Source organism: Methylopila jiangsuensis, from assembly GCF_027922305.1.
Taxonomy (GTDB): domain Bacteria; phylum Pseudomonadota; class Alphaproteobacteria; order Rhizobiales; family Methylopilaceae; genus Methylopila; species Methylopila jiangsuensis.
Genome location: NZ_BSFK01000005.1, coordinates 787,023 through 898,210, shown reverse-complemented (window position 1 = coordinate 898,210; position 111,188 = coordinate 787,023). Strand labels below are relative to the sequence as shown.

The window sequence follows — 111,188 nt, the reverse complement described above, 5'->3', positions numbered from 1 at the left end:
CGGGATGAGGCGTTCGTGGCGCCGGTCCTCCGGCAGGCCGAGCAGGTGGCGGTTGGCGAGCCAGGTGAGCTGGGCGGCGAGCTTCTCGCGCTTGCGCGGCGTCGCGCGCACCGTCATGGCGAAGCCGTTGGGAATAAGCCGGACCATGGAGCCTTCGACGCGGCCGATGTGGTCCAGATAGACGATGACCCGTTCGCCGGGCTGTGCCGCTACGGGGGCGATGAGCGAGAGGCCGCCGGGCGACATGTCCACCGACTGGCACGGATATTCGCGGCGCGTCGACAGCATGTAGCGGCCGAGCAGGGCCACTTTCACGCGTTGGTGCCGCCGTCGCTCGTCGGCGAGCTGCGTCTTCACAGCGAACATTCGGAAGGCACCCCGCCTACGCCCCAAGCGGAGGGCGAGCCGCCCACCGCATCCATCGCGAAATCTAAACAGTCGCGGTTAACGCGCCGTAACTCCCCCGTCAGCTTGGCGGCCTCAGCGGCCGCCGTCCAGCACGAGAAATCGGCCGATGCGTCGCGCCGCGCTCAAGGCGCCGCCGCCGAGCGTGTGGAGCGGCGGGGTCATCGGCGGCGCCCGGTCCGGCGTCGGCGCGAAGGCGCGGCGGCGTCCCGTCGGCCAGATCATCCGCAGCGACGTCATCTCGAACCGGGTGACGGGGCAGGCCCCGAGCCAGTGGGGGGTCTCCACCGGAGCGAGCGCGCCGAGCAGGCGGGCGTGGGTGCGCCCGCGATGGCGCAGCGGCAAAATGCAGAGCTCCAGATCCACGCGCCGGGCGAGGTCGGTCCAGCCAACGGCGCCGATCACCGCCGCCGCGGCGTCGTCGGCGACGTTCTGCGCGGTGTCGACGATGGTGCGCCGGTCGGGATCGGTCCAGAGGTCGGCGAAGGCTTCGTCCTTCAGCTCATGGCCCACGAGATCGCAGACGCGCGAGCCGGCGAGGCGGAACGGGAAGCCGCGGCGCGGGTCCATTTCGAGGATGAAGGTGTCGCTGAGAATGGAGCGGATGCCGCCCGGATCGATGTCCGACCGTTCGGGCGCCGCGCGGGCCCCACGCACGTCGTTCCAGTAGGCGAACAGCTCCCGCGTCGCGACCGCCTTCATGGTTCCTCCGTCCTGTTCTGGCGCCGATCCGTGCCAGAGCGGCACGAACGGCGGCGTCAAACCGTCGTTAACCTTCTCCTGAGCAGGGCGCGTGCCAGCGCGGCGGGGACGGCGCAGGGGCTGAGGCCGCCTCAAGACTTCGTCGGTCCGGCGAAGTCGCCCTGGCCTTACGGGCGCCGCTGTTCAAGGAAGGTCTTGGCGGGGCTTCATTTTGTCTTGCCGCCCGTCAGAGGTGTTGGCTTCGCCGGAAGGTGATGCGACGGACGGCGCATTGTCTTCTCCACGCCGCGCCCTTCATGATGCAGGGCAAGGGCCGCGGGACGGCCTTCATCTGAGCGTTTCGGACCGACGCCTCCCGCCGGCCCCTCGCGAACGAGGCCGGTCCGCCGCGTCCGGTCCGCAAAAACGCCAAGGGAGGCATTCATGACCGTCGCACGCATTCTCGCCCTCAAGGGCGCCGACGTCGTCACCGCGGCGCCCCATCGCCGGGTGGCGGACATCGTCCGGCTGCTGGCGGAGCGACGCATCGGCACCGTGGTCATCGCCGGCGCGGACGGCGCCATCTCCGGCATCATCTCGGAGCGGGACGTGGTGCGCGCGCTGAGCACCCACGGCGCCGCGGCGCTGGAGGAGCCCGTGTCCGCCTATATGACCCGCAAGGTCGTGACGGTGGGCGCCGAGGAGACGATCGAGGAGGTGATGGACCGCATGACCGAGGGCAAGTTCCGCCACGTGCCGGTGCTCGAAGGCCGCCGCATCGTGGGCATCGTGTCGATCGGCGACGTGGTGAAGCACCGCATCGCCGTCGTGGAGGCCGAGGCCTCCGCCATGCGCGACTACATCGCCACGGCCTGACGCGAGAGAGGCCACGGCCCGACGAAGTGGCGTCGCCGCCTCGCCCGACGCGGCGACCCATGGCGACGTGGAGGCGAGCGGCGCTCCGGCGGCCGCCTCCGCGCGACGACGCAGGAGCAGCATGTCCGGTTTGAAACGCATGGTTCTGGCCGCCGGCCTTCTGGCGGCGGGGCCGATCGGGTTCGCGTCGGCCGAGGAGTTGAAGATCGAGGGCGTCGGCATCAGCCGCGACCTGGTCTGCGCCGAAGGCGACGAGGTGGGCGTCTATGGCGCGGAGAACGAGGTCCGGATCACGGGCCCGTGCCGTTCGATCGTGGTTCACGGCTCGAAGCACAAGGTGACGTTCGAGACCGCAGGCTCGCTGGAGGTCTCCGGCTCGGAGAACTCCGCCAAGGGCGGCGAGGTGGAGAAACTCGCGGTCAGCGTCGATCAGCAGACGGTGGAGGCGACCCTGCGCGCGAGGAACGGCGCGGCGGAGGCGGTGATCGCCGGCGTCGAGCACAAGGTGACGCTCACCGTCGCGAGCGCCTCCCGTCTCACGGTGAACGGCGTGAACAACGCGGTGAGCTGGGCCGCGGCTAAGGGCGCGCCGGCCCCGGCCGTGTCCTCCGGCGGCGCCGGCAACCAGGTGACCCGGCGCGGGTGAAGGTTCCGCCGGTCCGCGCCCGAAGGCGCGGACCGGCTTTCCTGTCGCGTCAGAGGTCGAGCGCGGCCTCGGCCGTGTCCGGCAGGCGGCCGATCGCGGGCGCTGAGGCCGAAGCCGCCCGCTTCAGGTCCGGCGGCGTCGCCTCGTCCACCAGCGTGGCGAGGGCGGCGTCGAGCGACATGGGCGTCTGGTGCTGCGAGCCGAGGCGACGGATGGAGACCGCGCGGGTCTCCGCCTCCTTCTTGCCCACCACCACCAGAACCGGCGTCTTGGCGAGCGAATGCTCGCGCACCTTGTAGTTGATCTTCTCGTTCCGGATGTCGAGATCGACCCTGAGGCCCGCCTTGCGCAGCTCCGCCGCCACTTCCGCGGCGTAGGCGTCGGCCTCGGAGGTGATGGTGGTCACCACCGCCTGCACCGGCGCGAGCCAGAGCGGGAAATGGCCGGCGAAATGCTCGATCAGGATGCCGGTGAAGCGCTCCAGCGAGCCGAAGATGGCGCGGTGGATCATCACCGGGGCATGTTTCTCGCCGTCGGCGCCGATGTAGAACGCGCCGAACCGCTCCGGCAGGTTGAAGTCCACCTGGATGGTGCCGCACTGCCAGTCGCGGCCGATGGCGTCGCGCAGCACGTATTCGAACTTCGGCCCGTAGAACGCGCCTTCGCCGGGGTTGATCGCGGTGGTGACGCGGTTTCCGTAACGCGCCGAGATTTCGCTCAGCGCGTCGGTCATCACCTGCTCGGCCCGGTCCCACAGCGCGTCCGAGCCGACGCGCTTCTCGGGCCGGGTGGAGAGCTTCAGCACGATCTGGTCGAAGCCGAAATCGGCGTACATGCCGAGGATCAGCTCGTTCAGGGCCAGCGTCTCGGCCATGAACTGCTCGTCGGTGCAGAAGATGTGCGCGTCGTCCTGGGTGAAGGCGCGCACCCGCATCATGCCGTGCAGCGCGCCGGACGGCTCGTAGCGATGCACGATGCCGAACTCGCCCATGCGGATCGGCAGCTCGCGGTAGCTGCGCAGGCCGTGCTTGAAGATCTGCACATGGCCCGGACAGTTCATGGGCTTGATGGCGAACACGCGCTCGTCTTCCGTCTCGGTGACGAACATGTTCTCGCGATACCAGTCCCAATGGCCGGAGGTCTGCCACAGCGAATGGTCGAGGATCTGGGGCGTGTTCACCTCGACGAAGCCGGAGCCGGCGGTCTGGCGGCGCGAGTAGCTGATCAGCGTCTGGAACAGGGTCCAGCCCTTCGGGTGCCAGAACACCGCGCCGGGGCCTTCCTCCTGGAAGTGGAACAGGTCCATCTCCCGACCGAGCCGGCGATGGTCGCGCTTTTCGGCCTCCTCCAGCATGTGGAGATAGCCGTCGAGCCCGGCCCTGTCCGGGAACGCCGTGCCGTAGATGCGCTGGAGCATGGGGTTGTTCGAGTCGCCGCGCCAGTAGGCGCCGGCCACCTTCATCAGCTTGAAGGCGTCGCCCACCTTGCCGGTGGAGGTCATGTGCGGCCCGCGGCAGAGGTCCATCCACTCGCCCTGGGCGTACATCTTGATGGACTGGTCGGCCGGAATGGCGTCCACCAGCTCCACCTTGAAGTTTTCGCCCCTGGCGGCGAAGAAGTCCTTGGCCTGATCGCGGCTCCAGACCTCCTTCGTGAACGGCCGGTCGCGCGCGATGATCCTGCGCATCTCGGCCTCGATGGCGGAAAGATCGTCGGTGGAGAAGGGCTCCGCGCGGGCGAAGTCGTAATAGAAGCCGTTCTCGATCACCGGGCCGATGGTGACCTGCGTCTCCGGCCACAGCGTCTGCACCGCTTCGGCGAGCACATGGGCGCAGTCGTGGCGGATGAGTTCGAGCGAACGGGGATCGTTGCGGTCGAGGAATTCGATGCGGACGTCGCGCTCGATCGGGTCGGCGAGATCGACCACCACGCCGTCGAGCGCCATGGCGACGGTGCGCTTCAGCAGCGATTTGGAGATCTGGCCGGCGATGTCGGCGCCGGTCACGCCGGCGTCATAGGATTTCTGGGCGCCGTCGGGGAAGGTGACGATGGGCATGGGAGGCTCCGCTCAGTCGCTGCCTACGAGTGCAGGTAAGCGTTCAGGATCAAAGGCTTAAGGGCGCTCGCGCGCCGCTTGTCCGGTGGTGGGCGCGCAGCCGAAGGCCGACCGCCGCGCGTAGCGCCACGGCCTAGACCACGACGCGCCGGAAGGCAACGAATCCAGCACGGGGTCGAAACCGTCGCCGCCCCACGGGTGGCAGCGGCAGACGCGCCCCGCCGCCATCCAGCCGCCGGCCCAGGCCCCGTGCCGGGCGATGGCCTCGTCGGCGTATTCGGAGCAGCTCGGCATATAGCGGCAGTGGCGGCCGATCAGCAGCGACAGCGAGTAGCGATAGGCCAGGATCGGCAGCCTGAGCGCGGAGGCGACAGGCGCGCGGGGAGAGAGGGGCAGGGTCACGCCGCGCGCTGCTTCTCGATCTGGTCGAGGGCGTCCACCACCGCGTCGAAGGTGAGCAGGGTGGAGGCGTGGCGGGCCTTGTAGTCGCGCACCGGCTCCAGCACCTTCAGGTCGTCCCACTCGCCGTCCGGCGCCGGGCCGTTCTCCTTCAGCATGCGGCGCATCGTCTCGCGCACCTGCCTCAGTTCCCCGGCGGTGCGGCCCACCACATGCCGCGCCATGACGGAGGACGAGGCCTGACCCAGCGCGCAGGCGCGGACCTCGTGGGCGAAGTCCGTGACCTTCTCGCCGTCATAGGCGAGGTCGATGGTCACGGTGGAGCCGCACAGTTTGGAATGGGCGGTGGCGGTGGCGTCCGGCGCCGCGAGCCGGCCGAGCCGGGGGATGTCGGCCGCCAGTTCGAGAATGCGACGGTTGTAGATATCGTCGAGCATGGCTGCTTTTTTCGTGCTAAGGGCCTGCGTTCGAAGGCTCGATTGTTCCGACGGTTTCAGGAACTATATAGTTTGCGGCCGCAGCCGTCGCCAATGGCCCGTCGCGAGACGGCGTCCGGGCGGGGCTCGACACAGGCCGCGCAAGTGTTGGGGGGCGTGAAGCCCCGCCGAGAGGAAGCTCATGGACGCTGTCGTTCAGCACCCGTTTGCCCGCGTTCCGATCCCCGCTCCGAAGCCCCAGCCGGCGCCGCAGCGCAAGCCGTCGCGCGAGGAGGCCGAGGCCGCCGTGCGCACGCTGATCGCCTGGGCCGGCGACGATCCCACCCGCGAAGGGCTGCTGGACACGCCGAAACGGGTCGTAAAGGCCTATGAGGAGCTGTTCGCCGGCTACGGCATGAGCGCCTCCGAGGCGCTGGAGCGGGTGTTCGAGGATGTGCAGGGCTACGACGACATGGTCGTGCTTCGCGACATCCCGTATTTCTCCCATTGCGAGCACCACATGGTGCCGTTCTACGGCAAGGCCCATGTGGCCTACTACCCGTCGAACGGCGTTGTGGGCCTGTCCAAGATCGCCCGCGTGCTCGACGTGTTCGCCAAGCGCCTGCAGACGCAGGAGGCGCTGACCGCCCAGATCGTCGAGGCCATCGACGACAATCTGAAGCCGCGCGGCGTCGCGGTGATGATCGAGGGCGAGCACATGTGCATGTCCATGCGCGGCATCCACAAGCAGGGCGTCTCCACCGTAACCACCCAGTTCACCGGCGTGTTCCGGGACGATCCGGCCGAGCAGGTGCGCTTCATCACGCTGGCGCGCGGCGGCGTCGCCTCGCCGCGCTGATCCGGTTCGGGATGTCGCCGAACGTCTGATTCAAGCTCGCGTCACGCCCGGCGAAGCCGGGTATCCACGACTGGGACACGAAAGCCCAAGCGTCCCAGTGGTGGATGCCCGAGACAGGCTCGGGCATGACGAGGGGGTCAGGCGCGAGACAGGTTTTGATCGTTTCGCTGCTTCTTTCTGTTTCGGAACGGCGCGCCGCCCAGCGCGCCGTTTGTCTGTCGCACGGAGGTCCGCCGCCATGTCCGCAGCGCCGTCGCCGTTTTCCGCCCGCGGCTCCCATGCGGAGATCGAGGAGGGCGTGGCTTTCGCGCCGAAGTTCGACGAGCACGGCCTGATCGCCGCCATCGTCACCGACGCGCAAGCCGGCGGCGTGCTGATGTTCGCCTATATGAACGCCGACGCGCTGACGGCCACGATCGAGACTGGGGTGGCGCATTTCTGGTCACGCTCGCGCAAGGCGCTGTGGCGCAAGGGCGAGACCTCCGGCCACGAGATGAGCGTGGCGGAGCTCCGGGTCGACTGCGATCAGGACGCCATCTGGCTCGCCGTCCATGTGGCGGGGACCGGGGCGGCCTGCCACACCGGCCGCAAATCCTGCTTCTACCGGGCGCTGCCGACTGGCGCGCCCGCGGACGGCGCGAAACTTGCGTTCGTGCAGGACGAGCGGTTGTTCGATCCGGCGAAGACCTACGGGGCCTGACGTCTCCCGACGCTAAGCTGTCGCACAACGCGCTTAAAGCGCGGGCGAGGCGGGCCTTCGTCCCCCGGTTCGTCCGTCGCGCCGCCGCGAGGTCCTGCGTGTTTCCCAACCTCCACTTCCGCCGTCCGCCCACCGTCGCCGTCACCGAGGACGCCGACGCGCCCGAGCCGGCTGGGGCGCAGCGCCCGTCCTTCGCGCTGGCGCTCGGCGGCGGCGCCGCGCGGGGCTGGGCCCACATCGGCGTGCTGAGGACGCTGGAGGCGGCGGGCTACGCGCCCGACATCGTGGCGGGCACCTCCATCGGCGCGGTGGTGGGCGGCTGCTGGGCCGCGGGCCGGCTGGACGAGCTGGAGGCCTGGGCGCGCTCGCTCACGCCCCGGCGCATGTTCGGCATGCTGGACGTGCGGCTGGCCGGCGCCGGGCTGATCGCCGGCGGGCGCCTCCGGGCGCAGCTCGAAACCCATCTCGGCGATGTGGCCATGGAGCAGCTGCCCTGCCGCTTCGTGGCCATCGCCACCGAATTCGGCGCCGGTCACGAGGTGTGGCTGGGCCGGGGCCGCCTCTCCACCGCGCTCAGGGCGTCCTATGCGCTTCCGGGCATCTTCGAGCCGGTGCGCATCGGCGGGCGCTGGCTGATGGACGGCGCGCTGGTCAATCCGGTGCCGGTGTCCGCGGCGCGGGCGCTCGGCGGCCGCATGGTGCTGGCGGTGAATTTGCAGACGGAGGTGGCGGGCCGGGGCACCGTGATCCAGGCGCAGGAGGAGCCCCACGACGAGCCCGAGCCGGAACCGGCGCCGGACGCCGCGCCGCGGTTCCGCCGTCTGCGGCTGCGGCGGGGGCGGCGGTCTGCGGAGGAGCGGCCGCCGGTGGGCGTCCATGCGCCCCAGCCGGGCGCGCCGGGCCTGCCGGCGATGCTGGTGGACGCCTTCAACATCACCCAGGACCGCATCTCGCGCTCTCGGCTCGCGGGCGATCCGCCGGACGTGATGGTGAGCCCGCGGCTCGGGCGCATCGGCCTGTTCGAGTTCCACCGCGCCGACGAGGCCATCCGCCTGGGCGCAGAGGCGGCGGAGAAGGCGCTGCCCCAGATCGAGGAGGCGATGAGGGCGCTCGCCTGAGCGCCCTCATCTTCAGGACCGTTATTCCGCGTCGGTCTCGACGTAGATGGTCTCGACCGGACCCACGGTCACCGTGCCGCCGGACGAACCGCCGCCGGACGAGCCGCCGGTCACGCCGCTGAAGTCGAAGCCGCCGCCGGACACGCCGCCGGTGACGCCGCTGAAGTCGGCTCCGCCGCCGCCGAAGGTCACGCCCGGCAGTTCGATCGAGAACAGGACCGTCGACACCATGCCGGGGATCATGTCTTCGGCGTGCAGGGGGTCATAGGCGACGGATTCGCCGGTGGCGTTCACGCCTTCCTGGAACGTGTCCCAGTTGAAGCCGCCTTCGCGGGTGACCTCGCCGTAACCGGCCTCTGGGCCCATGAAGCCCCAATAGCCCTCGGCGGCGTAGATGGACTCGGACGCGCCATCGTCAAACAGCTGCATCGCTTTCGCTCCGTGCTCGTTATCGATGGCGGTAATTATTGTCCTTTGATCAACGATGTGCAGCCTACGAAAGTCTTATGCGTCACCAGTGCTCCGGCAGCTCGAACACGTCCGCCAGCGCGCCGTCGCCGTCGATCAGCACGCGGTCGGCGGCCGGGGTGTCGTAGGCCACCACCAGCGCCGGCGGATCGCCAGGCTTCAGCGGAATGAGGGTCGCGCCCTCCGCATGGTCGACGCCTTCGCCGAACGGCATGTCCAGCACGCGCTCCACCTGCGCCCGGGGCACGATGGAGGACTCCTGGCTCGCCAGCGCGCCGCGCCAGCGGTAGAGCCGCACCGGGCCGTCGAGGTCCATGGTGGGGCCGGCGAGCAGCACCGCGTCCTGACCGTCCAGCATCAGCGAGCGCACGCCGAGCCCGTCGAGGTCGAGGAAGTGCTTGGCGTAGAGCGCGCCGTCCTCGTCCACCGGCTGCAGCTTCAGCGCGCCGGAGCGCTTGGCTTCGAACCGCAGCTCCAGCACCACGGCCCAGCCGCGCAGCACCGGGCCGCGCAGGCCGAGGAACACCCGCTCGCCCCGCACGGCCACGCCCTCGATGTCGAGCCCGTTGTCCTTGGACGGCGTGCGCATGAAGGGGCCGAGATGCACGTCCTTCGCCAGCAGGCGCGACAGCGCGCTGTGCTTGCGTCCCATGGCCACGCAGCCCGCCTTGCGCTTGGGCGAGGAGCCGTCGAGGGCGGGGGCCTTGCGCGCCAGCTCCGGCACGCCCGGCCGGTCGCCGGCCACGAGCGGAATGCGCCCCAGCAGGAAGCGGTTCGCCTCCCGCACCACCTCCGTCAGCCGCGCCAGCGCCTCGTCCGGCTCCTGGCCGCGCTTGGGCTTGCGCCGCTTCAGGCTGTGCGAGCCCACCACCCAGAGGTAGCCGTCGGCGATGGAGAGGCCTTCCACGTCCGCCTCTTCGTCCTCTCCGTTGGGAAAGTCGAAGAAGTCGTTCAGGTGGAAGCGCTTGTGCCCGCCATAGCCGATGATGCGGCCGTCGTCGCCGCGCTCCGCGCTCAGCCGCTCCAGCGCCGCGCCCTCGTCGGCGCCGATCCACAGGCCCTCGCCGTCGCCGGTGGAGATCAGGGCGGACAGATCCTGATGGATCTCCTTCTCCGCGTCCTCCGGCGCGTCGTGGAAGCGCAGCGGCAGGGCGGCCGTCAGCCGCGCCTTTCGGGCCTCCGCCGCCTCACGGGCCAGAGCGTTGAACGTTTCGCGGTCCACGCCAAGCGCGGCTGCGGCGACGTTCGGGTCCTCGCCCGCATCCACGTCGCGCAGGGCCGCGGCCACCGCCTTGCGCCGGGCGAATTCGGCGGCGGCGGGCGAGGCGGGAGCGATGTCGTCCAGCGCCATGGGAGCTCCTTGAAAGCGTCACGGTCGAGGCCGACACAATAGGGCGGCGCGCCGCCCGGACCACGCGCGGCTTGTGCGGCCCGGCCCGCGGCGGTATCCCGGCGCCGGAGAGGCAGGGTTCGGAAGGATTGAGCGGCGATGCTGGTTGTGTTCGACGTGGACGGCACCCTGCTCGACAGCCAGCACGGCATCGTCGCCGCCATGACCGAGGCCTACGAGAGCCACGGCCTCGACGCCCCGGCGCGGGAGCATGTGGTCTCCATCGTCGGCCTGTCGGTGCCCGAGGCGGTGGCGCGCCTGAGCGCGGGCTTCGACGACCATCCGCTTGAGGCCATCGGCGCCGCCTTCCGCGCCTCGTTCATGCGCGCCCGCCAGGCCGAGCCCCACGCGGACCCGCTCTATCCCGGCGCGCGGGAGACGCTCGAAGCCCTCGCGGCCCGGCCCGGCGTGACGCTGGCGCTCGCCACCGGCAACTCCCGCCGCGGGGTGGAGCGCTTCCTCGACACATTTGAACTTCGCGGCCTGATCGCCGCCAGCCGCACCGCGGACGACGCGCCGTCGAAGCCCCATCCGGCCATGATCCGCCAGCTCTGCGACGAGCTGGGCTTCAGCCCCGAGGCCACTGTCATGATCGGCGACACCACCTTCGACATGCTGATGGCGCGGGACGCCGGCGCGCGCGCCATCGGCGTCGGCTGGGGCTACCACCCGGCGGACCGGCTGCACGCGGCCGGGGCGGAGGCCGTGCTGTCCCGCTTCGACGAACTGGTCGCTGCGCTCGGGCTTCCCGAGCCGGCGGAGGCGGCGTGATGGCTGGCGCGACGGAGCAGCCCGGTTTCGGCGATCGCCCGGCGGCGCCGAAACGGTTCTATAAAGCGGCCGAGGCTCTGGAGCGCGACGGCCTGTTCGTGATCGCGCTCGACGGCCGCGTCGCCCGCACGCCGGGCCGCGAGCCGCTGGCCTTCGCCCGGCGCGCGCTGGCCGAGGCGGTGGCGGCGGAATGGAGCGCGCAAGGGGAGTTCATCGAGGCGGCCACCATGCCGCTCACCCGGCTCGCCAACGCCGCCATCGACGGCGTGGCGCGGGAGGCCGCGGCGGTGGCCGAGGACGTGGTGAACTACGCCGGCAGCGATCTGGTCTGCTACCGGGCGGAGGAGCCGCCGCGGCTGGTGGCCCGGCAGGCGCTGCACTGGGACCCGGTGCTGGCTTTCGCCCGCGACGATCTCGGCGCCCGCTTCGTGCTGGCGGAAGGCGTGATGTTCGTCACCCAGAGCGACGACGCGCTGGAGGCGGTGCGCCGCGCCACGCCCCGGGACGACGCCTTCACGCTGGCGGCGCTGCACGCCATGACCACGCTCACCGGCTCGGCGCTGATCGCGCTCGCGGTGCTGCGCGGCGGCCTGACGCCCGACGCCGCCTGGGCCGCGGCCCATGTGGACGAGGACTGGAACGCGGAGCTCTGGGGCGCCGACCACGAGGCCGAACAGCGCCGCGCCCGGCGCTGGGCCGAAATGCGCGCCGCCGCCTTCATGATGGGCGTGGCCGGCGACTGACGTCTTGGCGCCGCCTCGTCCTCAGGCGGCGGCCTTCAGCTCCAGATAGCGAAGACGCTTGGTTTCGCGGCGGGCTTCGGCCACGCTCTCCACGATCACGCCGCAGACGGCGCTGAGCACCGCGAGCTGCATGATGGCGGCGCAGAGGATGGCGGTGGGGAAGCGCGGCACCAGGCCGGTGTCCAGGAACGTGCCGAGCAGCGGGACCGCCAGCCACAGGCTGACCGCGGCGAGCGCGAGCCCGATCGCCCCGAAGAACTGGAACGGCTTCAGCGCCCGGTGCATCATGGCGATGGTCCACAGGATGCGGAAGCCGTCGCGGAAGGTGGAGAGCTTGCTGACCGAATCCGCCGGCCGGCGGCCGTAGCGCACCGGGGCCTCCTCCACCGCGAGCCGGAGGTCGAGGGCGTGGATCGCGAGTTCGGTCTCGATCTCGAACCCGCCCGAGGCCGCCGGGAACGACTTGGCGAAGCGGCGGGAGATCACCCGGTAGCCGGACAGGATGTCGGTGAAGCCCGCGCCGAACAGCCGGTCCACCACCAGATTGAACATGCGGTTGCCGGCCTGATGGCCCCGTCGGGACTGCATGCCTTCGCCCTCGCGGGTGGCCACCACCATGTCGAGCTGGCGGGAGACGAGGCGGTCGATCAGCAGCGGCGCGGCCAGCGGGTCGTAGGTCAGGTCGCCGTCGGCCATGAGGTAGACGTCGGCCTCCACGTCGGCCAGCATGCGGCGCACCACGTTGCCTTTGCCCTGCCGGGTCTCGTGGCGGACGATGGCGCCGGCCTCCCGCGCCCGCTCCACGGTCCGGTCGCGGGAGTTGTTGTCGTAGACGTAGATGTCGGCGGCCGGCAGCACGGCGCGGAAGCCGCGCACCACGTCGGCGATCGCCGCCTCCTCGTTGTAGCAGGGCAGCAGCACCGCCACCTTCAGCGGCGCCTGCTCCGGCGCCATGTGGACGCCGAAGGAGGTGTCGCGCAGGCGTTCAATGTTGGACATGGGCGAACTCCCGGACGGGGGCGCGCGCGGGCTGTCGACCGGCGACGGCGAGCGCGAACAAGGCGAGGATGGCGAGGAAGCCGAAGGGGATCAGGGTCGCCATGGCGGCGGCCCGGCCGAACAGCGGCGTGAGATAGGCGAACAGCAGGATCGCCGCCGCGCCCGGCCGCCAGCCGGCCTTGACGCCGTCCGCGACCAGGAAGGCGATGGCGGGGCCGAGCAGCATCATGTCGTAGTCGAGCGCGTAAGGGGTGGCGAGCAGCGCGCCCGCCAGCAGCGCCGCCGCCTTGCGCTCGTAAGAGGCGTCGCTCCGCCACAGCCGCACGGTGAGCGCGATGACCGCGAGCGTGGTCGCGCCTTGCGCCCCGTAGGCTGCGGGCAGGCCGGCGCCGAGCGCGCGGGCGGCGGAGAAGGCGCTGACGATCTTCTCCCAGCCGGTGTTCCCCTGCTCCAGCACCACCTCGCGGGTGAAGACGGCGCTGGCGCGGAACGCGTCCCAGGTCTCCGGCCCGAAGGCGGCGAGCGAGAGCAGGCAGAGGCCGATCACGGTTCCGGCGGCCGCGAAGGCGGCGCGCCAGCGGCCGGTGAAGACCAGCACGAAGGGCAGCAGCACGCCGAACTGCGGCTTGTAGCAGAGCAGCCCCAGCAGAACGCCCGCGAGGACCGGGCGCCGGTCGAGGATCACGAGGCCGAGCCCGAACAGGCCGGCGGTGAGGAAGCCGTTGTGCCCGTGGGTGAGGTTCACGAACACCGCCGGGAAAGCGAGCGCCGCGAGCAGGGCCGTCCGGCCGGGCAGGATGGCGCGGATCGCGGCGAGGTAGAGCGGCAGCGTCGCCGCCTGCCACAGCGCCAGCGCCGCCAGATAGGGCAGGGCGCCGAGAAGGGCCGCGAGGCCGAGGAACATGGGCGGGTAGTGCCAGCCGTAGAACGGGGCGTCGGCCCCGAAGCGCGCCTGCTGCACGGCGTAGTGCCGCGTCAGGTCGTAGGCCGCCTCCGGCGCGCCGTCGAGCACGAGCCGGCCCGCGGCCCAGACGTTGGCGAAGTCGGTGCCGATCGGACGGCCGGCGGCGTCGACGCCGCCGTGAGACAGCGCCAGCATGGCGATGAGCGCCACGCCGTAGCCGCCGATCAGCATCAGCGACACGGGGGCCGCGCGGTCCGCGATGGCGCGGGGCAGGGTGCTGGGCGACGCCATGCGGTCGCGCTCTCCGACGATGAACGTCCCCGCATCCTGCCCCGCCGGCGTTTAAGGCGGGTTTAAGCCCGCAGCCGACATCTCCCGAAACCCGCCGTGATTTCCGTATCCGTTCAGCCGCCGCTAAGGAGCGCTGGGTTAAGTCTTACGGCGCGGGACGACAAACAGGAGCGACGCTCAGGACCATGTGCGGCATCGTCGGAATTCTCGGCAAGGGTCCCGTGGCGGCCCAGCTCGTGGACAGCCTGAAGCGGCTCGAATACCGCGGCTACGACAGCGCGGGCGTCGCAACGCTGGACGGCGGCCGCATCCTGCGCCGCCGCGCCGAAGGCAAGCTGCGCAATCTGGAGGCCTCTCTCGAGAAGACGCCGCTGGGCGGCGCCATCGGCATCGGCCACACCCGCTGGGCGACGCACGGCGCGCCGACCGAGGCCAACGCCCATCCGCACGCGACCGAGCGGGTCGCGGTGGTCCACAACGGCATCATCGAGAACTTCCGCGAGCTGCGCGCCGAACTGGAGGCCGCAGGCGCCGTGTTCCAGAGCCAGACCGACACCGAGGTGGTGGCCCATCTGGTGTCGAAGGCGCTTGAGGCGGGCGCGAGCCCCCGCGCGGCGGTGTCCCAGGCGCTCGGCCGGCTGAAGGGCGCCTTCGCGCTCGCCTTCATCTTCGCCGGCGAGGACGACCTCATCATCGGCGCCCGCCGGGGCAGCCCGCTCGCCATCGGCCATGGCGAGGGCGAGAACTTCCTCGGCTCTGACGCCATCGCGCTCGCCCCCTTCACCGACGCCGTCACCTATCTGGAGGACGGCGACTGGGTGGCGCTGACCCGCGAGGGCGTGGAGATCTTCGACGAGACCGGCGCGCCGGCGCCCCGCGCCGCGGTGCGGGCGGCGGCCGCGGCGATCGTCGTGGACAAGGGCAACCATCGCCACTTCATGGCCAAGGAGATCGCCGAGCAGCCGGAGGTGGTGGGCCACACGCTGGCGTGCTTCATCGACATGGCGGCGGGCCGCATCCGCCTGCCGGACGGCGCCGACGTGGATTTCTCCAAGCTCGACCGGCTCGCCATCTCCGCCTGCGGCACCGCCTATTACGCGGGCCTCGTGGCGCGCTACTGGTTCGAGAAGTTCGCCCGGCTGCCGGTGGACATCGACATCGCCTCCGAGTTCCGCTACCGCGAGCCGCCGCTCTCCTCCGGGGGGCTGGCGCTGGTCATCTCCCAGTCGGGCGAGACCGCGGACACGCTGGCGACCCTGCGCCACTGCCGGGCGCAGGGCATGCGCATCGGCGCGGTGGTGAACGTGCCGACCTCCACCATCGCCCGCGAGGCCGACGTGGTGTTCCCCACCGTCGCCGGCGTCGAGGTGGGCGTCGCCTCCACCAAGGCCTTCACCTGCCAGCTCAGCGTGCTGGCGGCGCTCGCCGTGAAGGCGGGGCGCGACCGCGGCGTGCTGTCCGAGGACGACGAGGCCAAGCTGGTCTCCGCGCTGGTGGAGCTGCCGCGCCTGATGGCCGAGGCGCTCAGGCTGGAGCCCGAGATCGAGCGGCTCGCCACCACCTTCGCCAAGGCGCAGGACGTGCTCTATCTCGGCCGCGGCACCAGCTTCCCGATCGCGCTGGAAGGCGCGCTGAAGCTGAAGGAAATCTCCTACATCCACGCCGAGGGCTACGCCGCCGGCGAGCTGAAGCACGGTCCCATCGCGCTGGTGGACGAGAACGTGCCGGTGGTGGTGCTGGCGCCCTACGACCCGCTGTTCGAGAAGACCGCCTCCAACATGCAGGAGGTGGCCGCCCGGGGCGGGAAGATCGTGCTGGTGACGGACGGCGAGGGGCCGGAGCACGCCGGCTCCGCCTTCGCGGTGCTGACGCTGCCCAAGGCCTACGCCTTCGTCAGCCCCATGCTCTACGCCATTCCGGTGCAGCTTCTCGCCTACCACACCGCCGTGTTCATGGGCACGGACGTGGACCAGCCGCGCAATCTGGCGAAATCCGTCACCGTGGAGTGACGGTCGCCGCCTGCGGCGCCCGGACGGGGCGCGGCGGTCCCCGCCGCCGGGCGCCGACGAGGCTGGAGGCCGCGGCGGCGAGGCCGAACAGCAGCACCCAGCCGGCGGGCCGCACGCCGTAGTCGCCCGGCGCAAGATTGGCGGCGAGCACCCGCCACGGGTTCACGCCCGAGGCGACCGCGTACCACAGCGTCTCCGACAGCGCGGCGGCGATCGCCGCGAACAGCGCCAGCGCCATCAGGGGCGCGATGCGGATGTCGCGCTCGCCCCCTCGGGCCTGCAGCCCGCGCCAGCCCATGGCCCAGACGAACAGGCCCCACATCAGCATCGGTTCGCCCACGTCCAGCTTCGACTGCATGGCGAAATGCAGCAGCGCGAGGCCGGCGAGCGGATAGGCCAGCCGGTGCAGCTTTTGCCACCTCTTCGCCCCCATGCGGCGCATGGCGCCGTCCGTGGAGGTGGCGCCGAGCGGGATCAGCCCGACCAGCGTGACGAAGCCCACCGTCAGGTAGATGCGCTGGGCGATTTCGCCCGCCACCCGGAACAGGTCGAACTGCTGGTCGATCACGTAGAGCGCGAGATGGAGCGCCCCATAGGCCAGCGCCGCCAGTCCGACGCGGCGGCGCACGAGATGCAGCTTCGGCCAGTGCCACAGCCGCCGGAACGGCGTGATCGCCAGCGACAGCAGCAGGAAGCGGACCGCCCAGTCGCCGGAGAGGTGAATGGCGTCGTAGATCGGCCGCGCCTTCTCGCCCTCGGGGCCGGCGCCGAGCGCCGCGCCGCCGCCGAAAGCGCCGGTCTCGCCGGGGCCGAAGGCCGGCGGCAGCCCCAGGTCGGGCGAGGGCGCGGCTCCCGAGAAGTCGCCCTGCGCGGCCCGGATGGCGAGCCACAGCGCCGGCAGCGTCAGCCCGAGCAGCGTGAGCGTCAGCAGCGGCGAGAACCGGCCGGCGCGATCGGTGAACAGGGGCATGAGGCGGACCCGCGCGAGGACGCATGACGTGCGCCTGAAGCATGCCGCAAAATGCGTCCGGGACGAGGCGGACACCGGCCCGCCTTGCCCCGGACGCTTTCGCCCGCTCCACTTCCGGGCATGATCCGCTCCAGCTTCAGGGAGACCAGCCCGATGCGCCACGCCGCCGCCGTCCTCGTCCTGCTCGCCGCCGCGCCGCTGGGCGGCTGCGTCGGCTTCGCCGAGGTCACGACGTTCGAGATGCGGTCTCCGCCGCCTGAGCGGGCGGCGCCGGCGGGGCCAGATGGGGAGGAAGCTCGAAACACCGGTCGCCCTTCCCGTCGTTCAGCCAATCCAGCGCCGACGTGATCGACGGAAACGTCTCCTGGAACAGTTTCAGCGCCGCAAGCTCCTGATCGATCAAGGCGACCGAAGGGGCCGCTTCGGGCGCCGGCTCCTCGGCCGCGCCGGGCTGATCGGGCTTTTCGGGCGGACGTGTCGCCGGCAGGTTGAGGAGAATGCGCTCTCTCAACTCGTCGTCGCCGAGATCGGGGGGCAGGGCCAGCCACCAGCCGAACACCCCGTGGCCGCAGGTGGGAAACGACACCACGCTCATTCCCGGCTCGCCGCGCAGGCGTTCCGCATGCGCCATGTCGCGCCGCTGCCGGGACGACGCCAGGACGAGACCGCGGAAGTCGCTCTGCGGATCGTCCGCGGCGCGGCGCAGCCAAGGTGAAACGTCGCCTTCCGCCTCCAGCCGACCCAGAATTTCGGACTGGGCGGAGGCGTTCTCGATCAAGTCGCGATAGGTCAGTTCCTTGCGGGCCCGCTCGGGGGGCCAGATCTTCGTGGGCGGGTTGAACGCGATGGCGCGCACGGGCCGGCAGGGACGATGCTCGGCCAGAGCGAGGCCGAGCATCAGCGCTGCGTAGCCTCCGCCGCTGTCGCCGATGACCACCACCTCCTTCGCTTCCGCCAGCTCGTCGAGGCCGCCGATCAGATCGGCGACGGTCTCGTGGGTGCTCATGCAAAGCTGCGACAGAGCGGTGGTGTCGCAGACCGCGACGGGGCATTTCAGCGCGTACAGCGCCTTCATGCGCTTGGTCGATCGCGGGCGCAGCAGAAGGCAGAAGCGCCCTGAGGGACTGGTTGGGCGCGGCCAAAGTTCGAGGTCGACGCGACCGGCCTTCAGCAGCCTGCTTTTCGGAGACGAGGCCTGCGGTGGCGACTCGCGCGCGTCGGGTTTCTCCGTGACGTCGAGGACCATGCGGCGTGTCTTCCGTCTTCGAGGATTGGAGATCGTGCGCGGCCGGCCGCCGCGTCAGGCCGGGACAAGAGCGGCGTCGGGCTCGCGGACGAACTGCGGCGCCGGATCAAGGGACTCTGTGCGCCGCTCGGCCGGACGCTCGACCAGGAACAGCCGGCGCCAGTGCTCCCAGATGTCGAGCCAGTCGGAAAAGTCGTCCGCCGACCCCGTGAATTCGCGCATGCGGTGCAGGGCCGAGGACAGGGACTGAGCGTAAAGCCGGCAGTTCCTGCAGTCGATGTTCGGCGTGCAGCACTTGGCGTCGCCGGCGTCCGACATGTCGGTGTGAAAATGGCGGTAATGGGCGGTGACGCGGGAGCCGCAGTTCGAGGGCATGCCCGTGTCCGGATCGACCTCGTAGACGCCTTCGGGGCGATGAATCCAGCGGTTGAAGGCGTGGCTGTAGACCACCGTCTCCGGATGTGCGTCGAGCGCCGCCGTGATCAGCTCCTGCGCCCGCGTCAGTCCGTCGCCGTCCAGCATCAGGTTGTCGCTCGTGCTGCTGAAGCGGAAATAGTCGTTGCGCGCCGCCTGCGTCTCGACGAGGCGGCGACCGTATTCGAGCGTCGGGCTGAAATGGCTGAAGCTGACCCGTACGCCGGCGTCGGCGCAGATGCGCACGAATTCCGGCGCGGATTCCAGATTCCCGGAGTTGAGCGTGAAGATGAAGGTCGCCCGAGGGTCGTCGCGATAGTTGCGCAGCGCTTTTGTGAACACGTCGGCGCCGCGCAGCTTGGCGCCCTGTTCGCCCAGACCCCACACGGAGATGTGGATGGCGTAAGGCAGCGCCGGATCGAGCCGGATGGTCCCGTTGCTGAACACGACGCCGCGCGGCAGATGCCGCGCCGCGGCGCGCAGCACGTCCTGCCGCAACGCGGGCTCCGCGCCGCCGAACTGGCCATAGGTCACGCCGCGCGCGGCCTCCTTCGCAAAGAACTGGTCGAACGCTTCGGCGTCTTTCTCGCCATGGGCTTCATAATCGGACCCGAGAAAGAAAAGACATCCTTCGCAGCTTAAATTGCAGGTGCGCGCGACGTCGTATTGCGACGGCCGGATGTGACCAATGCTTCTTCGGAGAGCGCGAAAGCGCTCGCCAAGTGAATGGCCGGGCGAAAGGAAGTCTTTGAAATTTGACATGAGGCCGGCGCGGAAAGACATGTTCGAAGGAAATTTACGACTGAAGAATGTGCGAATTCCCCAATCATAATTCTTCTTTAGTTCTATTTTTTGTCAATGCGCGTTTCACGCAAACGTCTTCGCGTTATCGATATCTTCAGGCGGCCGGGACATTTCGGTCGTACGGGTCAGTATTGATCTTCTGATCATTTTTGTCTCGGCCAAAAGGCGTCCGCGGCGAGCGCTTCGGTGCTTTCGCTCTCATGCAGGTGAACGGCGTCGCAACTTGGCGTATGCAGCTTATTCGTCCGCACGGTCCTCAGGAGCATGTCCCGCATGGCGTCCAAGAATTCCAGCTACTCCGACCTCGTGGGCTACATCGCCACGGGTGGAGGCATTCCTATCGCGTGGGAAACCAGAGCCCTGACCGTGAACTTGTCGGGCCTTAACGATTCCGCGCCGATGCGCCAGGCGGCGATTTACGCTCTGGACACGTGGGCGGCGGTTGCGGGGTTCGCATTTTCCGAAACCGCCTCAGGGGCGGACATCACCTTCGACAACGAGGTCGCGGGCGCGGCTTACGCCAGCACCAGCTACACATGGTTCGGAGAAATCGTTTCGTCCGACATCAATGTCGGCAAAAACTGGATGAACGACTTTCCGGTGGATGCGCGCTGGGGGCTCGGCTCCTACGGCGTGCAGACCTTCATTCATGAAATCGGCCATGCGCTCGGCCTGCAGCATCCCGGCCCTTACGACGGCTCCGGAACCTACGCCGCCGACGCGATCTTCACCTACGACACCCTCCAGTATTCGGTGATGTCCTATTTCGAGCAGGATCAGCTCGGCGGGGCGACCGCGCTCAACGTGATGACGCCGATGAAGGCCGACTTCGCGGCGTTGACCGAGCTGTATGGGCCGTTGTGGGCCAATAATGGCGACACGAACTACGGTCGATCGGGTCTCTATGATTTCGGCGAGCACCGGGACGTCGCCTTCACCATCTACGACAGTTCGGGTTCCAAGGATCTTCTCGACCTGCGCGATCTGACCTCAGGCGCCAAGATCGACATGCGGCCAGGAAAGTTCTCCGACATCAACGGCCATGTGAAGAACCTCGCCATCGCCGACGGGACGACGATCGAGTGGCTCTACGGCTCGGAGAGCGGCGACCGGGTCGTGGGCAATGCGGCCAACAACTACATCCGCGGCTTCGGCGGCGCCGATCGCATCAACGGCGGAACCGGAAACGACACCCTTGAGGGCGGACTCGGCGCCGACGTGCTGACCGGCGGCTCCGGCCGAGACGTCTTCGCGTTCCGCACGCGCCAGGAAACCGTCAGCGACATCATCATGGACTTCGTGTCCGGCGTGGACGACATCCGGCTGTCCGGCATCGACGCGGACACGGTCGCGGCGGGGCATCAGGCGTTCAGCTTCATCGGAACGTCGCGCTTCAGCGGCGGCGCAGGCCAGCTGCGCTACGGCTTCAAGGACGGCGACACGTTCATCACCGCCGACCTCGACGGCGACAAGGCCACCGACATGCTGTTCAAGCTCGACGGCCATGTGGCGTTGAGCGTGGGCGACTTCCTGCTCGTCTGACGCCCGCGGCCCGATCCGGCCGGCGGGGTTCCGGCGGCCGGGCAAAAAAAAGCCGCCCGAACGTGTCGAGCGGCTTGAAGTGAAGGGAGGAAACGCCCCAGGAGGGCGACAGCGAACGGCGGAGGGGCCGTGCGCTGGTGGCATCCCAATGCCGGTTTCACGCTCGTTTGTGAAGCCCGAATGCGCGCCATCAGGTGCGCTATTCTTTCGCAGCGAAAGCGTCTATGGCGCGATAGGCGCGAATGATCGTTAGATCGCGAAACTGGTGCCGCAGCCGCAAGACGCTGTGGCGTTGGGGTTTTTGATCTGGAACGAGGCGCCGATCAGCGCGTCCACGAAGTCGATCTCCGAGCCGGCCAGATAGGGCAGGGACACCGGATCGATCAGCACTTTCGCGCCGTCGCGGGCGATGACCACGTCGTCCTCGGCCACGCGGGTGTCGAATCCGTAGTCGTAGGAGAAGCCCGAGCAGCCGCCGCCCAGCACGCTGACGCGCAGCATGGAGCCGGGCGCCTCGGCGCTGAGGATTTCGGCGATGCGGGCGGCGGCGCGGGGCGTGATGCTGACATCGGGCGCGGGGGCGAGAACGTCGGTCGACATGGGATTCCGAACCTTCGCGAAAGTTTTGGCGCGCCAACCGCGCGGCGTGGCGCCGACGGTTGCGCGGGTCTCGGTCCAAGAGGTAAGCACGCCCCGGCGCAGGGTCAACGCGGGAAGGGGCGGCCTCATGGGGCTGCGGCGTGACGCATGGACGTGACGGCCTGGATCCTGCGCCCGCGCGCGCCTTACGCCGCCGATCCCACCCGCGGCCGGGGGCGGCTGATCCCCGAGCCCGCAAGCCCGACCCGCACCGATTTCCAGCGCGACCGGGACCGGGTGCTGCACTCCAGCGCCTTCCGGCGGCTGAAGCACAAGACCCAGGTGTTCGTCTATCACGAGGGCGACCACTACCGGACGCGGCTGACCCACACGCTGGAGGTGGCGCAGATCGCCCGCTCCATCGCCCGCGCGCTCGGCCTCGACGAGGATCTCGCCGAGACGGTGGCGCTGTCGCACGATCTCGGCCACACGCCGTTCGGCCATGCGGGCGAGCGCGCGCTCGACGCCTGCATGGCGGGCTTCGGCGGCTTCGACCACAACGCCCAGTCGCTCCGTGTGCTGACCAGGCTGGAGCGCCGCTATGCGGATTACGACGGGCTGAACCTCACCTTCGAGTCGCTGGAGGGGGTGGTGAAGCACAACGGGCCGCTGCTCGGGCTGGACGGCGAGGCCGCAGGCTCCTACGCCGGGAAGACGCTGCCGGTCGCGATCCTCGAATATGGCGCGCGGCACGATCTCGGGCTCCACACCCATGCGAGCGCCGAGGCGCAGGCCGCGGCCATCGCCGACGACATCGCCTACGACGCCCACGACGTGGACGACGGCTTGCGCGCCGGGCTGTTCGCGCTGGACGATCTCGCCGAGGCGCCGCTTCTCGCCGACATCCTGAGCGAGGTGCGCGCCCGCCATCCGGGCCTCGACGAGGCGCGGACCGTGCATGAGGTGGTGCGCCGGGTGATCACCCGGCTGGTGGAGGACGCCATCGCCGAGAGCGCCCGCCGGCTGGAGGCGCTCGCGCGCGTAAGCGTCGACGCCGTGCGGGACGCCGGCCACGCGGTCGTCGCCTTTTCGCCTGCGATGACGCAGGCGGAGAGGGAGGTGAAGCGCTTCCTCACCCGCCGCATGTACCGCCACCCGTGGGTGGACGGCGTGATGGCGGACGCCCGGCGGGTGCTGGACGATCTGTTCGGCGCCTACGCGGCCGATCTCGCCGCCCTGCCGGGGGAGTGGGCGCGGGAGGTCTCGAGCCTCGACGCGCCGCGCCGGATGCGCGCCATCGCCGATTTCATCGCCGGCATGACCGACCGCTACGCGCTCGACGAGCACCGCCGGCTGTTTGACGCCACACCGGATTTGCGTTAGCCGCCGAAGCCTTCCCAAGGGCCCGCCGCATATGAACATGTTCTCCGATTTCGCCGCGCGTCTCGGCGCCGCTCTCGAAGCTCTCGCCGCCGAGGGCGCCATCGCGCGCGCGCCGGACCTGACCCGCGTGGTGGTGGAGCCGCCCCGCGACCCGAGCCACGGCGATCTCGCCACCAACGCCGCCATGGTGCTGTCGAAGGATCTCGGCCTGAAGCCGCGCGATCTGGCGGAGAAGATCGCGAAGCGGCTGGAGCAGGACCCGGACGTGGCCGCCGTGACGGTCGCGGGCCCGGGCTTCGTCAACATCGCGCTGACGGAAGCCTATCTGACCCGCGTGCTCGCCGCCGTGCTGGAGCAGGGCGGCGCCTTCGGCCGTCCGCCTGAGCGGCCGGGCGTGAAGGTGAACGTGGAGTACGTCTCCGCCAACCCCACCGGTCCTATGCATGTGGGCCACTGCCGCGGCGCGGTGTTCGGGGATTCCCTCGCCAACCTGCTCGCCTTCTCCGGCGAGGACGTGACCCGCGAGTACTACATCAACGACGCCGGCGCCCAGGTGGACGTGCTGGCCCGCTCCGCCTTCCTGCGCTACCGCGAGGCGCTGGGCGAGGACGTCGGCGCCATCCCGGAGGGGCTTTATCCCGGCGACTACCTCAAGCCCGTGGGCGAGGCGCTCGCCGCGCAACACGGCCCGGCGCTGAAGGACAGGCCGGAGTCCGAATGGCTGCCGCTGGTCCGGGATGCGGCGATCGACGCCATGATGGCCATGATCCGCGACGACCTCGCGGCGCTCAACATCCGCCACGACGTGTTCTTCTCCGAGCGCACGCTGCACGGCGACGGCGGCGAGATCGAGAAGACGGTGGCGGAATTGCGCGAGCGCGGCCTCGTCTACCAGGGCAGCCTGCCGCCGCCCAAGGGCGAACTCCCCGAGGACTGGGAGGAGCGCGAGCAGACCCTGTTCCGCGCCACCGACTTCGGCGACGACATCGACCGTCCGCTGGCGAAGTCCGACGGCTCCTACACCTATTTCGCCGGCGACGTGGCCTATTTCCGCTCCAAGTTCGAGCGCGGCTTCCGGGAGATGGTGTTCGTGCTGGGCGCCGATCACGGCGGCTACGTGAAGCGCCTGCAGGCGGTGGGCCACGCGCTCTCCAACGGGACCGCGCGCGTCACCGTGGAGCTGTGCCAGCTGGTGCGCCTGTTCCGGGCGGGCGAGCCGGTGCGCATGTCGAAGCGGGCCGGCAGCTTCGTGACGCTGCGGGACGTGGTGGACGAGGTCGGCCGCGACGCCGTCCGCTTCATGATGCTGTTCCGCTCCAACGACGCGGTGCTGGATTTCGACTTCGCCAAGGTGACGGAGCAGTCGCGCGACAACCCGGTGTTCTACGTCCAGTACGCCCACGCCCGGGCGCAGTCGATCCTGCGCAAGGGCGCGGAGGCGTTCCCGGACGCGGCCGGCGCGCCGGACCTGTCGCTGCTGAAGGACGAGGGCGAACTGGCGCTGGTGAAGCGCCTCGCCCAGTGGCCGCGGGTGGTGGAGCAGGCGGCGCAGGCGCGCCAGCCCCATCGGGTGGCGTTCTATCTGCACGATCTCGCGAGCGACTTCCACACCCACTACAATCGCGGCGCGGCGCCTGATTTACGCTTCATTATGGAAAACAATCCATTGTTGTCCCAAGCCCGACTGGCGTTGGTCCGGGCGCTGGCGCTGGTGCTGGCGGCGGGACTTGGTATCTTGGGCGTGGCGGCTCCCGACGAGATGCGCTGACCCTCCGCGGCTTTGCGGCGGCGGGCGGCGGCCATCTTGGCGACCGCCCGCCAGGCTCTCGGAGGCCGAAACATGAAGACCCAGGCAGCGCGACGCGACCCGGCGTCCGCCGATCCCGAACTCTACGCGCAGTCCGACGACGGCCTGAACCTGCGCGGCGGCCACCACTACGAGCCGGACGCCGACTACTACTATCTCGATCCGCAGAAGCCCGAGGAGCAGCCGTACGATCCGCGCGCCTACGCGCCGAATCCGGACGAGGCTTACGGCTACGACGAGTACGGCCAGCCGGTCTATGACGAGCGCGCCGAACGCCGCCGCATCGGCGGCGGGCGCGGCGGGCTCACCATGGTCGCGGCGGTGCTGGGCGTGGCGCTCATCGGCGGCGCCGGCGCGCTCGCCTATCGCAGCATGGGCGGCGGCGGGAGCGGCGAGCCCCCGCTGATCAAGGCCGAGACCGAGCCGGTGAAGACCGTGCCGGAGAACCCCGGCGGCGCCGAGGTTCCGCACCAGAACAAGCAGATCTACGACCGGGTGAACCCCGAAGCGCCGCCGAAGTCGACCGTGGTGTCGCGCGAGGAGGAGCCGGTGGAGCTTCCGGCCGGCACGCCGCCGTCCGCCAATTCCGACAGCGCCCGCGTCATCCTGCCGGGCGGGCCGGCGGCGGTGGAGCCCACGCCCCCCAGCACCATGGGCAGCGAGCCCCGCCGGGTGAAGACGGTGGAGATCCGCCCCGACTCCTACTACGGCCAGAACCCGGACGCCCAGGCTCAGGCGCCGGCCGCGGCGCGTGAAGAGCCTCCGGCGAGCGAATTCGCCAACGGCATCATGGGCGACGGCGACGAGCGCACCGGCGCGGCGCCCGCCCGCGAACCGGCGGAGACGCCCCGCGCCCAGGCCAGCGCGCCCCAGCCGCGCCCCGCGCCGGCCGTGCGGCCGGCCCCGCAGCAGGCCCAGCCGACCCAGCCGCGCGAGCAGCAGGTGGCCCAGGCCGCGGCCCCGCGCCAGCCGGCGCCCGCCGCGCCCGCGACGACCACGCGCTCCGGCGGCTTCGTGGTGCAGGTCACCTCCCAGCGCTCCGAGGCGGACGCCCGCGCGGCCTACGCCGCGCTCCAGCGCAAGTACCCGCAGGTGCTCGGCTCCTACTCCGCCAGCATCCAGCCGGCCAATCTGGGCGACCGCGGCACCTATTACCGCGTGCGCGTCGGCCCCTTCGCCGACGGGACCCAGGCCTCCAGCGTCTGCGGCTCGCTCCGCGCCGCCGGCGGCGACTGCGTGGTCTCCCGCAACTGATCCCTCTTCCCGGCGGCCGCGCGCGTCTCCCCGCGCGGCCGCCGTCTGTCTTCGCGAGCCTCAGACCATGCCCGCCCGCGCCTTCGTGTCCGGCTGCTCCGGCCTCGCGCTCACTCCTGACGAGCGCGTCTTCTTCCGCGACGCGGAGCCGTGGGGGCTGATCCTGTTCGGCCGCAACATCTCCGCCCACGAGCAGATCAGGGCGCTGGTCGCCGACTTCCGCGAGGCGGTCGGCCGCGCCGACGCGCCCGTGCTGATCGACCAGGAGGGAGGCCGCGTGCGCCGCCTCCGGCCGCCGCTCGCCCTCGACCATCCGCCCGCCCGCGCCTATGGCGCGCTCCACGCGCTCGACCCGGACGCCGCCCTGGAGGCGGCCCGGACCGGCGCGCAGCTCATGGCGGCGGAACTGGCGGCGCTCGGGATCACGGTGGACTGCCTGCCGGTGCTCGACCTGCCGGCGGCGGGCATGACCGACGCCATCGGAGACCGGGCCTACGCCGAGCGCGCCGAGACCGTTTCGGCGCTCGGCCGGGCGGTGTGCGAGGGGGCGCTCGCCGCCGGCGTGCTGCCGGTGATCAAGCACATGCCCGGCCATGGCCGCGCCACCGTGGACAGCCACCACCACCTTCCGACCGTGGCCGCCGACCGCGCCACGCTGGAGGCGACCGACTTCGCGCCGTTCCGGGCCCTCGCCCACATGCCGCTCGGCATGACCGGCCACATCGTGTTCGAGGCGATCGACGCCGAACGCCCCGCCACGCTGTCGCCGGTGGTGCTGGGCGAGATCGTGCGCGGCCATATCGGCTTCGACGGGCTGCTGATGTCCGACGACCTGTCCATGAAGGCGCTGTCCGGCCCGGTGGGCGCCAGCGCCGGGGCGGCGCTCGCCGCCGGGTGCGACATCGCCTTGCATTGCAACGGCGACATGGGCGAAATGGTCGAGGTCGCGGCTGCGGCGCCGCGGCTGGAGGGGCGCGCCCTGGAGCGTGCGGAGCGCGCGCTCGGCCTGATCGCCAGCCCGGGCGCGTCGGACGTGGCCGAGCTTGCGGCCCGGCGCGACGCCCTGCTGGGACGGCTGCCCACCGCCTGACGCCGCCGGAGACCACCACGTCCATGGCCGCGTCCCCAGGCGATCCGGCGCTTAAGGCCCCGTTCGAGGCCGACGCCGGCGCGGAAGCCGAAGGCCCCGCGTTCGTGGTGGATCTGGACGGCTTCGAGGGGCCGCTCGACCTGCTGCTCGATCTCGCCCGGCGGCAGAAGGTGGACCTCGCCCGCATCTCCATTCTGGCGCTCGCCGAGCAGTATCTCGCCTTCGTGGAGGCGGCGCGGGCGGAGCGGTTCGACCTCGCGGCGGATTATCTGGTGATGGCCGCCTGGCTCGCCTATCTGAAATCCCGCCTGCTGGCGCCCGATCCGAAGGAGCCCGACGGCGACGAGCCGCCGCCTGAGATGGTGGCCGCCGCGCTCGCCTTCCGCCTGCGCCGGCTCGAGGCCATGCGCCGCGCCGGCGAGGCGCTGACCGCGCGCCCGCGTCTGGGGCAGGACCGCTTCGCCCGCGGCGCGGCCGATCCGCAGGGCGCGGCCGGCGCCCCGCTCTGGACCGCCTCGCTCTACGACCTGCTGACCTCTTACGTCCGGCTGCGGATGAAGACGCTGAAGACCGCCCACACCGTGGCGCGCCGACCCACCTGGACGCTGGCCGAGGCGCGGGAGGCGCTGCAGCGGCTGGTGGGCCGCAGCGCGGACTGGGCCCGGCTCGACGCCCTGATGCTGCGCTACATGACGCCGGAAATGCGCGCCACCGTTCTGGCCTCCAGCCTCGGCGCCTCGCTGGAGCTGGCGCGGGAGGGGCGGCTGGAGCTGCGGCAGGAGCGGGCCTTCGGGCCGCTGTACCTGCGCGGCGCTCTGCCGCTCGCGCCGGACCCGGACGTTCCGTCGAAGCGGTTTCGGCGGTGAGCGGGCGCGACGAACCGTTTTTCCCCGTCGAGGGGTTCGACGGCCGCGTGAGCGCGGAGGAGGCGGCGCGGGCGCCGGCTTACGCGCTGCGCGTTCTGGAGGCCTCGCTGTTCGCGGCGCCGGAGCCGCTCACGGAAAAGGCGCTCGCCGCGCGCCTGCCGCACGGGACCGACGTGGCGCTGGCGCTCCGGGTGCTCGTCCAGCATTACGCCGGGCGGGGCGTCAATCTGGTCCGGGTGGGCGAGGCCTGGGCGTTCCGCACCGCGCCCGACATGGCCGCGGCGCTGTCGGCGGAGGCGCGGGAGCCGCGCAAGCTGTCCCGCGCCGCCATCGAGACCCTCGCCATCATCGCCTATCACCAGCCCGCGACCCGGGCCGAGATCGAGGAGATCCGCGGCGTCGCCACCTCCCGCGGCACGCTGGAGACGCTGCTGGAGGCCGGCTTCATCCGCCTGCGCGGCCGCCGCAAGGCGCCGGGGCGTCCCGTCACCTTCGGCACCGCCACCGGCTTTCTCGATCATTTCGCGCTGGAGAGCGTCTCCGACCTTCCGGGGCTGGAGGAGCTGAAAGGCGCCGGGCTGCTGGACGGACGGCTTCCGCCGGGGCTCGACCTGCCGGCGCCGCGGGACGACGGCGCGCTGGCGCCCGACGAGGAGCCGCTCGGGGAGGGCGATCCGTTCGAGGCGCTGTCCCCCGACGACGATGGAGACGCCGCGCCATGACGCTGCGCCGGAACGACGCGCCCTCGGCGGAGCCTGCGCGCGCGCTGTCCCTCGCGTTCGACGGCGTCTGGCTGTCCCATGGCGAGGCGCTCGCGGTTCAGGACGTCTCGTTCGAGGTTCCGGCCGGCGGGGTGACGGCGCTGCTGGGCGAATCCGGCTCGGGCAAGACCACCATCTTGCGCGTCGCGGCGGGGGTGGAGCGGCCGTCCCGCGGCGAGGTCCGGCTCGGCGGGCGGACCGTCGCCGGACCGGGCGTCTTCGTGGCGCCGGAAAAGCGCGGCGTGGGGCTGATGTTCCAGGATTTCGCGCTGTTCCCGCACATGACCCTGCTGCGCAACGTCGCCTTCGGCCTCAAGGGCCTGCCGCGGAAGGAGGCGGAGGCGATCGCCCGCGCGGAGCTTAGGCGCGTCGGCCTCGGCGCCTATGCGGACCGGCTGCCGGGCGAACTCTCCGGCGGCGAGCAGCAGCGCGCCGCGCTCGCCCGCGCCGTCGCGCCCCGGCCCGGCGCGCTGCTGATGGACGAGCCGTTCTCCGGGCTGGACCGCCGCCTGCGCGACCGGGTGCGCGACGACGCTCTGGCCATCCTAAAGGACGTGGGCGCCACCGCCGTGATCGTGACCCACGACCCGGAGGAGGCCATGCTGGTCGCCGACGAGATCGTGCTGCTGCGGCGCGGGCGGGTCATCCAGCGCGCGGCGCCGGAAACGCTCTACCGCGCCCCGGACACCCTCTACGCCGCCCGCTTCTTTTCCGAGCTGAACGAACTGGAGGCGGAGGTGCGGGACGGGCAGGCGCTCTGCGCGCTGGGGCGCGTGCCGGCGCCGGCCCTCCCGGACGGGCCGGCGATCGTGGCGCTGCGTCCCGAGGGCGTGCGAATCGCGCCCACGGGCGAAGGCGCCGCCGGGCGGGCGCTGTCTCGCCGCTTCGTGGGCGGCGCCGAGCGCGTGGAGCTCTCCGTCGAAGGTCTAAGTCAGCCTTTGCGGGCGCGGCTGCGTCCCGGCGTGGCGCCGGCGCCCGATTCTGACGTCCGCGTGACGCTGGACCCGACCGAAAGTCTTGTGTTCGCCGCGCGCGAGACCTAGGTTCCGGACCAAGCGGCGAAGCCGTGGCGGTCGCGACGGGCGCCGCCTTCGCCCGTTCGATCGAGGATAAGCGTCCATGAGCCTCACGCACTGGTTGGTCGTCGCCGTGCTCGTCCTGCTGCTGTTCGGCCGCGGCAAGATCTCGGAGCTGATGGGCGACATGGCCAAGGGCATCAAGAGCTTCAAGAAGGGTCTGGCCGAGGACGACGACGTGGCCGAGGGCATGTCGCAGAACCGCGGCGGCCAGACCATCGAGCACCGCCAGGACGCGCAGGCGCGCACCGGCGTGGGCGCGAACGACGTTCACAAGTCCTAAGCGACCGGCGCCGTCCGCGGCGCTTCGGGCGCGGCGCGGCGAGCGCCCGCGCCTTTGCAGGGACGTGCGTCCATGTTCGATATCGCCTGGTCCGAATTCCTGATCGTCGCCGTGGTGGCGCTGGTCGTCGTCGGCCCGCGGGACCTGCCCGGCCTGCTGCGCAACGTGGGCCGCATGGTCGCCACCGTGCGGCGCATGGCCGGCGAGTTCCAGACCCAGTTCAACGACGCCATGCGCGAGGCGGAGCTCGACGAACTGCGCAAGGAGGTCTCGGGCCTCAAGGACGTGGCCTCCAAGGCCATGGGCGGCGATCCCATGGCCCTGGCGCGCGACGAGCTGCGCAAGGCCATCGACGGCAAACCCGCCGACAGCGCCCCTTCGGCGCTGGCGGGCGACGGCCCTGCGGCCGCGCCGGCGGAGGAGGGCGTTCCCTCCGCGCTCGCGCCTCCCGCGCCTGAAGCGGGACCGGAGAACGTCTCGGCGGACGCCGCGCCGGCCGTTCCCGCGCCGGCCGAAGCCGCGCCCGGCTCCGCGTCTCCCGCCGCCTCCACCGCTTCCGACAAGCCGGGCGCCGCATCGTGACTCAGCAAGACATCGACAGCACCAAGGCGCCGCTCATCGAGCACCTGATCGAGCTGCGCTCGCGGCTGATCAAGTCGATCCTCGCCTTCGCGGTCGCCTTCGCGCTGTGCTTCTCGGTGGCGGGGCACATCTTCAACATCCTGCTCGTGCCCTACGAGATCGCCGCCGGCTCGGCGGAGGCGATCCGGCTGCAGTACACGGCGCCGCAGGAGTATTTCATCACCCAGATCAAGCTCGCCATGTTCGGCGCGGGCTTCATCTCGTTCCCGATCGTGGCGAACCAGATCTACATGTTCGTGGCGCCGGGGCTCTACAGGAACGAGCGCTCGGCGTTCCTGCCCTACCTGATCGCCACGCCGATCCTGTTCCTGATGGGCGCGGCCTTCGTCTATTTCGCGGCCATGCCGCTCGCCATGCGCTTCTTCCTGTCGATGCAGCAGGCGGGCGGCGACGGCAAGGCCTCGATCGAGCTGATCGCCCGTACCAGCGAGTATCTCTCGCTCATCATGACGCTGATCTTCGCCTTCGGCATCTGCTTCCAGACGCCGGTGATCCTGACGCTGCTGGCGCGCGCGGGCTTCATCGACGCCAAGTGGCTGGCGGACAAGCGGCGCTACGCCATCGTGGTGGTGTTCGCGGTGGCGGCCGTGCTGACGCCGCCGGACGTCATCAGCCAGGTCGCTCTTGCCGTGCCCACGATCCTTTTGTACGAGGCGTCCATCGTGGTGGTGCGCATGATCGAGAAGAAGCGCGCCACGGCGGAGGCGGAGAAGGAAACTGAGACCTGATCTCGCGTCCGTGCATTTTCTGACGTTTCATCAAGAATTTCCGGACGGTTCCTCATGCACGACATTCGGCTGATCCGGGACAATCCCGACCTGTTCGACCGCGGCCTCGCCCGCCGCGGGCTGACGCCCCAGAGCGCGCGGCTGATCGCCATCGACGAGCGGCGCCGGGAGGTCATCGGCCGGCTGCAGGCGCTGCAGGAGCGCCGCAACGCCGCCTCCAAGGAGGTCGGCCAGGCCAAGGCCGCCAAGGACGAGGCCCGCGCGGCCGCGCTGATCGCCGAGGTGGCGCAGCTCAAGCAGGACGCGCCGGCGGCGGAGGCCGAGCAGACCGCCATCGAGCAGGAGCTGCAGGCGGCGCTGTCCGAGATCCCCAACATCCCGCTCGACGCCGTCCCGGACGGCCCCGACGAGACCGCCAACGTGGAGCTCCACGTGGTGGGGGAGCCGCGGGCGATCCACGACGCCAAGGCCCATTACGAGCTGGGCGAGGCGCTGGGCCTGATCGACTTCGAGGCCGCCGCCCGCATGTCCGGCGCGCGCTTCGCGGTGCTGAAGGGCCAGGTGGCGCGGCTGGAGCGGGCGCTCGCCAGCTTCATGCTGGACCTGCACACCACCGAGCACGGCTACACCGAAATCGCCCCGCCGCTGCTGGTGCGCGACGAGGCCATGTTCGGCACCGCGCAACTGCCGAAGTTTAAAGACGATCAGTTTCAAACTGGTCGGGGCTTTTCAAATGAAGAATTCTACGAAGCCGTCAAAATTGCAGGTGCCCAGTATCGGGCTGCGCACGGCTTAGACGACACGCAAGAAAATCGATACCTTTCAGAAAGGGCAGTTATTTCTTCGGTGGGAGGCGTGGACCGCCTTTGGCTCATCCCGACGGCGGAAGTCTCGCTGACCAATCTCGTGCGCGAGCAGATTCTGGGCGAGGACGAGCTGCCGCTGCGCGTCACCGCCGGCACGCCCTGCTTCCGCGCGGAGGCCGGCGCCGCGGGCCGCGACACCCGCGGTCTGATCCGCCAGCACCAGTTCACCAAGGTGGAGCTGGTCTCCGTCACCACGCCGGAGAAGAGCCTCGAGGAGCACGAGCGCATGCTCGGTTGCGCCGAAGAGGTTCTGAAGCGGCTGGAGCTGCCGTTCCGCACCATCACGCTCTGCACCGGCGACATGGGCTTCTCGTCCCAGAAGACCTACGACATCGAGGTCTGGCTGCCGGCGCAGAACGCCTATCGTGAGATTTCGAGCTGCTCGGTCTGCGGCGACTTCCAGGCCCGGCGCATGAACGCGCGCTACCGCCCGGCCGACGCCAAGGGGCCGCGCTTCGTGCACACGCTGAACGGCTCCGGCGTCGCGGTCGGGCGCGCGCTGGTCGCCGTGCTCGAAAACTACCAGCAGGACGACGGCTCCATCGCCGTTCCCGCCGCGCTGCAGCCCTATATGGGCGGGCTGACCGTCATCGGCCGGGCCTGACGGCGAGGAGCATCGCGCCATGAGAATCCTGCTCACCAACGACGACGGAATCCACGCCGAAGGGCTGGAGGCGCTGGAGCAGATCGCGCGGGAGCTCACCGACGACGTGTGGATCGTGGCGCCCGAGACCGACCAGTCGGGCGCCTCGCATTCCATCTCGCTCAGCGATCCGCTGCGGCTGCGCGAGATCGGCGACAAGCGCTTCGCGGTGCGGGGCACGCCGAGCGACTGCGTGATCATGGGCGTGCGCCACGTGCTGGCGGACAAGCGGCCGGACCTGATCCTGTCCGGGGTCAACCGCGGCCAGAACGTCGCCGAGGACGTGACCTATTCCGGCACCATCGCCGGCGCCATCGAAGGCACGCTGCTGGGCGTGCCGTCCATCGCGCTGTCGCAGAACTACGACCGCATCCGCGCCATCGCGGACCCTTACGCCACCTCCCGCGCTTACGGCGCGGACGTGGTGCGCCGCATCGTCTCGGCGGGCTTCTCCCCCGACCGGCTGGTGAACGTGAACTTCCCCGGCTGCGAGGTTGAGGAGGTGACCGGCGTCGAGGTCGCCCGGCAGGGCAAGCGCGACCAGAACCTGCTGGAGATCGAGGCCCGCTCCGACGGCCGCGGCAATCCCTATTTCTGGATCCTGTTCGGCCGCGCCCAGTCCAAGGTGGAGGACGGCACCGACCTCGCCGCCATCCGCGCGCGAAAAATCTCGGTGACGCCGCTCTCCATCGACCTCACCGACCACGCCATGTTCGACGGCCTGCGCGCCGCCTTCGCGGACCGCTGACGCCATGGGCGGCGCGCCCGACGAGCAGGAACGCACCCGCCGCGCCGAGCTGGTGCTGAAGCTGCGCTCGCGCGGCGTGCGCGACACCCGCACCCTGAAGGCGATCGAGACCATCCCGCGCACCCTGTTCGTGCGCTCGGAGCATCACGGCTCGGCCTATCTGGACCGGGCGCTGCCCATCGCCTGCGGCCAGACGCTGGAGGCGCCGTCCCACATCGCCGCGGTGATCGACGCGCTGGGCGCCGGCGAGGGCGACGTGGCGCTCGAGGTCGGGACCGGCTCGGGCTACCAGACCGCGATCCTGTCCCGCGTGGCGCGGAAGGTGGTGAGCCTGGAGCGCTGGCGCGGCCTCGCCGGCGCGGCCGCGCGGCGGCTGGAGGCGCTGGGCGGGGTCAAGAACGTGGAGATCGTCTGCGCCGACGGGGCGCTGGGCCTGTCCGCGCAGGCCCCGTTCGACCGCATCGTGGTCTCCGCCGCGGTGGAGGCGCCGCCTTCGGCGCTGCTGAACCAGCTCAAGCCCGGCGGCGTGATGATCGCGCCGGTGGGGCGGCCGGGTAAGACCCAGAGGATCACGCGTTTCGTGAAGGCCGCGGACGGCGCGCTGTCGGAGACCACCATCGGCGAGGCCCGCGTCTCTCCCCTGCTCGACGGAATTTCCCGCGCGCTGTAAGCGCGGCCGCGACAGGCGCCGCGGCCGCTGGTCGTGGCGAGACGCCGGCTCAGCGCGCCTGGGTCAGGGTCGCGTAAGCGGTCATCAGGTTGCGGTAGTCGGGGATGTGGTTCGAGAACAGCCCGCCGAGCCCCTCGATGTCATTGCGCCAGTCGCGATGCAGTTCCCCGGCGACGCCGAACCAGGTCATCAGCTGCGCGCCGGCCTGCGCCATGCGGCTCCAGGCGGCGTCGCGGGTGATGGGGTTGAAGGTGCCGGATGCGTCGGTGACGACGAAGACGTCGAAGCCGGCCTCGATGGCGGAGAGCGTCGGGAACGCCACGCAGACCTCCGTGACGACGCCGGCGATGATGAGCTGCTTCCGACCCGTCGCCTTCACGGCGGCGACGAAGTCCTCGTTGTCCCAGGCGTTGATCTGGCCGGGGCGGGCGATGTACGGCGCGTCGGGGAAGGTTTCCTTCAGCTCCGGGACCAGAGGCCCGTTGGGGCCGTCCTCGAAGCTGGTGGTCAGGATGGTCGGCAGGTTGAAATACTTGGCCAGCGCCGCGGTGGCGAGCACGTTGTTCTTGAACTTGTCGGGGTCGATGTCGCGCACCAGCGACAGCAGGCCGGTCTGATGATCGACCAGCAGCACCGCGGCCTGGCTCTTGTCGAGCCGCACGTAGGGTTTCGTCATCGGCGTTTTTCCCTTCTGTGGTTGTTGGTTCTGGGTTTCGCCGCCCCCCGCGCCTTGGGAGCGCGAGGGGCGGGAACGGGGCGCGTCAGGACGCGGAGGCGAGGCCGCCGAAACGGCCGGACTGGAAGTCCGACATCGCCTGCCGGATCTCCTCCACCGTGTTCATGACGAACGGGCCATGGGCCACCACCGGCTCGTCGATGGGCTCGCCGGACAGGACCAGCAGCTTGGCGTCCGTTTCGGCGGTGAGGCTCACCGCCCCGCCGTCGCGGGCGAACACCGCCGTCTCGCCGGCGCGCAACTCGTCGCGGCCGTCGATCTTCACGGAGCCCGCAAGCGCCACCACCGCCAGCGTGCGGCCGTCCGCGATGTGGAGCGGGACGGTTCCGCCCGCGTTCAGCCGCACGTCCAGGATGTCCATGGCCGTGAAGGTGCGCGCCGGCCCCTTGGCCGTTCCGTAAGCGCCGGCCACCACCCGGACGCGGCCGGCGCCGTCGGGAAGCTCGACGGACGGGATGTCACTGGCCGCCAGCGACTGGTAGCCGGGCGCCGCCGACTTGTTCCTGGCCGGCAGGTTGACCCAGAGCTGGGCCATCTCGAACGGCCCGCCCTTGGCGGCGTAGGCGGGCGAGTGGAACTCCGCATGCACGATGCCGTCGCCGGCGGTCATCCACTGCACGTCGCCCGGTCCGATCACGCCGCCCGCGCCGGTGGAGTCCCGATGCTCGACCTCGCCGTCATAGACGATGGTGACGGTCTCGAAGCCCTTGTGCGGATGCGCCCCGACGCCGCGGCGCTGGGTGGTGGGCTCGAAGGCGTTCGGGCCGGCGTGGTCCAGCATGATGAAGGGGCTGATGTGCTGGCCGTGGTCGTGATGGGAGAGCGCGGTGCGCACGAGGAAGCCGTCGCCGACCCAGTGGGGGCGGGGGGCGCGGTAGATGCCGAGAACCTGTCTCATGAGGACCTCCTGAAGCGGGGGCGGCGGGGCCGCCGTCGGTGATGGAGAAGTTAGGGGCGAGACAAAGAGCGAAACAGGCGCCTAGATGAACCGGACTGTCCCATCTGTAGGACAATGCCGATGCAGGACCTGAACGACCTGTTCTTCTTCGCGCAGGTGGTGGAGCACGGCGGCTTCGCCGCGGCGGCCCGTCATCTCGGCATGCCGCGCTCGCGCCTCAGCCGCCGTATCGGAGCGCTGGAGGAGCGGCTGGGCGTGCGGCTGATCCAGCGCTCCACGCGGCGGTTCCAGGTCACCGACATCGGGCAGGAGTACCATCGCCACTGCGTCGCCATGCTGGTGGAGGCGGAGGCCGCGCAGGAGGCCATCGACCGCAGCCGCTCGGAGCCGCGCGGGGTGGTGCGGGTGAGCTGCCCGACGACGCTGCTGGCGTTTCAGGTGGGCGAGATGATCGTGCGCTACATGGCGGCCTGCCCGGAGGTGGAGGTGCATGTGGAGAGCACCAACCGGCGGGTGGACGTGATCGCCGAAGGGTTCGACGTGGCGTTCCGGGTGCGGTTTCCGCCGCTGGAGGACAGCGGGCTGGTGATGCGGGAGCTTGGGCCGAGCCCCCAGCGGCTGGTGGCGGCGCCGGCGCTCGCGGCGCGTCTCGGAGCCCAGCCTTCGCCGTCGGACCTGCCCGGCCTGCCGAGCCTCGCCTGGAGCTGGGGGCAGGGCGACCACGACTGGCGTCTCGACGGCGTGGACGGGGCGTCGGCGGCGATCCGCCATGCGCCCCGTCTCGTCACCGAGGACATGATCACTCTAAGGCAGGCCGCGCTTGCGGGCCTTGGCGCGGTGCAGCTGCCCTCCATGGTGGTGGACGGCGACCTCGCGTCCGGCGCTCTGGTGGAGCTGCTGCCTCAGTGGACGCCGCGCGCCGGGATCATCCATCTGGTGTTCCCGACCCGCCGCGGGCTGATGCCGGCGACCCGCTCCTTCATCGACCATGTGGCGGCGGAGTATCAGGGCCGGCCGGCGCCGCGCGTCGTCACCCCTTGAGGCCGTAAGGGTAGGGCGGAAGGTTGCGGCGGGGTTTCCGCGCCGGGCCCGCGGCGGTCGCCTCCACCAGATCGCTCAGGGCGGCGATCGGGTCCGGCGCCTGCGCCTGCCGCTCCGCGATCCCGGCGGCGTTCCGCGCGATCGTCTCCGAGGCGAGCAGCCGCGCCAGCGCGCGGGGCAGCCGCTGCGCCTCGAACGGCCCCGGCCGGAACCAGAGCCCGCAGCCGAGCGCCGCGACCCGGCCCGCATGGTCGAACTGGTCGAAGGCGAGCGGCGCCACGATCTGGGGAACGCCGGCGGCGAAGGCCTGCGCCGTGGTGCCCACGCCGCCGTGGTGGATCAGCGCCCGCGCCCGCGGCAGCGCCCGCTCCAGCGGCGCGTAGGGCGCGACGAAGGTGGCGCCCGCCGCCTCGGCGGGGATGTGGAGCGGCGTCCGGGACAGCGCGAGGCAGCGCTGGCCGGCCCTGGCGCAGGCGATCATCGCGGCGCGGTAGAGCGTCTCCGTGCGCCGGCGGGTGGAGCCGAAGGTCACCACCACCGGGGCCTCGCCCGCATCGAGAAACGCCTCCAGCGCGTCGTCCGGCGCCGCCGTCTCGGCGCCCAGATGGCCGACGCGGGGAAAGCCGAGCTGGACCGTGCGCGCGGGCCAGTCCGCCTGCGGCGCCTGGAACCAGTCCGGGAACAGCGCGGCCACCGCCTGCGGCGAGTTCCACCAGTGCCGCAGACGGTTGACCCGGCCAAGACCGAGGCGATCGCGGATGGCGTTCAGCCGCGGCAGGGTCGCGGGGTTGATGAGATGGTCGTCCGCGCCGAGCTGCAGCCACCATTTCAGCGCCGGCGGCAGCATCCGCGGGATCGGGAAGCCGGGCAGGCGCGGCGCGTCGAACCGGCTCTGCAGCGCGCTCGGCGACAGATGCGCCGTGATCAGGTGGCCGCCCAGCGCCTCGAAGGCGAGCCGCCCGCCGATGGCGAGCGTGGAGGCCACGATCACCGGCCGCCGGCCGCCGGCCGCGTGGCGTTCCGCGACGCGGAACACCGGATCGAGGGTCTTCGGCAGCGCCCGGAACATGCGCCGCGCGCCGCGCACCGGCCGCCACGTGGCGGGATGGCCGAAGCTGCGCGCGTAAGCCCTGTCCGACAGCAGCGGTTCGAACGCGAGGCCGGCGCGCCGGACGGCGGCCTCGAACGGGGCGGGCGCGAGCAGCGTCGCTTCGTGGCCCCGCCGTTCGAGTTCAAGGCCCAGCGCGATGAAGGGCAGCACGTCGCCGAGCGTGCCGACCGCCGCGATCAGAACGCGCATGCCGTTCCGTCGCATCCGTCGGGGCGCAAAAGACCGACGGCGGCCAAGCCCGCGCCCGCCGCCGTCACACGCATGACATCATCGCTTCCGCCCCATGGCCGTCCCGCTTGCGCGAGACTAACAGGGTCTCCGGCTCAGAGCGGAATATTGTCGTGCTTTTTCCAGGGGTTCTCGAGCCGCTTGTTGCGCAGCATGGCCAGCGCCCGCGCCACCCGTCGGCGGGTCGAGCGGGGCTTGATCACCTCGTCGATGTAGCCGCGCTCCGCCGCCACGAAGGGAGTGAGGAAATGGTCCTCGTACTCCTTGGTCTTGGCGGCGATGCCCTCGGCGTCCGCGCCGCGGAAGATGATCTCCACCGCGCCCTTGGCGCCCATGACCGCGATCTGGGCGGTCGGCCAGGCGTAGTTCACGTCGCCGCGCAGATGTTTGGACGCCATCACGTCATAGGCGCCGCCGAAGGCCTTGCGGGTGATGACCGTCACCTTCGGCACGGTGGCCTCGGCGTAGGCGAACAGCAGCTTGGCGCCGTGCTTGATCAGGCCGCCGTACTCCTGGCTCGTGCCGGGCAGGAAGCCGGGCACGTCCACATAGGTGACGATCGGAATCTCGAAGCAGTCGCAGAAGCGCACGAAGCGGGCGGCCTTGCGGGAGGCGTCCGAGTCCAGCACGCCGGCGAGCACCATGGGCTGGTTCGCCACGAAGCCCACGGTGCGGCCGTCCATGCGGCCGAAGCCGGTGACGATGTTCCGGGCGAAGTCCGGCTGGATCTCGAAGAAGTCGCCCTCGTCGACCGTCTTCAGGATCAGCTCCTTGATGTCGTAGGGCTTGTTCGGGTTGTCCGGGATCAGCGTGTCGAGCGACTCGTCGTAGCGCTCCGGATCGTCGAAGGACGGCCACTCGGGCGCGCCCTCCTTGTTGTTGCCGGGCAGGAAGTCCAGCAGGCGGCGCATCTCGATCAGCGCGTCGACGTCGTTGTCATAGGCGCCGTCGGCGATGGACGACTTGGTGGTGTGCACCTTGGCGCCGCCCAGCTCCTCCGCGGTCACGGTCTCGTTGGTGACGGTCTTCACCACGTCCGGGCCGGTGACGAACATGTAGGAGCGGTCGCGCACCATGAAGATGAAGTCGGTCATGGCCGGGGAGTAGACGTCGCCGCCGGCGCAGGGGCCCATGATGACCGAGATCTGCGGGATGACGCCCGAGGCCAGCACGTTGCGCTGGAACACCTCGCCATAGCCGCCGAGCGCCGCGACGCCCTCCTGGATGCGCGCGCCGCCGGCGTCGAACAGCCCGATGATGGGCGCCCGGTTGCGGATCGCCATGTCCTGGATCTTGGTGATCTTCAGGGCGTGGGTCTCGCTGAGCGAGCCGCCGAACACCGTGAAGTCCTTGGCGAAGACGAAGACCTTGCGGCCGTTGACCGTGCCCCAGCCGGTGACGACGCCGTCGCCGGGGATCTTCTGCTTCTCCATGCCGAAGTCGTTCGAGCGGTGCTCGACGAACATGTCGTACTCTTCGAACGAGCCCGGATCGAGGAACACCTCGAGCCGCTCGCGCGCGGTCAGCTTGCCGCGGGCGTGCTGGGCGTCGATGCGCTTCTGCCCGCCGCCGGCGCGCGCGGTGGCCCGGCGCGTTTCGAGCTCGTCGAGAATGTGCTTCATGGTCGAGGCGGCTCCGTCCCTTCGCAAACGCAAGGCGAGGCGTAGCGCGCCCGCTGCGGCGCCGCAATGTCGACGAACGTCCGGGGGCGCAGCGCCTCGACGCCCCCGGAGCGCCCCGTCACTCCGCCAGCAGCGAGACCTTGGGCTCGGCGCGGCGGGGCGCCTTGGGCGCAGGCGTGGCGGGGGCGGGCTGCTCCGCGGGACGCGCCGCCGGAACCTCGATCGGGGCGAGGGGGCGCTGCTGGGCCTGCTTGAACTCCTCCGAGCCGTAGACGCGCTCCATCACGTTGCGCGACAGCCCGTCCGCGAGCCGCAGGTCCGCCGCCTGCCGGTCCTGCGCCACCGCGATCACCGCGCCGGCGATGCCGTTGATGGCGGCCTGGTCGATGGCGACGGTGTCGAACTCGCCCTGGCTGCGCCCGGTCGCCGCGTCCACCACGGTGACCTTGGCGCTGGCGCGGTTGGCGTCGCCGACCAGAAGCGCCATCGCGGGGTTCTTGTAGTGCAGGTCCGTCACAACGACATGCAGCCGCTTCGGCGCGCCGTCCGCCCGGCCGTAGCGGGTGGATTCCCGCAGCGTCCGAAGCCGCAGCGCGTCGGTGAAGTGGCCGGAGGCGTTCGCCGTCGCCGGAGCCGTCACCTCCAGATGCTGAACCCGGGCGGTGTTCTCCACGATCGGGGGATGGGAGACGCAGGCGGACAGACCCATGCCGAGCAGCGCGATGGGGGCGAGGGCGGCGAATCGCATGACGGTTTCCGGCTAAGAGAACGAGCCGGAGCCGGTTACCGTCCGCGACGGTCGTCCGCATGCGGGAAACTACTTAGCCGGCGCCGCCGCGCGCGCGATCGTGGCGGCCTGTCTCCGCGAAGCCACAACCTTGGCGCGTCTGGTGGGCGAGCTTGCGCGCCCTCCCGATCAGAGTGTCTCAGGCCGTGACGGCCGGCCATGTCGGCCCTTAGACTGCGCTGCGTGAGGTCAGGAGGGGGGACGACGTGAGCGCTGAGGAGCGGCGGGAGCTTTATCGGGGCAAGGACGTCGTGGTGGTGGAGCGGCTGGCGCCGGGGAGCGCCGACGTCGCCGTCACCTTCACGCCGTTCTCCGACCGCAGCCGCCGGGTGGGCGGCTACGCCGAGACCTTCCTCGCCGGTCGCGGCGTCTCCGCGGTTCATGTGATCTCGCAGCGCAATCACTGGTGGCAGACGCCGGAGATGGAGCCGGCGCTGGAGGCGATCCGGGCCTTGAAGCTGCGCGCCCGCCATCGGCACGTCACCACCTACGGCTCCAGCATGGGCGGACACGGGGCGCTGCTGTTCGCGCGCGCGGTCGGCGCGGATCAGGCGCTGGCGCTGTCGCCCCAGTTCGCCGTCAACGGCCGCGGGGCCGAATGGCGCAGGCGCTGGCCGACGCTCCCCGAACTCTACCGGTACGAGGACACGGCCTCGCCCAACATCCGCGTGGCGGTGGCCTATGACCCTTACGACGGTTTCGACCGCCGGCACGCCGAGGCGATCCGGGCGGTGACGCCGTTCGAGGCCGTGCGCGTTCCGTTCAGCCTGCATCCGGTGGGGCCGGCGCTGGTGGAGATGGATCTTCTGTCCGGCTTCGCGCAGGCCTTTCTTGCGGGCGGCGGCGACATGGCGGCGCTGAACGCGGAGATCCGCAGCCGTCGGCGGTCGAGCTTCGTCTGCCTGTCGGGCCTGCTGCACCGGCTGGACCGGAGAAGCGCCAAGGGCACCATGCGCCGACAGGTCCAGAAGCGCGTGAGCGACATGTTCGAGAAGCGCCTGAAGGCCGGCGCGCCCATGGAGCTGAAACTGGCGTTCCGCTCGGTGGTAAAGCCCTATTTCGACAGGCTGGAGGCCAGGGGCGACCGCAAGGCCGCGCTGCGCATGGCTCGCCGTCTGCTGCAGCTCAATCCGTCGTCCTACGAGGCTCACGCGCTGCTGGCGCGCCAGCTCGGCCGGGCCGGCGAGCATGGCGAGGCGCTATCCGTGCTGGCGGCGGGCTACCGCTTCAACCGGCGCGTCCAGACGGCGGTGGCCGTGGCGGACGCCGCCTTCGCGGCGGCGCAGCCGGAGGAGGCCCATCGCTTCCTGAAGATCGCCTTCGGTCTGCCGCAGACGGAGGCTGGGCCCTGGGTCAACCTGATTCTCGCCCATGGCGGCGCCATGGACCATCGCTACGCCAAACGCGCCTTCCGTCTGGCCGCCGAGATCGCCCCCGATCACCCGCGGCTCGAGGAGGCGCGCCTGCGGGCTTCGCGCGCCGAGGCGGCCTGAGCGCGGGCGCCGGAATTGTCAGGCCGGCGCCCGGGCGGTAGTCATGGCCTCTCAACGGGAGCGACGGCTGCGGGATGACGGAACGGCGAGAACTCTATCGCGGTCAGGACATCGTCGTGATCGAGCGCCCGATCCCGGACAGCGACTGCCTCGTCATCACCTTCACGCCGCTCAACTCCACCGGCGAGCGCAAGAGCGGCTATGGCGAGGCGCTGTTCGAGAAGCACGGCGTCTCGGCCATCCACTTCATCGGCCTCAGCAATCACTGGTGGCAGACGCCGGAGATGGCTGAGGCCATCGCGGTGGTCATGAGCCTCGGGCTGCGCCAGCGCTTCCGCCACATCACCACCTACGGCGCCAGCATGGGCGGGCACGGCGCGATGCTGTTCGCCGGGCCGCTGGAGGCGAATCAGGCGCTGGCCTTCTCGCCGCAGTTCGCCAATGGCGGGCGCAACGCCGTCTGGACCCGGCACTGGCCGGTGCTGACCGAGCTCTACCGCTATGAGGACACCCACCCGACCCGCGCCCGCATCACCGTCGTGTACGATCCCGCCTATCCGTTCGACCGCCGGCATCTGGAGGCGTTTCGCGCCGTGACGCCCGTGGAGACCGTGCGCACCACCTTCAGCAAGCACGCCACCGCGCCGGCGCTCGCCGAGATGAAGGCCCTGTCGGGCTTCGTGGTCGATTACGTGAAGGGCGGCGGCGACGTGGGGCGGATGAACGCACTGTTCCGCGCCCGCCGGCGCGACAGCGTGATCTGCTGGAAGGGCGTGGCGCAACTGCTGTCCACCCGCGCCCGCAAGGGCGCGTTCCACCAGCGCGCGGTGGAGAAGGGCATGGCTGTGGTGCTGGACCGCTTCGCCAGAGGCGAAACGGTGGACCCGGCGCATTACGTCGTCCCGCTGCTGCGCCCTTACGCGCGCGCGCTTGTGCGCAGGGGCGAGGCCGCCCGCGCCCTGGAGATCGCGCAGGCGTGTCTCGCCGCGACCCCGGCCTCGCCGGGCGTCAATCGGCTGACCGCCAAGCTGCTGGGCGACGCCGGGCGTCACGACGAGGCGCTTGAGGTTCTGAAGGCCGCGTTCCAGGGCGGCCTGCGGACCCAGGCGATCGCGCTGGCGGCGGCGGGCGCCGCGCTCGACGCCGGCCGTCGGCCGGTCGCCAAGACCTATCTCGATGCGGCTTTCGCCATGCGCAGGCACGACCCCGAGGCTCTGGCCCGGTTCGCGCTGGCGTTTTCCGACAAGCTCACGCCGCAGACCCTGCAGCGGGTGATGGAACTGGCGGAGACGGCGGGTCCCGACGTGCGCGCCGTGGCGCAGGCGAAGAGGAGGCTGCGGGACAAACGGCCTGCCGCGGCGCCGAACGAGACCGTTCCGCCCGCGCCTGCCGAGGTCGCTCCTCCGGCGACCGCCCCGGGCAAACGGAGCCTGCTCTCCGGCGGGTTCGGGTTCGCGTTCGGCAGGAGGGGATAGAAGGCGCGCCGGGGCCTGCCGGGAGACGGCGCCTTGTCGGGTGACGCAGACGTGTTGCCGCCGCGCCACGGCGCGCGCTGAAGTGACGTCGTCCGTGATTGAAACGGTAACCTTCGACCACGAAAATGCCGCGGAGCGTCAATCTTAGTCGGCGCGCCGCCCGTCCTTGGGGCGGACAGTCTTTTTCCAAGCCCCGATCGTTTCGCATCAGGCGGAACGACTGCAGCAGAACCAGAAAAACGCGGCGGAGCACCCATGCGATCCACCCACAAACGTCTTGTCGGCGCCCTCGTCGGCCTCGGCATGGTCCTTGGCGGCGGCGCCGCCTCGGCCGCGCCCTGCGGCGACGGTCCCTCCGGCTTCAACGCCTGGGTGCAGGACTTCGAGCGGGAGGCCGTCTCCAGGGGCATCTCGCCGCGCGTGGCGCAGGCGGCGCTGTCCGGCGTGTCCTACGACAGCCGGCTGATCGCCTACGACCGCACCCAGAAGCCGTTCAAGCTCAGCTTCGAGCAGTTCGTCGCCAAGCGCGCGCCGGCCTCGCTGATCTCCCAGGCCCGCTCGCGCATCCAGCGCAACAAGGCGCTGTTCGACCGCATCGAGGCGCAGTACGGCGTCCCGGCCCCGATCCTCGCCACCATCTGGGGCATGGAGACCGCCTTCGGCGCCATCCAGGGCAAGAAGAACGTTTACAACGGCCTCGCGACGCTGGCCTACGACTGCCGCCGCACGGAGATGTTCCAGCGCGAGCTGATCGCCGCCATGCAGCTCGTCGACCGCGGCGACCTGACCATGGGCGAGATGCGCGGCGCCGAGCACGGCGAGATCGGCCAGGCCCAGTTCCTGCCGTCCAACTACCTGAAATACGCGGTCGACGGCGACGGCGACGGCCGCCGCGACATGGTGCGCTCCTCCGCCGACACGCTGGCCTCCATCGCCAACTATCTGCGCGCCAAGGGCTGGCGCGCCGGCGGCGGCTGGGAGGAAGGCTCGGCCAACTTCGCGGTGCTCGCGGAGTGGAACAAGGCCCGCGTCTACCAGCGCGCCATAGCCTACGCCGCCACCCAGATCGACCAGGGCGGCTCGCGCGCCCAGCGCTGAGGCGTCTCCCGCACGAAGGAACGAAAGGCCCGCCGGCGCCCGGCGGGCCTTTCGCGCTTGTGAAGGCCTGTCCCGCGCGTTCCCTCATGGCGGCGACGGCGCGGCGCGCTATCTGAGCGCGGCGAACCCCAACCTGCCAGCGAGCTGTCGTGGATAAGCCTTTGTTCTCCCTCACGCGCTGGACGCCCGCCTGGCGTCTGCCGGAGTTCAACACCCTCGTCGCCTTCCTGGTGATCTCGGGCATGCTCTTCGCCTTCGTCAAGATCGCGGACGAGATGGCGGAAGGCGAGACGGTCCATTTCGACGAGGCCGTCCTGCTCGCCCTGCGCCAGCCGGGCGATCTGGCGCGGCCGGTCGGGCCGTGGTGGCTGGAGGCCGCCATGGTGGACATCACCGCGCTCGGCGGCTGGACGGTGCTGACCCTGCTGACCGTGGTGGTTCTGGCCTATCTCGCCATCACCGCCCGGCGGGGCGCGGCGGCGCTGGTGCTGGCCGCGGTGGCGGGCGGCGCGCTGCTGTCCTCGGCGCTGAAGGTGGGCTTCGCGCGGCCCCGTCCGGAGCTGGTCGACCATCTGGTGAACGTCAGCTCCGCCAGCTTTCCGAGCGGCCACGCCATGCTGTCGGCCGCGACCTATCTGACGCTCGGCGCGCTGCTCGCCCGCACCGAGAGCCGTCGTTCGGTGCGCGCGCTGATCTTCGGGGTGGGGGTCGTGCTGACGCTGGTGATCGGCGTCAGCCGGGTCTATCTCGGCGTGCATTACCCGACCGACGTGCTGGCCGGCTGGTGCCTCGGCGCCTCCTGGGCGCTGATGTGCTGGCTTGTGGCGCGCTGGCTCCGGCCGAGGGGCGACGAGACCGACGCCGCGGCCGCCGAGCCCGGTTAGGGCAGGGCGGCCATGCGCGATCGTCGTGAGGCGCGTCGCGCGCGTCCGCGAGGATCGTGGTAGGCAGCCCACGCCCCCACATCCCGCATGCGTGGTTCCGTTCGTTCCTCATGTTTCTCGGCGTCGGCCTCAAGGTTCTCTCCGCCCTGCTGTTCACGATCATGGCCGCGCTCATCCGGGCGCTGGGACCGGACGTGCCCACGGGGCAGGTGGTGTTCGCGCGCTCCTTCTTCGCGCTCGCGCCCTTGATGACGTGGCTCGTCTGGCGCGGCGGGGTGGGGGCCGCGCTGAAGACGCGGCGGCCCGTGGGCCACGCGCTGCGCGGCGCGGTGGGCGTCGCCTCCATGTTCTGCATGTTCGCGGGCCTCGCCCGCCTGCCGCTGCCGGACGCGACGGCGCTCGGCTACGCCTCGCCGCTGTTCACGGTGGTCTTCGCCGCGCTGCTGCTGCGGGAGCATGTGGGGCCGCACCGCTGGGCCGCGATCGCGGTGGGCCTCAGCGGCGTGCTGGCGATGCTGTGGCCGCAGCTTCAGTCCGGCGCTCTGGCCAGCGCGCTGAGCGGCGCCGAGGGCGCGAGCGAGACCGCGGTGGGCGCCGCCTTCGCCGTGGGCGCGACCGTGCTGACCGCCGGCGCCATGATCCAGATCCGCCGCCTGACCCAGAGCGAGGGCACCGGCGCCATCGTGTTCTACTTCACGCTGTGGAGCATGGTGACGGGGCTGGTGATCTCCGCGCTGTTCGGCTGGCGCTGGCCGGCGGACGGGCGCGAGGCGGCGCTGCTTGTGGGCGTCGGGCTGGTGGGCGGCGTGGCGCAGATCCTGCTGACCGAAAGCTACCGCCACGCCGACGCCTCGCTGATCGCGCCGTTCGAATACACCAGCATCCTGTGGGCGCTGATCATCGGGCTTGTCGCGTTCGGCGACCTGCCGTCCGCGTGGGTCGCGGCCGGCGGCGCCGTGGTGGTGGCGTCGGGGGCGGCGGTGGCGTGGGTGGAGCGGCGGCTCGGCCTGAAGCGCGCCCGCGCCGCCAAGGCCGCGCCGCCCTCGCCGACGGTGTGAGGCGCCCCTTGGCCGCCGCCGCGCGGCCCGGTATGCCAGTGGCATGAGCACGCCCATCGCCCTCACCGTCGCCGGCTCCGATTCCTCGGGAGGCGCGGGCGTTCAGGCCGATCTCAAAACCTTCTCCGCGCTCGGCGTCTACGGCGCCTCCGCCATCGTCGCGCTCACCGCCCAGAACACCCGCGGCGTCACCGCCATCCACGACGTGCCCGCGGACATGGTGACGGCGCAGATCGACGCGGTGTTCGATGATCTCGCCGTCGGCGCGGTGAAGATCGGCATGGTGTCCCAGAGCGCCACCATCGAAGCGATCGCCGAGGCGCTCACGCGCCGGGCGCCGAAGGCGGTGGTGGTCGATCCGGTGATGGTGGCGAGTTCGGGCGCGCGACTGCTCAGCGAAGATGCGGTCGAGACGCTGACCCGCCGCCTGATCCCGCTCGCCACGCTGCTGACCCCCAACCTGCCCGAGGCGGCGGTGCTGACGGGCCGCGCCATCGCCCGCGACGAGGCCGAGATGGCGGCGCAGGCGGAGGCGCTGCTGGCGCTCGGCGCCCGCGCCGTTCTGGTCAAGGGCGGCCACGGCGACGGGCCGGACAGCGTCGACGTGCTCAGAACCGCGGAGGGCGCAGCGCGTCGCTTCATCGGGCCCCGCCGCGTCACCCGCAACACCCACGGCACCGGCTGCACGCTGTCGTCGGCGGTGGCGGCGGGACTTGCGAAGGGCGCCGGGCTGGAGGATGCGGTGGCGGCGGCGAAAGCCTATCTGCGCGCCGCGCTCGATCAGGCCGACGACCTGAACATCGGCCACGGCCACGGGCCGGTGCATCACTTCCACGCCTGGTGGCCGTTGGCGGAGCGCTGACCGCTCCGCCGGCCGCGGTTCAGGCGGCCCGTCCGGCGGCGTCGGCGTTCGCGATCACGCTGCGCACGTTCTCCACGAACAGGGCGGTGGCCTCGCGCCAGCCATGGGCCAGGGCCACCCGGCGGGCGTCCTCGCCGGACAGCTCGAGCGCGGCGAGCGCCGCTTTGCGCAGGTCTTCGTCCAGCGCGCCGGCGCCGGTGCCCTCCAGCACGTCGAGCGGGCCGGTGACGGGGTAGGCCGCAACGGGCACGCCGCTCGCCAGCGCCTCCAGCACCACGATGCCGAAGGTGTCGGTGCGGCTCGGGAACACGAACACGTCCGACGAGGCGTAGGCGCGGGCCAGCGCCTCGCCCTCCAGCGTGCCGGTGAAATGCGCGTCGGGATAAGCGGCCTCAAGCCCCGCCCGCTGCGGCCCGTCGCCCACCACCACCTTGGAGCCCGGCAGGTCGAGCGCCAGAAACGCCTCGATGTTCTTCTCGGTCGCCACCCGGCCCACATAGAGGAAGATCGGCCGCGGCAGGTCGAAGGCGCGAGCGTCGGGGTCCGGCTTGAACCGGTCGGCGTCGACGCCGCGGCTCCAGTGCATCAGCCGCTTGAAGCCCCGCGCCTCGAGGTCGCGCTTGAGCGAGGCGGTGGCCACCATGATCCCGTCGCCGGCGTTGTGGAACCGGCGCAGCCAGGCGTAGGTCCAGCGTTCCGGGATCGGCGCCCGGCGGCGCACATATTCCGGGAACTTGGTGTGGTAGCTGGTCGTGAACGGCCGGCCCGCGCGCAGGCAGGCTCGCCGCGCGGCGAGCCCCAGCGGGCCTTCGGTGGAGATGTGGACGTGGTCGGCGCGCGCGTCGGCGATCAGCTTCTCCACCGCGCCGGGGCGCGCAAGAGACAAGCGGATTTCCGGATAGGTCGGCATGGGCAGCGTGCGGAACTGGTCCGGCGCCAGCAGCGCGATCTCCACGCCGAAGGCCGGCGCGTGTTCGATCAGATGTTCGATGGTGCGGACGACCCCGTTGACCTGGGGCCGCCACGCATCGGTGACCACGAGCACGCGCATTCGGCGGCAACCTCAACGCGCGTTCGGCGCGACCACGATGTCAGGCGGCGGCGCGGACGCCGGGCCCTTCGGCTTCGACTGCGGGACGGGCGGCGAGGCCGGCCGCATGCTCCGCCCAGCGGATCAGCTCGAAGCGGCCATCGTAGTTTTCGGCCACCGCCGTGCAGCTTTCAACCCAGTCGCCGGTGTTGATGTAGTCGATGCCGTTCATGTCATGCATGGTCGCGTGGTGGATGTGGCCGCAGATCACGCCCTCCACCTCCTGCTTGCGGGCCTCCGCCGACAGGGTCTCCTCGAACTTGCCGATGAAGTTGACCGCGTTCTTCACCTTCAGCTTGGCCCAGGCCGACAGCGACCAGTAGGGGAAACCGAGCTTGCGCCGCGCCAGATTGAGGTAGGTGTTGACCATCAGCGCGGTCTCGTAGGCCCAGTCGCCCAGGAAGGCGAGCCACTTGGCGTGCCGCACCACCATGTCGAAGATGTCGCCGTGGATCACGAGATAGCGCTTGCCGTTGGCGCTCTCGTGGATCGCGGTCTCCACCACCTCGATGCCGCCGAAATGCGAGCCGTAGTAGCTGCGCAGGAACTCGTCGTGGTTGCCCGGCAGGTAGACCACCTTGGCGCCCTTGCGCGCCTTGCGCAGCAGCTTCTGCACCACGTCGTTGTGGGTCTGCGGCCAGTGCCAGCTCTGGCGCAGGCGCCAGCCGTCCACGATGTCGCCCACGAGATAGATCGTGTCCGCTTCGTGGTGCTTCAGGAAGTCGAGCAGAAGTTCCGCCTGGCAACCCTTGGTGCCGAGATGGACGTCGGAGATGAACAGGGCGCGAAACCGGCGGCCTTCCTCAGAATCGGACATGTTCATTCTCCGAGCTGGTCCCTAACCTGCGGCATAAGCTGGTTTCGTCTCACTCTTATGACGCGCCCGTGAGAAGCTGGAGCGGCGCGCGCCCGCGTCCAGCGGCGCAAGGCGCGGGCCACGACGTCTTGAACGCCGGCCCCGCCATCGCCACCTCTTCCGTAACCCGTTACCGCCGGAACGCTTTTTCCGCCGGACGCCGCGGGAACGTTCGAGGAGAGACCGAGGAATGACTTCCAACCCCTACCTGGACGACGCCGTCATTCCGGGCGTCCCCCACCGCTGGAACGCCCTCACCATCGCGCTGATGGTGATCGGCTTCATCGTGTTCTGGCCGCTCGGCCTGGCGGTGATCGCCTATGTGCTCTGGGGCCGGCAGATCGCGGCCTGGGCCAGAAGCGCGCAGAGCCCGCTGCGCGGCGCCGGCGACTTCGGCTCCGCCGCCCGCAGGGCCGCGGACGACTTCACCCGCGCCATGGGCGGCTGCGGCGGCGCGGCGCGCGAGCGCGCCACCGGCAACGCCGCCTTCGACGCCTGGCGCGCTTCCGAGCTGGAGCGTCTGGCCGCCGAGCGCCGCAGGGTCGACGAGACCACGGCGGCGTTCGAGGCCCATCTCGCGGCCGAGCGCGGCGCCTTCGACGACGCCCGCCAGCGCGAGGCGTTCGAGCGCTTCATGCGCGAGCGCGGTCAGGGCTGAACCTGAACCCAACGTCCCAAAGGTGGAAAGCCGGCCGTCGCGCCGGCTTTCTTTTTGCGCGGCCGAAAGGCTTTACCCGCAGGCCCGCGGCCTTAAAAGTCCGCCGGACCTTACAAGGAGCCACGCCCATGGATCTCGGCATCGCCGGCCGCACCGCCATCGTCTGCGCCTCCAGCAAGGGGCTTGGTCGCGCCTGCGCCCAGGCCCTGGCCCGGGAGGGCGCCCGCGTCGTCGTCAACGGGCGCGACGCCGCGCGGCTGGACGCGACGGCCGCCGCCATTCGCGAGGCGACCGGCGCGGAGGTGATCGCCGTCGCCGCCGACGTGGCGACCCGGGAGGGGCAGGACGCGCTCCTCGCCGCCGCGCCGCAGGCGGACATCCTCGTCACCAACAACGCCGGCCCGCCCCGCAAGGACTTCCGGACCCTCGACCGCGACGCCATGCTCGCGGGCGTGGTCGCCAACATGGTTACGCCGATCGAGCTGATCCAGCGGGTGATCGACGGCATGGCGGAGCGGGGCTTCGGCCGCATCGTCAACGTCACTTCGGCCTCGGTGAAGGCGCCGATCCCGGGGCTCGACCTGTCGAGCGGGGCGCGGGCCGGGCTCACCGCCTTTCTGGCGGGCGTGGCGCGCACGGTCGCGCACCGCAACGTCACCATCAACAACATCCTGCCGGGCATGTTCGACACCGACCGCCTGCGCGGCGGCTTCCCGGCGGAGGCGGCCCTGCGCGGCGTCACGCCGGAGGAGGTGGCGGCGACCCGCATGGCGGCCGTGCCCGCCCGCCGCTTCGGCGATCCGGCCGAATTCGGCGAGCTCTGCGCCTATCTCTGCTCGGCGCAGGCCGGCTACCTCACCGGTCAGAACCTGCTGATCGACGGCGGCGCCTTTCCCGGCGCGTTCTGATCGGCCCAAACGACGACGGCCGGCGCGCCCGTGGGCGGCCGGCCTGCCTTCGCATGGGATCATAAAATCTGCGCGTCAGTACTTGGTGACGAGCGCCGGCGGGGCCTCAGCGCCGATCTTGTAGCGGATGGCGGCGCTGACGATGTGGACGTCGGACTTGGACGTGCCGCGGAAATCGAACGGCAGGCCCGGCGCGAACTCCTCGCGGATGCGGGACTTGCCCGGCACGAACACGTAGGAATAGCCGAGGTCCATGCCGATGCGGTCGGTCACGCCGTAGCTCGCGCCGGCGGAGAGCCACCAGCGGTCGTCGTCCGGCAGGCGCACGGTGCGGTTCTTGTTGTTGATGGGCGACCACTCATAGGCCACGCCCGCGCGCGCCGTCAGCTCCTCGGTCACCTTGTACTCGCCGCCCACCGACAGGAAGTAGCCGTCCTTGTAGTGGAACGGCAGGTCGGTGACCTTGGCGCCGGTGCTGCGGTTCTTCACCGCGAAGCTGTCGAACTGCTCCCAGTTGGTCCATTCGAAGCCGACCAGCGCGGTGAAGGTTTCGGTGACGCGCTGGCGGAAGCCCACCGTCACGCTGTCCGGCAGGTCCACCTTGGCCTTGATGCCCTGCACGCTGGACCCGAGCGGCGTGTTGGAGCGCAGCTTGCCCTTCAGCGTGTAGCTGGTGGCGGAGCGGTAGCCGACGCCGAGATCGGCGCCGTCCCACGGCTTCAGGTTCACGCCCGCCACGAAGCCGAAGCCGATGTCGTCGCCGGACAGCCGGGTGGTGCCCGCGCCGGGGAGGAAGCTGCCGGGGGTGAAGGGCGCCGGCAGCGGCGTGGCGCGCTTCAGGCTGATGTCGAAATACTGCACCTGCAGGCCGGCGGCGACCGAGATCCAGTCGTTGACGATGTAGCCGACGGTGGGCGTGGCGTTGACGGTGAGCACCTTGGACGAGCGGGCGACGAACTGGCCGGCCCAGTCCTTGCGCGGGTCGGTCACCAGACCGAAGGGCGAGGTCACCGACAGGCCGACCGCCACCCGGTCGTTGATGCGGTAGGCGTTGTAGCCGGAGGCGAGCAGGGCGCCCTGGCCGATCTCGCCGCTGTCCCCGGTCGCGCCTTGGCCGCCGGTGATGGCGTTGATGCCCGCGCGGGTGGAGGCGTCCGCCTTGATCTTGGACGAGGGCAGCACGCCGGTGACGTGCTGCTCGCTCTGGAACGTCTCGACCTGGTTCACCAGCGCCGGGTTCCAGAACATGCCGGAGATGGAATCGCCGCCGCCGGCCGCGGCGCCGGCGAAGGACATCCCCTGTCCGACCGTGCTCTGCTCGCGCAGCGCGAAGGCGCCGGCGAGGGCGGAGCCCGCGACGCCCGAGAGCAGCAGCGCCGTGACGGCCGGCGCGGCGGAACGACGAATGGCGGCGGTGATCATGCGTTTCTTCCCGAACTGCGCGCCGGTCTCTGGGCCGGTCTTGTCCGCCCGCGAAGCGCGAACGGCGTTTGACGGAGCGTGCGTGCGCCGCCGCCGTTCGGCAATCGGATCAGGGCTGGCGGACACGCTTTCGCCGCAACCGTGGCATCGGAGCACCACATCCAGGGCGAAAGCGGCCCTGCTGTCGTTCGCCCGTCATGGAGCGTTTTTAGGGTCCACCGCCTTTCGCCGCAGGCGTTTGCGGCTCTCATAAACGGGGATGTCCGCCACCATGACCACCACCACGGTCGCTTCGGGCGAAACGCGCGATGACGCGCTGAAGATGAAGGGCGCGGACGAACTGCGCGTTGGGGGCGACTTCATCGTCGGCGACGACGACCCGAGCGTGCTGTTCAACGACGTCACCAACGGCGCGCGCGTCGTGAACGAAGGCGCGCTCCTGAACGAGGCCGAGGACGGACGCGCCATCCGCATCGGCAAGGCGGTGGGCTCCGACTTCACCGCGACCATCGAGAACTCCGGCCTGATCGCGTCCGAGAACGACGTGGTGCAGATCCAGAACGAGGTCTCGTCCGGCGTCCTCACCATCCTGAACGCCGCGTCGGGCCGCATCGAAGCGGGCTCGGGGCAGGGCCTCGACCTCGCTTCGGGCGCAGGCGCCTTCGTGGCCAGGATCACCAACGCCGGCCTGATCGATTCGGACGAGAACGACGGCGTGCGTTTCGGCGGCCGCGGCGAATTGCGGAACTCCGGCGTCGTCACCGGCGGCTCCGACGAGGGCTACCAGAGCAAGGCGGACGGCGTTCAGTTCGAGTCCGGCGCGATCGGACAGGTCGCGAACGCGGACGGCGGCGTCGTCACCGGCGACCGGCACGGCGTGAACGCCGACGAGGACACCACGATCGCCGTCGCCAACAGCGGCCGCATCGTCGGCCTCAACGGCTCGGGCGTCGGGTCCGACGGGACCGCCACCGTCGTCAACCGCGGCGAGATCGTCGGCCGCTTCAGCGATCTGGACGGCACGGACGTGAACGGCTCCACCGTCGGCGCCGAGGACGGCGGCGGGCCGGACGGCGTGAACGACGGCGACGGCGACGGCGTGGACGTCGATTTCCGCGCCGTGATCCACAATTACGGCTCCATCCGCGGCGAGGGCTCGGGCGGCACGGGCTCGGACGGCCTGCCCAACACCTCGGAGGGGATCGCGGCCGGCGGCGGGATCATCCGCAACTTCTCCGGCGCCGAGATCATCGGCAAGGATCTCGGCATCCTGATCGACGACAGCTCCCAGGGCGACGCCTCCTTCGTCACCTACATCGCCAACACCGGCGAAATCCGCGGCGAGGCGGGCTACGCCATCAAGCTGGTCAGCGATCAGGGCGACAGGATCGCCAACGCCGGCCTGATCGCCGGCGGCGACGGCGAGGCCATCCTGTTCGGCTCCGGCGACGACACGCTGTCGCTGCTGCGCGGCTCCGTCATCGAAGGCCTGAGCCGTGGCGGCGCGGGTGAGGACACGCTGACCTACGAGGCCTACCGCGGGTCCATCACCGCCAATCTCCAGACCGGCCGGGCCACCGGCGCGGACGGCGTGGCGGAGTTCGAGAACCTCACCGGCGGCGCGGCGCGCGACCGTCTGGCCGGCGACGCCGGCGCCAACGTGATCAACGGCGGCGGCGGGAGCGATCTCATCAACGGGGCCGCGGGCGATGACGTCGTCGACGGCGGAACCGGCTCCGACCGCATCATCGGCGGCTCCGGAGCGGACCGGCTCACCGGCGGGCTCGGGGCCGACCTGTTCACCTACGTGGCCGTCACGGACAGCCTCGCGGCAGCCCATGACGTCATCACGGACTTCTCGACGGCCCAGGGCGACAGGATTCGTCTTGTGGAACTGGACGCTGACACGACCGCTTCAGGCCGCCAGTCCTTCGTCTGGACCGACGGCTTCACGGGCGTCGCCGGCGAGCTTTACGCGGCGTCGGCGGACGGCTCCACCACCGTGTTCGGCGACGTGGACGGCGACCGGGTCGCGGACTTCGTGATCGAACTCGAGAACGTCGCCTCGGTCTCCGCCGGCGACTTCATTCTCTGACCACGACACGCAAGCGGGGGCGGCCTTAGCGGCCGTCCCCGTTCACGCCATCACGGCGGCCTTCATGATGCAGACCATGGTGGCGCGCAGGGGCTCCGGGCCCACGGCGCGCACCACATGGGGGCTGTCGCAGCGGTAGCGCAGGGTCTCGCCGGCGCGCACGCGCTCCGCGTGGCCGGCGACCTCCACCTCGGCCTCGCCGGACAGCACCGACAGGCACTCGATCGAGCCGCGCTGATGGGCGTCGGATTCCAGCGCGCCGCCCGGCTCCGCGGTCACGTCGTACCACTGCAGCCACTCGACCGTCTTGATCCAGCCGATGATGGCGAGGCGCACCTTGCCGTCCTCGGACACGATCAGCGGCGTGTCGGCGCGGGACAGCTTTTCGAAGAACGGCGCGTCCTCGCCCGAGGCCAGAACGCGGTCGATGGACACGTCCAGCGCCTGGCTCAGGCGCCAGATGGTGGCGAGCGTCGGGTTGGTCTCGTTGCGCTCGATCTGGCTGATGATCGACTTGGCGACCCCGGACTGCTCCGCAAGCTCGGACAGCGAGAGGTTGTAGGCCTTGCGCAGACGCTGGATGGTCTTGCCAAGTTGGCCGGAGACGATCTGCGCGCCGTCATCCAGGCCCGGCCGGCCGCGAGGCGCCATGACGTGGCTCCGTTTGCTGGGACGAACGGTCGTTCGATGGATCGGACGAGATGTACGGGCCAACGCCGTCCGGCGCAAGGCGAGAGCCGCGGTGTCGGCCGGTTGCGCAACCGCGGCGCGGTCAGGCGAACAGCAGCGCCCTGTCGGCCTCCGACAGGCTCTCCAGCAGGGGCGGCAGCGGCGCCGGCGCGGGGCGCTCCTCGCGCCTTGCGGCGGGCGCGAGACGGCGCGGAGCGGCGGCGAGGCGGACGGCGGGGCTGTCCGTGGATGCGGCGGAGACCGGCGTCGGCGTCTCCAGCGTCGTCAACGCGGCTTCGGTCGCCGGCCGCGCGGAGGAGGCGGCCGAGCGCTCCGTATCGTCTCCCGACCGATCGGGCTCGACCGTGGCGGGCTCGCCGGGAGGCGGGGGAACGGCGGGCTCCGTACGGCTGGCCACAAGGACCGGACCGGCGGGAGGCTCCCTCGCCGGCTCGGCGACGGGATCAGGGCGTTCGAGCGCGGCCACCTGGGCGGCGCGCTCCGTGGCCGGAAGCCGCGCGACAGACGGAACGTGGGGTTCAGGCAGGGGCGGACCTTCCAGCGCCGCAGCGTCGGGACCGGGTTTCGCCAGCCGCTCCAGCGTGGCGAGCCGCGCCAGCGCCAGCTCCACCCGCAGCTCCGCCGGCTTCGGCGCCATCAGCGCCGCGCGCACCGCCGCCGCGGCTTCCGCCACCGCCGGGGGGCAGGCGGCGTCCACCCGGCTGTCCGGCGTCCGCGGCGCCATCCGCTGCTCCAGCCGCGTCAGCGCCTCCAGCACCTCGGCGGTGTCGGCGACGCGGTTGCGGCGCGCGAACTCGGCGAGGAACCAGCGGCCCCGCTCCGTCTCCATGACGGCGGAGGCGATGGCCTCGTAATCCTCCAGGGTGAGCTGGGGCGGCTTGCTCATAGATCGGCTCCGGGCCGCGATCGTCCGCGCCCAAGCCCTAGATGTACGTCGATTCGCGCTGAATCGCAGGAGGTTGCGCCGTCATCCCCACAGCAGCGGCGACGGCGGATGGAGCGTGCTGCCGTCGAAGACGAGCCCGTGCTCCCGATCCCGCGCCAGCAGCAGCGGCCCGTCGAGGTCCACCACCGCCGCGCGCTGCGCCACCAGCACCGCCGGGGCCATGGCGAGCGAGGAGGCCAGCATGCAGCCCACCATCACCGTCAGCCCGGCGTCGCGGGCGTCCTCCGCCAGCGCCAGCGCCTCGGTCAGGCCTCCGGTCTTGTCGAGCTTGATGTTGATGGCGTCGTAGCGTCCGACGAGCTTCGGCAGGCCGGCGCGGCCATGGGCGCTTTCATCCGCGCAGACCGGAATCGGCCGGGCGATCTCGGCCAGCAGGGCGTCGTCGCCGGCGGGCAGCGGCTGCTCCACCAGCGTCACCCTCGCCTCGGCGCAGGCTGCGAGGTTGCGGGCGAGCGCCGCGCCGGTCCAGCCTTCGTTGGCGTCCACGATCAGCTCCGCGTCCGGCGCGCCGGCGCGCACGGCGGCGATGCGCTCCGGGTCGCGCCCGTCCGGCGCCCCGAGCTTCACCTTCAGCAGCGGGCGCGCGGCGGCGGCGGCCGCGGCGGCGAACATGGCGTCGGGATCGCCCAGGCTGAGCGTGTAGGCGGTGACGAGCGGGCCGGGTTCGGGCAGGCCGGCGAGCGCGGCCGCCGTCGCGCCGGCGCGCTTGGCTTCGAGGTCCCACAGCGCGCAGTCGAGGGCGTTGCGCGCCGCGCCCGCCGGCAGGCGCGCCTGCAGGGCGTCGCGGTCGAGCCCGTCCGCGATCGCCGCGCCAAGCCGCTCGATGTCGGCCTTCACGCCCTCGGGCGTCTCGCCATAGCGGGGGTAGGGGCGGCATTCGCCCCGGCCGCGAAACGGCCCGTCGACGATCTCCGCCACCACCGTGATCACCTCGGTCACGGAGCCGCGGGCGATGGTGAACGCCCCGGCCACGGGCCAGCGCTCGATGCGTACGGACAGGTCAACGGTCATGGAGCCCTCGCTCCGCATGCCGTCTCAGAGACTGTTTGGAAACTGCCGCGGCGCGTCATTCGAGCTCCGTCATGCCCGCCGCAGGCGGGTGTCCACAATTCTTCTTTGCGTAAATCAAAGTCTTGAACGTTCAGGTCGTGGATGCCCGGCGCACGACGGGCGCGGAGGCCGCCGCAGCGTTCCGTCACGGAAACTCGGCGATCAGCCGGTCCACGATCGGGCCCACGCCGAAGCGCACCGGGTCGCTCGCCGGCAGGCCGTGGGCGGCTGCGGCGGCGTCCAGCGCAGCGCGGGCCGCGGTCTCGTCCAGCGCCGCGGTGTTGACGGCGATCCCGACGCAGCGGATGTCCGGGTTGGTCAGCCGCCCCGCCGCCACCGTCGCTTCGATCACCTGGCCGATGGAGGGCAGGGGATGGGCGACGCCGCGCATGGTGGTTCGGGTCGGCTCGTGGCAGACCACGAAGGCGTCCGGCTGGGCGCCGTGCAGCAGGCCGAGCGTGACGCCGGCGAAGGATGGGTGGAACAGCGAGCCCTGGCCCTCCACCACGTCCCAGTGGTCGGGAGAGTTGGCGGGCGTCAGCCATTCGGCCGCGCCGGAGATGAAGTCCGCCACCACTGCGTCCACCGCCACGCCCCGGCCGGCGATCAGCACGCCGGTCTGGCCGGTGGCGCGGAACTCGGCGTCGAGGCCGCGGGCCGTCATCTCCGCCTCCAGAGCCAGCGCCGCGTATTTCTTGCCTACCGAGCAGTCGGTGCCGACGGTGAGCAGCCGGCGGCCGGGGCGCTTCACGCCCTTGCCGGTGGCGAAGGTCTCGCGGGCGTGGCGCACGTCGTGCAGCGCCCGGCCATGGGTTTCGGCCGCTTCCGCGATGCGTGGAAAACCTGACAGCCGCCCATGCAGTCCGCTCGCCACGTCGAGCCCCGATTCGAGCGCCAGCACGATCTGGTCGATCCAGCGTTCGGGCAGCACGCCGCCCGCGTTCACCACTCCGATCACCAGCGTCTTCGCGCCCGCAGCGACGGCGCCCGCCACGTCGAGGTCCGGCAACCCCACGTCCGCCTTGCAGCCGGGAAGGCGCAGCTGCCCGACGCACCAGTCCCGCCGCCAGTCCACCACGCCGGCCGCGGTCTTGGCTGCGAGGGCGTCCGGGGCGTCGCCCAGAAACAACAGATAGGGCTTCGCGATCTCCATGCGCCGGTCCTTGTCGTTGGATCGCCTCGACAGCGCCGTTTACGCTCTAGTAATACGAACCGACGTTGTGCGCCGCAAGGCGAGCCCCCGCGTACCGGAGCCCAAGCGATCTCTCGTGCAGGCTGAAGCCAAGTCCGGCAGTTTCAAGACAGAGCGGGTCGACGACGGCGTGGTGCTGAAGCCGCTCGGCGACTGGACGGCCTCCGCCGGCGAGCCGCTCGCGCGGCAGGTCGATCGGGCCGACCTGCGCGACGCCCAGGGCAAGACGCTGGTCATCGACCTGTCCGACCTCGGACGTCTCGACACCGTCGGCGCGGTGCTGATCCGGCGGCTGGTGGAGCAGGCGGAGGCCGCGGGCGCCAAGGCGAGGCTCCAGGGCGCGAGCGCCCAGCACGAGCGCCTGCTCGACGCGCTCGACGGGCGCGGACAGGAGCCGGCGCCCACGGGCCCCAAGGAATCCGCGATCTTCGCCACGCTGGCCGACTTCGGCGCGGGCGTCGTGTCGCTCAAGGACGACGTGGTGCTGGGGGTCAGCTTTCTCGGCGCCGTGACCATGGCGTCGCTGCGGCTGCTGCGCGCGCCGTGGCGCTTCCGGTTCACCTCGACGGTGGCGAATCTCCAGCGGGTCGGACTGGCGGCGACGCCGATCGTGGCGCTGATCTCGTTCCTCGTGGGCGCGATCGTGGCCCAGCAGAGCATCTTCCAGCTCAAGAACTTCGGCGCCACGCTGTTCGTGGTGGACCTGCTCGGCATCCTCGTGCTGCGCGAGCTGGGCGTGCTGCTGACCGCCATCATGGTGGCGGGCCGCTCGGGCTCGGCCTTCACGGCCGAGATCGGCTCCATGAAGATGCGCGAGGAGATCGACGCCCTGAAGACCATGGGCCTCGATCCGATCGAGATTCTCGCCATGCCGCGCCTGGTGGCGCTGGTCATCGCCATGCCGCTGCTGTCCTTCCTCGCCTCCATGTCGGCGCTGCTGGGCGGCGGTCTGGTGGCCTGGCTCTATGGCGACATCACGCCGATCACCTTCCTGCAGCGCCTGAAGGACGCGCTGACGTTCCAGACCTTCATGGTCGGCATCGTGAAAGCGCCGTTCATGGCGGTGGTGATCGGCCTGATCGCCTGCACCGAGGGCGCGAAGGTGCAGGGCTCGGCGGAATCGCTCGGCGCCCGCACCACCTCGTCGGTGGTGAAGTCCATCTTCGTGGTGATCGTGCTCGACGGCGTGTTCGCCATGCTGTTCGCGTCGATGGGGATCTGACCATGGCCGAGCTCCCAGAGGCGGACGGGCACGAGCTGGTCATCCGGGTGCAGGATCTCGTGGTCGGCTTCGGCGACCGCAACGTCATCGACGGCTTCGACCTCGACGTGCGCAAGGGCGAAATTCTCGGCGTCGTCGGCCCGTCCGGCGCGGGCAAGTCGGTCACGCTGCGGGCGGTGATCGGGCTGCTGCCGAAGCGCTCCGGCCGGGTCGAGGTGCTGGGCGTCGATCTGGACAAGGCCACGGTGAAGGAGCGTCTCGCGGTCGAGCAGCGCTGGGGCGTGCTGTTCCAGCAGGGGGCGCTGTTCTCCTCCCAGACCGTGAAGCAGAACATCGAGATGCCGCTGCGCGAGCACACTTCGCTCGGCCCCAAGCTGCGGGACGAGATCGCCCGGCTGAAGATCGACCTCGTGGGCCTGAAGCCCGAGGCGGCGGACCGCTACCCGTCGGAGCTGTCCGGCGGCATGATCAAGCGCGCGGCGCTGGCGCGGGCGCTGGCGCTCGACCCGGACATCGTGTTCCTCGACGAGCCGACGGCGGGTCTCGACCCGATCGGCGCCGCGGATTTTGATAAGCTGATCATGACGCTTCGGGATTCGCTCGGCCTCACCGTCTACATGGTCACCCACGACCTCGACAGCCTGACCACCGCCTGCGACCGCATCTGCGCGCTCAAGGGCGGCAAGGCGCTCGCGGTCGGGCCCATGTCCGAGATGGTCAAGAACGACGATCCCTGGATGAAGCAGTATTTTCGCGGCGAGCGCGCCCGCGCCGCCGGCATCGGCGCCACGGCCGCCTGACGCGCGGGAGGAGACGGACCCATGGAGACCCGCGCCAATCATGCCCTCGTCGGCGCCTTCACGCTGCTGGTGCTGGCCGCCGCCGCGATGTTCGTGTGGTGGTTCACCTCCGCCGGCCAGGAGCGCACGCGCGCCATCTACCGCGTGCAGTTCCAGGGCGCGGTGTCGGGCCTGACGCCCGGCTCCGGGGTGCTGTTCAACGGCATCCGCGTCGGCGACGTCACCAACCTGAACTTCGATCCGCAGGACCCCGGCAAGGTGGTGGCCCGGATCGAGGTGTTCACCAACACCCCGATCCGCAAGGACACCAAGGCGCGGCTGGAGATCACCGGCCTCACGGGCGGCTCCGTGGTGCAGCTCACGGGCGGCTCCCAGTCCGCCGAACCGCTGCCGAAGGTGACGACCACCTCGGGCGACCCCAACAACGCCCCGGTGATCGTGGCCGAGCCTTCCGCGTTCCAGGACATTCTGGAGGGCACGCGCTCGGTGCTGGAGAAGGCGCAGATCACCTTCGCCGACATTCAGGGCCTGATCGGCAACAGCCGCGGCTCGGTGGAGCGCTCGCTGCAGAACGTGGAGCAGTTCACCGCGGCGCTCGCGGCCAACTCCGACGATCTCAAGAGCTTCATGCAGAACACCGGCGTCGCGGCCCGGCAGATCGGCGCGCTGGCCGAGAACCTCGTGCCGCTCGTCACCGACGTGCAGAACCTCGTGCGCGCGGTGGACGTGAACAAGGTGGACGCCACCATGTCCAACGTGGTCGCCTTCTCGCAGGCGCTGAAGGACGGCGCGCCGCAGGTGCAGAAGGCGCTGGGCGACGTGGCGGCGCTGGCGGAGGAGCTGCGCAAGTCCGGAACCCGCGTCGACGGCATTCTGGCCGGCGTGCAGACCATGATCACGTCCATCGACTCCGCCAAGGTCTCGGCCTCGGTGGACCGCTTCGCGGCGATCCTCGACTCCATCGACCCGAACAAGGTGACCAACACGCTGAATTCGGTGGAGAGCGCCGCCCGCAACGCCGACCGCGCCATCGCCGCGATCGACGCCGACAAGATCAACCGCGCCGTGGACGGCTTCACCGGCCTCGCCACGTCGATCGACGCCCAGACCATCAACCGCACGGTGGCGAGCGCCGACCGCATCCTGTCCGCGATCGACGGCGAGAAGGTGCGCGCGGCGGTGGACAATGTGGGCGCCTTCACGGCCGCGCTCGGCCGCAACTCCCAGACGGTCGACCAGATCATGGCGGACGCCAGGCAGATCTCCGGCCGCCTGACCGGCACCGCCGACCGGCTCGACGCCGTGATCGCCGACGCCCAGCGGGTGGTCGGCTCCGACCAGACCCAGGGCGCGATCGCCGACTTCCAGAAGACCTCGGAGGCGATCCGCCAGCTCGCGCTGAAGCTCGACGGCCGCACCGCGGACATCTCGGCGAGCGTCAACAAGCTGTCGAGCTCCGGCGTGCGTGACCTGCAGGGCTTCGCCGCCGACGGCCGCCGTACGCTGGGCGAGCTGGAGCGCGTGCTCCGCAGCCTCGAGCGCAACCCGCGCCAGTTCCTGTTCGGCGGCTCCGGCGGCGTGCCCGAGTATCGCGGCCGATGATCCGCGCCGTCCCGTTTCCTTCGAGCCCGGAGAAAGCCTTGACCCGCTTGACGTTCAGGACCGTTCTCCCCGCCGCGGCGGCGGTCGCGCTCGGCCTCCAGCTTTCGGCCTGCTCCAGTCTGATCGCCGGCTCGCCGGACGCGACCTACGATCTGACCGCGCCCTCGGACCTGCCGCGCGGCGGCGCCCGGCGCGGCGTGCTGGTGGTCGCCGAGCCGGTGGCGGTGGCGGTGATCGACGGCCAGCGCATCGTGGTGAAGCCCAACGGCGGGCAGGTGACCTACCTGCCCAAGTCGCAGTGGTCGGACCGGCTGCCGAAGCTGCTGCAGGCCCGCATGATCGAGTCGTATGAAAACGCCGCGTGGCTGCGCAGCGTCGGCCGCCCGGGCGACCGGCTCGCGGTGGACTACCAGCTCGTCACGGAGGTGCGCGCGTTCCAGATCGACGCCGCCGCCAGCGAGGCGGTGGTGGAGCTGACCGCCAAGATCACCAACGACAAGACCGGCAAGATCGTCGCCGGCGAGGTGTTCCAGGCCCGCCAGCCGCTGGCGGGCGCGGTGGATGGCCCCTCCGCGACCCAGGCGCTGGATCAGGCGCTGAAGCGCGTCCTCACCGGCCTTGTGACCTGGACCGGCCAGCGCGTCTGACGCCGCGCCGATCCGCGCACGGGACAAAGGCCGGTCGCGGAGCCGGCTTCGTCCTGTCGGGGCGCGTGAGAGCCTGTCTTGAGGAATTCCGGAGGCTTCACCGCCGTTTTGCGCCCGGAGAACGTTGACGCGCCGTCGGCTCAGTTGGTGCGGCTGGTGATGGTGACGTCGAGCGCCTGCGCCACGCCTTCGGGGCCGAGCCGAGCCAGCTGGATCAGGTTGAGCAGCGTGGCGTCGGCGCGCGGGAGGATGGTGGCCTCCAGCTTGCCGCCGCCGCGCAGGAACAGGCCGAGCGCGGTGGCGGAGGCCTGGGCGGACGGGCCGAGCACCGCGGTGAGGCGCGCCTCAGCGTCCTGGGTGAAGCTCTCGCGGAACGCCTCCAGCGTGGAGCCCCGCGCCTTGGCGCCGGCGGCGAAGGCGGCGGCCACGCCGCCATGGTCCACCACCCGCAGCGCGATCGGGCGCAGCGCCACGCGGGAGAGCTTGTCCACGAACGCGCCGCCCCGCTCGATCGCGAGCGCCGGGTCCACGTTGGCGAGCGTGCCCTCCACATGCACGTCGGCGATCTCGGGATCGCTGTAGTCGAGCCCTTCCAGCGTCAGCACCTGCGAGCCCGGGTCCAGCGAGGCCACCATGCGGAAGGTGAGGTTCAGGCGCTCGACGCCGGCGTCTTTGAGATAGGGCGAGTACCAGCGGTCCTGCGGCGCGGGCATGGTGAGGTTCGTCACCCTGACGCCGGCGCGGTTCGGCAGCTCCTCCGCGTCGCCCCGCGCGCCGCTGCGGATCTCGCCGACCTTGAGCGCCCAGTCGCCTTCGGCCCAGGCGCCGTTGGTCAGGTTGGCGCGGCCGAGCCGCGGAAACAGCTTCAGCATGTCCTCGGGCAGCGGCGTGGTCGTCAGCAGGATCTCGTCGCGGCCGATGCGCTCGGCGTAGGCGAGCAGCCCGCCGGCGTCGATGCGCTCCAGATTGGCCTCGTCGAAGCCGGCGCTGCGATCGTCCTCCTGCGCCCGCGCCCCCCGCAGGCTGACGCGCTGCAGGGCGCCGTCGGCGTAGCCCGCAAGCTCGATCAGGGCGGCGGAGCCGGAGACCCGGTCCTGACCCGGCGGCGAGGCCTCAAGCACCGCGTCGAAGGCGGCCACCCGGCCGAAGGCCGCCGCCCGCAGGCTGTCGGTGAGGAACAGAACCTGCTGCCGCGTCTCGGCCGGCGTCAGCGGTTCGCCGCGCTGGGCCTTGTCCTGCGCCAGCTCCAGCGTCGCGGCCGGGTGCAGCAGAGCGCGGATGCTGATCTTCTCCAGCTCCAGCCGACCGGCGCCGGCGCTCACGTCGCCGCCGACCTTCGTCGGGGCCGTGACGGCCACCTGCTCGATCACCGCCCGGTCGATCGCCGGCTCGCGCTGGCCGGCGCCGTCGCCGGCGAGGAACCGCAGCACGGCGGGCAGGCTGACGCCGTGGAAGGTCTGGCGGCCCGTCGAAACCTGAACCCCCTTGGCGACGCTGCGCCGGGCGGGAACCTCCACTGTGAGCTTATCCGCCGTGGCGCGGCTCACCACGCCGCTGTCCGTGCGCTCGAAGGCGAGGCCAGTGAGCTGGCGCTTGACGCCGATACGGGCGTTGGTCATCTCGATCAGCGGCGCCGAAGCGCCGGCGGCGGAGACGCCGGCCGCGATGTCGGCCTGGGTGCGGGTGGCGTCGCCGCCGCCCGGCGCGCTCACCAGCCCCTGCGCCGGGCCGGAATAGTTCCGCACCTCGATCGCCGGCACGCGCACGGTCTCGTTGCCGATGGCGATGACGAGGTTCTCGAACCGCACCAGCTCCGCCGCCACGCGCTCGTCGAGCGAGGTGGGCCGCACGATCGCGAGCCGGTCGATGCTGACCCTGGCGCCGGCGTCGCCCGGCGTCTCCACCGTGATCCCGTTCACGAACACCGTGCGCGAGCCCAGGTCGACGGTGACCGCGCCGCGGTTCGCCACCGCCGTGCTGCGCACGCGGATGTCGTTCAGCGCCTTGTCCACCTGCCGCTCGGCGTAACCGTCGACCAGGCGGGGCAGGGCGGCGACGCCGACGAGCGCGAGGCCGGCGACGACGCCGGCGGCGATGACGAGGCTTCGCTTCATGACGGAGGCGGACTCCCGATGGTTTCGATTCGCCGGCGACGAGGGCGCGCGCCATGGTGAACGAGCGAGCGGCGCGGATCGATCCGTCCTGACGGCGGGTTGATGACGCAGGCGTTCGACGGCATGGTGCGCCGCCTCACGATCCCGCGCTCGATCCCCCGTCCGAGGCTCCATGACGACCCAGACCTTCATCTGCATCCGCTGGGGCGCGCTCTACGGGTCGGAATACGTCAACACGCTCTATGGCATGATCGCGCGCAACACCCGGCGCCCCATGCGGCTCGTCTGCTACACCGACGATCCCGCCGGCGTGCGCCCGGAGGTGGAGTGCCACCCTCTGCCGCCCATCGACCTGCCGCCGACGCACATGTGGAAGCCGTGGCGCAAGGTCTCGCTGTGGGCGAAGTCGCTGGAGGGGCTGACCGACCGCGCCCTGTTCATCGACCTCGACGTGGTCATCACCGGCGACATGGACGGCTTCTTCGACTACGCGCCGGAGGCGGACTTCGTGGTGGCCGAGAACTGGACCCAGAAGGGCAAGGACATCGGCAACACTTCGGTCTACCGCTTCGACGTGGGCTCTCATGTGGAGATCTACGACCGGCTGATGCGCGATCCCGCCGCGGTGGTGAACGCCTATCCCAACAGCCAGACCTACATTTCCCGCATGATCGGCCCGAAGACCTACTGGCCCGCGCCGTGGTGCGTCAGCTTCAAGCACACGCTGATGCCGCGCTGGCCGCTGAACTTCGTGAAGCCGGTGGAGCTGCCGGCGGACGCGCGGGTGGTGTGCTTCACCGGCCAGCCCAACCCCGACGACGCCCGCGACGGCCGCTGGCCGGCCAGGGGCCTGAAGAAGCTCTACAAGCATGTGCGCCCGACGCCGTGGATCGCCGAGCACTGGCGCGGCTGACGCGCCGGTGAAGTTGAGCGCCGGATGAGCGGAAATAAGCGCGGGACGGGCGTCCGTCGCCTTGCTGTCGTTGAATTTTCCTGAAAATCACCCTAGGCAAACGCTTAATCCGTGCGCAAACGCCGCACCATACGAACGACGTAGAGCCGTTGCCCCCGGGAGGGACCGCGAATGCCGATCCAGATGTCCGAAGACCTGCGCACCGGCGCCCTCGTCTATCACCGGGGATCGGCGACCACCGGCGCCCGGCCGGGCAAGATCGAGATCCAGGCCACCAAGCCGCTCGGCAACCAGCGCGATCTGGCGCTGGCCTATTCGCCGGGCGTGGCCGCGGCCTGCGACGCCATCGCCGAGGACCCGGACCAGGCGGCGGAGCTGACCGCGAAGCAGAACCTTGTGGCGGTGCTCTCCAACGGCACGGCGGTGCTCGGCCTCGGCGACATCGGCCCGCTCGCCGGCAAGCCGGTGATGGAGGGCAAGGCGGTCCTGTTCAAGAAGTTCGCCGGCATCGACGTGTTCGACATCGAGGTGGCGGAGAAGAACGCCGCGCGCCTCGTGGAGGTGATCTGCGCGCTGGAGCCCACCTTCGGCGGCATCAACCTCGAGGACATCAAGGCCCCCGAGTGCTTCGAGGTGGAGGAGGCCTGCAAGGCCCGCATGGGCATTCCCGTGTTCCACGACGACCAGCACGGCACGGCGATCATCGTGGCCGCCGCCATCACCAACGGGCTGGAGCTCGCCGGCAAGCCGCTGTCGAGCGTGAAGATCGTGACCTCGGGCGCGGGCGCCGCCGCGCTCGCCTGCCTCAACCTGCTGGTGACGCTCGGCGCGAAGCGCGAGAACATCTGGGTCACCGACATCGAGGGCGTGGCCTACAAGGGCCGCGAGGCGCTGATGGACCGCTGGAAGGCGGTCTACGCCCAGGACACCGACAAGCGGACGCTGGCCGAGGTGATCGACGGCGCCGACGTGTTCCTCGGCCTGTCCGCCGGCGGCGTGCTGAAGCCCGAGATGGTGAAGCGCATGGCCGAGAAGCCCATGATCCTCGCGCTCGCCAATCCGACGCCGGAGATCATGCCGGAGCTGGCGCGCGAGGCGAGCCCCGGCGCCATGATCTGCACCGGGCGGTCGGACTTCCCGAACCAGGTCAACAACGTCCTCTGCTTCCCCTACATCTTCCGCGGCGCGCTGGACGTGGCCGCCACCACAATCAACGAGGAGATGAAGGCGGCGGCGGTGCGCGCCATCGCCGCGCTCGCCCGCGAGCCCTCGTCCGACGTGGTGGCCCGCGCCTACGGCGGCGAGACCCGCCTGTTCGGGCCGGACTCGCTGATCCCGAGCCCGTTCGATCCGCGGCTGATCCTGCGGATCGCGCCGGCGGTGGCGCGCGCGGCCATGGAGACCGGCGTGGCGCGCCGGCCGATCGCCGACTTCCGCGCCTATGAGGACCAGCTCAACCGCTTCGTGTTCCGCTCCGGCTTCGTGATGAAGCCGGTGTTCGCCTCGGCCAAGACCGCGCCGAAGCGGGTGATCTACTCCGACGGCGAGGACGAGCGCGCGCTGCGCGCCGCCGAGGTGTCGATCGAGGAGGGCATCGCCACCCCGATCCTGATCGGCCGTCCGCATGTGATCGAGGTCCGCGCCAAGCGTTGGGGGCTGACCTTCGGTCCCGGCGACGTGGAGGTGATCAACCCCGAAGACGATCCGCGCTACCGGGACTATGTGGCGCTTTATCTGGAGCGGGCCGGCCGCCGGGGCGTGACGCCGGACCTCGCCCGGACCGTGGTGCGCACCGACGCCACCGCCATCGCCGCGCTGGCGGTGGTGCGCGGCGACGCCGACGCCATGCTCTGCGGCCTCGAAGGCCGGTTCCACGAGCATCTGGAGACCATCGACCAGATCATCGGCCGGTCCAGCGGCGTGCCGGACTATTCCGCGCTGTCGCTGCTGATCACGGCGCGGGGCGTCCACTTCCTGACCGACACCTACGTCACCTGCGATCCGGACGCGAACAGCGTGGCGGAAAGCGCCATCGCCGCCGCCCGCACGGTGGCGCGCTTCGGCATCACGCCGCGCGTCGCGCTGCTGTCCCACTCCACCTTCGGCTCCCACGACACGCCGTCCTCCGCCAAGATGCGCGAGGCGCTCGCCATCATCCGCGCGCGGGCGCCGCAGCTCGAGGTGGACGGCGAGATGATGGCGGACGTGGCGCTGTCGCCCGTGCTGCGCGAACGGCTGCTGCCCGGCTCCACCCTGACGGGCGAGGCCAATCTGCTGGTGTTCCCGAATCTCGACGCGGCCAACATCAGCGCGCAGCTCATCAAGGCGGTGTCGGACGCGCTGCCGATCGGCCCGATCCTGGTCGGCGCGGATCGTCCGGCGCACATCCTGACGCCCTCGGTGACGGCGCGCGGCGTGGTCAACATGACCGCGCTCGCGGTGACCGAGGCGCAGGTCAACGCCGCGCGGGTCGGTTAGCGGCGCGTTAAGCGCGACACGGAGATAATGGGCCCGGAGGCGCGTGGGCATCGGAGCGCGCTTCGCGGGAGAGGGTTTCTGCGTTGCAGGACGTCACATCGTGGAAACGGGCGCTGGGGGTTGGCTTCGCGCTGATCGCGGCGCCGGTTCTGACGCTCAACGTCCTGCTCGCCGCGAATCTCGTCACGGCCGCGCAGAACGAGACCGACGGGCTGTCCCGGGACGTGCTCGCCATCGTCGAGCACCGTCTCGACAGCATCGTGGAGACGCTGGTCGACGTGGCGGCCAGGGGCGCGCCGTCCTGCGATCCGGTCCGGATCGACGCGCTCAAGGACGCCGCCTTTCGCGCCGGCTGGGCCGCGGACATCGCGGTCATCGGTCCGGACGACGCGCCGGCGTGCTCGGCCTTCGGCACGGTGCGGCCACTGCGGCGGCTGTCGCCCGAACATGACGCCTTCGCGCCGGACGTGACGGTGGCGGCGGTCCAGGAGGCCACCTCGGGCGCGACCGCCCTCGCGGTCACCTGGCGGGCCTCCATCGGCGGCGGCGGCTACCGCGCCGTTGTGTCGGCGGACAGGCTCTCGCCGTCCGTGCTGCGCAGCATCGTTTCCGCCAATTTCATGATGCGCATCAGCGTGCCGAACGGCGGAGTGCTGATCGAGCGCATCGGCGACCCGAACGGCGCGCGCTCCACGTCGCTGTTCATCCGGTCTCTGTCCTCGACCGCCTTCTCCGAGCGCTACCCTCTCAGCGTCGACGTGGTCGCGCCGGGATCGGCGCTGATCGCGGCGAACTGGGTGCTGTTCGTCTACGCCAACATCGGCGGCTTCGTCCTCGGCCTGCTGTTCGCGCTGATCTACGCCATGGTGACCTTCCGCGGCGGGGGGCCGGTGCGCGAGATCGCGGACGGCATCCGGCGCGGCGAGTTCGAGCCCTATTACCAGCCGGTGATCGACATCGTGTCCGGCAAGCTGATCGGCTGCGAGGCGCTGGTGCGCTGGCGGCGGAAGGGCGTCATCCTGCCGCCGGGCCGCTTCATCGCGCTGGCCGAGGCGAGCGGCGAGATCTACCCCATGACGCTCGCCGTGATGGCCAGGGCGCGCGACGACCTCGGCGCGCTTTACGGGCGCCTGCCGCATCTGGAGCTCGGCTTCAATCTGGTCGCCGGCCATTTCGACAATCTCGACATCGTCGACGACGTGCAGCGCATCTTCGCCGGTTCGCCCATCCGCATGAGCCAGCTCATGTTCGAGGTCACCGAGCGGCAGCCGCTGCAGAACATCGCCCGCGCGCGCGTCGTGATCTCCCGGCTGCAGCATCTGGGCGCCCGGGTCGCGCTCGACGACGTGGGCACCGGCCACGGCGGCCTGTCCTACCTGCTCAAGCTGGGCGTCGACGTCATGAAGATGGACAAGATGTTCGTCGACGCCATCGGCACGGAGCGCTACTCGGTCGCGATCGTGGACAGCATGGTGAAGCTCGCGGCCGACATGCGGCTGGAGCTGATCGCCGAGGGCGTCGAGACCTTCGAACAGTTGCAGTACCTGCGCCAGAAGGGCGTGCGGGTGGCTCAGGGCTACGTGTTCGCCCCGCCGCTCCCGGCCGCGTCCTTCCTGCAGCTCGCCGACGCCATGCATCCGGCGAGCGAGAAGGCCCCTTCGGTGGACGAGGGCCCGCCGTCGCCGTATGTGGGACCGCTTCGCATGGCGAAGGCGGGCTGACGAAAGTTGCCTCGCGCGCGCCGGCGAGCGCGGAAGTCCCTCTAGCCGAGGCTGACCTTCCGCCTAAATGAAGCCGTATTGGTAACGGGAGCCTGGACGCCCATGAAGAAGTTCGCCACTCTCACTCTGATCGCCGGTCTCGGCCTCGGCCTGGCCGCCTGCGGCGAAACCCGCAACGAACGCACGCTTTCGGGCGCCCTGATCGGCGCGGGCACCGGCGCCGCCATTGGCGGCCTCGCCACCGGCAAGGCCGGCGGCGCGCTGGTCGGCGGCGTGGTCGGCGCCGGCGCCGGCGCGGTGGTCGGTTCGAACACCCGCGGCCCGCGCCGCTGCTACGCCACCAACCGCTACGGCGAGCGCTACCGCGTTCCCTGCCGGTACTGAGCGGAACGACGTTCCGGCCTTCCGACGGGCGCCCTCCGGGGCGCCCGTTTCGTTTGAGGTCGCCCGTCTCGCGTCACTGGCCCCGGCGGCTGGCGGTCGCGAAGCGGCGGGCCTCCTCCGCCGCCCGGAACAGGGCCTTGGCCTTGTTCACGCATTCCGCCTGCTCGGAGGCCGGATCGCTGTCGGCGACGAGCCCGGCGCCGGCCTGCACATGGATGCGGCCGTCCTTCACCACCGCCGTGCGCAGCACGATGCAGGTGTCCATCTCGCCGTTGGCGCCGAAATAGCCGACGCAGCCGGCGTAGACGCCGCGCTTGTGCGTCTCGAGCTCGTCGATGATCTCCATGGCCCGGACCTTGGGCGCGCCCGAGACGGTTCCCGCGGGGAAGCCCGCCACCAGCGCGTCCAGCGCGTCGCAGTCGGCCTTCAGCCGGCCCTCGACGTTCGAGACGATGTGCATCACCTGGCTGTAGTATTCGAGGAAGAACTGGTCGGTGACGTGCACCGAGCCGATCTCCGACACCCGACCCACGTCGTTGCGCCCGAGATCGAGCAGCATCAGGTGCTCGGCCCGCTCCTTCGGATCGGCCAGCAGCTCCTCCGCCAGCGCCTTGTCCTGCGCCGGGGTGGCGCCGCGGGGGCGGGTGCCGGCGATGGGGCGGATGGTGACCTTGCCCTCGCGGGCGCGCACCAGGATCTCGGGGCTCGAGCCCACGATCTGGAAGCCGCCGAAATCCAGATGGATCAGGAACGGCGCCGGGTTGGTGCGGCGCAGGGCGCGGTAGAGCGCGAAGGCCGGCAGGTCGAACGGAGCCTCGAACCGCTGCGACAGCACCACCTGGAAGATGTCGCCGGCGGCGATGTACTCCTTCGCCCGCAGCACCATGGCCTCGTATTCGGCGGGCGTGGTGTTGGAGGTGAGCGCGTATCCGGCTTCCGCTCCGCTCGCCGCCGCGGGCTCGCGCGGCGCGGGACGGTCCAGCCCTTCGACGATCTCGGTCAGCCGATCCACCGCGCGGGCGTGCGCCTGCGCCGCGGTCACGCCCGGCTCCGGCCGCACGGGGGTGACGACGGTGATCTCGTCCTTCACGCCGTCGAACACCACCATCACCGTCGGGCGCATCAGGATGGCGTCCGGCACGTGAAGCGCGTCCGGGTTGGGGGAGGGCAGCTCCTCCATCTCCCGCACCATGTCGTAGCCGAGATAGCCGAACACGCCCGCGGACATGGGCGGCAGCGCCGGCGAAACCTCGATGCGGGATTCCGCGAGCAGGGCGCGCAGGGCGTCGAGCGGCCTGCCGGGGCAGGGCTCGAACGCCTCCACGTCGGTCGCGGCCTGGCGGTTGATCTCCGCCGCGCCGCCGCGGGCGCGCCACAGCAGGTCCGGCTTCAGCCCGATCATGGAGTAGCGGCCGCGGGTGGCGCCGCCCTCCACGGACTCGAACAGGAAGGCGTTGGCGCGGCCTTCGGCGAGCTTCAGATAGGCTGAGACCGGGGTCTCCAGATCGCCCACCAGGGTGGTGGAGACGACCTGCGCCTGACCGGCGTCATAGGCGGAGGCGAAGGCCTCCAGCGGCGGCTGGATCAGCATCGGACGAGGTTCCGGGGCGCTTCGGGTGTGGGATCAGCCTTCGCCGGCGCCGACCACGCGCGCCACCGCGCCCTGGTCGATGCGCGCGCCGAGGTCGTCGCGCAGCCGGCGCACGAAGGAGGTTACGACGTCGCCGCCGAGCCCTTCCGCGATTTTCGCCGCCTGGCCGGTGGTGTCCGCGGCCTTGGGATCGAACGGGCGGGTGTTCTCGGCGGTCACCTTGTAGACGAGCCGGGAGCCGTCCGCGCCGGGCGGCGTCTTGCCGAAGCCGTCCACCGGGGTCTGGAAGATCGCGGCGGCCTGATCCTGGGTCACGGCCGGCGCGCCGCCGAGACGGGTGGTCTCGGTCTGGTCGACCTCGAGCTTGTGAGCCTGCGCCGCCTGCTCCAGCGTCTTGCCGCCCTTGAGATCGGCGACGATCTGGTCGGCGCGGGCCACGAGGCGCTTGCGGGTCTCCTCCGCGCGCCAGCGGGTCTCCACGAGCGGCTTCGCCTCCTCGAACGTCCGCTCGCGGGCGGGCGAGACCTCCAGCACGTCGTACCAGACATAGGCTTCGCCCATGGCGACGGCGGGGTTCTCGGAGCCGGCCTGGGCCTCGAACGCGGCCTTCAGCACGTCGGCCTGGGTGGCGAGACCGGTCACCGGCTGGCCGGCGCGATCGAGACCGTTGGCGTCCACGGCGTCGATGGTGCGCAGCGTCAGCTTCTGGGCCTTGGCGATTTCGGCCAGCGTCTGGCCGCCGAGCCGGGCCTCGTCGATGGCGTCATGGCGGGCGCGCAGCTCGTCCTTGGCCTGCGCTTCGGCGATCGCCCTGCGGATGTCGCCGCGCACGTCCTCGAAGCGCCGCACCTGCTCCTGCTGCACGCCGGTGACGCGCAGCAGGACCGTGGCGTAGGCGCCTTCCACCGGCTCGCTCACCGTGTTCGGCTGCAGCGCGAACGCGACCTCCGCGATCTTCTTGTCGAACACCTGCGCCTTGGTCAGATCGCCGAGGAAGGCGTCCTGCGGGCTGATCTTGCGGGCGATCATCTCCTGCTCGAACAGGCCGCCGGCCTTGATGCGGTCGGACGCCGCCTTGGCCTCCGCGAGCGAGGGATAGGCGATCTGCTCGATGGAGCGCTTCTCCGCCGTCACGTAGCGGGGACGGTTCTGGTCGTAATAGGCGCGCAGCTCCGCCTCGGGGACCTGCTTGTCGGCGGCGATGGCCGCCGCGTCCAGCGTCAGCGTGGCGAGCTTGCGATACTCGGGCGCGGCGAAGCTCGCCTTCTTGTCCTCGAATAAGTTCTTCAGCGTCGAGTCCGACGGCGCCGGCACGGCGGCGGGCGCCTCCAGCGGCAGCGTGACGTAGGACAGGGTGCGGCTTTCGGATTCATAGGCGTGCAGCGCCTCGCGCAGCACCGCCGGCGCCTGCACGCCGTCCGTCAGCGCGTCGGTGATCTGGCGGCGGGCGGTGAAGCCGCGCTGCAGCATCACGTAATCCTGTTCGCGCAGGTTGTTGTCGTTGAGGATGGAGGTGAAGCGGGCGCGGTCGAAGCTTCCCGTGAGGCCGCGGAAGATCGGATCGGTGGTGATCTCGCGCGCCACCTCGTCGTCCGACACCGAGAGCTTGAAGGCCCGCACGCTCTCGTCGAGCGCGGCCTCGTTGATGAGGTTGTTCAGCACCCGGTCGCCGAGGCCCGCCATGCGCGCGATCTCCGGCGTGATCGGCCGCTTGGCCTCCTCGCTCAGGCGGCGCAGTTCGCCCTGATAGGCGCGGCGGAAGGTCTCCAGCGGAATCTGCTGCTCGCCCACCGACGCCGCCACATTGGCGGAGCCTCCGGTGCGAAACACGTCCGCCACGCCCCAGACCGCGAAGCTCAGCACGAGAACGCCAAGGAAGATCTTGGCGACCCAGCCGGCGGCGCCTTTGCGGAGAACTTGCAGCATCGCGGATCACATGCCTTTGACGTCGGGCGCGGGACGCGCCGAAACCCTCGGAACGCGGACGTTTAGCCGCCCCCGCCGCATGTCGCAAATCTCAAGACCGCGCGAATTGCCAGCAGGCCGCGTTTCGCTTAACCCGCGTGGCGAGAAAGACGCCAGAACTTTCCGGACCACCGCCAGGAGACGCCCCGCATGACCGTCGCGCGCAAGCCCCTCGTCGCCGGAAACTGGAAGATGCACGGTCTTGCGTCCTCCGCGCCGGAGTTCGTCCAGATGGTCGGCGCCTATCCGGCCATCAAGGACAAGGTGGACCTGATGGTGTTCCCGCCGGCGACGCTGCTGACGAGCTTCGCCACCGCCACCCGCGGCGCGGGCGTGATCGTGGGCGCGCAGGACTGCCACCCGGAGGCCTCCGGCGCCTTCACCGGCGACATCTCCGCCGAGATGGTGCGCGACGCCGGGGGCGGGGCGGTGATCGTCGGCCATTCCGAGCGCCGCAGCGACCACCGCGAGACCGACCAGCTCATCCGCGCCAAGGCCAAGGCGGCGCTGCGCGCCTCGCTGGTCGGCGTGGTCTGCGTCGGCGAGACGGAGGACGAGCGCAAGGGCGGGCAGGCGCTCGCCGTGGTGGGCCGCCAGCTCGCGGGCTCCCTGCCGGACGAATCGTCGCCCGAGACCATCGTGGTGGCCTACGAGCCGGTCTGGGCCATCGGCACCGGCCTCACCCCCACCGTGGACGAGGTGGCGGAGATGCACCGTTTCATCCGCGACGAGCTGGCGCGCCGCTTCGGCGACGCGGGCCGGGCGTTCCGCGTGCTCTACGGCGGTTCCGTCAAGCCCGGCAACGCGGTGGAACTGCTTGCGGTCGAAGACGTTGACGGAGCGTTGGTGGGCGGCGCCAGCCTGAAGGCGGACTCGTTCCTCGCCATCGCCCGCGCCGCGTTCGCCTGATCGCGGCCCCGGCGCTGGCGCGCGGGAAGCGCGTGGTGTAAACAGCCGCACTTCGTCGCCGACGCATGGCCGGCGACGCCGTCATTCCATCAGATCGCCGCGAGCCTCATGCAGACCGTCCTTATCGTTATCCACCTGATGATCGTTCTGGCGCTCGTCGTGGTGGTGCTGCTTCAGAAGTCGGAGGGCGGCGCGCTCGGCATCGGCGGCGGCGGCGGCTTCATGGCCGGCCGCGGCCAGAGCAACCCGCTGACGCGCCTCACCGCCTATCTCGCGGCGGCCTTTTTCGTCACCAGCCTGACGCTCACCATCCTCGCCGGCTACGGCGGCGGCTCGGTGCTCGACCGTCTGCAGCCGGCGAACGCGGCTTCGCCGCAGCCGGCCGGCGCGCCCGCCGGCGCAGCGGGCCCGCAGGCGCCGCTCGGCACGGGGCAGGGCGGCATCCTGAACCAGCTGCGCGAGGAGAGCGAGCGTCGCGGCGGCGCCCAGCCGGCGCAGCCGCCCATGCCGGCCCCGCAGCAGCCCGCGCCGGACGCGTCCGGCGGCGCAGCGCCCGGAACCCAGACCGACGGCACGATCACGCCGCAGTCGGCGGACCCGAAGGAGCCTGAGCCCGGCGCCGCGCCGGCCGACTCCCAGGCGCCCCAGCACGCCCCGGCCCAGTCCACCGCGCCGGGCGGCAATTCCGACGCCGACACCCCGCCCCCGGCCAATCCGCCGGCGACCCCGGACGAGGGCGCGACCCCGCCCGCAACGCCTGCTCCCTCCGGGCAGTGACGGTCCTGAGCTTCTGAAAAAGGCGCCTGCGGGCGCCTTTTTCTATGCTTCGCGGATGACAAGGTTCCGCCGTCGCGGCGAAGTCCGGCGCGTGGAGCCGGATGCTCCGTCGCTGCGCAGGATGTCGGGGCTGGAGCTTCGCTCGAGGCCGGGATTTGGGGACGGACGCTGCGTCAGGGCGGGGGACGCGCGCGTCCTTCATTCCCGATGGGCGGTCAGGCGCCCGGCGTTTTCGGCAGGATGTCGGCGCGGAGCCGCGCCAGGCCGTCCACGATCTCCATCGCGAGCGGCAGGTGGCGGCCCCGCACGTCCTCGCGCACGAGGGCCCGCATCGCCTCCACATGGCGGTCGAGATGGGGCTGGGGCGCCGCCGGGCCGAGCGTCTCCATCAGCAGGCAGAGCCCGTCCGCGATCTCTCCGACCAGCGGAAAGCCGAAGGTCGCGGCCTGTCCGCGCAGGTCATGGGCGGAGCGGTAGAGCGCGGCTTCGTTGGCCGCATCCCGCTGCGCGTCGTAGGCCTTGCGCGCGGATTCGAGCCGCTCGATCTCCGCTGTCATCCAGCCGTCGAACTCGGCGGACAGCAGCTCCAGCGCATGCTCCGCGCGCGAGACCGCTTCGAGGCCGGACCGGTCGCCCCGCGTGGCCGGCTGGGCGGAGCGCTCCTTCAGGGCGTTCGGCGGCCTGAGCACCACATGGTCGGCGAAGGTCTCCGCCGGCACGTCCCACGTCATGCCTTCGAGCGTCGGTTCGAGGGTGAGGTCCTGCAGCGCCGCGTCATCGGACAGGGCGGGGAGGATCGGGGGCTGGTCGGGCATGGGCGGCCTTCAGGACACGACGCTTTCGCGCAGACGAAGCTGCGCGGCGTCCTGCACGTAAGCGTCGTTCTTGGAGCGTCGTTCCGGCCCGCTGTAGGTGTTGGACGTGGAGCGCCGCCGGTCCGGGCCGAAATAGTCGCGCGTCTTGATGAAGGGCCGCGGGTTCAGCACGCAGTTCAGCAGGCGCTGGTGCAGCGCCTTGGCGGAAATGGGCTTGCACAGGAACTCGGTGACGCCCGCGTCCCGGGCGCGGATGACGCGGCTCTTCTCGGAGTGCCCGGTCAGCATGATGATCGGCACGTAAGGGTTCATGCCGCTGTCGGGGCGCCGGATCATGCGCGTCAGCTCCACGCCGTCGAAGATCGGCATGGCCCAGTCCACGATGATGATGTCCGGCAGGTGGGTGGTGAACATCTCCAGGCCCGCGGCGCCGTCCTCGGCCTCGTAGACCTCGCGCGAGCCGTAGCCGTGCAGCAGGGTGCGGACGATGCGGCGCATATGCGCGTTGTCGTCCACGACCAGAATCCGGAGCTTTGCGAAGTCGACGCGGATCATGGGCCGGCCGCGAGGGGAAAAGGAACGGTCCCCACGCTGTCACGAACGGCGTTAACGGCGCGTTTCGGACGGGCTCACCAGCCGAACTGTTCAGCGAGGATGCGCTCGTCCAGCCCGTGGCCGGCGTCGTGCAGCATGACGAGGTTGGTCTTGCGGTCGAGCGCGATCTCGACCCGCTTCACGTCGCGGAACTCGATGTTGTCGGCCACCGCCGCCACCGGCCGCTTCTCAGCCTCCAGCACGTCGATCGCGACCGCGGCGCGGTCCGGCAGCAGGGCGCCGCGCCAGCGGCGGGGGCGGAACGGGGAGATGGGCGTCAGCGCCAGCAGCGGGCTCGCCAGCGGCAGCAGAGGGCCATGGGCGGAGAGATTGTAGGCCGTGGAGCCGGCGGGCGTCGCCACCAGCACGCCGTCGCAGATCAGCTCCGGCATGCGAGGCTTGCCGTCCACCTCGATGCGGAACTTGGCCGCCTGATAGGTCTCGCGCCAGAGCGCCACCTCGTTGATGGCCTTGGCCACATGCACCTTGTTGTCGCGGTCGCGGGCGCGCATGGTCAGCGGGTGGATGACGGTGCGCTCGGCGGCCGCCAGCCGCTCCCGGAGGCCTTCCTCGCGAAAGTCGTTCATGAGGAAGCCGACCGAGCCCCGGTTCATGCCGTAGATGGGCACGTTGCGGCCCATGACGTCGTGAAGCGTGAGCAGCATCATGCCGTCGCCGCCGAGCGCCACCACCACGTCGGCCTGGTCCAGCGGCACGCCGTCATATCGGGCGGTCAGCGCGGCGCGCGCCTCGCGGGCGTCCTCCGCGCCGCTTGCGACAAAGGCGATCCGTTCAAATCCGCGACCGGTCATGCGCCGAAACGATCTCCGCGAAGCGCGCCCGTCCGCGCCGCTTGCTCGCCTTTTACACCGCGGGCGCCGTCCGCGTCACCGCGCCCGGGCGCCTCAGAGGGCCGGGTTCCACATGTCCGGCACGAAGGCGTACTCGTCCGGCCCGCGCCGGGCGATGTGGCCGACCGCCGGGAAGGGGAAATGGTAGCCCGCGACGGCGAGCCGGTCCCGCGACGCCATGTCGAGCATGCGCCGGCGCGTCGTCTCCGCCTGGGTCGCGTCCATGTCGAACATGACGTGCCAGCCGGGATGCCGCACGAACAGCGCCGGAAGGTTGGTGGTGTCGGACCAGACGATAAGCTGCTCGGAGCCCGACGACACCCGGAAGGCGCTGTGGCCGGGCGTGTGGCCCGGGGCGGGCAGGGCGGTGACGCCGGGCGCAAGCTCCTCTTCGCGTCCGAAGCGCGCCACGTCGCGGGCGACGGGCTCGAACACCCGGCGTGCCATGCGGAACGCGCCCTTCATGGCCTCGGGCGCCCGGCTCATCTGGCCGTCGTCCATCCAGAACGCCCATTCGGCCTCCGGAACCATGAGCTCCGCGTTCGGAAAGGCGTTGGAGCCATCCTTCAGCCGCACGCCGCCGATATGGTCGGGATGGAAGTGCGAGATCACCACCGCGTCGATGGCCTTCGGGTCGATGCCTGCGGCCGCCATGCTCTCGGACAGCTGACCGGCGGTCGGCGCCAGGTTCGCGCCTGCGCCGGCGTCGATCAGGATCAGCCGGCGGCCGGTGTTGACGACCAGCGTGGTGAAGGAGACCGGCACGGTGTCCGGGCCGAGGAACGCCTCCTGCAGCGCGGCGCGCACGTCGCTGACGGGGGCGTTGCGCACGAAAGCGTCGTCCAGCTTCCGCCGGGTCATGCCGTCGGTGAGGGCGGTGACCTCAATGTCGCCGACGTTGTAGCGGTAGACGCCGGGCGCCTGACGTCCCGCCGCCGGGGCGGCGGCGTTGGCCCTTCCGGCGGGCAGCGCCGCGCCGGCGGCGAGGCCGGCGGTGGCGGCGATGAGGCGGCGACGGGTCGTAACGGTCATGTCTGAGGTCTCTCGGCGAGCGTCGATGGCGCGTTTCGAGCGGCCCGTTCACACCGTCGGAGGCGGGCCAGAGAGGGCTTAGGTCAGCGGGGCGCGGGCCGCAATCGGGCGCCGGCGTCAATGTTGCGTGACGGAGGGCCGAGAATGCGAAATCATGTGGGCAGGCGCCGGTTTTTGCGTCTTTCCGCGTTGAGAGTAGGAGTTTGTTTCCGATCCTGCGCATCACCTTCCAAAGGAAAAAATTCGGAGCGACGGATGAGTTCTGACGAGGCGGCGGAGGGCGTCGTCCACTTCGCGCAGGCCTTGCTGGCTCACGGCGGCGACGCCATCGTCGGCGCCGACGCCTCCGGCGTGATCCGCGTCTGGAACGATGCGGCGAGCCGTCTGTTCGGCTATCCGGCGGAAGACGCGATCGGACGGCCGGTGGACATCATCGTGCCGGAAGCCATGCGCAACGACCATGTCGGCGGCATGCGCAGGCTCATCCGCGGCGAGCCGGCCCGGCTGATCGGCAAGCTGCTGGAGCTGCCGGCGCAGCGCGCGGACGGGGAGGTTTTCCCCACCGAGATGCGCATCAGCGCCTGGGGCAAGGGCGAGGACATGGTCTTCGCCGCGGTGGTGCGCGACGCCTCCGAACGCCGCCGCATCGAGGATCGCCTCCAGAGCCTGGCGATGTTCGACCAGTTGACGCTGCTGCCGAACCGCACCCGCTTCATCGAGCGGCTGAACGAGGCTCTGGCCGGAAGCGGGCGCGCCGCCACCCTGCTGATGGTCGACCTCGACCGATTCTCCGACCTCAACGACATCGAGGGCCATGAGATCGGCGACGAGATCCTGCGCGACACCGCGCTGAAGCTTAAGCGCATCGCGGCGGCGTTCCATGGCGAAGCCGCCGGCGAGCCCGGCGTCGTCGGGCGTCTGGGCTCCAACGCGTTCGGCCTGCTGCTGCCGGGAACCTCGAACCTTGCTGTGGTGTTCTCCGTCGCCGAGAGCGTCCGGTCCGCGCTGCTCCAGGGCTGCGCCATCCGGGATCGCGTCCTGAAGGCCACCGCGTCGATCGGAATCGCGGTCGCGCCAGAACATGGATCGAGCGCCGTCCGGCTGATGGCCAACGCCGATTTCGCTCTCCGCCGCGCCAAGTCCGAAGGCTGCGACTGCCGGCAGATGTTCAGCTCCTCCCATCGGCAGGAGGTGGCGGCGCGCCGCGCTCTCGACGCGGATCTGCGGCAGGCGGCGACCCATGGGCAGTTCGAGCTGTTCTTCCAGCCCCAGGTCCGGCTTGAGGATGGCGCGCTGACGGGGGCGGAGACGCTGCTGCGGTGGCGGCACCCGACGCGCGGGCTGCTGTCTCCCGCGCAGTTTCTCGACGTGCTGGCGGGCAGCGCCGCGGCGGCGACTGTGGGCGACTGGATTCTCAACACCGCCTGCGCCCGCGCGGAGCAGTGGCGCGCGGCCCTTGGAGGCCATTTCCGGATCGGCGTGAACCTGTTCGAGGCGCAGTTCGCCCGCGAGGACATCGACACCGCCGTCGCCCGCGCGCTGCGGGTGACCGGGCTGCCGGCGGATTCGCTCGAGATCGAGATCACCGAGAACATCTTCACCGCCTCCGACGACGTGGCGGTGGCGCGGGTGCGCCGGCTGCGCGATCTCGGCGTGCGCATCGCCTTCGACGATTTCGGCACCGGCTACGCCTCGCTCAACCTGCTGAAGCGCTATCCGATCACCCGGCTGAAGATCGACCGCAGCTTCGTGCGCAACATCTCCGAGGCGCCGGAGGACGAGGCCATCGTCGATCTGGTTCTGAGCCTCGGAAAACGCTTCGGGCTCGACGTGATCGCGGAAGGGATCGAGCGCCGCGATCAGGAGGAGCATCTGAGCCGCATGGGCTGCCGGGAAGGGCAGGGCTTCCTCTACGGCCGGCCCATGCCGGCCGAGGAGTTCGGCCGCCTGTTCGTGAACGCCGGCGCCGCGTCCGATCACGCGGCGGTCAGGCGCTCGTCGTCGTAAGCTGCGTCCAGGAAGCGGCGGATGAGCTCGCGGGCGACGAATTCGCCGTGCCGGGTCACCTCCGGCAGCCCCATCAGTTCGCCGAAGGCGGCGCGGGCGAGCGGGCCCGCGATCCAGAGCGGATGATCCGAGCGGCCATCTGCGCCGATCGCCCGGCTCTGGCCGTCGGTCGCGAGGCCCAGTCCCACGTCGTCGAGCGTGATCAGGCCAAGCTCAGCTAGGCGTTCCGCAAAGCCGTTCGTCTCCAGCAGGGAGCGATGGGCGGGACCCGTGGCCAGCACGATGGCGTCCACGGCGACGGTCTCGAAGCGGGTGGGGCTCAGTCGGAGGGTGACGACAAGGCCATCCTCGTCCGCCTCCGCCCGCACGGGTTCCGCCTTCAGAATCCGGAACGCGCCGGACGCCTGCCGCCGAGCGATCGCCGCCTCCACCTGCGGCGCGACCCGGAAGCGATGCACGTCCCAGAACGGGCGCAGCCGCCGGACGACGCGCCGCCGCTCGGACGACGGCAACGCGGCCCAGATGACGGGGACTTGCGTCCGCACGGCGTCCAGCACCCGCTGCCACGGAATCCCTTGCGCCCGCGCGGCGCGTACAGCGCGGCGAATGCGGAGAAGCAGACGCGACGCGCGGCGTTCCGGCCGGTCCGAGAAGTCGCCCACGTCCCCCGCCGGGCCGTCATGGCCGCGGGACGTCAGCCCGCGCCGGGAGACCGCGAGGATCGGGCCGCGATGGCCGCGCCGCTCCAGCGAGGCGACGATGTCGGCCATGGTGAGGCCCGTGCCGACGATCAGCACGCGGGCGTCCGGCGCGACCGCGCCGAGCGCGTCGTCCCGCTGGGCGTCCTGAATCAGCCGGGCGTCGCCATCGAGCGGACGCAGCGCGGCGGGCGTGGACGGCCGGGGGTGGGTGGCGGCGAAGATAAGGCCGTCCGCCGTCAGCTCGCCGCCGGTGGAAAGCCCGACGCGATAGCGGCCGCCGTCCTCGGAGACGTCGACCGCCGTGGCCTGAACGTGCTCGATCTCGCCCGAGAGCACGTAAGGCTCGATGGTTTCCGCGGCGTAGCGGCCGAACACCGAGCGGCGGGGAAAGGCGCGCCCGTCCGCGGTCAGCGCCTCCGGATCCTCCTTCAGCGCGCCGTCCGCTTTCAGCCAGCGGTCGAAATGGCACGGGTCCGACGGCACGAACGACATGCGCGAGGCCGGCACGTTGATGCGATGCGCCGCGTCGACGCTCGAATAGGCGAGGCCGGCGCCGAGGCGGGGCCGGGGCTCCACCACCACGATGCGGAAGGCGTCCGGCGCGCGGCGCGCAAGCTGGTGCGCCGTGACGGCGCCCGAAACGCCGCCGCCGACGATCACGATCGTCGGCCGGTCCGGACGGGAGGTCGCCAGCGTCATGGTCAGGACTGCGACACGCGCAGCGTCGGGCGCAGGTCGTTGGCGATGGTCTCGCCGAACGGCCCCATGTTGACGCTGGTGGAGGCGGGCTTGGTCGCGGTGGACAGCGGCAGCAGCGGGAACACCAGCTCCGCGAAGCGGTAGGCCTCCTCCAGATGCGGGTAGCCGGACAGGATGAAGGTGTCGACGCCGAGAGCCATGTACTCCTTGATCCGGGCCGCCACCGTCTCGGGATCGCCCACCAGCGCCGTGCCGGCGCCGCCGCGCACGAGGCCGACGCCCGCCCACAGGTTCGGGCTCACCTCCAGCCGGTCGCGCCGGCCGCCATGGAGCGCGGCCATGCGCTGCTGGCCGACGGAATCCATGCGCGCGTAGACCTTCTGCGCCGCGGCGATGGTGTCGTCGTCCAGATAGCGGATCAGGCTGTCCGCCGCGGCCCAGGCCTCCTCGTTGGTCTCGCGCACGATGACGTGCAGGCGGATGCCGAAGCTGACCTCGCGGCCGGCGGCCTCGGCGCGGGCGCGCACGAGGTTCACCTTCTCCGCCACCTGCGCCGGGGGCTCGCCCCAGGTCAGGTACTTGTCGATGGTCTTCGCCGCCACGTCGGTGGCCGCGTCCGACGAGCCGCCGAAGTAGAGCGGCGGCCCCTTGTCCTGATGCGGCAGGAACAGCAGGCGGCCGTCCTCGACCTTCAGGTGTTCGCCCTCGAAGGTCACGCTCTCGCCGGCGAGCAGCCGGCGATAGACGTCGAGGAACTCCCGCGTCACCGCGTAGCGCTCGTCGTGGTTCAGGAACACGCCGTCGCCGGCGTTCTCCGCCGGATCGCCGCCGGTGACGACGTTGATCAGCAGGCGGCCGTTGGAGATGCGGTCGAGGGTCGCCGTCATGCGGGCGGCGACGGTGGGCGACTGCAGGCCGGGGCGCACCGCCACCAGATAGCGCAGCCGTTCGGTCAGCGGGGCGAGCGCCGAGGCGACGACCCAGGAATCCTCGCAGGAGCGGCCGGTGGGCAGCAGCACGCCGAAATAGCCGAGCTGGTCGGCCGCCTGCGCCACCTGGCGCAGGTAGCCGAGATCGACCTGACGGCCGCCCTTGGAGGTGCCGAGATAACGGCTGTCGCCGTGGGTCGGCAGGAACCAGAGAACGTTGGCGGTTTCGGCGGCGGCGGCGTTCGCGTGGGTCATGGGGTCACCTCGACGATGGCGTCGGCCACATTGATCGGCTTCGGCAGCAGCTTCAGTTCGAGGAAGGTGTCCGCGATCTTCTGCTGCTCGGCGGCGATCTCCTTCGTCACCGGCTTCAGGCCGAAGCCCTGCCGGAGAATGGCCTTTTCGAGAATGGGGGCCGGGATGCCGACGATCGGCGCCAGCTCCGCCGCAGCGGTCTTGGGCTCCTTGAGCACCCAGTCCTCGACCTTCTTCAGCTCCTCGAACGTGACGCGCAGGATGTCGGCGTTCTTTTCCACGAAACGCTTGTCGGACAGGAAGAACTGGTAGTTCCTGACCAGTCCCTGGCCGTCGGTGAGCGCGCGGGCGCCGGCGGCCTCGGCCGCCGCATAGTAGGGATCCCACACCGACCAGGCGTCGACCGAGCGGTTCTGCAGCGCCGCGCGGGCGTCAGCCGGCGCGAGATACGCCACCTTGACGTCGGAATAGCTCAGGCCGCCCTTCTCGAGCGCCTTCACCAGAAAGTAGTGCGAGTTAGAGCCCTTCGCGACGGCGACGGTCTTGCCCTTCAGCCCGGCGATGGTGGTGATCGGGCTGTCGCCCTGCACCAGCAGCGCCTCGCTCTTCGACGAGTCCGGATCGTAGGCGACGTAGGCGAAGTTCGGGCTCGCAAGCTGGGCGAAGATCGGGGGCGACTCGCCGGTGGTCGCGAAGTCGATCGCGCCGGCGTTCAGGGCCTCCAGCATCGGAGGGCCGAACTGGAACTCGGCCCATTTGACGCGGACGCCGAGCGGCTTCAGCTTTTCCTCCAGCGTTCCCTTGCCCTTGAGCAGGATGAGGGCGCCCGATTTCTGATAGCCGACGCGGAACTCGCGCTCCTGCGCCACGGCGGGAGCGGCGGCGCCGAAGGCGCCGGCGAGCGCCAGGGCGGCGAGGGTCTTGCCGGCGGCGCGGCGGGTGAAGCTGGTCATGGTCTGTGGGTCCGGTCAGGAATAAGGGGATCAGGCGGCGAGCGCCGGTCGGGTCAGGGCGAAAGCGGCTTCGGCCACCAGCGTGTCGAGCCGGGCCGCCACCCGCTCGTCGGTGACGCGGCCGTCCACGATGGAGCGGTCGAGCGCGAACACCGCCGTCGGCAGCGTCAGCGCGTCGAAAGAGGCGAACAGAGGCCGGAGCTGGTGCTCGACGGACAGCGCGTGCCGCTCGGACCCGCCGGTGGCGAGCAGGGCGACGGGCGTGCCGGTGAGGGCGCGGTAGTCCACTAGGTCGATCAGGTGCTTGAAGAAGCCGCTGTAAGAGCCTTTGTAGACAGGGGATCCGGCGATGATCAGATCGGCGGCCTCGATGGCGCGAAGACCGGCGTCCAGCGCGGGCGGCGCGGCGTCGCGGGCGAGCGTGCGGCCAAGCTCGGGCGCGAGATCGGCCACGTCGAGCAGGATCAGCTCCGCGCCGGAGCGGGCCTGGATGCGGGCGGCGACGTCCTCCACCAGCCGGCGGGTGCGGGACGGGCGGCCGAGGCTGCCGGCGATGGCGACGATGGTCTTGCGGGTCATGCGTAGAGCTCCTGCGCCAGGTCGCCATGGAGGTCGGTGGGGGCGTCGCGGTCGGCGGCGCCGAACAGGCGGTCGAGGATCTGGCCTTCGAGCCGGGCGATGCCGGGCGAACCGCGGCGGCGGGGACGGGGCAGGTCGACGGTAAGGTCGAGCGAGACGCCGCCGTCCTCCAGCACGATCACCCGGTCGGCGAGCGCCAGCGCCTCGGACACGTCATGGGTCACCAGCACGGCGGTGAAGCCCTGCTTCTGCCAGATGCGCTCCAGCAGGTTCTGCATCTCGATGCGGGTGAGGGCGTCGAGGGCGCCGAGCGGCTCGTCCAGCGCCAGCAGACGGGGGCGGCTGACGAGGGCGCGCGCCAGCGCCACCCGCTGCTTCTGGCCGCCGGACAGCACGGAGGGCCATTCGCCGGCCCGGTCGCCGAGCCCGACCTTGCGCAGCGCGTCCAGCGCCGCCTCGCGAGCCTCGATCTTGCCCAGGCCGCGCACGCCCACCAGCACGTTGTCCAGCACGCGCGCCCAGGGCAGCAGCCGCGGCTCCTGGAACATGATGCGGGCCGAGTCCGAGGTCGGCGGCTGGTCGGCCACCGTCACCACGCCGTCCGTCGGCTGGTCGAGGCCGAGAATGGCCCGGAGCAGGGTGCTCTTGCCGCAGCCGCTCTTGCCGACGATGGCGATGAACTGGCCGGCTGGCGCATGCAGGTCGAGCTTCTTCAGCACCTGTTTCGGGCCGAAGGATTTGGAGAAGCCCCGCAGCGTCACCGAGGCGCCGCGGCCGCCGGCCGCGCGCAGTTGCGGCTTCGGCGCGGAGGCGGGGGCGAAGGCCGCGGCGAGGCCGCGCGGCGACAGCAGGCGAGCGGAGAAAGTGCGTGCGGTCATGGGACGCGTCCTTCAGCGGGCGATGTAGGCGGGGTGCCAGGAGAGCGTGGCGCGTTCCAGCCAGCGGGCGACGGAGTCCGCGAGCTTGCCCAGCAGGGCGTAGATCAGGATCGACAGCACCACGACGTCGACCAGCATGAACTCGCGGGCGTTCATGGCCATGTAGCCGAGGCCCGAGGAAGCGGAGATGGTCTCGGCCACGATCAGCGTCAGCCACATGATGCCGAGCGCGTAGCGCAGGCCGACGAAGATGGAGGGCAGGGCGCCCGGCAGCACCACCTTGAGGAACAGCTCAACCGGCGTCATGCCGTAGGCTCGGCCCATCTCCACGAGCTGGGCGTCCACGGTGCGCACGCCGTGCAGGGTGTTGAGGTAGATCGGGAAGGACACGCCGAGCGCCACCAGGAAGATCTTGGCGGTCTCGTCGATGCCGAACCACAGGATGACCAGCGGGATCATCGCCAGATGGGGGATGGTGCGCACCATCTGGATGGTCGGGTCGGTGAGGCGTTCGGAGAGCTTGGACAGGCCGTTGGCGAGGCCGAACGCGAAGCCGATGCCGCCGCCGATCAGGAAGCCCACGCCTGCGCGCCAGGCGCTGATGGCGATGTTCGTCCAGAGCTCGCCGGAGGTGGCGAGCCGCCAGCCGGCGAGGGCGACGGCGGTCGGCGCCGGCAGCACCTCGGGCGCCAGATAGCCGGCCGAGGACAGGGCCTGCCAGACCAGGATCAGCCCGACCGGGATGACGAAGGCGAGCAGATCGCCGGATTTGAACAGGTTCACGTCGGTCTCCTTCAGGCGCCGGGGGTCCAGACCGCGTCCGCCACCGTGATCGCGTTCGGGATCAGGCCGATGCGGTGGAAGCGGTCGGCGTTGGCCTGCTGGGTCGCCACCACCTCCGGGGTGATGGGTCGCACGGCGTAGCCGGTGCGGGTCTGGGCGCGCCGCTGGGCCTCGATCGGGGTCTTGGTCGCGGCGGAGAACAGCTCGGCCACCTCGTCCTTGTGGCCGTCGGCCCAGGCGCCGACCTCGCCGAACGCGTCCACCACGCCTTTCAGCAGGTCGCCGTTGGCGTTTGCGAAGTCGCGGTTGGCGAGGGTGAAGCCGTTCTGGGGGCCGGCGTCGGCGCTGGACGACAGCACGCGGGCGCCGAGCGTCTCCTCCGCGATGGCGAAGAACGGATCCCACACCGCCCAGGCGTCCACGGAGCCGCGGGCGAAGGCCGCCTGCCCGTCCGCCGGCGGCAGATAGGCCGCGTTCACCTCGTCGAAGCCGAGGCCCGCCTTCTCGATGAGCTGCACCGCCACGTTGTGGGCGCTGGAGCCTTTGGGGATGGCGATGCGCTTGCCCTTGAGGTCGGCCACCGTCTTCAGCGGCGAGTCCTTCGGCACGAGGATGGCGGCGCCGGAGGCGGGATAGGTGGCGGCGTAGACGAAGCGTCCGCGCGCGGCCTGGGCGAAGATCGGCGGCGCGTCGCCGGTGGTGCCGATGTCGATGGAGCCGACGTTCAGCGCCTCCAGAAGCGGCGGGCCGAAGGTGAACTCCAGCCATTCGACCGCGACGCCTTCGGCCTCGAAGCGCTGCTCCAGCGTGCGCCGGGTGCGGGCGATGAGGAAGACGCCGTTCTTCTGCAGGCCGATGCGGATCTTGCGGGCGTCCGCGCGGGCGGAGCGGATCAGGGCGGGCGCGGCGACGGCCGCCGAAAGGGTGGCGAGCGCGGTGCGACGGGTGAGCATGGGATTATCCGTTGACGTCGGGAACGAGAGGCTAAGGGCCGGCTAGGGCGGCGTGGTCAGCGGCGGAATCGACAGCGCGTCATGGGTCCGGCCTCCCGATCGGCGCCGGGCGGCCCGGCGGTGTTCTTCGTAATTTCTATACAATCCATATAACCTGTCAACTTAGTGGAGTTAATTTCCGTGCCTCCGGTGTGAATGCCGGCGGCTGCGATTGGCGCTAAGACAGGGCGCGGCCGCGCGAATCGCCGCGCGGCGCGAAGGGTTCCGTCCCCGGGGGAGGCCGCCTTGTCCGATCACGCCGCAGCTCCGTCCGCGCCGCGCGCGCCAGGCGCGTCGATCGGCCTGAAGCGTTTCGCGGCGGGCGTGCTGGGCTACGCCTCGGGCCTGCCGTTCCTGCTGGTGCTTGGCACGCTCGCCATCTGGCTGCGCGAGGCGGGGGTAGGCTTAGCCGAGATCGGCCTGATGTCCTGGGCCAGCATCGCCTACAGCCTGAAGTTCATCATCGCGCCGTTCCTCGACGCCTATGCGCTCGGGCCGCTCGGCCGCGCGCTTGGCCGGCGCCGGGCATGGATCTTCGTGCTTCAGCTCGGCGTCTCAGGCGGGCTGGCGCTGATGGCGTTCTGCGACCCGACGGTGAGCCTGCCGGTGATGGCGGCGGCCTGCTTCGCGGCGGCGCTGTTCTCGGCGGCTCAGGACGCGGCGATCGACGGCTGGCGCGTGGACGTGGCCGAAGCCGAGCAGCAGGGCGTGCTCGCCGCCGGCTACCAGCTCGGCTACCGGCTGGCGGTGCTGACCTCCGGCGCGGGCGCGCTGTTCATCGCCGAGGGCTTCGGCTGGAACGCCAGCTATCTCGCCATGGCGGCGATCATGCTGGTGGTGGCGGCGCTGACCGTCCTGCTGATTCCGCCCTCCGCGGACCGGGAGCACGCCCGGACCGAAGGCTCGCTGCTCGAGGCGCCGGTCCGCGATCTGATCCTGCTCGTCACCACGATCCCGCTCGCCATCCTGTGCCTGATCGGGCTCTACCGCATGCCGGACCTGCTGGCGGGGGTGATGGCGCAGGCGCTCTACGTGGACACCGGCTTCAGCAAGGCGGAGATCGCCAGCGTCTCCAAGGTGTTCGGCGTGGCGCTCACCATCGGCGGCGCCTTCCTCGGCGGTTTCCTGCTGACGCGGCTCTCCATGCGCGCGGTGCTGGTGATCGGCATCGTGGCGTCCTCGACCACCAACCTGCTGTTCGCGACCCTGCATGGCGTGGGCCACGAGATCTGGATGCTGGCGCTCGCCATCTGCTTCGACAACGTGGCGTCCGGCATCGCGGGCACGGCGCTGATCGCATTCATGTCGAAGCTCGCGGCGTCGGAGTTCTCCGCCACCCGCTACGCGGTGCTGAGTTCGATCTACGCGCTTCCCGGGCATCTGGTGGGCGGATTGTCGGGTTATGCGGTGGACGCGGTCGGCTATGGGCCGTACTTCATCGCCACCTTCCTGTCGGGCCTGCCCGCGCTTCTGCTCTGCCTGCGCCTGCCGGCCGAGCGCGCGCCGGCGAAGCCTGCGGAAGCCTGAGACGTAAAGGCCTTCGCGCGCCGTTCGCGTGAGGGCCGTGGACGCATGAGGAGATGTTGATGTCCAACCGCATCGTTCTGCGCGCCGGCGAGGCGCTGGTCGCCGGCGGCCCTCCCGGAACCGCGGCCGAGCCGGAGGTGGTGATCGGCGAGCTGGACGGCCCGGTCGGGACCGCGCTCGCGACCCTGACCGGCGATCAGGTCGCCGGCCATACCCGCGTGTTCGCGCTGCTCAACACCGACATCATGGTGCGGCCGATCACGCTCTGCGTGTCGAAGGTGACGGTCGACAATCCGCGCTACACGAACATCCTGATGGGCACGGTGCAGTTCGCGATCGCCAACGGCGTGCTGGACGCGGTGCGCGAGGGCTACATCCCCAAGGAGAAGGCCAACGACCTCGGCATCATCTGCTCGGTCTGGCTCGCGCCCACGATCGTCGACGTGGAGAACCTCGACCACAAGGTGCTGTTCGACATCCATCGCCGCGGCATGACCCAGGCGATCCGCAAGGCCATGTCGAACGAGCCCACCATCGACTGGCTGCTGGAGAACCAGGATAGCATCACCCACAAGTACTACCAGATGGGCCTCGACGGTAAGGTCTGAGCGCACGCTCGGAATATGACTGCAACGCGCCATTAAAGCTCACGTCATGCCTGCGATGCGCGGGCATGACGGCGGACTGAATGTCCAGACAGCGTCTGAGCTCTTGGCGAAGGCGGAATGAGAAAGGGCGCGGAGCTGGTCGGCTCCGCGCCCTTATCTTGTTTGTCCGCTCGTGCGCCGTCAGCAGCAGCGCATGACGCCCGTGTGGTTTCCGCCGCCGTAGCGGCGGTCCTGGGCGTCCCGGAAGAACGCGCTGCGATCCATGGGCTCCGTGTCCGGGTGGTTGGCCCGGACATGGGCCACATAGCGCTCGTAGTCGGGCAGCCCGACCATGAGATGCGCGGTCTCGCGCGCCGCGCGACAGGCGCAGAGCAGCGGGTCGAGCCTGAGCCGCGCCGCCTCCAGCGTCCGCCGCATCGGCCTCACTCCGCCGGCACGCCGTGGATCTCGTTCACCGTCGCCGAAGGCGAGCGCAGCGCGACGAGAATCCAGCGGATGCCGAAGCCGACCATGACGATGACCACGGCCATGAAAGCGACGGTCAGTCCGGCGTTGACGTAGTCGTTGAACACGATGCGGCCCATCTGCTCGATCGACTTGGCCGGGGCCAGAACCTGCCCCTGCGCGGCGGCGTCGCCGAACTTCCTGGCGTGGGCGAGGAAGCCCACCGCCGGCGACGGGTGGAACAGCTTCTGCCAGCCGGCGGTCAGCGTGCAGATCAGCAGCCACACCGTCGGCACGATGGTGACCCACGCGTAGCGCTCGCGCTTCATCTTGAACAGCGCCACGGTGCACAGCGTCAGCGCGATCGCGGCCAGCATCTGGTTGGAGATGCCGAACAGCGGCCACAGCGTGTTGATGCCGCCGAGCGGATCCACCACGCCCTGATACAGGAAGTAGCCCCAGGCCGTGACCGCGAGGCCGGTCGCGATCACGTTGGCGGTCCACGACTTGGTGTCGCGGAACTTCGGGGTCACGTTGCCGAGCAGGTCCTGGATCATGAAGCGGCAGACGCGGGTACCGGCGTCCACCGTGGTCAGGATGAACAGCGCCTCGAACAGGATGGCGAAGTGGTACCAGAACGCCATCAGCGCTTCGCCGCCCACGAGCTGGGACAGGATGTGCGACATGCCGACGGCGAGGGTCGGCGCGCCGCCGGCGCGGGACAGCACGGTGCTTTCGCCCACCTGCTGCGCAAGCAGGCTGAGTTCGGCCGGCGTGATCTGGAAGCCCCAGGACGACACGGCCGCGGCCGCGGTCTCAGGCGTCGTGCCGATCAGCGCCGCCGGGCTGTTCATGGCGAAATAGACGCCCGGCTCAAGCACCGAGGCCGCGATCAGCGCCATGATGGCCACGAAGCTCTCGGTGAGCATCGCGCCGTAGCCGATGAACTTGGCCTGGGTCTCGTTCTCGATCAGCTTCGGCGTGGTGCCGGAGGCGATCAGCGAGTGGAAGCCGGAGACGGCGCCGCAGGCGATGGTGATGAACAGGAAGGGGAAGATGGCGCCGGCGAAGACCGGGCCGGTGCCGTCGATGAACTTGGTGACGGCGGGCATCTTCACGTCCGGCATCACCACGAGGATGCCGATGGCGAGGCCGACCACGGCGCCCACCTTCAGGAAGGTGGAGAGGTAGTCGCGCGGCGCGAGCAGCAGCCACACCGGGATGACCGAAGCCACGAAGCCGTAGCCGATGATCATCAGCGCGATGGCTTCGCCCTTGAAGGTGAACAGCGGCGCGAGCGTCGGGCTTTCCGCCACGTGCTGGCCGTAGACGATGGAGGCGAGCAGCAGCACGACGCCGATCAGCGACACCTCGCCCACATGGCCCGGCCGCAGGAAGCGGCTGTAGAGGCCCATGAACAGCGCGATCGGGATGGTCGCGGCCACCGTGAACATGCCCCAGGGCGAGCCCACCAGCGCCTTCACCACCACCAGCGCCAGCACCGCCAGCAGGATGATCATGATCAGAAGGATGCCGATCTGGGCGATGATGCCCGCGGTCGCGCCCATCTCCTGGCGGATGATGTCGCCGAGCGAGCGGCCGTCGCGCCGGGTGGAGAGGAACAGAACCAGGAAGTCCTGCACCGCGCCGGCGAGAACCACGCCGACGATGATCCACAGCGTGCCGGGCAGGTAGCCCATCTGCGCCGCGAGCACCGGGCCGACCAGCGGGCCGGCGCCGGCGATCGCCGCGAAGTGGTGGCCGAACAGGACGTATTTGTTGGTGGGAACGTAGTCGAGGCCGTCGTTCAGGCGCTGCGCCGGCGTGGCGTAGGCCGGATCGAGCCGCAGCACGTTGTTGGCGATGAACAGCGCGTAATAGCGGTAGGCGACGAGATAGGTGGAGACCGCCGCCACGACGATCCAGAGAGCGCCGATCGACTCGCCGCGGTGAAGCGCGACCGTTCCGAGCGCGAACGCTCCGATGAACGCCAGAATGGCCCACGGAAGGTGGGAGCGGACGAAGGACATGTGTTGAGCGCCTCCCCGGCGTGCTGCGGCTCATTGACCCGTGAGCCTTTGAACCTGCATACGCCGAAAGGATAAGGATCGTAAACGCCGTTTCCGGGCTGATCTGGCGCAATTTTCGTGCGAAACTGGCATGCCAGCGCCGTTTTTCGCCTTTGGCCGGTCTCCTGCCATATAATCGCGCGCCAGGCCGGTGTGGCCGACTCGCTTTCGGACGGCCATGCTCGACAAGCTCGACTTTCTGCTCGCCCTCGCCCAGGAGCGTCATTTCGGCCGCGCCGCGGAGGCCTGCGGCGTCACCCAGCCCACGCTCTCCGCCGGCGTCAAGCAGCTCGAGGACGCTCTCGGCGTGCGGCTGGTGGAGCGCGGCTCGCGCTTCCACGGCTTTACCCCAGAGGGGGAGAGGGCGCTGGAATGGGCCCGGCGCATCGTGGGCGACGCCCGCGCCATGCGGCAGGACATCGACGCCCTGAAGCGCGGCGTGGTCGGCCATCTGCGGATCGCGGTGATCCCCACCGCGCTGCCCATGGTGTCCCAGCTCACCACGCCCTACCGCGCCCAGCACCCGGACGTGCGCTTCACCATCGTCAGCAGCACCTCGGGCGAGATCGGCGACGCGCTGGACAATCTCGAGGTGGACGCCGGCATCACCTATCTCGACAACGAGCCGCTCGGTCGGGTGTCGGTGACGCCGATCTGGCGCGAGGGCTACCGCCTCATCACTTCGGCGGATGGCGCGCTGGGCGACCGGGACGTGGTGACGTGGCGCGACGTGGGGCGGCTGCCGCTCTGCCTGCTGACGCCGAACATGCAGAACCGCCGCATCGTGGACACGCTGCTCAAGGACGCAGGCGTCGCCGCCGCGCCGACGCTGGAGTCCAACGACACCGTGGTCCTGCTCAGCCATGTGCGCACCGGCGCCTGGTCGAGCGTGCTGCCCCAGAGCTTCGGCGAGACCATGGGGCTGCCGCCGAACATCCGCTCCATCCCCATCGTCGAGCCGGAAGTGGTGCACACCGTGGGACTGGTCGCGCCGCATCGCGACCCGCAGACGCCGGCCACCACCGCTCTGGTCACGATCGCCAAGGGACTCGCGGCGCGACTCGGCGCCGTGACGCCGGGCGCCATAGCGGCGTCGATTTAAGCTCCTCCCGCATCGCCTGTTCAGAAAAATTCAAAACAGCGCGACGGGCGGCGGCAGGGGTCTCTGGCATGCCAACCCCTTTGGATCGCTTCTAAAATCGTTTTACCCACTTGATGGATCGCCCAGGCCGATAGATATGTTCTATCGGCTGACGGGATACGCGCATTGATAACTCAGGGCGTTGGAGCCAGAATTTGGAATAACAAGAATTATATATGGAGGACGCGAGCCATGATGAGCGGGGCATCCGTCTCAGGATCGCGGCATGCGCACGAAGCGTGGTCGCCGGAGCGCGGTCGCGAGATCATCGCCGATCACCTCGCCCTGGAGGGGGCGACCATGCCGATCCTGCACGCCATGCAGGAGACGTTCGGCTATGTGCCTCAGGACGCGATCCCGCTGATCGCCGACGCGATGAACCTGTCGCGCGCCGAGGTCCATGGCGTCTTCACCTTCTACCATGATTTCCGGCACGAGCCCGCCGGCCGCCACATCGTCAAGGTGTGCGTCGCCGAGGCGTGCCAGGCCGCCGGCGCCCGCGACACCTCGCCGAAGTTCGAGAAGGCGCTGGACTGCGCCTTCGGCGAGACCCGGCCCGACGGACAGGTGACGCTGGAGCCGATCTACTGCCTCGGCCTGTGCGCCTGCGGCCCGTCCGCCATGGTGGACGGCCGGCTGGTTGGGCTGATCGACGACGAGGCGATCGCGGAGATCGCGGCGGAGGTGCGGTCGTGAGCGTCGTCATCTACGTTCCCGGCGACGCCGCGGCGGTCGCCGTCGGCGCCGACCGGGTCGCCAAGGCCATCACGGAAGGGCTCGCCCGTCGCGGCGTCGAGGGCCGCGTGGTGCGCAACGGCTCCCGCGGCATGATCTGGCTGGAGCCGCTGGTGGAGGTGGTCACCGCCGCCGGCCGCGTCGGCTACGGCCCTGTGAAGCCCAGGGACGTGGAGGCGCTGCTGGACGGCGGCCTGCTCGACGGCGCCGGCCACGACCTCCGTCTCGGCGACGTGGAGAAGATCCCGTTCTTCGCCAAGCAGGAGCGTTTCACCTTCAAGCGCGTGGGCGTGACCGATCCGGTCTCGCTCGACGACTACCTCGCCCATGGCGGCTACAAGGGCCTGGAGCGCGCCATCGCCATGGGCCCGGCCGACACGGTGGAGGAGGTGTTCAACTCCGGCCTGCGCGGCCGCGGCGGCGCAGGCTTCCCCACCGGCATCAAGTGGCGCACCGTCGCCGCCTGCGCGCCGGGCAAGAAGTACATCGTCTGCAACGCGGACGAGGGCGACTCCGGCACCTTCGCCGACCGCATGATCATGGAGGGCGACCCCTTCCAGCTGATCGAGGGCATGACCATCGCCGGCGTCGCCGTCGGCGCGGACATGGGCTACGTTTACTGCCGCTCGGAGTATCCGCACGCGGTGATCGCCATGAACAAGGCGATCCAGGCCGCCCGCAAGGCCGGCTATCTCGGCCGCGGCGTCGCCGGCTCCCAATACGACTACGACATGGAGGTGCGCGTCGGCGCCGGGGCCTATGTCTGCGGCGAGGAGACCTCGCTGCTGGAGAGCCTCGAAGGCCGCCGCGGTCTGGTGCGCGCCAAGCCGCCGCTGCCGGCCCACAAGGGCCTGTTCGGCAAGCCGACCGTCATCAACAACGTGCTGTCGCTGGCGGCGGTGCCCTTCATCCTGTCGGAAGGCGCCAAGGCCTATGCGGACGTGGGCTTCGGTCGCTCCCGCGGCACCATGCCGATCCAGCTCGCCGGCAACATCAAGTACGGCGGTCTCTACGAGATCGCCTTCGGCGTGACGCTGGGCGAACTGGTGGAGGAGGTCGGCGGCGGCACGTTCACCGGCCTGCCCGTTCGCGCGGTGCAGGTGGGCGGCCCGCTCGGGGCCTACTTCCCCCGCGCGCTGTTCGACACCCCGTTCGACTACGAGGCCTTCGCCAAGAAGGACGGCCTGATCGGCCACGGCGGCATCGTGGTGTTCGACGACAATGTGGACATGGCCAAGCAGGCCCGGTTCGCCATGGAGTTCTGCTCGGTGGAGAGCTGCGGCAAGTGCACGCCCTGCCGCATCGGCTCCACCCGCGGCGTCGAGGTGATGGACAAGATCATCGCCGGTGTCGAGCGCGAGAAGAACCTCGCCATTCTCGAAGACCTTTCGCACACGATGAAGCTGGGCTCGCTCTGCGCTCTGGGCGGCTTCACTCCCTATCCCGTCATGAGCGCGCTCACCCATTTCCCCGAGGATTTCGGTCGCGGCCCCATGCCGCTGGCCGCGGAGTGAGGAGGCCCGCCATGTCTCTCGTGACTGAAATCGACTACGGCACCCCTGAGGTCAAATCCGACGTAATGGTCACGCTGACCATCGACGGCCAGAAGGTGACGGCGCCCGAGGGCACGTCCATCATGCATGCGGCCATGCTGGTGGGTAACAAGATCCCGAAGCTCTGCGCCTCCGACAATCTGGAGGCCTATGGCTCCTGCCGCCTCTGTCTGATCGAGATCGAGGGCCGCAACGGCACGCCGGCCTCCTGCACCACGCCGGTGGCCGAAGGCATCGTGGTCAAGACCCAGACCCCCCGCCTGAAGCAGCTGCGCCGCGGCGTGATGGAGCTCTACATCTCCGACCACCCGCTCGTCTGCCTGACCTGTTCGGCCAACGGCGACTGCGAGCTGCAGGAGCAGGCGGGCGTCGTCGGCCTGCGCGAGGTGCGCTACGGCTATGAGGGCGAGAACCACCTCGTCTCCAAGAAAGACGAGTCCAACCCGTACTTCACCTACGACGCCTCCAAGTGCATCGTCTGCTCGCGCTGCGTCCGCGCCTGCGAGGAGGTGCAGGGCACCTTCGCGCTGACCATCTCCGGCCGCGGCTTCGACAGCCGGGTGTCGCCCGGCATGGACGAGCTGTTCATGCAGTCGGAATGCGTGTCCTGCGGCGCCTGCGTGCAGGCCTGCCCGACCGCGACGCTGCAGGAGAAGTCGGTCATCGAGATCGGCACGCCCGAGCATTCGGTGGTCACCACCTGCGCCTATTGCGGCGTGGGCTGCACCTTCAAGGCCGAGATGCGCGGCGACGAGCTCGTCCGCATGGTCCCGTGGAAGGACGGCAAGGCCAACCACGGCCACTCCTGCGTCAAGGGCCGCTTCGCCTACGGCTACGCCCAGCACAAGGAGCGCATCCTCAAGCCGATGATCCGCGCCAAGATCACCGATCCGTGGCGTGAGGTGTCGTGGGAGGAGGCGATCGAATACGCCGCCACCGAGTTCAAGCGCATCCAGGCCAAGTACGGCCGGTCGTCCATCGGCGGCATCACCTCCTCGCGCTGCACCAACGAGGAGACCTATCTGGTCCAGAAGCTGGTGCGCGCCGGCTTCGGCAACAACAACGTGGACACCTGCGCCCGCGTCTGCCACTCGCCCACCGGCTACGGCCTGAAGACGGCGTTCGGCACCTCCGCCGGCACCCAGGACTTCGACTCGGTGGACGAGAGCGACGTCATCCTGGTCATCGGCGCCAACCCGACCGACGGCCATCCGGTGTTCGGCAGCCGCATGAAGCGCCGCCTGCGCCAGGGCGCGAAGCTGATCGTGATCGACCCGCGCCGCATCGATCTGGTGAAGAGCCCGCACATCCGCGCGGACTACCACCTGCCGCTGAAGCCGGGCACCAACGTCGCCATGGTCACGGCGCTCGCCCATGTGATCGTGACCGAGGGCCTGATCGACGAGGCGTTCGTGCGCGAGCAGGGCGATCTCGAGACCTTCCAGGCCTGGGCCGAGTTCGTGGCCGAGGAGCGGCATTCGCCGGAGGCCACCGAGTCCATCACCGGCGTGCCGGCGAACCTCGTGCGCGGCGCGGCCCGGCTCTACGCCACCGGCGGCGACGCGGCGATCTATTACGGCCTCGGCGTCACCGAGCACAGCCAGGGCTCGACCACGGTTCTCGGCATCGCCAACCTCGCCATGGCCACCGGCAACATCGGCCGCAACGGCGTGGGCGTGAACCCGCTGCGCGGTCAGAACAACGTGCAGGGCTCGTGCGACATGGGCTCGTTCCCGCACGAGTATCCGGGCTACCGACACGTCTCCGAGGACAACGTCCGCGAGATGTACGAGGCGCTGTGGGGCACGCCGCTCGATCCCGAGCCCGGCCTGCGCATCCCGAACATGCTGGACGCGGCCGTGGACGGCACCTTCAAGGGCCTCTACGTGCAGGGCGAGGACATCGCCCAGTCGGATCCGGACACCTACCATGTGGCCTCGGGCCTCGCCTCCATGGAGTGCGTGATCGTGCAGGACCTGTTCCTGAACGAGACCGCCAACTACGCCCATGTGTTCCTGCCGGGCTCGTCCTTCCTGGAGAAGGACGGCACCTTCACCAACGCCGAGCGCCGCATCCAGCGCGTGCGCAAGGTGATGGCCCCCAGGGCGATCTACGCCGACTGGGAGGTGACGCTGATGCTGGCCAAGGCCATGGGCTACGCCATGGACTACGGCCATCCGTCCGAGATCATGGACGAGATCGCGGCGTCGACCCCGAGCTTCGCCGGCGTGTCCTTCAGGGCGCTCGATGAGAAGGGCTCGGTGCAGTGGCCGTGCAACGAGGCCGCGCCGGACGGCACGCCGATCATGCACATCGGCGGCTTCGTCCGCGGAAAGGGCAACTTCGTCATCACCGAATATGTCGGCACCGACGAGAAGGTGGGGCCGCGCTTCCCGCTGCTTCTCACCACCGGCCGCATCCTCAGCCAGTACAACGTGGGCGCGCAGACCCGGCGCACAGAGAACTCGCGCTGGCATGAGGAGGACGTGCTCGAGGTCCATCCGGCGGACGCCGAGAACCGCGGCGTGCGCGACGGCGACTGGGTGACGCTGCGCAGCCGCGCCGGCGAGACCACGCTGAAGGCCAAGGTCACCGATCGCGTGGCGCCGGGCGTGGTCTACACCACGTTCCACCACCCGACGACCCAGGCCAACGTCATCACCACCGACTTCTCGGACTGGGCCACCAACTGCCCGGAGTACAAGGTGACGGCGGTGCAGATCTCGCCCTCCAACGGGCCGAGCGCCTGGCAGGAAGGCTACGAGGAGCACTCCCGCAGCAGCCGGCGCATCCTGCCCGAAGCGGCGGAGTGATCCGCGGGTTTCCCGGCTTACGAACAGCCTCCGGGCGGCGGATGTCCGCCGCCCGGGGCGACCAGAGCGGAACCGCCTGAAACCTACGGCGTCGTCCTGGCCTTGAGCCGCGACCGGCAGGCGCCGAGGGACGAAAGTCAGACGCCGCCCGCATCGTCCCGTTCGTCCGCGCTGCGGCTCCGATGTCCGGCCCGGCGGCCGGGACGAGCAAGGGGACGTCTCCCGCTTCAAAGGCCCGGCCAAGGCGCCCATATTCACCCCATGACCGAGCTTCCAGCCCCCATCGTCCGCCTGTCCCGCGCCGTCTGGCGCGACGGCGAACTGCGCGAGACTTCGGAGCGGGCGACGCCGGCCGAGACTCCGATCGCGCTGGTCTATGACGGCGGCACGCAGGCGGTGATGATGGCGAGCCCGGCGGACGTCGAAGACTTCGCCGTCGGCTTCAGCCTGACCGAGGGCATCGTCGCCGATGTCTCCGAGATCGAGAGCCTCGAGGTTGTCGATCAGGGCGTCGGTCTCGAAGCGCGGATGTGGCTCGCCAAGAATCCGTCCCGCGATCTCGGGGCGCGCCGCCGGGCGCTGGCGGGCCCCACAGGCTGCGGCCTGTGCGGCGTGGACAGTCTGGCGCAGGCGGTGAGGCCCGCGCGGATCGTCGAAGCCGAAACAGCATTTTCCGCCAGCGAGATACACGAGGCGCTTCAGGCGCTGTGGAAGGCGCAGGCGCTGAACTTCGCCACCCGCGCGGTTCATGGCGCGGGCTTCTACGTTCCCGGCCGCGGCCTGATCGCCGTGCGCGAGGACGTGGGCCGCCACAACGCGCTCGACAAGCTGGCCGGCCATCTGGCGCGAAGCGGCGAGGACGCCGCGCCGGGCTTCGTGGCGCTCACCAGCCGCGTCTCGGTGGAGATGATCCAGAAGGCGGCCATCATCGGAACCGGCCTCGTGGTCGCGGTCTCCGCGCCGACGGCGCTCGGCGTCGCCATGGCGGAGCAGGCCGGCGTCACCCTCGTCGCCATCGCCCGCGACGACGGCTTCGAGGTTTTCACCCACCCCCATCGCATCGTCGCGGACAAGGCGCCGGAGAGCGCCCTCCGTCAGGTTTGAGGAACGCGCCCATGGCCCACGCCCACGAAACCCTTCCCGGCGTCCCCGAGATCGACGGCCGCGAGCACAAGTCGACGCTCGACCGTCTGATCTACATGGCGAACCAGATCGGCTGGTTCTTCAGGAGCCAGCCCAAGGAGAAGATCATCCCCGGCATCGTGGATCACATCCAGCATTTCTGGGATCCGCGCATGAAGAAGGAGATCTACGCGCATGTGGGGACCGGCGGCGCAGGGCTGGAGCCGGAGCCGCTGGAGGCGCTGCAGATCCTGAAGAAGGCGGCGGAAGGCAAGATCGCCACCTATGGCGAGGCCGAGCGCGTGGCGACGCCAGAGCCCCGCACCGGCGAGTCCTATCAGGGCGGCTGACGCCTCTGGCGCTTTTGGCCTGGTCCTGACCTGATCGGAGATCGCGACACGCCGGCGGCGCCGAACGCAGCGTCGTCGGCCTCGCCTTATTCCGTCACGCTATGGACGGCCGGGGATCGCGCGCGGCCGGAGCAAAGGTCGGCGCGATCCGAAGCGGCGCGCGTCACGGGTCACTTCCCCGGCGTGGTCAGGTGCTCCAGCAGGGCGACGGCGGCGCGCTCCACGGTCATGAGCGGGTTGGCCTCGCACCAGGCGTTGACCCATTTGGTCAGCGCCTCGGCGTTGATGTCCACGTCCTTGCGGAGTTCGATCCCTTCCCGGCCAAAGGCCGCGCCGGTGACGAAGGCGTGCGCCCAGGACTGGTACGCTTCCGATTTGGCCTGGTCCGTGCGCTGGGCGTCGGTCCAGGCGCCGCAGGTCTTGGCGCCGATGCCCCAGACCACATAGGTCCCGGCGGCCTGCGCCGACGATGCGGCGAAGCCGGCGGCGAGCGCCGCCGCGAACGCAAACTGACGGATCATTCTGTTCCTCCCCGAGGCCGCTCTTATTCGGCGGCCTTCTTCGTGGTCTTCGCGGCGGGTTTCTTCGCGGCGGGCTTCTTGGCCGCCGTGGCTTTTTTCGCCGCCGGCTTGTCCGCGGCCGCCTTGGAGGCGGATTTCGTCGCGGCCTTGCGCGCCGGTTTCTTCGCCCCGCCGGCGGCCGCCTTGGCGTCCACCAGCTTGATCGCCTCGTCGAGCGTGAGCGCGTCGGCGTCCACGCCCTTGGGCAGGGTGGCGTTGACCTTGCCGTGCTTCACGTAAGGCCCGTAGCGCCCCGCATGCACGGTGACGGCGCCGCCGTCCGGATGGTCGCCGAGCGCGCGGCCGGCCGCCGCGCCGCCGCGTCCCGCGCCGCGCTTCTCCTTCTTTTCGGCGATGACCGCGACCGCCCGGTTCAGGCCGACCTCGAACACCTCCTCCACCGAATCCAGATTGGCGTAGGAGCCGTCGTGGGACACGTAAGGCCCGTAGCGGCCGATGTTGGCCTCGATCGGCAGTCCCGATTCCGGGTGCAGGCCCACGAGCCGCGGCAGCGACAGCAGCCGGAGCGCCGCCTCCAGATCGAGCTCGGCGGCGGACCAGCCCTTGGGCAGAGAGGCGCGCTTGGGCTTCTCCTTCTCCACCGGCTCGCCGAGCTGCACGTAGGGCCCGAAGCGGCCGGCGCGCAGCGTCACGTCCAGCCCGGTCTTCGGGTCCTGCCCCAGCAGCTTCACGCCGTCCGGGCCGGCCGCCTGTCCGTCCTCGCCGCCGCTGTCCGCGCCGAGCGGGCGGGTGTAGCGGCATTCGGGGTAGTTGGAGCAGCCCACGAAGGAGCCGAACTTGCCGAGCTTCAGCGAAAGCTGGCCCGTGCCGCAGGTGGGGCAGGCGCGGGGGTCGGAGCCGTCCGCTTTCGGCGGGAAGATGTAGGGGCCGAGGATCTCGTTCAGCGCGTCGATCACCTGCGCGAAGCGGAGCTCCTTGGTGCTGTCCACCGCGCCGATGAAGTCGCGCCAGAAGTCGCGCAGCACCTCTTTCCAGTCGAGTTCGTTGTTGGAGACCTTGTCGAGCTTCTCCTCGAGCGCGGCGGTGAAGTCGTACTCCACATAGCGGTCGAAGAAGCTCTCGAGGAAGGCGGTCACCAGCCGGCCCTTGTCGTCCGGGACCAGCCGCTTCTTGTCGAGCTTGACGTATTCGCGGTCGCGCAGCACCGCGAGGGTCGCGGCGTAGGTGGAGGGACGGCCGATGCCGAGCTCCTCCATGCGCTTCACCAGCGCGGCCTCGGTGTAGCGGGGCGGCGGCTCGGTGTGGTGCTGGGCGGCGGCGACGGGGCCGACCCGGCGCAGCGGATCGTTCGCCGCCATGGCGGGCAGGCGCTTGGCCTCCTCGTCCTCCTCGTCGTCGCGGCCTTCCTGATAGAGCGCGAGGAAGCCGTCAAAGGTGACGACGGTGCCCGTGGCGCGCAGCTCGATCGGCCGTCCGGAGCCGGTGGCCGAGATGTCGACCGTGGTGCGCTCCACTTCCGCCGATTCCATCTGGCTCGCCACGGTGCGCTTCCAGATCAGCTCGTAGAGCCGGGCCTGATCGTCGTCGAGGCGGCGCGCCATCTCGCGGGGCGTGCGGCGCGGGTCGGTCGGGCGCACGGCCTCGTGGGCCTCCTGCGCGTTCTTGGCCTTGACGGTGTATTTGCGCGGGCTGCCCGGCAGGTAGCGGGCGCCGTAGTCGGAGCCGATCAGCGAGCGGACGGCGGACACCGCGCCCGGATCCATGTCGACGCCGTCGGTTCGCATGTAGGTGATGAGGCCGACGGTCTCGCCGCCGATGTCGATGCCCTCGTACAGCCGCTGGGCGATCTGCATGGTGCGGTTCGGCGCGAGTCCGAGCTTGCGGCTCGCCTCCTGCTGCAGCGTCGAGGTGGTGAAGGGGGGAGGCGGGTTGCGCCGGCCGGGCTTGGCCTCGACGTTCGCGACCTTGAGGTCGGAGGCCTCGATCGCCGCCTTCAGCGCCAGCGCGGTCGTCTCGTCCGGCACGTCCAGACGGCCGATCTTCTTGCCGTCGGCGGCGGAGATGCGCGCCTCGAAGGTCTCGTTCTTCGGCGTCGCGAGCGTCGCCACCAGCGACCAGTACTCGCGGGGGACGAAGCGCTCGATCTCGGCCTCGCGGTCGCAGACGAGGCGCAGCGCCACCGACTGCACGCGGCCGGCCGAGCGCGCGCCCGGCAGCTTGCGCCACAGCACCGGCGACAGGTTGAAGCCCACGAGATAGTCCAGCGCCCGACGGGCGAGGTAGGCGTCCACCAGCCCCGCGTCGATCTCGCGCGGCTTCTTCATGGCGTCGAGAATCGCCTGCTTGGTGATGGCGTTGAACACCACCCGCTCCACGGGCTGGTCCTTCAGCGCCTTCTTGGCGCGCAGCACCTCCAGCACATGCCAGGAGATGGCCTCGCCCTCGCGATCCGGGTCGGTGGCCAGAATGAGACGGTCGGCGCCCTTCACGGCGCGCGCGATCTCGTTCAGGCGCTGCGCGGCCTTGCCGTCCACCTCCCACAGCATGTGGAAGTCGGCGTTGGGATCGACCGATCCGTCCTTCGCCGGCAGGTCGCGCACATGGCCGTAGGAGGCCAGAACCTCATATCCGGGCCCGAGATATTTGTTGATCGTCTTCGCCTTGGCGGGCGACTCGACGATGACGACGCTGTTCATGAAGCGGGAGCCCCTTCTCCGCGCCGGCGGTCGATCCGGCGGCGGCGAACATGGGGAAGCGGTTTGCCGGTGTCAAATGCCCGAACGCCGAAGCCGGTGCGGAAAAGAACACCAATGGTTGTGTTTTTTTATTTTATGTACTTTAGGATGCGAAATGCAGCGGCGCGGCATTGGAAGGGGAACGCCACCATGACGAAGGACGGCGAAAGGCGCGCTGGCGAGGATCGCCCGTCGTCCCGCGCGGAGACCGCCGCCTATCTGGAGGCGATGGCGGAGGACATGGTGCGTCTCGCCCGGCGCTCGGGCCTTCCGACGCTGGCCTATCTGCTGGACATGGCCCGCATGGAGGCGCGGACCCACGCGGGCCGGGACGCCGGAGCCTCCGCCGGGTCAGCCCCAGGCCTCGGGGACGCGTAGCGTCACCTGTCCCCCCGGCAGGCGCTCCAGCCGGCCGGCGAGTTCGAGCTGCAGCAGCGCCACCTGCACCGTGCGCGCGTCCCGCTCCGCATGACGGACCAGGGCGTCGATGGTGGTGGGCGAAGGACCGAGCAGGCCGAGCACCACGGCCATGTCGTCGTCGCCGGGCTCCGCGGGGGTGAAGGGGGCCGCGTCGCCCTGGCCGAGCAGGATGGGCGCGGGGATGTCGCGCTCCCGCGCCACCAGCGGCCGCAGGGCCTCCAGCACATGATCGACCCGCGCCACCAGGGTCGCGCCCTCGCGCAGCAGGGCGTTCGTGCCCTCGCAGCGCGGATCGAGCGGCGAGCCGGGGGCGGCCATCACCTCGCGCCCAAGCTCGGCGGCGAGACGGGCGGTGATCAGCGAGCCGGAGCGCATGGCCGCCTCCACCACCACCACGCCCAGCGACAGGCCGGCGATGATGCGGTTGCGGCGGGGGAAGTCGCGGCCCCGCGGCTGCCAGCCGAGCGGCATCTCCGTCACCAGCGCGCCGCTGTCGCAGATGCGGCGGGCGAGGTCGGCGTGTTCGGGCGGATACAGCCGGTCGAGCCCGCCGGCGAACACCGCCACGGTGCCGGTCTCCACCGAAGCCGCGTGGGCGGCGGCGTCCACGCCGCGCGCGAGGCCCGAAGCCAGCACCCAGCCGGCGGCGCCGAGGCCTTCCGCCAGCCGGGCGGCGAAGGTGCGGCCGGAGGAGGAGGCGTTGCGGGCTCCGACGATTCCGACCGTCGGCCGGTTCAGCGCCTCGGCGTTTCCCGCGAGGGTGAGCAGCGGCGGCGCGCCCTCGACGCTCGCGAGCAGCGCGGGGTAATCCGGCTCGCCCAGCGCCACGAGGCGGGCGCCGCGCCGCTCGCAGGCGGCGATCTCGTCCTCCGCCTCCGCGACGGAGGCGATGCGGATGGCGCGCCCGCCGCGGCGGGCGAGGTCCGGCGCGGCCTCGAGCGCGGCCTGCGCCCCGCCGAAGTGGTTCACCAGATCGCGGAAGGTGCGGGGGCCGACGTTCTCGGAGCGGATGAGGCGCAGCCACGCGACGCGCTGTTCGGGCGAGAGGCGCGGCATGGCGGCGTCACCCGCCGCGGCTGGGCGAAGCGCCGCCCTTGTCGCCGATCCGGCTCTCCCGGCCGGCCAGCAGGCGGGCGATGTTCTCGCGGTGGAACAGCCACAGCCCCGCCGTCATGACGGCGAACGCCGACGCGGTAAGCCACCCGGACGTGACGGCGAGCAGGATCGGCGCGGCGAGGCTCGCCGCCAGCGCCGAGGCGGAGGAGTAGCGCGTGGCCTTGGCCACGATCAGCCACACGGCCGCGAAGGCGAGCGCCACGGGCCAGGCGACGCCGAGCAGGGCGCCGAGATAGGTGGCGACGCCCTTGCCGCCCCGGAACCCGAGCCAGACCGGGAACACATGGCCCACGAAGGCCGCGGCGCCGGCCGCGAGCCCGGCCGTGGGGCCGAACAGCGCCGAGGCCGCCAGCACGGCGACGGTCGCCTTCAGCATGTCGCCGATCAGGGTCGCGGCGGCGAGGCCCTTGCGGCCGGTGCGCAGCACGTTGGTGGCGCCGATGTTGCCGGAGCCGATGGCGCGCAGGTCGCCCGCGCCCGCGAGCTTGGTGACCAGCACGCCGAAGGGAATGGAGCCGGCGAAGTAGCCGAGCGCGAGCGCGGCGGCCAGTGCGGGAAGGGTGATGTCCGTCATGAAGGTCCGAAGCGGAAGGCGGCCGGCGGCGGTCGCGTCAAGCGTAAGGATAGACGGTGTGTCCGGCAACGACCGTGCGCAGCGCCCGGCCCTGAAGCCTAGCCTGATCGAACGGCGTGTTCTTGGATTTCGACTTCAGCGTCGCCGCGTCCAGCACGAACGGGGCGTCGAGGTCGATCAGCGCCAGGTCCGCGGGCGCGCCCACCTTCAGCGCGCCGCCGGGCAGGCGCAGCAGCTCCGCGGGCCGGGTGGACATGGCGTGGAGCAGGCGATGCAGCGTCACGTCGCCGCCGTGGACCAGCCGGAGGCCCGCCGACAGAAGGGTCTCCACGCCGATCGCGCCGTCGTCGGCCTCGGCGAAGGGACGGCGCTTGGTCTCCACGTCCTGCGGATCGTGGCCCGAGCACACCACGTCGATCACGCCGTCCGCCAGCGCCTGCACGAGGGCGCGGCGGTCGTCCTCCCGGCGCAGCGGCGGGGCCAGCTTGAAGAAGGTGCGGTATTCGCCGACGTCGTTCTCGTTCAGCGTCAGATGCGCCGCCGAGACGCCGCAGGTGACGGGCAGGCCGCGTTTCTTCGCGTCCGCCACGATCGCCACGCTGTCGGCGCAGGTGATGAGGCTGGCGTGGTAGCGCGCGCCGGTCAGCGCCACGAGGCGCACGTCGCGCTCCAGCACCAGCGCTTCGGCCGCGGCGGGGCGGCCGGGCAGGCCGAGCCGACTCGCCAGTTCGCCCTCGTTCATGGCGCCGCCGGCGGAGAGCTCCGCGTCCTCCACATGGTGGCAGATCAGGGCGTCGAAATCCCGGGCGTAGATCATGGCCCGGCGCATGACGCGCGCGCTCGCCACCGACCGCGGCCCGTCGGAGAACGCCACGGCGCCCGCCTCCAGCAGCAGGCCGACCTCCGTCATCTCCCGGCCTTCGAGGCCCTTGGTGAGCGCGGCCAGGGTGTGGATGCGCACGCTCGCCGTGTCGCGGGCGCGGCGGGTCAGGTAGTCGACGATCTCCGGCGCGTCCACGGGCGGCGTGGTGTCCGGCCGCGCCACGATGGCGGTGACGCCGCCGGCCGCCGCGGCGCGGCTTGCCGTGGCGAGCGTCTCGCGGTGCTCGGCGCCGGGCTCGCCCACGAAGGCGCCGAGGTCGATCAGGCCGGGCGCCAGCACATGGCCGCCGCAGTCCACCTGTTCGGCGCGGGCGGCGGGACGGACGTCGGGGCCGACCTCGGCGATGACGCCGTTGTCGACCAGCAGCGAGCCGATCTCGTCGCGGCCGCTCGCCGGGCAGACGAGGCGGGCGTTGACGAACTGGAGCGGGCGGGAGGCGTGGGTCAGCATGGCGTCACGCGGCGTTGGGCAGGCGTCGGCCGAGGGTCTCCAGCACGGCCATGCGCACTGCGACGCCCATCTCCACCTGATCGCGGATGAGCGAGCGCGGCCCGTCGGCCACGTCGGAGGCGATCTCCACGCCGCGGTTCATGGGGCCGGGATGCATCACCACGGCGTCGGGCTTCGCATAGGCGAGCTTGGCGTCGTCGAGGCCGAAATGCTTGAAGTACTCCTTCACGGACGGCACGAAGGAGCCGTTCATGCGCTCGAGCTGCAGCCGCAGCATCATCACCACGTCCACGCCCTCGAGACCCCGGCGCATGTCGCGGAACACGGTGACGCCGAGCCGCTCCACATCCGCCGGCAGCAGGGTGGAGGGGGCGATGACGCGCACCCGCGCGCCGAGCGCGTTCAGCAGCAGGATGTTGGAGCGGGCGACCCGGCTGTGCAGCACGTCGCCGCAGATCGCCACCACCAGCCCCTCGATGCGGCCCTTGGCGCGGGTGATGGTGAGCGCGTCCAGCAACGCCTGGGTCGGGTGCTCGTGGGCGCCGTCGCCGGCGTTCACCACCGAGCAGTCCACCTTCTGCGCCAGCAGCGCCACCGCGCCGGCCGCATGGTGGCGCACCACGATGATGTCCGGCCGCATGGCGTTCAGGGTCGCGGCGGTGTCGAGCAGGGTCTCGCCCTTTTTGATCGACGAGTTGCCGACCGCCATGTTCATCACGTCGGCGCCGAGCCGCTTGCCCGCGATCTCGAACGAGGACTGGGTGCGGGTGGAGTTCTCGAAGAACAGGTTGATCTGGGTGCGGCCGCGCAACGTGGCGCTTTTCTTCTCCACCTGCCGGCTGAGCGACACCGCGTCTTCGGCGGAAGCGAGAAGGCCCTTGATGTCCGCCGGCGACAGCCCGGCGACGCCGAGCAGGTGACGGTGCGGGAACGGCGGGTGGGGGTGCGCGGGATCGGCCATCAGGATCGGTCTCATAGCCTCTCGCGGCCGCATGCGGCAAGGGTTCCGCGACCGCCGTCCCCATGACCCGAAGGCGGCGCCCGCCCGCCGGCGAGCGGACTTGCGGGCGGGCGTGAATGGAGTACCTTTCGTAGCCGAGGGACATGCGCGCGCCGCGCGCGAGGACGCCGGTCGCATGGACGACGGCGGGCGCGGCGCGGAAGGAGATTCACGAATGAGCTCGGTTCTGAAGCGGACTCTTGCGGTGGCCGGCGTGCTGGGCGTCGCGCTCGCCGCCGTCGCCCCGGCGCAGGCGGCGTGGGTGGGTTCGCCCGCCGCGGTGGAGCAGGCCCGCACGGCGCAGGCGCAGCTGGTGGACTGGCGCGACCGGCGCTACGGCGGCGGCTACCGCCATCACCACCATCGCGGCGACCGCGCGGCCGGCTACGCCGCCGCCGGCGTGCTGGGCCTCGCGGCCGGCGCCCTGATCGCCGGCTCCGCCAGCCGCGACCGCTACGATTACGAGGACGACTACTACGCGCCGCGCCGGGTCTATGTGGAGCGTCCGCGCTACTACAACCGCTGCAAGGTGGTGCGCTGGGGCGAGGACCGCTGGGGCGAGCCGGTGCGCGTGGTGACCTACCGCCCCTGCTGAAGACCCGTTTTCAAATTCGAGCGCGCCGTGATGCCCGGGCTTGTCTCGGGCATCACGGCTGGTTCCTCTGTCAAAACAGGCTTTTGGGGGCGCTGCAGACGCAGCGCGGCGGCCCTCACTCAATCGGAGACAGTCAGGCCCGCGCTTCCGGCGCGGGCCTTTGTTTTCGGCGGGCTCTTCGTATCACGCCGGCGTGATACTGCGCGCAGGTCAAACAACAATGCCGTTGGCGTGAAACCAAATCCGGGCGATGCGCGTTAGGGGTATGGCCGCCGCCGCGCCCGCGTCGACGCGCAGGCGGCCGATGAGGGCGGGAAACAGCTCGACAGGAGGCACACTCTCATGACGTCGGTTCGAAACGCTCTGCTTGCGGGCGCCTGCGCGCTCGGCGTGGCGTTCGGAGCGCTGCCCGCCGAGGCCGCTCCCGCCACCCGCGCGCCCGCCACGGTCGCCGGCATTCCCATGGATCAGATCCAGACCGTCGGCCATCGCGGCGGCCATTGGCGCGGCGGCGGTGGCCGCCATTGGGGCGGCGGCGGTCGTCACTGGGGAGGCGGAGGCCGCCATTGGGGCGGTGGACGCCACTGGGGCGGCGGCGGTCGTCACTGGCGCGGAGGCCGCGGCTACTACGGCGGCGGCTATTACGGACACCGGCGCTATTACGGCTATCGCCGCGATCGCGGCGGCTATCTGGCGGCCGGCGCCCTTGGCCTCGCCGCCGGCGCGATCATCGCCGGAAACAGTTACGACTATTACGACCGGCCCTATTACTCGGGCGGCTATTACCGTCCCTATCGCGGCGACCGTTACTACCGCCGCGCCTACTACGGTTCGGAGTGCAAGATCATAAAGACACGGCGCGACCATTACGGCCGCCGCTACACCACGGTCCGCTACCGTCCCTGCTGACGGCGGAGCGCGGTGAATCCAGACGTCCCGCATGAGAGCGCGTCGCCCCCTCGGGCGGCGCGCTTTTTATCGGACGGGGACGCGCTGGCGGCTTGTTCGGAGCATATGGCAGCGTGCGATTTAAGCTCCCGTCATGGCCGCCAGAGGCGGATATTCTTGAGTTTTCGCCGAGCAGAAACCCAAGAACTCAAAATGTGGCTGCCGATGGCCAAGCTCGGGCATGACGCCAAACGTTGAGTTTCCATACAGGCTTTGAGCGGCGCCCCTGGGGCTGGACCCTTGCCGCCCCACCGGGAGCCCGTTTACCTGCGCGTCATGACCTTCTGGCGGCCTCCTTCTCACATCCGCATCAAGGCGCTTGGCCTCAACTGGCGCGACGGCCGGCTGCTGGCGGCCGAGGTCTATGACGACGCCGGGCGGGTGAAGGGCGTGCGGCCTCTGGGCGGAAGCGTCGAGTTTGGCGAAACTTCGGCGGAGGCCGTGCGGCGTGAGTTCCGGGAGGAGCTCGGGATCGACGTCGCGCTCGTCGGCGCGCCGCTTTACGTCGAGAACATCTACCAGCATGAGGGCGCGCTCGGACATGAAGTCCTGATCCTGTTCGATGTGCTGTTTCCCGAAGGGGCGTTCGAGGGACAGGATTGCGTGCGGTTTCAGGAGGACAATGGCGCGGAAGGCCTCGCGCGATGGTTCGCTCTGGACGAACTCGACGTCGAAGGCGGACCGGACTTGTATCCCGCAGGTCTGAAAAACCGTCTGCTGGCCGCGAACGTCTGACGTCGACCATTTCAAAACGCGCGACTTGTCCCTGACGCAGATTTCGCCCGTCACCCGGATCGCGAGGCCGGCTTGCGAAAGCGCATGGCTGTTCTGACGCCATGAATCCGGCGCGATGCTCCGCGTTTATTGGCTGAGCCCACCGAAGAGGCTTCCCATATCGGGGCGGCGCAGTCCGTATGCTTTCGGCGGACTTTCCTTGGAAGTCAGAGGACAGTTCGATGTCGTCTCTTCGCACCACACTCGCAGCGGCCGTCTGCGCTCTTGGCGTCGCCGGCCTTGCCGCGGCTCCCGCCAGCGCGGAGCCGTACCGTCACGGCCCCGGCGGCTACGGTCATGCCGGATGGGGCGGCGGTCCCCACTGGGGCGGTCCCCACTGGGGCGGTCCGCGCTATTACGGCTACCATCGCGGACCCGGCTGGGGCGGCGCAGCGGCTTTCGGCGCTCTCGGCCTCGCCACCGGCGCCATCCTCGCCAGCGAGGCGCGCCCGGCGCCCGTCTATTACGCCCGCCCCGCGCCGGCCTACTACGGCTATGGCGGCGAGTGCCGCGTCACCTCGTGGCGTCACGACGCTTACGGCTATCCGGTGAAGGTGATCGCCTACCGGCCGTGTTGATCGGTTTCTGAACCTGAAACGGCCCGGCTCTCAGCCGGGCCGTTTTCGCGTCAGGACGCGTCGTCGGCCGCGCGGCGCAGGGCGGACATGCGGTCGATCGCGCCCTGCAGGATGTAGGCGGCGGCGAGCTTGTCCACCACTTCGGCCCGGCGCTTGCGGGTGGCGTCGAACGAGATCAGCATCCGCTCCACCGCGGCGGTGGACAGGCGTTCGTCCCAGAACCCGATCGGCAGCGGCGTGCGGCCGGACAGGCTGCGGGCGAAGGCGCGGGTGGACTGGCAGCGCGGGCCTTCCGTGCCGTCCATGTTCACCGGCAGGCCCAGCACCACGCCCACCGCCTTGCGGCTGTCGGCGATCTGCAGCATCCGGTCCACGTCCGGCGTGAACTTCTTGCGCATGATGGTCTCGACCGGCGAGGCGATCATCCACGACGGGTCGCTTACCGCGACGCCGAGCGTCTTCGTGCCGAGGTCGAGCCCGATCAGGGATCCGCGCGCGGGCAGGGCGGCCACAAAGGCGTGAAAATCGTCGAAAACCGATGACATGGCGTGTGCGTAGCACCCGGCAGACGCCCGCGCCATGGTCGGAGAACCGTTTCCGCGCTTGTTCTCTGGCGCGCTCCACCTATTGTTCGCCCCCGACTCGTGGCGCCTGATCACACCGCACAAGGACGACGCCCCCATGCGCATCACCTGGTTCGGCCATTCCGCCTTCCGGCTCGATTTCGGAACGAGCGTC

General features: G+C 70.7%; 105 protein-coding genes (2 of these 105 cut by a window edge). 57 read left to right on the top strand and 48 right to left on the bottom strand.

Annotated elements, in window-relative coordinates:
* Window positions 1-366, bottom strand: partial view of a PilZ domain-containing protein gene (locus PKE85_RS05745; protein ID WP_271203817.1) — the 5' portion only. Its footprint begins 231 nt before the window's first position; 366 of the gene's 597 nt are visible here — the first part of the coding sequence; the start codon lies at window positions 364-366; its stop codon lies off the left edge, out of view.
* 114 nt (window positions 367-480) lie between these two features.
* Window positions 481-1,107: a PAS domain-containing protein gene (locus PKE85_RS05740; RefSeq protein ID WP_271203816.1), complete on the bottom strand. Its 627-nt coding sequence runs from the start codon at window positions 1,105-1,107 to the stop codon at window positions 481-483.
* Between the two features lie 423 nt (window positions 1,108-1,530).
* Here PKE85_RS05740 and PKE85_RS05735 point away from each other — a divergent pair, with 423 nt between their 5' ends.
* Window positions 1,531-1,962, top strand: coding sequence for a CBS domain-containing protein (locus tag PKE85_RS05735; RefSeq protein WP_271203815.1), 432 nt, complete (start codon window positions 1,531-1,533; stop codon window positions 1,960-1,962).
* Between the two features lie 121 nt (window positions 1,963-2,083).
* Window positions 2,084-2,608, top strand: a complete 525-nt coding sequence (locus PKE85_RS05730) for a DUF3060 domain-containing protein (protein ID WP_271203814.1) — start codon at window positions 2,084-2,086, stop codon at window positions 2,606-2,608.
* Window positions 2,609-2,657: 49 nt separating this feature from the next.
* Here PKE85_RS05730 and thrS read toward each other — a convergent pair whose 3' ends face one another.
* From thrS to PKE85_RS05715, 3 genes are read right to left on the bottom strand one after another with little or no spacing between them, the layout of a single operon-like run.
* Window positions 2,658-4,664, bottom strand: a complete 2,007-nt coding sequence (thrS, locus tag PKE85_RS05725; protein WP_271203813.1) for a threonine--tRNA ligase — start codon at window positions 4,662-4,664, stop codon at window positions 2,658-2,660.
* A 57-nt stretch (window positions 4,665-4,721) separates the two neighbouring features.
* The gene (gene yidD, locus PKE85_RS05720) at window positions 4,722-5,060 is read right to left on the bottom strand and encodes a membrane protein insertion efficiency factor YidD (RefSeq protein WP_271204081.1); all 339 of its coding nucleotides are present in this window, start codon (window positions 5,058-5,060) and stop codon (window positions 4,722-4,724) included.
* Between the two features lie 2 nt (window positions 5,061-5,062).
* Window positions 5,063-5,500, bottom strand: coding sequence for an iron-sulfur cluster assembly scaffold protein (locus PKE85_RS05715; RefSeq protein WP_271203812.1), 438 nt, complete (start codon window positions 5,498-5,500; stop codon window positions 5,063-5,065).
* A 181-nt stretch (window positions 5,501-5,681) separates the two neighbouring features.
* Here PKE85_RS05715 and folE point away from each other — a divergent pair, with 181 nt between their 5' ends.
* The 3 genes from folE (at window position 5,682) to PKE85_RS05700 (ending at window position 8,156) form a co-directional block, all read left to right on the top strand.
* Entirely contained in the window at window positions 5,682-6,338 is a 657-nt protein-coding gene (gene folE, locus PKE85_RS05710; protein ID WP_271203811.1) for a GTP cyclohydrolase I FolE, read from the top strand.
* Between the two features lie 238 nt (window positions 6,339-6,576).
* Window positions 6,577-7,038, top strand: coding sequence for a phosphoribosyl-AMP cyclohydrolase (gene hisI, locus PKE85_RS05705; RefSeq protein WP_271203810.1), 462 nt, complete (start codon window positions 6,577-6,579; stop codon window positions 7,036-7,038).
* A 98-nt stretch (window positions 7,039-7,136) separates the two neighbouring features.
* The gene (locus PKE85_RS05700; protein WP_271203809.1) at window positions 7,137-8,156 is read left to right on the top strand and encodes a patatin-like phospholipase family protein; all 1,020 of its coding nucleotides are present in this window, start codon (window positions 7,137-7,139) and stop codon (window positions 8,154-8,156) included.
* Window positions 8,157-8,177: 21 nt separating this feature from the next.
* On the opposite strand, the gene PKE85_RS05695 is transcribed toward PKE85_RS05700, so the two are convergent.
* Together PKE85_RS05695 and PKE85_RS05690 are read right to left on the bottom strand one after the other, a co-directional pair.
* Window positions 8,178-8,585, bottom strand: coding sequence for a hypothetical protein (locus PKE85_RS05695; protein WP_271203808.1), 408 nt, complete (start codon window positions 8,583-8,585; stop codon window positions 8,178-8,180).
* A gap of 82 nt (window positions 8,586-8,667) precedes the next feature.
* Window positions 8,668-9,975: a DUF3616 domain-containing protein gene (locus PKE85_RS05690; RefSeq protein ID WP_271203807.1), complete on the bottom strand. Its 1,308-nt coding sequence runs from the start codon at window positions 9,973-9,975 to the stop codon at window positions 8,668-8,670.
* Window positions 9,976-10,113: 138 nt separating this feature from the next.
* Between PKE85_RS05690 and PKE85_RS05685 the strand changes: the two genes are divergently transcribed.
* Together PKE85_RS05685 and PKE85_RS05680 are read left to right on the top strand one after the other, a co-directional pair.
* Entirely contained in the window at window positions 10,114-10,785 is a 672-nt protein-coding gene (locus PKE85_RS05685) for an HAD-IA family hydrolase (protein WP_271203805.1), read from the top strand.
* Window positions 10,785-11,528 (top strand): ATP12 family chaperone protein, encoded by a 744-nt coding sequence (locus tag PKE85_RS05680; RefSeq protein WP_271203804.1) that lies wholly within the window; start codon window positions 10,785-10,787, stop codon window positions 11,526-11,528. Before PKE85_RS05685 ends, PKE85_RS05680 begins: the two co-directional genes overlap by 1 nt.
* Window positions 11,529-11,549: 21 nt before the next feature.
* On the opposite strand, the gene PKE85_RS05675 is transcribed toward PKE85_RS05680, so the two are convergent.
* Together PKE85_RS05675 and PKE85_RS05670 are read right to left on the bottom strand one after the other, a co-directional pair.
* On the bottom strand, window positions 11,550-12,527 hold the full coding sequence (locus tag PKE85_RS05675) for a glycosyltransferase family 2 protein (protein WP_271203803.1): 978 nt from the start codon (window positions 12,525-12,527) through the stop codon (window positions 11,550-11,552).
* Window positions 12,514-13,722: a glycosyltransferase family 87 protein gene (locus PKE85_RS05670; RefSeq protein ID WP_271203802.1), complete on the bottom strand. Its 1,209-nt coding sequence runs from the start codon at window positions 13,720-13,722 to the stop codon at window positions 12,514-12,516. Before PKE85_RS05670 ends, PKE85_RS05675 begins: the two co-directional genes overlap by 14 nt.
* 185 nt (window positions 13,723-13,907) lie before the next feature.
* On the opposite strand from PKE85_RS05670, the gene glmS reads away from it, so the two are divergent.
* The gene (gene glmS, locus PKE85_RS05665) at window positions 13,908-15,731 is read left to right on the top strand and encodes a glutamine--fructose-6-phosphate transaminase (isomerizing) (protein WP_271203801.1); all 1,824 of its coding nucleotides are present in this window, start codon (window positions 13,908-13,910) and stop codon (window positions 15,729-15,731) included.
* Here glmS and PKE85_RS05660 read toward each other — a convergent pair.
* The 3 genes from PKE85_RS05660 to PKE85_RS05650 all read right to left on the bottom strand — a co-directional run bounded on the left by PKE85_RS05660 (window position 15,718) and on the right by PKE85_RS05650 (window position 18,895).
* Entirely contained in the window at window positions 15,718-16,701 is a 984-nt protein-coding gene (locus PKE85_RS05660) for a protein-methionine-sulfoxide reductase heme-binding subunit MsrQ (RefSeq protein WP_271203800.1), read from the bottom strand. The two genes, glmS and PKE85_RS05660, sit on opposite strands and share 14 nt — an antisense overlap.
* A gap of 226 nt (window positions 16,702-16,927) precedes the next feature.
* Window positions 16,928-17,776 carry a hypothetical protein gene (locus PKE85_RS05655; RefSeq protein WP_271203799.1) on the bottom strand — a complete coding sequence of 283 codons (849 nt, stop codon included), beginning with the start codon at window positions 17,774-17,776 and terminating at the stop codon, window positions 16,928-16,930.
* Between the two features lie 225 nt (window positions 17,777-18,001).
* Window positions 18,002-18,895: a hypothetical protein gene (locus tag PKE85_RS05650; RefSeq protein WP_271203798.1), complete on the bottom strand. Its 894-nt coding sequence runs from the start codon at window positions 18,893-18,895 to the stop codon at window positions 18,002-18,004.
* A 543-nt stretch (window positions 18,896-19,438) separates the two neighbouring features.
* On the opposite strand from PKE85_RS05650, the gene PKE85_RS05645 reads away from it, so the two are divergent.
* Entirely contained in the window at window positions 19,439-20,707 is a 1,269-nt protein-coding gene (locus PKE85_RS05645) for a M10 family metallopeptidase C-terminal domain-containing protein (protein WP_271203797.1), read from the top strand.
* Window positions 20,708-20,956: 249 nt separating this feature from the next.
* On the opposite strand, the gene erpA is transcribed toward PKE85_RS05645, so the two are convergent.
* Complete coding sequence (gene erpA, locus PKE85_RS05640) at window positions 20,957-21,307, bottom strand: iron-sulfur cluster insertion protein ErpA (RefSeq protein WP_271203796.1); 351 nt, start codon at window positions 21,305-21,307, stop codon at window positions 20,957-20,959.
* A 147-nt stretch (window positions 21,308-21,454) separates the two neighbouring features.
* Here erpA and PKE85_RS05635 point away from each other — a divergent pair, with 147 nt between their 5' ends.
* The 13 genes from PKE85_RS05635 to PKE85_RS05575 all read left to right on the top strand — a co-directional run bounded on the left by PKE85_RS05635 (window position 21,455) and on the right by PKE85_RS05575 (window position 34,103).
* Window positions 21,455-22,669 (top strand): deoxyguanosinetriphosphate triphosphohydrolase, encoded by a 1,215-nt coding sequence (locus tag PKE85_RS05635; protein WP_271203795.1) that lies wholly within the window; start codon window positions 21,455-21,457, stop codon window positions 22,667-22,669.
* Between the two features lie 31 nt (window positions 22,670-22,700).
* On the top strand, window positions 22,701-24,437 hold the full coding sequence (gene argS / locus PKE85_RS05630) for an arginine--tRNA ligase (protein WP_271203794.1): 1,737 nt from the start codon (window positions 22,701-22,703) through the stop codon (window positions 24,435-24,437).
* Window positions 24,438-24,509: 72 nt separating this feature from the next.
* On the top strand, window positions 24,510-25,730 hold the full coding sequence (locus PKE85_RS05625; RefSeq protein ID WP_271203793.1) for an SPOR domain-containing protein: 1,221 nt from the start codon (window positions 24,510-24,512) through the stop codon (window positions 25,728-25,730).
* Between the two features lie 67 nt (window positions 25,731-25,797).
* Window positions 25,798-26,820 (top strand): beta-N-acetylhexosaminidase, encoded by a 1,023-nt coding sequence (gene nagZ, locus PKE85_RS05620; protein ID WP_271203792.1) that lies wholly within the window; start codon window positions 25,798-25,800, stop codon window positions 26,818-26,820.
* A gap of 23 nt (window positions 26,821-26,843) precedes the next feature.
* Complete coding sequence (locus PKE85_RS05615; protein WP_271203791.1) at window positions 26,844-27,686, top strand: segregation and condensation protein A; 843 nt, start codon at window positions 26,844-26,846, stop codon at window positions 27,684-27,686.
* A complete protein-coding gene (gene scpB / locus PKE85_RS05610; RefSeq protein ID WP_271203790.1) occupies window positions 27,683-28,408 on the top strand; it encodes an SMC-Scp complex subunit ScpB in 726 nt (241 codons plus the stop codon). The genes PKE85_RS05615 and scpB overlap by 4 nt, the downstream gene beginning before the upstream one ends.
* The gene (locus PKE85_RS05605) at window positions 28,405-29,490 is read left to right on the top strand and encodes an ABC transporter ATP-binding protein (RefSeq protein WP_271203789.1); all 1,086 of its coding nucleotides are present in this window, start codon (window positions 28,405-28,407) and stop codon (window positions 29,488-29,490) included. The genes scpB and PKE85_RS05605 overlap by 4 nt, the downstream gene beginning before the upstream one ends.
* Window positions 29,491-29,566: 76 nt before the next feature.
* Complete coding sequence (locus PKE85_RS05600) at window positions 29,567-29,806, top strand: twin-arginine translocase TatA/TatE family subunit (RefSeq protein ID WP_271203788.1); 240 nt, start codon at window positions 29,567-29,569, stop codon at window positions 29,804-29,806.
* 72 nt (window positions 29,807-29,878) lie between these two features.
* Window positions 29,879-30,388 carry a Sec-independent protein translocase protein TatB gene (tatB, locus tag PKE85_RS05595; RefSeq protein ID WP_271203787.1) on the top strand — a complete coding sequence of 170 codons (510 nt, stop codon included), beginning with the start codon at window positions 29,879-29,881 and terminating at the stop codon, window positions 30,386-30,388.
* Window positions 30,385-31,176 carry a twin-arginine translocase subunit TatC gene (gene tatC / locus PKE85_RS05590; protein WP_271203786.1) on the top strand — a complete coding sequence of 264 codons (792 nt, stop codon included), beginning with the start codon at window positions 30,385-30,387 and terminating at the stop codon, window positions 31,174-31,176. The genes tatB and tatC overlap by 4 nt, the downstream gene beginning before the upstream one ends.
* 54 nt (window positions 31,177-31,230) lie before the next feature.
* Complete coding sequence (gene serS / locus PKE85_RS05585) at window positions 31,231-32,646, top strand: serine--tRNA ligase (protein WP_271203785.1); 1,416 nt, start codon at window positions 31,231-31,233, stop codon at window positions 32,644-32,646.
* 19 nt (window positions 32,647-32,665) lie between these two features.
* On the top strand, window positions 32,666-33,433 hold the full coding sequence (gene surE / locus PKE85_RS05580) for a 5'/3'-nucleotidase SurE (RefSeq protein WP_271203784.1): 768 nt from the start codon (window positions 32,666-32,668) through the stop codon (window positions 33,431-33,433).
* Window positions 33,434-33,437: 4 nt separating this feature from the next.
* On the top strand, window positions 33,438-34,103 hold the full coding sequence (locus PKE85_RS05575; RefSeq protein ID WP_271203783.1) for a protein-L-isoaspartate(D-aspartate) O-methyltransferase: 666 nt from the start codon (window positions 33,438-33,440) through the stop codon (window positions 34,101-34,103).
* 49 nt (window positions 34,104-34,152) lie between these two features.
* On the opposite strand, the gene ycaC is transcribed toward PKE85_RS05575, so the two are convergent.
* Both ycaC and PKE85_RS05565 read right to left on the bottom strand, forming a co-directional pair.
* Window positions 34,153-34,779: an isochorismate family cysteine hydrolase YcaC gene (gene ycaC, locus PKE85_RS05570; RefSeq protein WP_271203782.1), complete on the bottom strand. Its 627-nt coding sequence runs from the start codon at window positions 34,777-34,779 to the stop codon at window positions 34,153-34,155.
* 85 nt (window positions 34,780-34,864) lie between these two features.
* Window positions 34,865-35,737: a pirin family protein gene (locus PKE85_RS05565; protein WP_271203781.1), complete on the bottom strand. Its 873-nt coding sequence runs from the start codon at window positions 35,735-35,737 to the stop codon at window positions 34,865-34,867.
* A 120-nt stretch (window positions 35,738-35,857) separates the two neighbouring features.
* Here PKE85_RS05565 and PKE85_RS05560 point away from each other — a divergent pair, with 120 nt between their 5' ends.
* Window positions 35,858-36,778: a LysR substrate-binding domain-containing protein gene (locus PKE85_RS05560; RefSeq protein ID WP_271203780.1), complete on the top strand. Its 921-nt coding sequence runs from the start codon at window positions 35,858-35,860 to the stop codon at window positions 36,776-36,778.
* Here the strand turns inward: PKE85_RS05560 and PKE85_RS05555 are convergent.
* From PKE85_RS05555 to PKE85_RS05545, 3 genes are all read right to left on the bottom strand, one after another.
* Window positions 36,768-38,078, bottom strand: coding sequence for a glycosyltransferase (locus PKE85_RS05555; RefSeq protein ID WP_271203779.1), 1,311 nt, complete (start codon window positions 38,076-38,078; stop codon window positions 36,768-36,770). The genes PKE85_RS05560 and PKE85_RS05555 overlap by 11 nt on opposite strands.
* 134 nt (window positions 38,079-38,212) lie before the next feature.
* Window positions 38,213-39,739: an acyl-CoA carboxylase subunit beta gene (locus tag PKE85_RS05550; RefSeq protein ID WP_271203778.1), complete on the bottom strand. Its 1,527-nt coding sequence runs from the start codon at window positions 39,737-39,739 to the stop codon at window positions 38,213-38,215.
* 118 nt (window positions 39,740-39,857) lie between these two features.
* A complete protein-coding gene (locus PKE85_RS05545; protein WP_271203777.1) occupies window positions 39,858-40,487 on the bottom strand; it encodes a hypothetical protein in 630 nt (209 codons plus the stop codon).
* Window positions 40,488-40,732: 245 nt separating this feature from the next.
* On the opposite strand from PKE85_RS05545, the gene PKE85_RS05540 reads away from it, so the two are divergent.
* The 6 genes from PKE85_RS05540 to thiD all read left to right on the top strand — a co-directional run bounded on the left by PKE85_RS05540 (window position 40,733) and on the right by thiD (window position 47,396).
* Complete coding sequence (locus PKE85_RS05540; RefSeq protein ID WP_271203776.1) at window positions 40,733-42,019, top strand: tetratricopeptide repeat protein; 1,287 nt, start codon at window positions 40,733-40,735, stop codon at window positions 42,017-42,019.
* Between the two features lie 74 nt (window positions 42,020-42,093).
* Window positions 42,094-43,494, top strand: a complete 1,401-nt coding sequence (locus PKE85_RS05535; protein ID WP_271203775.1) for a tetratricopeptide repeat protein — start codon at window positions 42,094-42,096, stop codon at window positions 43,492-43,494.
* A gap of 255 nt (window positions 43,495-43,749) precedes the next feature.
* Window positions 43,750-44,592, top strand: a complete 843-nt coding sequence (locus tag PKE85_RS05530; RefSeq protein WP_271203774.1) for a lytic murein transglycosylase — start codon at window positions 43,750-43,752, stop codon at window positions 44,590-44,592.
* A gap of 242 nt (window positions 44,593-44,834) precedes the next feature.
* Window positions 44,835-45,476, top strand: a complete 642-nt coding sequence (locus PKE85_RS05525; protein WP_428981326.1) for a phosphatase PAP2 family protein — start codon at window positions 44,835-44,837, stop codon at window positions 45,474-45,476.
* Between the two features lie 56 nt (window positions 45,477-45,532).
* The gene (locus tag PKE85_RS05520) at window positions 45,533-46,534 is read left to right on the top strand and encodes a DMT family transporter (RefSeq protein ID WP_309299066.1); all 1,002 of its coding nucleotides are present in this window, start codon (window positions 45,533-45,535) and stop codon (window positions 46,532-46,534) included.
* A gap of 43 nt (window positions 46,535-46,577) precedes the next feature.
* Window positions 46,578-47,396, top strand: coding sequence for a bifunctional hydroxymethylpyrimidine kinase/phosphomethylpyrimidine kinase (thiD, locus tag PKE85_RS05515; RefSeq protein ID WP_271203772.1), 819 nt, complete (start codon window positions 46,578-46,580; stop codon window positions 47,394-47,396).
* Between the two features lie 19 nt (window positions 47,397-47,415).
* Here the strand turns inward: thiD and PKE85_RS05510 are convergent, their stop codons facing one another.
* Window positions 47,416-48,447 (bottom strand): glycosyltransferase family 4 protein, encoded by a 1,032-nt coding sequence (locus PKE85_RS05510; RefSeq protein ID WP_271203771.1) that lies wholly within the window; start codon window positions 48,445-48,447, stop codon window positions 47,416-47,418.
* Window positions 48,448-48,487: 40 nt separating this feature from the next.
* Window positions 48,488-49,303 carry a UDP-2,3-diacylglucosamine diphosphatase gene (locus tag PKE85_RS05505; RefSeq protein WP_271203770.1) on the bottom strand — a complete coding sequence of 272 codons (816 nt, stop codon included), beginning with the start codon at window positions 49,301-49,303 and terminating at the stop codon, window positions 48,488-48,490.
* A 229-nt stretch (window positions 49,304-49,532) separates the two neighbouring features.
* On the opposite strand from PKE85_RS05505, the gene PKE85_RS05500 reads away from it, so the two are divergent.
* Both PKE85_RS05500 and PKE85_RS05495 read left to right on the top strand, forming a co-directional pair.
* Window positions 49,533-50,000: a DUF2852 domain-containing protein gene (locus PKE85_RS05500; protein WP_271203769.1), complete on the top strand. Its 468-nt coding sequence runs from the start codon at window positions 49,533-49,535 to the stop codon at window positions 49,998-50,000.
* A gap of 128 nt (window positions 50,001-50,128) precedes the next feature.
* Window positions 50,129-50,908, top strand: coding sequence for an SDR family oxidoreductase (locus PKE85_RS05495; protein WP_271203768.1), 780 nt, complete (start codon window positions 50,129-50,131; stop codon window positions 50,906-50,908).
* 75 nt (window positions 50,909-50,983) lie between these two features.
* Here the strand turns inward: PKE85_RS05495 and PKE85_RS05490 are convergent, their stop codons facing one another.
* The gene (locus tag PKE85_RS05490) at window positions 50,984-52,330 is read right to left on the bottom strand and encodes an OmpP1/FadL family transporter (protein ID WP_271203767.1); all 1,347 of its coding nucleotides are present in this window, start codon (window positions 52,328-52,330) and stop codon (window positions 50,984-50,986) included.
* 271 nt (window positions 52,331-52,601) lie between these two features.
* On the opposite strand from PKE85_RS05490, the gene PKE85_RS05485 reads away from it, so the two are divergent.
* A complete protein-coding gene (locus PKE85_RS05485; protein ID WP_271203766.1) occupies window positions 52,602-54,425 on the top strand; it encodes a calcium-binding protein in 1,824 nt (607 codons plus the stop codon).
* 42 nt (window positions 54,426-54,467) lie between these two features.
* Here PKE85_RS05485 and PKE85_RS05480 read toward each other — a convergent pair whose 3' ends face one another.
* The 4 genes from PKE85_RS05480 to dgcN form a co-directional block, all read right to left on the bottom strand.
* The gene (locus PKE85_RS05480) at window positions 54,468-55,076 is read right to left on the bottom strand and encodes a helix-turn-helix domain-containing protein (protein WP_271203765.1); all 609 of its coding nucleotides are present in this window, start codon (window positions 55,074-55,076) and stop codon (window positions 54,468-54,470) included.
* Window positions 55,077-55,197: 121 nt separating this feature from the next.
* Window positions 55,198-56,001 (bottom strand): hypothetical protein, encoded by an 804-nt coding sequence (locus tag PKE85_RS05475; RefSeq protein WP_271203764.1) that lies wholly within the window; start codon window positions 55,999-56,001, stop codon window positions 55,198-55,200.
* An 81-nt stretch (window positions 56,002-56,082) separates the two neighbouring features.
* Window positions 56,083-57,072, bottom strand: coding sequence for an N-acetyl-D-Glu racemase DgcA (dgcA, locus tag PKE85_RS05470; RefSeq protein WP_271203763.1), 990 nt, complete (start codon window positions 57,070-57,072; stop codon window positions 56,083-56,085).
* A gap of 184 nt (window positions 57,073-57,256) precedes the next feature.
* Entirely contained in the window at window positions 57,257-58,264 is a 1,008-nt protein-coding gene (dgcN, locus tag PKE85_RS05465) for an N-acetyltransferase DgcN (protein WP_271203762.1), read from the bottom strand.
* A gap of 115 nt (window positions 58,265-58,379) precedes the next feature.
* Between dgcN and PKE85_RS05460 the strand changes: the two genes are divergently transcribed.
* Genes PKE85_RS05460 through PKE85_RS05445 form a run of 4 tightly spaced genes read left to right on the top strand, consistent with a single transcriptional unit; the run spans window position 58,380 to window position 62,574 of the window.
* Window positions 58,380-59,525, top strand: a complete 1,146-nt coding sequence (locus PKE85_RS05460; RefSeq protein WP_271203761.1) for an MlaE family lipid ABC transporter permease subunit — start codon at window positions 58,380-58,382, stop codon at window positions 59,523-59,525.
* A 2-nt stretch (window positions 59,526-59,527) separates the two neighbouring features.
* A complete protein-coding gene (locus tag PKE85_RS05455) occupies window positions 59,528-60,325 on the top strand; it encodes an ABC transporter ATP-binding protein (protein ID WP_271203760.1) in 798 nt (265 codons plus the stop codon).
* A 21-nt stretch (window positions 60,326-60,346) separates the two neighbouring features.
* Complete coding sequence (locus tag PKE85_RS05450) at window positions 60,347-61,927, top strand: MlaD family protein (protein WP_271203759.1); 1,581 nt, start codon at window positions 60,347-60,349, stop codon at window positions 61,925-61,927.
* Between the two features lie 38 nt (window positions 61,928-61,965).
* Window positions 61,966-62,574 (top strand): ABC-type transport auxiliary lipoprotein family protein, encoded by a 609-nt coding sequence (locus PKE85_RS05445; RefSeq protein WP_271203758.1) that lies wholly within the window; start codon window positions 61,966-61,968, stop codon window positions 62,572-62,574.
* Between the two features lie 140 nt (window positions 62,575-62,714).
* Here the strand turns inward: PKE85_RS05445 and PKE85_RS05440 are convergent, their stop codons facing one another.
* A complete protein-coding gene (locus PKE85_RS05440) occupies window positions 62,715-64,688 on the bottom strand; it encodes a hypothetical protein (RefSeq protein ID WP_271203757.1) in 1,974 nt (657 codons plus the stop codon).
* A 172-nt stretch (window positions 64,689-64,860) separates the two neighbouring features.
* Here PKE85_RS05440 and PKE85_RS05435 point away from each other — a divergent pair, with 172 nt between their 5' ends.
* From PKE85_RS05435 to PKE85_RS05420, 4 genes are all read left to right on the top strand, one after another.
* Window positions 64,861-65,601: a hypothetical protein gene (locus tag PKE85_RS05435; protein WP_271203756.1), complete on the top strand. Its 741-nt coding sequence runs from the start codon at window positions 64,861-64,863 to the stop codon at window positions 65,599-65,601.
* Window positions 65,602-65,772: 171 nt separating this feature from the next.
* A complete protein-coding gene (locus PKE85_RS05430; RefSeq protein WP_271203755.1) occupies window positions 65,773-68,079 on the top strand; it encodes an NADP-dependent malic enzyme in 2,307 nt (768 codons plus the stop codon).
* 83 nt (window positions 68,080-68,162) lie between these two features.
* Complete coding sequence (locus PKE85_RS05425) at window positions 68,163-69,800, top strand: EAL domain-containing protein (protein WP_271203754.1); 1,638 nt, start codon at window positions 68,163-68,165, stop codon at window positions 69,798-69,800.
* A gap of 102 nt (window positions 69,801-69,902) precedes the next feature.
* Window positions 69,903-70,184, top strand: a complete 282-nt coding sequence (locus PKE85_RS05420; protein WP_271203753.1) for a YMGG-like glycine zipper-containing protein — start codon at window positions 69,903-69,905, stop codon at window positions 70,182-70,184.
* Between the two features lie 73 nt (window positions 70,185-70,257).
* Here PKE85_RS05420 and trpE read toward each other — a convergent pair whose 3' ends face one another.
* Both trpE and PKE85_RS05410 read right to left on the bottom strand, forming a co-directional pair.
* A complete protein-coding gene (trpE, locus tag PKE85_RS05415) occupies window positions 70,258-71,775 on the bottom strand; it encodes an anthranilate synthase component I (RefSeq protein ID WP_271203752.1) in 1,518 nt (505 codons plus the stop codon).
* 33 nt (window positions 71,776-71,808) lie between these two features.
* Entirely contained in the window at window positions 71,809-73,701 is a 1,893-nt protein-coding gene (locus PKE85_RS05410) for a SurA N-terminal domain-containing protein (RefSeq protein WP_271203751.1), read from the bottom strand.
* Between the two features lie 189 nt (window positions 73,702-73,890).
* On the opposite strand from PKE85_RS05410, the gene tpiA reads away from it, so the two are divergent.
* Together tpiA and secG are read left to right on the top strand one after the other, a co-directional pair.
* A complete protein-coding gene (gene tpiA, locus PKE85_RS05405; RefSeq protein WP_271203750.1) occupies window positions 73,891-74,649 on the top strand; it encodes a triose-phosphate isomerase in 759 nt (252 codons plus the stop codon).
* 108 nt (window positions 74,650-74,757) lie between these two features.
* Window positions 74,758-75,426: a preprotein translocase subunit SecG gene (gene secG, locus PKE85_RS05400; RefSeq protein WP_271203749.1), complete on the top strand. Its 669-nt coding sequence runs from the start codon at window positions 74,758-74,760 to the stop codon at window positions 75,424-75,426.
* 215 nt (window positions 75,427-75,641) lie between these two features.
* Here the strand turns inward: secG and PKE85_RS05395 are convergent, their stop codons facing one another.
* From PKE85_RS05395 to PKE85_RS05380, 4 genes are all read right to left on the bottom strand, one after another.
* Window positions 75,642-76,241, bottom strand: coding sequence for an Hpt domain-containing protein (locus PKE85_RS05395; RefSeq protein WP_271203748.1), 600 nt, complete (start codon window positions 76,239-76,241; stop codon window positions 75,642-75,644).
* 9 nt (window positions 76,242-76,250) lie between these two features.
* The gene (locus PKE85_RS05390; RefSeq protein WP_271203747.1) at window positions 76,251-76,796 is read right to left on the bottom strand and encodes a response regulator; all 546 of its coding nucleotides are present in this window, start codon (window positions 76,794-76,796) and stop codon (window positions 76,251-76,253) included.
* Window positions 76,797-76,870: 74 nt separating this feature from the next.
* The gene (locus PKE85_RS05385) at window positions 76,871-77,647 is read right to left on the bottom strand and encodes an NAD kinase (protein ID WP_271203746.1); all 777 of its coding nucleotides are present in this window, start codon (window positions 77,645-77,647) and stop codon (window positions 76,871-76,873) included.
* A gap of 93 nt (window positions 77,648-77,740) precedes the next feature.
* Window positions 77,741-78,718, bottom strand: a complete 978-nt coding sequence (locus PKE85_RS05380; RefSeq protein ID WP_271203745.1) for an MBL fold metallo-hydrolase — start codon at window positions 78,716-78,718, stop codon at window positions 77,741-77,743.
* Window positions 78,719-78,973: 255 nt separating this feature from the next.
* Between PKE85_RS05380 and PKE85_RS05375 the strand changes: the two genes are divergently transcribed.
* Entirely contained in the window at window positions 78,974-80,725 is a 1,752-nt protein-coding gene (locus PKE85_RS05375; protein ID WP_271203744.1) for a putative bifunctional diguanylate cyclase/phosphodiesterase, read from the top strand.
* Here the strand turns inward: PKE85_RS05375 and PKE85_RS05370 are convergent.
* The 7 genes from PKE85_RS05370 to PKE85_RS05340 are packed head-to-tail and all read right to left on the bottom strand — an operon-like array spanning window position 80,695 to window position 87,455.
* The gene (locus tag PKE85_RS05370) at window positions 80,695-82,125 is read right to left on the bottom strand and encodes an FAD/NAD(P)-binding protein (protein WP_271203743.1); all 1,431 of its coding nucleotides are present in this window, start codon (window positions 82,123-82,125) and stop codon (window positions 80,695-80,697) included. The two genes, PKE85_RS05375 and PKE85_RS05370, sit on opposite strands and share 31 nt — an antisense overlap.
* A gap of 2 nt (window positions 82,126-82,127) precedes the next feature.
* On the bottom strand, window positions 82,128-83,309 hold the full coding sequence (gene ssuD, locus PKE85_RS05365; RefSeq protein ID WP_271203742.1) for an FMNH2-dependent alkanesulfonate monooxygenase: 1,182 nt from the start codon (window positions 83,307-83,309) through the stop codon (window positions 82,128-82,130).
* Window positions 83,306-84,262, bottom strand: coding sequence for an aliphatic sulfonate ABC transporter substrate-binding protein (locus PKE85_RS05360; protein WP_271203741.1), 957 nt, complete (start codon window positions 84,260-84,262; stop codon window positions 83,306-83,308). Before PKE85_RS05360 ends, ssuD begins: the two co-directional genes overlap by 4 nt.
* Window positions 84,263-84,292: 30 nt before the next feature.
* Window positions 84,293-84,841 (bottom strand): NAD(P)H-dependent oxidoreductase, encoded by a 549-nt coding sequence (locus PKE85_RS05355; protein WP_271203740.1) that lies wholly within the window; start codon window positions 84,839-84,841, stop codon window positions 84,293-84,295.
* On the bottom strand, window positions 84,838-85,719 hold the full coding sequence (locus PKE85_RS05350; protein WP_271203739.1) for an ATP-binding cassette domain-containing protein: 882 nt from the start codon (window positions 85,717-85,719) through the stop codon (window positions 84,838-84,840). The genes PKE85_RS05355 and PKE85_RS05350 overlap by 4 nt, the downstream gene beginning before the upstream one ends.
* Window positions 85,720-85,731: 12 nt before the next feature.
* Window positions 85,732-86,463 (bottom strand): aliphatic sulfonate ABC transporter permease SsuC, encoded by a 732-nt coding sequence (gene ssuC / locus PKE85_RS05345; RefSeq protein WP_428981325.1) that lies wholly within the window; start codon window positions 86,461-86,463, stop codon window positions 85,732-85,734.
* A gap of 50 nt (window positions 86,464-86,513) precedes the next feature.
* Window positions 86,514-87,455, bottom strand: a complete 942-nt coding sequence (locus PKE85_RS05340) for an aliphatic sulfonate ABC transporter substrate-binding protein (RefSeq protein ID WP_271203737.1) — start codon at window positions 87,453-87,455, stop codon at window positions 86,514-86,516.
* Window positions 87,456-87,740: 285 nt separating this feature from the next.
* On the opposite strand from PKE85_RS05340, the gene PKE85_RS05335 reads away from it, so the two are divergent.
* Window positions 87,741-89,021 carry an AmpG family muropeptide MFS transporter gene (locus PKE85_RS05335; RefSeq protein ID WP_271203736.1) on the top strand — a complete coding sequence of 427 codons (1,281 nt, stop codon included), beginning with the start codon at window positions 87,741-87,743 and terminating at the stop codon, window positions 89,019-89,021.
* 59 nt (window positions 89,022-89,080) lie between these two features.
* Window positions 89,081-89,629, top strand: coding sequence for a formaldehyde-activating enzyme (locus PKE85_RS05330; RefSeq protein WP_271203735.1), 549 nt, complete (start codon window positions 89,081-89,083; stop codon window positions 89,627-89,629).
* 180 nt (window positions 89,630-89,809) lie between these two features.
* Here the strand turns inward: PKE85_RS05330 and PKE85_RS05325 are convergent, their stop codons facing one another.
* On the bottom strand, window positions 89,810-90,046 hold the full coding sequence (locus PKE85_RS05325) for a YbdD/YjiX family protein (protein WP_271203734.1): 237 nt from the start codon (window positions 90,044-90,046) through the stop codon (window positions 89,810-89,812).
* A gap of 5 nt (window positions 90,047-90,051) precedes the next feature.
* Window positions 90,052-92,103: a carbon starvation CstA family protein gene (locus PKE85_RS05320; protein ID WP_271203733.1), complete on the bottom strand. Its 2,052-nt coding sequence runs from the start codon at window positions 92,101-92,103 to the stop codon at window positions 90,052-90,054.
* Between the two features lie 217 nt (window positions 92,104-92,320).
* Here PKE85_RS05320 and PKE85_RS05315 point away from each other — a divergent pair, with 217 nt between their 5' ends.
* The 6 genes from PKE85_RS05315 to PKE85_RS17655 all read left to right on the top strand — a co-directional run bounded on the left by PKE85_RS05315 (window position 92,321) and on the right by PKE85_RS17655 (window position 99,856).
* Window positions 92,321-93,244 (top strand): LysR family transcriptional regulator, encoded by a 924-nt coding sequence (locus PKE85_RS05315; RefSeq protein WP_271203732.1) that lies wholly within the window; start codon window positions 92,321-92,323, stop codon window positions 93,242-93,244.
* A gap of 234 nt (window positions 93,245-93,478) precedes the next feature.
* Window positions 93,479-93,979, top strand: a complete 501-nt coding sequence (locus tag PKE85_RS05310) for a formate dehydrogenase subunit gamma (RefSeq protein ID WP_428981315.1) — start codon at window positions 93,479-93,481, stop codon at window positions 93,977-93,979.
* Window positions 93,976-95,532: a formate dehydrogenase beta subunit gene (locus tag PKE85_RS05305; RefSeq protein ID WP_271203730.1), complete on the top strand. Its 1,557-nt coding sequence runs from the start codon at window positions 93,976-93,978 to the stop codon at window positions 95,530-95,532. Before PKE85_RS05310 ends, PKE85_RS05305 begins: the two co-directional genes overlap by 4 nt.
* A gap of 11 nt (window positions 95,533-95,543) precedes the next feature.
* On the top strand, window positions 95,544-98,384 hold the full coding sequence (gene fdhF / locus PKE85_RS05300) for a formate dehydrogenase subunit alpha (protein WP_271203729.1): 2,841 nt from the start codon (window positions 95,544-95,546) through the stop codon (window positions 98,382-98,384).
* A gap of 261 nt (window positions 98,385-98,645) precedes the next feature.
* Window positions 98,646-99,488, top strand: coding sequence for a formate dehydrogenase accessory sulfurtransferase FdhD (fdhD, locus tag PKE85_RS05295; protein ID WP_271203728.1), 843 nt, complete (start codon window positions 98,646-98,648; stop codon window positions 99,486-99,488).
* Between the two features lie 11 nt (window positions 99,489-99,499).
* Window positions 99,500-99,856 (top strand): formate dehydrogenase subunit delta, encoded by a 357-nt coding sequence (locus PKE85_RS17655; protein ID WP_309299065.1) that lies wholly within the window; start codon window positions 99,500-99,502, stop codon window positions 99,854-99,856.
* 170 nt (window positions 99,857-100,026) lie between these two features.
* Here the strand turns inward: PKE85_RS17655 and PKE85_RS05285 are convergent, their stop codons facing one another.
* Together PKE85_RS05285 and topA are read right to left on the bottom strand one after the other, a co-directional pair.
* Complete coding sequence (locus tag PKE85_RS05285; protein WP_271203727.1) at window positions 100,027-100,377, bottom strand: hypothetical protein; 351 nt, start codon at window positions 100,375-100,377, stop codon at window positions 100,027-100,029.
* A gap of 23 nt (window positions 100,378-100,400) precedes the next feature.
* Window positions 100,401-103,073: a type I DNA topoisomerase gene (topA, locus tag PKE85_RS05280; protein ID WP_271203726.1), complete on the bottom strand. Its 2,673-nt coding sequence runs from the start codon at window positions 103,071-103,073 to the stop codon at window positions 100,401-100,403.
* A 189-nt stretch (window positions 103,074-103,262) separates the two neighbouring features.
* On the opposite strand from topA, the gene PKE85_RS05275 reads away from it, so the two are divergent.
* Window positions 103,263-103,490 (top strand): hypothetical protein, encoded by a 228-nt coding sequence (locus PKE85_RS05275; protein WP_271203725.1) that lies wholly within the window; start codon window positions 103,263-103,265, stop codon window positions 103,488-103,490.
* On the opposite strand, the gene dprA is transcribed toward PKE85_RS05275, so the two are convergent.
* From dprA to PKE85_RS05255, 4 genes are read right to left on the bottom strand one after another with little or no spacing between them, the layout of a single operon-like run.
* Entirely contained in the window at window positions 103,464-104,588 is a 1,125-nt protein-coding gene (gene dprA, locus PKE85_RS05270; RefSeq protein WP_271203724.1) for a DNA-processing protein DprA, read from the bottom strand. The genes PKE85_RS05275 and dprA overlap by 27 nt on opposite strands.
* Before the next feature lie 7 nt (window positions 104,589-104,595).
* A complete protein-coding gene (plsY, locus tag PKE85_RS05265) occupies window positions 104,596-105,222 on the bottom strand; it encodes a glycerol-3-phosphate 1-O-acyltransferase PlsY (RefSeq protein WP_271203723.1) in 627 nt (208 codons plus the stop codon).
* 37 nt (window positions 105,223-105,259) lie between these two features.
* A complete protein-coding gene (gene pyrC / locus PKE85_RS05260; RefSeq protein ID WP_271203722.1) occupies window positions 105,260-106,555 on the bottom strand; it encodes a dihydroorotase in 1,296 nt (431 codons plus the stop codon).
* 4 nt (window positions 106,556-106,559) lie between these two features.
* Complete coding sequence (locus PKE85_RS05255) at window positions 106,560-107,516, bottom strand: aspartate carbamoyltransferase catalytic subunit (RefSeq protein ID WP_271203721.1); 957 nt, start codon at window positions 107,514-107,516, stop codon at window positions 106,560-106,562.
* Between the two features lie 214 nt (window positions 107,517-107,730).
* On the opposite strand from PKE85_RS05255, the gene PKE85_RS05250 reads away from it, so the two are divergent.
* From PKE85_RS05250 to PKE85_RS05235, 4 genes are all read left to right on the top strand, one after another.
* Window positions 107,731-108,150, top strand: a complete 420-nt coding sequence (locus PKE85_RS05250) for a hypothetical protein (RefSeq protein ID WP_271203720.1) — start codon at window positions 107,731-107,733, stop codon at window positions 108,148-108,150.
* A 342-nt stretch (window positions 108,151-108,492) separates the two neighbouring features.
* Window positions 108,493-109,059, top strand: coding sequence for a hypothetical protein (locus PKE85_RS05245; RefSeq protein ID WP_271203719.1), 567 nt, complete (start codon window positions 108,493-108,495; stop codon window positions 109,057-109,059).
* Window positions 109,060-109,374: 315 nt separating this feature from the next.
* Window positions 109,375-109,833, top strand: coding sequence for an NUDIX hydrolase (locus tag PKE85_RS05240; RefSeq protein ID WP_271204079.1), 459 nt, complete (start codon window positions 109,375-109,377; stop codon window positions 109,831-109,833).
* A 221-nt stretch (window positions 109,834-110,054) separates the two neighbouring features.
* Window positions 110,055-110,450 carry a hypothetical protein gene (locus PKE85_RS05235; protein ID WP_271203718.1) on the top strand — a complete coding sequence of 132 codons (396 nt, stop codon included), beginning with the start codon at window positions 110,055-110,057 and terminating at the stop codon, window positions 110,448-110,450.
* Window positions 110,451-110,500: 50 nt separating this feature from the next.
* Here the strand turns inward: PKE85_RS05235 and ruvX are convergent, their stop codons facing one another.
* Window positions 110,501-110,995, bottom strand: a complete 495-nt coding sequence (gene ruvX, locus PKE85_RS05230; RefSeq protein WP_271203717.1) for a Holliday junction resolvase RuvX — start codon at window positions 110,993-110,995, stop codon at window positions 110,501-110,503.
* 136 nt (window positions 110,996-111,131) lie between these two features.
* On the opposite strand from ruvX, the gene PKE85_RS05225 reads away from it, so the two are divergent.
* Window positions 111,132-111,188, top strand: the 5' end (the start) of a protein-coding gene (locus PKE85_RS05225) for a metal-dependent hydrolase (protein WP_271203716.1). It continues 657 nt past the right edge of the window; only the first 57 of its 714 coding nucleotides appear in the window; the start codon lies at window positions 111,132-111,134; its stop codon lies beyond the right edge, outside the window.

Bases quoted from the DNA above. Each gene is read 5' to 3' on its own strand.
- ssuD (WP_271203742.1), bottom strand. From the start codon at position 83,309: ATGACCCACGCGAACGCCGCCGCCGCCGAAACCGCCAACGTTCTCTGG.
- PKE85_RS05735 (WP_271203815.1), top strand. From the start codon at position 1,531: ATGACCGTCGCACGCATTCTCGCCCTCAAGGGCGCCGACGTCGTCACC.
- PKE85_RS05320 (WP_271203733.1), bottom strand. From the start codon at position 92,103: ATGTCCTTCGTCCGCTCCCACCTTCCGTGGGCCATTCTGGCGTTCATC.
- PKE85_RS05430 (WP_271203755.1), top strand. From the start codon at position 65,773: ATGCCGATCCAGATGTCCGAAGACCTGCGCACCGGCGCCCTCGTCTAT.
- PKE85_RS05375 (WP_271203744.1), top strand. From the start codon at position 78,974: ATGAGTTCTGACGAGGCGGCGGAGGGCGTCGTCCACTTCGCGCAGGCC.
- pyrC (WP_271203722.1), bottom strand. From the start codon at position 106,555: ATGCTGACCCACGCCTCCCGCCCGCTCCAGTTCGTCAACGCCCGCCTC.
- PKE85_RS05625 (WP_271203793.1), top strand. From the start codon at position 24,510: ATGAAGACCCAGGCAGCGCGACGCGACCCGGCGTCCGCCGATCCCGAA.
- PKE85_RS05355 (WP_271203740.1), bottom strand. From the start codon at position 84,841: ATGACCCGCAAGACCATCGTCGCCATCGCCGGCAGCCTCGGCCGCCCG.
- surE (WP_271203784.1), top strand. From the start codon at position 32,666: ATGAGAATCCTGCTCACCAACGACGACGGAATCCACGCCGAAGGGCTG.
- PKE85_RS05525 (WP_428981326.1), top strand. From the start codon at position 44,835: ATGCTCTTCGCCTTCGTCAAGATCGCGGACGAGATGGCGGAAGGCGAG.
- PKE85_RS05255 (WP_271203721.1), bottom strand. From the start codon at position 107,516: ATGGCCGATCCCGCGCACCCCCACCCGCCGTTCCCGCACCGTCACCTG.
- PKE85_RS05500 (WP_271203769.1), top strand. From the start codon at position 49,533: ATGACTTCCAACCCCTACCTGGACGACGCCGTCATTCCGGGCGTCCCC.
- tpiA (WP_271203750.1), top strand. From the start codon at position 73,891: ATGACCGTCGCGCGCAAGCCCCTCGTCGCCGGAAACTGGAAGATGCAC.
- PKE85_RS05730 (WP_271203814.1), top strand. From the start codon at position 2,084: ATGTCCGGTTTGAAACGCATGGTTCTGGCCGCCGGCCTTCTGGCGGCG.
- PKE85_RS05740 (WP_271203816.1), bottom strand. From the start codon at position 1,107: ATGAAGGCGGTCGCGACGCGGGAGCTGTTCGCCTACTGGAACGACGTG.
- PKE85_RS05325 (WP_271203734.1), bottom strand. From the start codon at position 90,046: ATGCGGCGGACGCTGGAGGCGGCGCGGCTCAGGCTCGACCCGCTGCTC.
- PKE85_RS05370 (WP_271203743.1), bottom strand. From the start codon at position 82,125: ATGACGCTGGCGACCTCCCGTCCGGACCGGCCGACGATCGTGATCGTC.
- PKE85_RS05450 (WP_271203759.1), top strand. From the start codon at position 60,347: ATGGAGACCCGCGCCAATCATGCCCTCGTCGGCGCCTTCACGCTGCTG.
- PKE85_RS05285 (WP_271203727.1), bottom strand. From the start codon at position 100,377: ATGATCCGTCAGTTTGCGTTCGCGGCGGCGCTCGCCGCCGGCTTCGCC.
- PKE85_RS05250 (WP_271203720.1), top strand. From the start codon at position 107,731: ATGAGCTCGGTTCTGAAGCGGACTCTTGCGGTGGCCGGCGTGCTGGGC.
- erpA (WP_271203796.1), bottom strand. From the start codon at position 21,307: ATGTCGACCGACGTTCTCGCCCCCGCGCCCGATGTCAGCATCACGCCC.
- PKE85_RS05330 (WP_271203735.1), top strand. From the start codon at position 89,081: ATGTCCAACCGCATCGTTCTGCGCGCCGGCGAGGCGCTGGTCGCCGGC.
- PKE85_RS05495 (WP_271203768.1), top strand. From the start codon at position 50,129: ATGGATCTCGGCATCGCCGGCCGCACCGCCATCGTCTGCGCCTCCAGC.
- folE (WP_271203811.1), top strand. From the start codon at position 5,682: ATGGACGCTGTCGTTCAGCACCCGTTTGCCCGCGTTCCGATCCCCGCT.
- thrS (WP_271203813.1), bottom strand. From the start codon at position 4,664: ATGCCCATCGTCACCTTCCCCGACGGCGCCCAGAAATCCTATGACGCC.
- PKE85_RS05560 (WP_271203780.1), top strand. From the start codon at position 35,858: ATGCAGGACCTGAACGACCTGTTCTTCTTCGCGCAGGTGGTGGAGCAC.
- PKE85_RS05275 (WP_271203725.1), top strand. From the start codon at position 103,263: ATGACGAAGGACGGCGAAAGGCGCGCTGGCGAGGATCGCCCGTCGTCC.
- PKE85_RS05235 (WP_271203718.1), top strand. From the start codon at position 110,055: ATGTCGTCTCTTCGCACCACACTCGCAGCGGCCGTCTGCGCTCTTGGC.
- fdhD (WP_271203728.1), top strand. From the start codon at position 98,646: ATGACCGAGCTTCCAGCCCCCATCGTCCGCCTGTCCCGCGCCGTCTGG.
- hisI (WP_271203810.1), top strand. From the start codon at position 6,577: ATGTCCGCAGCGCCGTCGCCGTTTTCCGCCCGCGGCTCCCATGCGGAG.
- PKE85_RS05545 (WP_271203777.1), bottom strand. From the start codon at position 40,487: ATGCGATTCGCCGCCCTCGCCCCCATCGCGCTGCTCGGCATGGGTCTG.
- ruvX (WP_271203717.1), bottom strand. From the start codon at position 110,995: ATGTCATCGGTTTTCGACGATTTTCACGCCTTTGTGGCCGCCCTGCCC.
- dprA (WP_271203724.1), bottom strand. From the start codon at position 104,588: ATGCCGCGCCTCTCGCCCGAACAGCGCGTCGCGTGGCTGCGCCTCATC.
- PKE85_RS17655 (WP_309299065.1), top strand. From the start codon at position 99,500: ATGGCCCACGCCCACGAAACCCTTCCCGGCGTCCCCGAGATCGACGGC.
- PKE85_RS05490 (WP_271203767.1), bottom strand. From the start codon at position 52,330: ATGATCACCGCCGCCATTCGTCGTTCCGCCGCGCCGGCCGTCACGGCG.
- dgcA (WP_271203763.1), bottom strand. From the start codon at position 57,072: ATGACCGTTGACCTGTCCGTACGCATCGAGCGCTGGCCCGTGGCCGGG.
- PKE85_RS05635 (WP_271203795.1), top strand. From the start codon at position 21,455: ATGGACGTGACGGCCTGGATCCTGCGCCCGCGCGCGCCTTACGCCGCC.
- PKE85_RS05350 (WP_271203739.1), bottom strand. From the start codon at position 85,719: ATGACCGCACGCACTTTCTCCGCTCGCCTGCTGTCGCCGCGCGGCCTC.
- PKE85_RS05435 (WP_271203756.1), top strand. From the start codon at position 64,861: ATGACGACCCAGACCTTCATCTGCATCCGCTGGGGCGCGCTCTACGGG.
- PKE85_RS05310 (WP_428981315.1), top strand. From the start codon at position 93,479: ATGAGCGGGGCATCCGTCTCAGGATCGCGGCATGCGCACGAAGCGTGG.
- PKE85_RS05480 (WP_271203765.1), bottom strand. From the start codon at position 55,076: ATGGCGCCTCGCGGCCGGCCGGGCCTGGATGACGGCGCGCAGATCGTC.
- PKE85_RS05535 (WP_271203775.1), top strand. From the start codon at position 42,094: ATGACGGAACGGCGAGAACTCTATCGCGGTCAGGACATCGTCGTGATC.
- PKE85_RS05530 (WP_271203774.1), top strand. From the start codon at position 43,750: ATGCGATCCACCCACAAACGTCTTGTCGGCGCCCTCGTCGGCCTCGGC.
- tatB (WP_271203787.1), top strand. From the start codon at position 29,879: ATGTTCGATATCGCCTGGTCCGAATTCCTGATCGTCGCCGTGGTGGCG.
- PKE85_RS05605 (WP_271203789.1), top strand. From the start codon at position 28,405: ATGACGCTGCGCCGGAACGACGCGCCCTCGGCGGAGCCTGCGCGCGCG.
- PKE85_RS05395 (WP_271203748.1), bottom strand. From the start codon at position 76,241: ATGCCCGACCAGCCCCCGATCCTCCCCGCCCTGTCCGATGACGCGGCG.
- PKE85_RS05240 (WP_271204079.1), top strand. From the start codon at position 109,375: ATGACCTTCTGGCGGCCTCCTTCTCACATCCGCATCAAGGCGCTTGGC.
- PKE85_RS05510 (WP_271203771.1), bottom strand. From the start codon at position 48,447: ATGCGCGTGCTCGTGGTCACCGATGCGTGGCGGCCCCAGGTCAACGGG.
- PKE85_RS05505 (WP_271203770.1), bottom strand. From the start codon at position 49,303: ATGTCCGATTCTGAGGAAGGCCGCCGGTTTCGCGCCCTGTTCATCTCC.
- PKE85_RS05655 (WP_271203799.1), bottom strand. From the start codon at position 17,776: ATGAAGGCGCTGTACGCGCTGAAATGCCCCGTCGCGGTCTGCGACACC.
- PKE85_RS05390 (WP_271203747.1), bottom strand. From the start codon at position 76,796: ATGATCCGCGTCGACTTCGCAAAGCTCCGGATTCTGGTCGTGGACGAC.
- PKE85_RS05600 (WP_271203788.1), top strand. From the start codon at position 29,567: ATGAGCCTCACGCACTGGTTGGTCGTCGCCGTGCTCGTCCTGCTGCTG.
- PKE85_RS05380 (WP_271203745.1), bottom strand. From the start codon at position 78,718: ATGACCGTTACGACCCGTCGCCGCCTCATCGCCGCCACCGCCGGCCTC.
- trpE (WP_271203752.1), bottom strand. From the start codon at position 71,775: ATGCTGATCCAGCCGCCGCTGGAGGCCTTCGCCTCCGCCTATGACGCC.
- PKE85_RS05410 (WP_271203751.1), bottom strand. From the start codon at position 73,701: ATGCTGCAAGTTCTCCGCAAAGGCGCCGCCGGCTGGGTCGCCAAGATC.
- PKE85_RS05660 (WP_271203800.1), bottom strand. From the start codon at position 16,701: ATGCCCCTGTTCACCGATCGCGCCGGCCGGTTCTCGCCGCTGCTGACG.
- topA (WP_271203726.1), bottom strand. From the start codon at position 103,073: ATGAACAGCGTCGTCATCGTCGAGTCGCCCGCCAAGGCGAAGACGATC.
- PKE85_RS05670 (WP_271203802.1), bottom strand. From the start codon at position 13,722: ATGGCGTCGCCCAGCACCCTGCCCCGCGCCATCGCGGACCGCGCGGCC.
- PKE85_RS05615 (WP_271203791.1), top strand. From the start codon at position 26,844: ATGGCCGCGTCCCCAGGCGATCCGGCGCTTAAGGCCCCGTTCGAGGCC.
- PKE85_RS05555 (WP_271203779.1), bottom strand. From the start codon at position 38,078: ATGCGCGTTCTGATCGCGGCGGTCGGCACGCTCGGCGACGTGCTGCCC.
- PKE85_RS05440 (WP_271203757.1), bottom strand. From the start codon at position 64,688: ATGAAGCGAAGCCTCGTCATCGCCGCCGGCGTCGTCGCCGGCCTCGCG.
- PKE85_RS05385 (WP_271203746.1), bottom strand. From the start codon at position 77,647: ATGACCGGTCGCGGATTTGAACGGATCGCCTTTGTCGCAAGCGGCGCG.
- plsY (WP_271203723.1), bottom strand. From the start codon at position 105,222: ATGACGGACATCACCCTTCCCGCACTGGCCGCCGCGCTCGCGCTCGGC.
- secG (WP_271203749.1), top strand. From the start codon at position 74,758: ATGCAGACCGTCCTTATCGTTATCCACCTGATGATCGTTCTGGCGCTC.
- PKE85_RS05680 (WP_271203804.1), top strand. From the start codon at position 10,785: ATGGCTGGCGCGACGGAGCAGCCCGGTTTCGGCGATCGCCCGGCGGCG.
- PKE85_RS05420 (WP_271203753.1), top strand. From the start codon at position 69,903: ATGAAGAAGTTCGCCACTCTCACTCTGATCGCCGGTCTCGGCCTCGGC.
- PKE85_RS05360 (WP_271203741.1), bottom strand. From the start codon at position 84,262: ATGACCAGCTTCACCCGCCGCGCCGCCGGCAAGACCCTCGCCGCCCTG.
- PKE85_RS05675 (WP_271203803.1), bottom strand. From the start codon at position 12,527: ATGTCCAACATTGAACGCCTGCGCGACACCTCCTTCGGCGTCCACATG.
- glmS (WP_271203801.1), top strand. From the start codon at position 13,908: ATGTGCGGCATCGTCGGAATTCTCGGCAAGGGTCCCGTGGCGGCCCAG.
- dgcN (WP_271203762.1), bottom strand. From the start codon at position 58,264: ATGGAGATCGCGAAGCCCTATCTGTTGTTTCTGGGCGACGCCCCGGAC.
- PKE85_RS05340 (WP_271203737.1), bottom strand. From the start codon at position 87,455: ATGCTCACCCGTCGCACCGCGCTCGCCACCCTTTCGGCGGCCGTCGCC.
- PKE85_RS05485 (WP_271203766.1), top strand. From the start codon at position 52,602: ATGACCACCACCACGGTCGCTTCGGGCGAAACGCGCGATGACGCGCTG.
- PKE85_RS05475 (WP_271203764.1), bottom strand. From the start codon at position 56,001: ATGAGCAAGCCGCCCCAGCTCACCCTGGAGGATTACGAGGCCATCGCC.
- ycaC (WP_271203782.1), bottom strand. From the start codon at position 34,779: ATGACGAAACCCTACGTGCGGCTCGACAAGAGCCAGGCCGCGGTGCTG.
- argS (WP_271203794.1), top strand. From the start codon at position 22,701: ATGAACATGTTCTCCGATTTCGCCGCGCGTCTCGGCGCCGCTCTCGAA.
- PKE85_RS05695 (WP_271203808.1), bottom strand. From the start codon at position 8,585: ATGCAGCTGTTTGACGATGGCGCGTCCGAGTCCATCTACGCCGCCGAG.
- PKE85_RS05315 (WP_271203732.1), top strand. From the start codon at position 92,321: ATGCTCGACAAGCTCGACTTTCTGCTCGCCCTCGCCCAGGAGCGTCAT.
- PKE85_RS05645 (WP_271203797.1), top strand. From the start codon at position 19,439: ATGGCGTCCAAGAATTCCAGCTACTCCGACCTCGTGGGCTACATCGCC.
- nagZ (WP_271203792.1), top strand. From the start codon at position 25,798: ATGCCCGCCCGCGCCTTCGTGTCCGGCTGCTCCGGCCTCGCGCTCACT.
- PKE85_RS05715 (WP_271203812.1), bottom strand. From the start codon at position 5,500: ATGCTCGACGATATCTACAACCGTCGCATTCTCGAACTGGCGGCCGAC.
- PKE85_RS05690 (WP_271203807.1), bottom strand. From the start codon at position 9,975: ATGGCGCTGGACGACATCGCTCCCGCCTCGCCCGCCGCCGCCGAATTC.
- PKE85_RS05455 (WP_271203760.1), top strand. From the start codon at position 59,528: ATGGCCGAGCTCCCAGAGGCGGACGGGCACGAGCTGGTCATCCGGGTG.
- PKE85_RS05685 (WP_271203805.1), top strand. From the start codon at position 10,114: ATGCTGGTTGTGTTCGACGTGGACGGCACCCTGCTCGACAGCCAGCAC.
- PKE85_RS05575 (WP_271203783.1), top strand. From the start codon at position 33,438: ATGGGCGGCGCGCCCGACGAGCAGGAACGCACCCGCCGCGCCGAGCTG.
- PKE85_RS05565 (WP_271203781.1), bottom strand. From the start codon at position 35,737: ATGAGACAGGTTCTCGGCATCTACCGCGCCCCCCGCCCCCACTGGGTC.
- thiD (WP_271203772.1), top strand. From the start codon at position 46,578: ATGAGCACGCCCATCGCCCTCACCGTCGCCGGCTCCGATTCCTCGGGA.
- PKE85_RS05245 (WP_271203719.1), top strand. From the start codon at position 108,493: ATGACGTCGGTTCGAAACGCTCTGCTTGCGGGCGCCTGCGCGCTCGGC.
- serS (WP_271203785.1), top strand. From the start codon at position 31,231: ATGCACGACATTCGGCTGATCCGGGACAATCCCGACCTGTTCGACCGC.
- PKE85_RS05550 (WP_271203778.1), bottom strand. From the start codon at position 39,739: ATGAAGCACATTCTCGACGAGCTCGAAACGCGCCGGGCCACCGCGCGC.
- fdhF (WP_271203729.1), top strand. From the start codon at position 95,544: ATGTCTCTCGTGACTGAAATCGACTACGGCACCCCTGAGGTCAAATCC.